119 protein-coding genes, 5 pseudogenes, 1 riboswitch and 1 other annotated feature (1 of these 126 only partly in view) are annotated in these 115343 nt (G+C 34.8%); of the genes and pseudogenes, 93 read left to right on the top strand and 31 right to left on the bottom strand.

Going from position 1 to position 115343, the window contains the following annotated elements:
* The 19 genes and pseudogenes from RTP99_RS20755 to RTP99_RS20665 all read left to right on the top strand — a co-directional run.
* On the top strand, positions 1–617 hold the 3' portion of the coding sequence (locus tag RTP99_RS20755; RefSeq protein ID WP_000482923.1) for a YhgE/Pip domain-containing protein. Its footprint begins 565 nt before the window's first position; only the last 617 of its 1182 coding nucleotides appear in the window; its start codon lies off the left edge, out of view; it ends in the stop codon at positions 615–617.
* A gap of 160 nt (positions 618–777) precedes the next feature.
* Positions 778–1212: a ferritin-like domain-containing protein gene (locus tag RTP99_RS20750; protein WP_000283009.1), complete on the top strand. Its 435-nt coding sequence runs from the start codon at positions 778–780 to the stop codon at positions 1210–1212.
* Positions 1213–1361: 149 nt separating this feature from the next.
* Positions 1362–1874 carry a GNAT family N-acetyltransferase gene (locus tag RTP99_RS20745; RefSeq protein WP_000442624.1) on the top strand — a complete coding sequence of 171 codons (513 nt, stop codon included), beginning with the start codon at positions 1362–1364 and terminating at the stop codon, positions 1872–1874.
* Between the two features lie 26 nt (positions 1875–1900).
* Positions 1901–2077: pseudogene (locus RTP99_RS20740) on the top strand (aminoglycoside phosphotransferase); the annotation flags it as partial.
* Positions 2078–2189: 112 nt separating this feature from the next.
* Complete coding sequence (locus tag RTP99_RS20735) at positions 2190–3518, top strand: YjiH family protein (RefSeq protein ID WP_001289388.1); 1329 nt, start codon at positions 2190–2192, stop codon at positions 3516–3518.
* A gap of 601 nt (positions 3519–4119) precedes the next feature.
* Positions 4120–4707 carry a GNAT family N-acetyltransferase gene (locus tag RTP99_RS20730; protein WP_000402602.1) on the top strand — a complete coding sequence of 196 codons (588 nt, stop codon included), beginning with the start codon at positions 4120–4122 and terminating at the stop codon, positions 4705–4707.
* 330 nt (positions 4708–5037) lie between these two features.
* The gene (locus tag RTP99_RS20725) at positions 5038–5670 is read left to right on the top strand and encodes a YdcF family protein (RefSeq protein ID WP_000662225.1); all 633 of its coding nucleotides are present in this window, start codon (positions 5038–5040) and stop codon (positions 5668–5670) included.
* A 152-nt stretch (positions 5671–5822) separates the two neighbouring features.
* Entirely contained in the window at positions 5823–6971 is a 1149-nt protein-coding gene (locus RTP99_RS20720) for an acyl-CoA dehydrogenase family protein (RefSeq protein ID WP_001218378.1), read from the top strand.
* 149 nt (positions 6972–7120) lie between these two features.
* Positions 7121–8251, top strand: coding sequence for a stage II sporulation protein P (gene spoIIP / locus RTP99_RS20715; protein WP_001045265.1), 1131 nt, complete (start codon positions 7121–7123; stop codon positions 8249–8251).
* 195 nt (positions 8252–8446) lie between these two features.
* Positions 8447–9124: a copper homeostasis protein CutC gene (locus RTP99_RS20710; protein ID WP_000895079.1), complete on the top strand. Its 678-nt coding sequence runs from the start codon at positions 8447–8449 to the stop codon at positions 9122–9124.
* Between the two features lie 23 nt (positions 9125–9147).
* Positions 9148–9699: a signal peptidase I gene (gene lepB, locus RTP99_RS20705; protein WP_000662493.1), complete on the top strand. Its 552-nt coding sequence runs from the start codon at positions 9148–9150 to the stop codon at positions 9697–9699.
* 257 nt (positions 9700–9956) lie between these two features.
* The gene (locus tag RTP99_RS20700) at positions 9957–10709 is read left to right on the top strand and encodes an IclR family transcriptional regulator (protein ID WP_000586223.1); all 753 of its coding nucleotides are present in this window, start codon (positions 9957–9959) and stop codon (positions 10707–10709) included.
* A 14-nt stretch (positions 10710–10723) separates the two neighbouring features.
* Complete coding sequence (pxpB, locus tag RTP99_RS20695; RefSeq protein WP_000672298.1) at positions 10724–11437, top strand: 5-oxoprolinase subunit PxpB; 714 nt, start codon at positions 10724–10726, stop codon at positions 11435–11437.
* Positions 11428–12417 carry a 5-oxoprolinase subunit C family protein gene (locus RTP99_RS20690; RefSeq protein ID WP_000382251.1) on the top strand — a complete coding sequence of 330 codons (990 nt, stop codon included), beginning with the start codon at positions 11428–11430 and terminating at the stop codon, positions 12415–12417. The genes pxpB and RTP99_RS20690 overlap by 10 nt, the downstream gene beginning before the upstream one ends.
* An 18-nt stretch (positions 12418–12435) precedes the next feature.
* Positions 12436–13197, top strand: coding sequence for a 5-oxoprolinase subunit PxpA (gene pxpA / locus RTP99_RS20685; protein ID WP_000207328.1), 762 nt, complete (start codon positions 12436–12438; stop codon positions 13195–13197).
* A gap of 22 nt (positions 13198–13219) precedes the next feature.
* The gene (locus tag RTP99_RS20680; protein ID WP_000593385.1) at positions 13220–13915 is read left to right on the top strand and encodes a DUF969 domain-containing protein; all 696 of its coding nucleotides are present in this window, start codon (positions 13220–13222) and stop codon (positions 13913–13915) included.
* A 1-nt stretch (position 13916) separates the two neighbouring features.
* Entirely contained in the window at positions 13917–14879 is a 963-nt protein-coding gene (locus RTP99_RS20675) for a DUF979 domain-containing protein (protein ID WP_001021640.1), read from the top strand.
* A 16-nt stretch (positions 14880–14895) separates the two neighbouring features.
* A complete protein-coding gene (gene pcp / locus RTP99_RS20670; protein ID WP_000859716.1) occupies positions 14896–15543 on the top strand; it encodes a pyroglutamyl-peptidase I in 648 nt (215 codons plus the stop codon).
* Positions 15544–15609: 66 nt separating this feature from the next.
* A complete protein-coding gene (locus RTP99_RS20665) occupies positions 15610–16347 on the top strand; it encodes an NAD-dependent protein deacylase (RefSeq protein ID WP_073569451.1) in 738 nt (245 codons plus the stop codon).
* A 55-nt stretch (positions 16348–16402) separates the two neighbouring features.
* Here the strand turns inward: RTP99_RS20665 and RTP99_RS20660 are convergent, their stop codons facing one another.
* Positions 16403–16984 carry a hypothetical protein gene (locus RTP99_RS20660; RefSeq protein ID WP_000185063.1) on the bottom strand — a complete coding sequence of 194 codons (582 nt, stop codon included), beginning with the start codon at positions 16982–16984 and terminating at the stop codon, positions 16403–16405.
* A gap of 277 nt (positions 16985–17261) precedes the next feature.
* Between RTP99_RS20660 and RTP99_RS20655 the strand changes: the two genes are divergently transcribed.
* Together RTP99_RS20655 and lepB (RTP99_RS20650) are read left to right on the top strand one after the other, a co-directional pair.
* Positions 17262–19415, top strand: coding sequence for a peptidoglycan D,D-transpeptidase FtsI family protein (locus tag RTP99_RS20655; RefSeq protein WP_001249205.1), 2154 nt, complete (start codon positions 17262–17264; stop codon positions 19413–19415).
* A gap of 82 nt (positions 19416–19497) precedes the next feature.
* The gene (gene lepB, locus RTP99_RS20650; protein WP_000806882.1) at positions 19498–20019 is read left to right on the top strand and encodes a signal peptidase I; all 522 of its coding nucleotides are present in this window, start codon (positions 19498–19500) and stop codon (positions 20017–20019) included.
* Between the two features lie 33 nt (positions 20020–20052).
* On the opposite strand, the gene RTP99_RS20645 is transcribed toward lepB (RTP99_RS20650), so the two are convergent.
* On the bottom strand, positions 20053–20685 hold the full coding sequence (locus RTP99_RS20645) for a CmcI family methyltransferase (RefSeq protein ID WP_071713438.1): 633 nt from the start codon (positions 20683–20685) through the stop codon (positions 20053–20055).
* 181 nt (positions 20686–20866) lie between these two features.
* Here RTP99_RS20645 and RTP99_RS20640 point away from each other — a divergent pair, with 181 nt between their 5' ends.
* The 3 genes and pseudogenes from RTP99_RS20640 (at position 20867) to RTP99_RS20630 (ending at position 22846) form a co-directional block, all read left to right on the top strand.
* Positions 20867–21397, top strand: a complete 531-nt coding sequence (locus RTP99_RS20640; RefSeq protein WP_000280170.1) for an NUDIX hydrolase — start codon at positions 20867–20869, stop codon at positions 21395–21397.
* Between the two features lie 68 nt (positions 21398–21465).
* A pseudogene (locus tag RTP99_RS20635) lies at positions 21466–21747 on the top strand (hypothetical protein); the annotation flags it as partial.
* A 241-nt stretch (positions 21748–21988) separates the two neighbouring features.
* A complete protein-coding gene (locus RTP99_RS20630; RefSeq protein WP_000704330.1) occupies positions 21989–22846 on the top strand; it encodes a PhzF family phenazine biosynthesis protein in 858 nt (285 codons plus the stop codon).
* A 48-nt stretch (positions 22847–22894) separates the two neighbouring features.
* Here RTP99_RS20630 and RTP99_RS20625 read toward each other — a convergent pair whose 3' ends face one another.
* Positions 22895–23656 carry a class I SAM-dependent methyltransferase gene (locus RTP99_RS20625; RefSeq protein ID WP_000817577.1) on the bottom strand — a complete coding sequence of 254 codons (762 nt, stop codon included), beginning with the start codon at positions 23654–23656 and terminating at the stop codon, positions 22895–22897.
* A 342-nt stretch (positions 23657–23998) separates the two neighbouring features.
* Here RTP99_RS20625 and RTP99_RS20620 point away from each other — a divergent pair, with 342 nt between their 5' ends.
* Positions 23999–24772 (top strand): MerR family transcriptional regulator, encoded by a 774-nt coding sequence (locus tag RTP99_RS20620; RefSeq protein WP_000710820.1) that lies wholly within the window; start codon positions 23999–24001, stop codon positions 24770–24772.
* Between the two features lie 233 nt (positions 24773–25005).
* On the opposite strand, the gene RTP99_RS20615 is transcribed toward RTP99_RS20620, so the two are convergent.
* Both RTP99_RS20615 and RTP99_RS20610 read right to left on the bottom strand, forming a co-directional pair.
* Positions 25006–25311, bottom strand: coding sequence for an iron-sulfur cluster biosynthesis family protein (locus tag RTP99_RS20615; RefSeq protein WP_001026179.1), 306 nt, complete (start codon positions 25309–25311; stop codon positions 25006–25008).
* 102 nt (positions 25312–25413) lie between these two features.
* On the bottom strand, positions 25414–26880 hold the full coding sequence (locus tag RTP99_RS20610) for an amino acid permease (RefSeq protein ID WP_001083375.1): 1467 nt from the start codon (positions 26878–26880) through the stop codon (positions 25414–25416).
* Between the two features lie 112 nt (positions 26881–26992).
* Positions 26993–27185, bottom strand: a riboswitch (Lysine riboswitch).
* 321 nt (positions 27186–27506) lie between these two features.
* Between RTP99_RS20610 and RTP99_RS20605 the strand changes: the two genes are divergently transcribed.
* Positions 27507–27956, top strand: coding sequence for a GNAT family N-acetyltransferase (locus RTP99_RS20605; protein WP_000764619.1), 450 nt, complete (start codon positions 27507–27509; stop codon positions 27954–27956).
* A 39-nt stretch (positions 27957–27995) separates the two neighbouring features.
* On the opposite strand, the gene RTP99_RS20600 is transcribed toward RTP99_RS20605, so the two are convergent.
* Entirely contained in the window at positions 27996–28898 is a 903-nt protein-coding gene (locus tag RTP99_RS20600; RefSeq protein WP_001170746.1) for a sulfite exporter TauE/SafE family protein, read from the bottom strand.
* 207 nt (positions 28899–29105) lie between these two features.
* On the opposite strand from RTP99_RS20600, the gene RTP99_RS20595 reads away from it, so the two are divergent.
* The 6 genes from RTP99_RS20595 to RTP99_RS20570 all read left to right on the top strand — a co-directional run bounded on the left by RTP99_RS20595 (position 29106) and on the right by RTP99_RS20570 (position 33237).
* Positions 29106–29903 (top strand): VOC family protein, encoded by a 798-nt coding sequence (locus RTP99_RS20595; RefSeq protein ID WP_000879122.1) that lies wholly within the window; start codon positions 29106–29108, stop codon positions 29901–29903.
* 14 nt (positions 29904–29917) lie between these two features.
* The gene (locus tag RTP99_RS20590) at positions 29918–30844 is read left to right on the top strand and encodes an aminoglycoside phosphotransferase family protein (RefSeq protein WP_046647474.1); all 927 of its coding nucleotides are present in this window, start codon (positions 29918–29920) and stop codon (positions 30842–30844) included.
* A gap of 13 nt (positions 30845–30857) precedes the next feature.
* A complete protein-coding gene (locus RTP99_RS20585) occupies positions 30858–31601 on the top strand; it encodes a metallophosphoesterase family protein (RefSeq protein WP_000410975.1) in 744 nt (247 codons plus the stop codon).
* 119 nt (positions 31602–31720) lie between these two features.
* Entirely contained in the window at positions 31721–31945 is a 225-nt protein-coding gene (locus RTP99_RS20580; RefSeq protein ID WP_000882302.1) for a nucleoside/nucleotide kinase family protein, read from the top strand.
* Positions 31946–32017: 72 nt separating this feature from the next.
* On the top strand, positions 32018–32842 hold the full coding sequence (locus tag RTP99_RS20575) for a DUF2785 domain-containing protein (RefSeq protein WP_001006692.1): 825 nt from the start codon (positions 32018–32020) through the stop codon (positions 32840–32842).
* 80 nt (positions 32843–32922) lie between these two features.
* The gene (locus tag RTP99_RS20570) at positions 32923–33237 is read left to right on the top strand and encodes a DUF3892 domain-containing protein (protein ID WP_000358171.1); all 315 of its coding nucleotides are present in this window, start codon (positions 32923–32925) and stop codon (positions 33235–33237) included.
* 76 nt (positions 33238–33313) lie between these two features.
* On the opposite strand, the gene RTP99_RS20565 is transcribed toward RTP99_RS20570, so the two are convergent.
* On the bottom strand, positions 33314–33754 hold the full coding sequence (locus RTP99_RS20565; RefSeq protein WP_000708754.1) for a YaiI/YqxD family protein: 441 nt from the start codon (positions 33752–33754) through the stop codon (positions 33314–33316).
* A 163-nt stretch (positions 33755–33917) separates the two neighbouring features.
* On the opposite strand from RTP99_RS20565, the gene RTP99_RS20560 reads away from it, so the two are divergent.
* Positions 33918–34691 (top strand): GNAT family N-acetyltransferase, encoded by a 774-nt coding sequence (locus RTP99_RS20560; protein WP_000639432.1) that lies wholly within the window; start codon positions 33918–33920, stop codon positions 34689–34691.
* A 92-nt stretch (positions 34692–34783) separates the two neighbouring features.
* On the opposite strand, the gene pdxR is transcribed toward RTP99_RS20560, so the two are convergent.
* Complete coding sequence (gene pdxR / locus RTP99_RS20555) at positions 34784–36226, bottom strand: MocR-like pyridoxine biosynthesis transcription factor PdxR (protein ID WP_000454911.1); 1443 nt, start codon at positions 36224–36226, stop codon at positions 34784–34786.
* Positions 36227–36351: 125 nt separating this feature from the next.
* Between pdxR and RTP99_RS20550 the strand changes: the two genes are divergently transcribed.
* Positions 36352–37263, top strand: a complete 912-nt coding sequence (locus RTP99_RS20550) for a DMT family transporter (RefSeq protein WP_000832947.1) — start codon at positions 36352–36354, stop codon at positions 37261–37263.
* 18 nt (positions 37264–37281) lie between these two features.
* On the opposite strand, the gene RTP99_RS20545 is transcribed toward RTP99_RS20550, so the two are convergent.
* Entirely contained in the window at positions 37282–37749 is a 468-nt protein-coding gene (locus tag RTP99_RS20545; RefSeq protein WP_000624020.1) for an NUDIX hydrolase, read from the bottom strand.
* A 96-nt stretch (positions 37750–37845) separates the two neighbouring features.
* Between RTP99_RS20545 and RTP99_RS20540 the strand changes: the two genes are divergently transcribed.
* The 11 genes and pseudogenes from RTP99_RS20540 (at position 37846) to RTP99_RS20490 (ending at position 46012) form a co-directional block, all read left to right on the top strand.
* Positions 37846–38253 (top strand): DUF3980 domain-containing protein, encoded by a 408-nt coding sequence (locus RTP99_RS20540; RefSeq protein ID WP_000610478.1) that lies wholly within the window; start codon positions 37846–37848, stop codon positions 38251–38253.
* Positions 38254–38270: 17 nt separating this feature from the next.
* Complete coding sequence (locus RTP99_RS20535; protein ID WP_001266056.1) at positions 38271–38741, top strand: GNAT family N-acetyltransferase; 471 nt, start codon at positions 38271–38273, stop codon at positions 38739–38741.
* A 48-nt stretch (positions 38742–38789) separates the two neighbouring features.
* Positions 38790–39680, top strand: a complete 891-nt coding sequence (locus RTP99_RS20530; protein WP_000428684.1) for an AraC family transcriptional regulator — start codon at positions 38790–38792, stop codon at positions 39678–39680.
* Positions 39681–39704: 24 nt separating this feature from the next.
* Positions 39705–40652, top strand: a complete 948-nt coding sequence (locus tag RTP99_RS20525) for a serine hydrolase domain-containing protein (protein ID WP_000844652.1) — start codon at positions 39705–39707, stop codon at positions 40650–40652.
* Positions 40653–40858: 206 nt separating this feature from the next.
* On the top strand, positions 40859–41227 hold the full coding sequence (locus RTP99_RS20520; protein ID WP_000838686.1) for a hypothetical protein: 369 nt from the start codon (positions 40859–40861) through the stop codon (positions 41225–41227).
* Between the two features lie 65 nt (positions 41228–41292).
* Positions 41293–42378 (top strand): ABC transporter permease, encoded by a 1086-nt coding sequence (locus RTP99_RS20515; RefSeq protein WP_001055046.1) that lies wholly within the window; start codon positions 41293–41295, stop codon positions 42376–42378.
* 2 nt (positions 42379–42380) lie between these two features.
* Entirely contained in the window at positions 42381–43646 is a 1266-nt protein-coding gene (locus tag RTP99_RS20510; protein ID WP_170932369.1) for an ABC transporter permease, read from the top strand.
* Positions 43646–44317 carry an ABC transporter ATP-binding protein gene (locus tag RTP99_RS20505; RefSeq protein WP_000053190.1) on the top strand — a complete coding sequence of 224 codons (672 nt, stop codon included), beginning with the start codon at positions 43646–43648 and terminating at the stop codon, positions 44315–44317. Before RTP99_RS20510 ends, RTP99_RS20505 begins: the two co-directional genes overlap by 1 nt.
* Before the next feature lie 180 nt (positions 44318–44497).
* Positions 44498–44656: pseudogene (locus RTP99_RS20500) on the top strand (SMI1/KNR4 family protein); the annotation flags it as partial.
* 216 nt (positions 44657–44872) lie between these two features.
* Entirely contained in the window at positions 44873–45340 is a 468-nt protein-coding gene (locus tag RTP99_RS20495; protein ID WP_000366238.1) for an NUDIX hydrolase, read from the top strand.
* 21 nt (positions 45341–45361) lie between these two features.
* Positions 45362–46012 carry a hypothetical protein gene (locus tag RTP99_RS20490; RefSeq protein WP_000679145.1) on the top strand — a complete coding sequence of 217 codons (651 nt, stop codon included), beginning with the start codon at positions 45362–45364 and terminating at the stop codon, positions 46010–46012.
* Positions 46013–46082: 70 nt separating this feature from the next.
* Here the strand turns inward: RTP99_RS20490 and RTP99_RS20485 are convergent, their stop codons facing one another.
* The 3 genes from RTP99_RS20485 to RTP99_RS20475 form a co-directional block, all read right to left on the bottom strand.
* Positions 46083–46229 (bottom strand): Phr family secreted Rap phosphatase inhibitor, encoded by a 147-nt coding sequence (locus RTP99_RS20485; RefSeq protein WP_000714748.1) that lies wholly within the window; start codon positions 46227–46229, stop codon positions 46083–46085.
* Complete coding sequence (locus RTP99_RS20480; RefSeq protein WP_000027217.1) at positions 46229–47323, bottom strand: response regulator aspartate phosphatase; 1095 nt, start codon at positions 47321–47323, stop codon at positions 46229–46231. Before RTP99_RS20480 ends, RTP99_RS20485 begins: the two co-directional genes overlap by 1 nt.
* A gap of 176 nt (positions 47324–47499) precedes the next feature.
* Positions 47500–49443: an elongation factor G gene (locus RTP99_RS20475; RefSeq protein WP_000207779.1), complete on the bottom strand. Its 1944-nt coding sequence runs from the start codon at positions 49441–49443 to the stop codon at positions 47500–47502.
* A 264-nt stretch (positions 49444–49707) separates the two neighbouring features.
* On the opposite strand from RTP99_RS20475, the gene RTP99_RS20470 reads away from it, so the two are divergent.
* The 16 genes and pseudogenes from RTP99_RS20470 (at position 49708) to RTP99_RS20395 (ending at position 63318) form a co-directional block, all read left to right on the top strand.
* On the top strand, positions 49708–50136 hold the full coding sequence (locus RTP99_RS20470; protein ID WP_000204172.1) for a MarR family winged helix-turn-helix transcriptional regulator: 429 nt from the start codon (positions 49708–49710) through the stop codon (positions 50134–50136).
* Positions 50137–50154: 18 nt separating this feature from the next.
* Positions 50155–50793, top strand: a complete 639-nt coding sequence (locus RTP99_RS20465) for a nitroreductase family protein (protein WP_000185398.1) — start codon at positions 50155–50157, stop codon at positions 50791–50793.
* A 39-nt stretch (positions 50794–50832) separates the two neighbouring features.
* On the top strand, positions 50833–51126 hold the full coding sequence (locus tag RTP99_RS20460; RefSeq protein ID WP_000583837.1) for a putative quinol monooxygenase: 294 nt from the start codon (positions 50833–50835) through the stop codon (positions 51124–51126).
* 143 nt (positions 51127–51269) lie between these two features.
* Positions 51270–52202, top strand: a complete 933-nt coding sequence (locus tag RTP99_RS20455; RefSeq protein ID WP_001094247.1) for an AAA family ATPase — start codon at positions 51270–51272, stop codon at positions 52200–52202.
* Complete coding sequence (locus RTP99_RS20450; protein ID WP_001075923.1) at positions 52199–53308, top strand: DUF58 domain-containing protein; 1110 nt, start codon at positions 52199–52201, stop codon at positions 53306–53308. Before RTP99_RS20455 ends, RTP99_RS20450 begins: the two co-directional genes overlap by 4 nt.
* Positions 53309–53323: 15 nt before the next feature.
* Positions 53324–54052 (top strand): hypothetical protein, encoded by a 729-nt coding sequence (locus RTP99_RS20445; RefSeq protein ID WP_001284438.1) that lies wholly within the window; start codon positions 53324–53326, stop codon positions 54050–54052.
* Positions 54053–54310: 258 nt separating this feature from the next.
* A complete protein-coding gene (locus RTP99_RS20440; RefSeq protein WP_046647462.1) occupies positions 54311–54817 on the top strand; it encodes a DUF3902 family protein in 507 nt (168 codons plus the stop codon).
* A 225-nt stretch (positions 54818–55042) separates the two neighbouring features.
* On the top strand, positions 55043–56209 hold the full coding sequence (locus RTP99_RS20435; RefSeq protein ID WP_000747158.1) for a serine hydrolase domain-containing protein: 1167 nt from the start codon (positions 55043–55045) through the stop codon (positions 56207–56209).
* A gap of 617 nt (positions 56210–56826) precedes the next feature.
* On the top strand, positions 56827–56973 hold the full coding sequence (locus tag RTP99_RS20430) for a hypothetical protein (protein WP_000278062.1): 147 nt from the start codon (positions 56827–56829) through the stop codon (positions 56971–56973).
* Entirely contained in the window at positions 56966–57604 is a 639-nt protein-coding gene (locus RTP99_RS20425) for a LysE family translocator (RefSeq protein ID WP_000624899.1), read from the top strand. Before RTP99_RS20430 ends, RTP99_RS20425 begins: the two co-directional genes overlap by 8 nt.
* Before the next feature lie 228 nt (positions 57605–57832).
* A pseudogene (locus tag RTP99_RS20420) lies at positions 57833–57961 on the top strand (LysR family transcriptional regulator); the annotation flags it as partial.
* A 523-nt stretch (positions 57962–58484) separates the two neighbouring features.
* On the top strand, positions 58485–58964 hold the full coding sequence (locus RTP99_RS20415; protein ID WP_001044425.1) for a MarR family winged helix-turn-helix transcriptional regulator: 480 nt from the start codon (positions 58485–58487) through the stop codon (positions 58962–58964).
* Positions 58965–59040: 76 nt separating this feature from the next.
* The gene (locus tag RTP99_RS20410) at positions 59041–60486 is read left to right on the top strand and encodes an aryl-sulfate sulfotransferase (RefSeq protein ID WP_000509958.1); all 1446 of its coding nucleotides are present in this window, start codon (positions 59041–59043) and stop codon (positions 60484–60486) included.
* Between the two features lie 176 nt (positions 60487–60662).
* Positions 60663–61685 (top strand): ABC transporter substrate-binding protein, encoded by a 1023-nt coding sequence (locus tag RTP99_RS20405; RefSeq protein ID WP_000239836.1) that lies wholly within the window; start codon positions 60663–60665, stop codon positions 61683–61685.
* Positions 61686–61699: 14 nt separating this feature from the next.
* Positions 61700–62479 carry an ABC transporter ATP-binding protein gene (locus RTP99_RS20400; protein ID WP_000255351.1) on the top strand — a complete coding sequence of 260 codons (780 nt, stop codon included), beginning with the start codon at positions 61700–61702 and terminating at the stop codon, positions 62477–62479.
* A gap of 14 nt (positions 62480–62493) precedes the next feature.
* Positions 62494–63318, top strand: coding sequence for an ABC transporter permease (locus RTP99_RS20395; RefSeq protein WP_001275005.1), 825 nt, complete (start codon positions 62494–62496; stop codon positions 63316–63318).
* Between the two features lie 82 nt (positions 63319–63400).
* Here the strand turns inward: RTP99_RS20395 and RTP99_RS20390 are convergent, their stop codons facing one another.
* Positions 63401–64777, bottom strand: coding sequence for a catalase (locus tag RTP99_RS20390; RefSeq protein ID WP_000344200.1), 1377 nt, complete (start codon positions 64775–64777; stop codon positions 63401–63403).
* Positions 64778–65049: 272 nt separating this feature from the next.
* Between RTP99_RS20390 and RTP99_RS20385 the strand changes: the two genes are divergently transcribed.
* Positions 65050–66267, top strand: a complete 1218-nt coding sequence (locus RTP99_RS20385; protein WP_001286497.1) for an aspartate aminotransferase family protein — start codon at positions 65050–65052, stop codon at positions 66265–66267.
* Between the two features lie 237 nt (positions 66268–66504).
* The gene (locus RTP99_RS20380; protein WP_001186944.1) at positions 66505–67962 is read left to right on the top strand and encodes an MFS transporter; all 1458 of its coding nucleotides are present in this window, start codon (positions 66505–66507) and stop codon (positions 67960–67962) included.
* A gap of 56 nt (positions 67963–68018) precedes the next feature.
* Here RTP99_RS20380 and RTP99_RS20375 read toward each other — a convergent pair whose 3' ends face one another.
* Genes RTP99_RS20375 through RTP99_RS20365 form a run of 3 tightly spaced genes read right to left on the bottom strand, consistent with a single transcriptional unit; the run spans position 68019 to position 71192 of the window.
* Positions 68019–69128, bottom strand: coding sequence for a DUF4018 domain-containing protein (locus RTP99_RS20375; RefSeq protein ID WP_000860530.1), 1110 nt, complete (start codon positions 69126–69128; stop codon positions 68019–68021).
* Positions 69103–70266 carry a DUF58 domain-containing protein gene (locus tag RTP99_RS20370; protein ID WP_001014358.1) on the bottom strand — a complete coding sequence of 388 codons (1164 nt, stop codon included), beginning with the start codon at positions 70264–70266 and terminating at the stop codon, positions 69103–69105. Before RTP99_RS20370 ends, RTP99_RS20375 begins: the two co-directional genes overlap by 26 nt.
* Positions 70263–71192 (bottom strand): AAA family ATPase, encoded by a 930-nt coding sequence (locus tag RTP99_RS20365; RefSeq protein WP_000608765.1) that lies wholly within the window; start codon positions 71190–71192, stop codon positions 70263–70265. Before RTP99_RS20365 ends, RTP99_RS20370 begins: the two co-directional genes overlap by 4 nt.
* 206 nt (positions 71193–71398) lie before the next feature.
* Here RTP99_RS20365 and RTP99_RS20360 point away from each other — a divergent pair, with 206 nt between their 5' ends.
* Complete coding sequence (locus tag RTP99_RS20360; RefSeq protein WP_001092634.1) at positions 71399–71716, top strand: PadR family transcriptional regulator; 318 nt, start codon at positions 71399–71401, stop codon at positions 71714–71716.
* Between the two features lie 7 nt (positions 71717–71723).
* Complete coding sequence (locus tag RTP99_RS20355) at positions 71724–72251, top strand: DUF2812 domain-containing protein (RefSeq protein WP_000448689.1); 528 nt, start codon at positions 71724–71726, stop codon at positions 72249–72251.
* Positions 72252–72365: 114 nt separating this feature from the next.
* Here the strand turns inward: RTP99_RS20355 and RTP99_RS20350 are convergent, their stop codons facing one another.
* On the bottom strand, positions 72366–72659 hold the full coding sequence (locus RTP99_RS20350) for a hypothetical protein (RefSeq protein ID WP_000602676.1): 294 nt from the start codon (positions 72657–72659) through the stop codon (positions 72366–72368).
* A 147-nt stretch (positions 72660–72806) separates the two neighbouring features.
* Positions 72807–73052, bottom strand: coding sequence for a hypothetical protein (locus RTP99_RS20345; protein ID WP_000433609.1), 246 nt, complete (start codon positions 73050–73052; stop codon positions 72807–72809).
* Between the two features lie 282 nt (positions 73053–73334).
* Here RTP99_RS20345 and RTP99_RS20340 point away from each other — a divergent pair, with 282 nt between their 5' ends.
* From RTP99_RS20340 to RTP99_RS20310, 7 genes are all read left to right on the top strand, one after another.
* A complete protein-coding gene (locus tag RTP99_RS20340; RefSeq protein WP_000364494.1) occupies positions 73335–73718 on the top strand; it encodes a VOC family protein in 384 nt (127 codons plus the stop codon).
* 14 nt (positions 73719–73732) lie between these two features.
* On the top strand, positions 73733–74275 hold the full coding sequence (locus RTP99_RS20335) for a GNAT family N-acetyltransferase (RefSeq protein ID WP_000506665.1): 543 nt from the start codon (positions 73733–73735) through the stop codon (positions 74273–74275).
* Complete coding sequence (locus RTP99_RS20330; protein ID WP_000106117.1) at positions 74275–74856, top strand: kinase; 582 nt, start codon at positions 74275–74277, stop codon at positions 74854–74856. Before RTP99_RS20335 ends, RTP99_RS20330 begins: the two co-directional genes overlap by 1 nt.
* 162 nt (positions 74857–75018) lie before the next feature.
* Positions 75019–75753: a LytR/AlgR family response regulator transcription factor gene (locus tag RTP99_RS20325; protein ID WP_000021620.1), complete on the top strand. Its 735-nt coding sequence runs from the start codon at positions 75019–75021 to the stop codon at positions 75751–75753.
* Positions 75753–77069 (top strand): GHKL domain-containing protein, encoded by a 1317-nt coding sequence (locus RTP99_RS20320; RefSeq protein WP_046647447.1) that lies wholly within the window; start codon positions 75753–75755, stop codon positions 77067–77069. The genes RTP99_RS20325 and RTP99_RS20320 overlap by 1 nt, the downstream gene beginning before the upstream one ends.
* 89 nt (positions 77070–77158) lie before the next feature.
* Positions 77159–77836: a YhfC family glutamic-type intramembrane protease gene (locus RTP99_RS20315; RefSeq protein WP_001013690.1), complete on the top strand. Its 678-nt coding sequence runs from the start codon at positions 77159–77161 to the stop codon at positions 77834–77836.
* A gap of 2 nt (positions 77837–77838) precedes the next feature.
* Positions 77839–78225: a DUF3887 domain-containing protein gene (locus RTP99_RS20310; RefSeq protein ID WP_001230585.1), complete on the top strand. Its 387-nt coding sequence runs from the start codon at positions 77839–77841 to the stop codon at positions 78223–78225.
* A 30-nt stretch (positions 78226–78255) separates the two neighbouring features.
* On the opposite strand, the gene RTP99_RS20305 is transcribed toward RTP99_RS20310, so the two are convergent.
* A complete protein-coding gene (locus RTP99_RS20305; protein ID WP_000974624.1) occupies positions 78256–78471 on the bottom strand; it encodes a helix-turn-helix domain-containing protein in 216 nt (71 codons plus the stop codon).
* Positions 78472–78481: 10 nt separating this feature from the next.
* On the bottom strand, positions 78482–78964 hold the full coding sequence (locus RTP99_RS20300) for a DUF2975 domain-containing protein (RefSeq protein WP_000809099.1): 483 nt from the start codon (positions 78962–78964) through the stop codon (positions 78482–78484).
* Between the two features lie 267 nt (positions 78965–79231).
* On the opposite strand from RTP99_RS20300, the gene RTP99_RS20295 reads away from it, so the two are divergent.
* The 4 genes from RTP99_RS20295 to RTP99_RS20280 all read left to right on the top strand — a co-directional run bounded on the left by RTP99_RS20295 (position 79232) and on the right by RTP99_RS20280 (position 86305).
* A complete protein-coding gene (locus RTP99_RS20295; protein ID WP_000497798.1) occupies positions 79232–80893 on the top strand; it encodes an alkaline phosphatase in 1662 nt (553 codons plus the stop codon).
* Between the two features lie 256 nt (positions 80894–81149).
* The gene (locus tag RTP99_RS20290; protein WP_000727456.1) at positions 81150–83534 is read left to right on the top strand and encodes an immune inhibitor A domain-containing protein; all 2385 of its coding nucleotides are present in this window, start codon (positions 81150–81152) and stop codon (positions 83532–83534) included.
* Positions 83535–83811: 277 nt separating this feature from the next.
* Positions 83812–84843 carry a Delta(5) desaturase DesA gene (desA, locus tag RTP99_RS20285; protein ID WP_000171513.1) on the top strand — a complete coding sequence of 344 codons (1032 nt, stop codon included), beginning with the start codon at positions 83812–83814 and terminating at the stop codon, positions 84841–84843.
* A gap of 274 nt (positions 84844–85117) precedes the next feature.
* Entirely contained in the window at positions 85118–86305 is a 1188-nt protein-coding gene (locus tag RTP99_RS20280; protein ID WP_000916225.1) for an RtcB family protein, read from the top strand.
* Positions 86306–86365: 60 nt separating this feature from the next.
* On the opposite strand, the gene RTP99_RS20275 is transcribed toward RTP99_RS20280, so the two are convergent.
* Positions 86366–87790, bottom strand: coding sequence for an amino acid permease (locus tag RTP99_RS20275; RefSeq protein ID WP_000079966.1), 1425 nt, complete (start codon positions 87788–87790; stop codon positions 86366–86368).
* Positions 87791–88057: 267 nt separating this feature from the next.
* Between RTP99_RS20275 and RTP99_RS20270 the strand changes: the two genes are divergently transcribed.
* The gene (locus tag RTP99_RS20270) at positions 88058–88807 is read left to right on the top strand and encodes an IclR family transcriptional regulator (RefSeq protein WP_000250763.1); all 750 of its coding nucleotides are present in this window, start codon (positions 88058–88060) and stop codon (positions 88805–88807) included.
* A 75-nt stretch (positions 88808–88882) separates the two neighbouring features.
* A complete protein-coding gene (locus RTP99_RS20265) occupies positions 88883–90523 on the top strand; it encodes a M20/M25/M40 family metallo-hydrolase (protein ID WP_000049550.1) in 1641 nt (546 codons plus the stop codon).
* A gap of 126 nt (positions 90524–90649) precedes the next feature.
* Here RTP99_RS20265 and proC read toward each other — a convergent pair whose 3' ends face one another.
* Positions 90650–91468: a pyrroline-5-carboxylate reductase gene (gene proC, locus RTP99_RS20260; RefSeq protein WP_000360707.1), complete on the bottom strand. Its 819-nt coding sequence runs from the start codon at positions 91466–91468 to the stop codon at positions 90650–90652.
* A gap of 338 nt (positions 91469–91806) precedes the next feature.
* Positions 91807–92017: a binding site (T-box leader), on the top strand.
* Between the two features lie 145 nt (positions 92018–92162).
* On the opposite strand from proC, the gene proB reads away from it, so the two are divergent.
* On the top strand, positions 92163–93266 hold the full coding sequence (gene proB / locus RTP99_RS20255; protein WP_000744720.1) for a glutamate 5-kinase: 1104 nt from the start codon (positions 92163–92165) through the stop codon (positions 93264–93266).
* Between the two features lie 27 nt (positions 93267–93293).
* A complete protein-coding gene (locus RTP99_RS20250; protein ID WP_001006656.1) occupies positions 93294–94541 on the top strand; it encodes a glutamate-5-semialdehyde dehydrogenase in 1248 nt (415 codons plus the stop codon).
* Positions 94542–94592: 51 nt separating this feature from the next.
* Here RTP99_RS20250 and RTP99_RS20245 read toward each other — a convergent pair whose 3' ends face one another.
* Positions 94593–95786: a NupC/NupG family nucleoside CNT transporter gene (locus RTP99_RS20245; RefSeq protein ID WP_000545588.1), complete on the bottom strand. Its 1194-nt coding sequence runs from the start codon at positions 95784–95786 to the stop codon at positions 94593–94595.
* A gap of 164 nt (positions 95787–95950) precedes the next feature.
* Between RTP99_RS20245 and RTP99_RS20240 the strand changes: the two genes are divergently transcribed.
* From RTP99_RS20240 to RTP99_RS20220, 5 genes are all read left to right on the top strand, one after another.
* Positions 95951–96994, top strand: coding sequence for an ArsR/SmtB family transcription factor (locus tag RTP99_RS20240; protein ID WP_000454541.1), 1044 nt, complete (start codon positions 95951–95953; stop codon positions 96992–96994).
* A 51-nt stretch (positions 96995–97045) separates the two neighbouring features.
* Positions 97046–98266, top strand: coding sequence for an MFS transporter (locus tag RTP99_RS20235; RefSeq protein ID WP_000769366.1), 1221 nt, complete (start codon positions 97046–97048; stop codon positions 98264–98266).
* A gap of 88 nt (positions 98267–98354) precedes the next feature.
* Positions 98355–98681, top strand: a complete 327-nt coding sequence (gene hmoA / locus RTP99_RS20230) for a heme-degrading monooxygenase HmoA (RefSeq protein WP_000469503.1) — start codon at positions 98355–98357, stop codon at positions 98679–98681.
* A 69-nt stretch (positions 98682–98750) separates the two neighbouring features.
* Positions 98751–99455: a nucleotidyltransferase family protein gene (locus RTP99_RS20225; RefSeq protein ID WP_041184677.1), complete on the top strand. Its 705-nt coding sequence runs from the start codon at positions 98751–98753 to the stop codon at positions 99453–99455.
* A gap of 203 nt (positions 99456–99658) precedes the next feature.
* Entirely contained in the window at positions 99659–100054 is a 396-nt protein-coding gene (locus tag RTP99_RS20220) for a VOC family protein (protein ID WP_000773072.1), read from the top strand.
* A gap of 142 nt (positions 100055–100196) precedes the next feature.
* On the opposite strand, the gene RTP99_RS20215 is transcribed toward RTP99_RS20220, so the two are convergent.
* Positions 100197–100799 carry a hypothetical protein gene (locus RTP99_RS20215; RefSeq protein WP_000827107.1) on the bottom strand — a complete coding sequence of 201 codons (603 nt, stop codon included), beginning with the start codon at positions 100797–100799 and terminating at the stop codon, positions 100197–100199.
* A 278-nt stretch (positions 100800–101077) separates the two neighbouring features.
* On the opposite strand from RTP99_RS20215, the gene RTP99_RS20210 reads away from it, so the two are divergent.
* Positions 101078–101581 (top strand): GNAT family N-acetyltransferase, encoded by a 504-nt coding sequence (locus tag RTP99_RS20210; protein WP_000132884.1) that lies wholly within the window; start codon positions 101078–101080, stop codon positions 101579–101581.
* 107 nt (positions 101582–101688) lie between these two features.
* Here the strand turns inward: RTP99_RS20210 and lsrF are convergent, their stop codons facing one another.
* The 4 genes from lsrF to RTP99_RS20190 all read right to left on the bottom strand — a co-directional run bounded on the left by lsrF (position 101689) and on the right by RTP99_RS20190 (position 105463).
* Positions 101689–102471 carry a 3-hydroxy-5-phosphonooxypentane-2,4-dione thiolase gene (gene lsrF, locus RTP99_RS20205; protein ID WP_000219767.1) on the bottom strand — a complete coding sequence of 261 codons (783 nt, stop codon included), beginning with the start codon at positions 102469–102471 and terminating at the stop codon, positions 101689–101691.
* Positions 102472–102477: 6 nt separating this feature from the next.
* On the bottom strand, positions 102478–102840 hold the full coding sequence (locus RTP99_RS20200) for a cupin domain-containing protein (RefSeq protein WP_000909986.1): 363 nt from the start codon (positions 102838–102840) through the stop codon (positions 102478–102480).
* A 128-nt stretch (positions 102841–102968) separates the two neighbouring features.
* Positions 102969–104531 carry an autoinducer-2 kinase gene (gene lsrK / locus RTP99_RS20195; protein WP_000018827.1) on the bottom strand — a complete coding sequence of 521 codons (1563 nt, stop codon included), beginning with the start codon at positions 104529–104531 and terminating at the stop codon, positions 102969–102971.
* Positions 104531–105463 (bottom strand): sugar-binding transcriptional regulator, encoded by a 933-nt coding sequence (locus RTP99_RS20190; protein ID WP_000192711.1) that lies wholly within the window; start codon positions 105461–105463, stop codon positions 104531–104533. Before RTP99_RS20190 ends, lsrK begins: the two co-directional genes overlap by 1 nt.
* Before the next feature lie 197 nt (positions 105464–105660).
* Here RTP99_RS20190 and RTP99_RS20185 point away from each other — a divergent pair, with 197 nt between their 5' ends.
* From RTP99_RS20185 to lsrB, 4 genes are read left to right on the top strand one after another with little or no spacing between them, the layout of a single operon-like run.
* On the top strand, positions 105661–107142 hold the full coding sequence (locus RTP99_RS20185) for a sugar ABC transporter ATP-binding protein (RefSeq protein ID WP_046647435.1): 1482 nt from the start codon (positions 105661–105663) through the stop codon (positions 107140–107142).
* Entirely contained in the window at positions 107139–108092 is a 954-nt protein-coding gene (locus RTP99_RS20180) for an ABC transporter permease subunit (RefSeq protein ID WP_000827501.1), read from the top strand. The genes RTP99_RS20185 and RTP99_RS20180 overlap by 4 nt, the downstream gene beginning before the upstream one ends.
* Entirely contained in the window at positions 108089–109078 is a 990-nt protein-coding gene (locus RTP99_RS20175) for an ABC transporter permease subunit (RefSeq protein ID WP_000878516.1), read from the top strand. The genes RTP99_RS20180 and RTP99_RS20175 overlap by 4 nt, the downstream gene beginning before the upstream one ends.
* Entirely contained in the window at positions 109075–110118 is a 1044-nt protein-coding gene (gene lsrB / locus RTP99_RS20170; RefSeq protein WP_000823633.1) for an autoinducer 2 ABC transporter substrate-binding protein LsrB, read from the top strand. Before RTP99_RS20175 ends, lsrB begins: the two co-directional genes overlap by 4 nt.
* 42 nt (positions 110119–110160) lie before the next feature.
* On the opposite strand, the gene RTP99_RS20165 is transcribed toward lsrB, so the two are convergent.
* Positions 110161–111663 carry a malate:quinone oxidoreductase gene (locus tag RTP99_RS20165; RefSeq protein ID WP_000069165.1) on the bottom strand — a complete coding sequence of 501 codons (1503 nt, stop codon included), beginning with the start codon at positions 111661–111663 and terminating at the stop codon, positions 110161–110163.
* A 379-nt stretch (positions 111664–112042) separates the two neighbouring features.
* On the opposite strand from RTP99_RS20165, the gene RTP99_RS20160 reads away from it, so the two are divergent.
* Positions 112043–113089, top strand: a complete 1047-nt coding sequence (locus RTP99_RS20160) for a DUF2332 domain-containing protein (protein WP_001260246.1) — start codon at positions 112043–112045, stop codon at positions 113087–113089.
* A gap of 134 nt (positions 113090–113223) precedes the next feature.
* Here RTP99_RS20160 and RTP99_RS20155 read toward each other — a convergent pair whose 3' ends face one another.
* Positions 113224–113580, bottom strand: a complete 357-nt coding sequence (locus RTP99_RS20155) for a hypothetical protein (RefSeq protein ID WP_011040445.1) — start codon at positions 113578–113580, stop codon at positions 113224–113226.
* A 290-nt stretch (positions 113581–113870) separates the two neighbouring features.
* The gene (locus tag RTP99_RS20150; protein ID WP_001030853.1) at positions 113871–114353 is read right to left on the bottom strand and encodes a hypothetical protein; all 483 of its coding nucleotides are present in this window, start codon (positions 114351–114353) and stop codon (positions 113871–113873) included.
* A 115-nt stretch (positions 114354–114468) separates the two neighbouring features.
* On the opposite strand from RTP99_RS20150, the pseudogene RTP99_RS20145 reads away from it, so the two are divergent.
* A pseudogene (locus RTP99_RS20145) lies at positions 114469–114540 on the top strand (nitroreductase); the annotation flags it as partial.
* Between the two features lie 196 nt (positions 114541–114736).
* Positions 114737–115343, top strand: a 607-nt coding sequence (locus RTP99_RS20140; protein ID WP_312367191.1) for an SH3 domain-containing protein, incomplete at its 3' end; no start/stop codon positions are given.

The raw sequence follows: 115343 nt of genomic DNA, 5'->3' as shown, positions 1-115343 counted from the left end.
TAAATGAAACCGGCAAAAATAGTGCGAACGGTAACTCGCCAATGTCTTTATTCCAACCGTTATGGATTGCAAGTTTAGCGAGCGCAGCAATTATCTTTATGGCGATAAGTAAAATGCCGATTCGTACAAGAAAAGAAAACTTCGTATTAAAACTAAAGCAAATCGTAACAGGCGCAATTGCCGCATTTGTTATTGGATTCGGTCTTACATGGATTGCGGATGGAATGGTAGGATTAAATATTTCAAATTTCACTGATACAGCACTATTTTTATCTATTACATCCTTTAGTTTCTTCTTAATGATATCGGCCGTACTTTCATTAGTTGGACTAAAAGGAATTGGTGTATTCGCACTCTTACTATTCTTTGGGGCACCGTTATTATCATTAGCACCGGAAATGTTGTCGCCATTTTATCAAGACTGGGTGTACGCATGGTTGCCAATGCGATTTATGATTGAAGGACTGAGAGAAATATTCTTCTTCGGAAAAGGGTTAAGCTGGAGTACACCTCTTACTGTACTCGTTTGGATTGGTGCGGTAAGTATGGCTATTATTCTATTGACTGCTTTCAAACGTAGTGCAATAAAGGAACATAAAACAGAATTAAACGCTTAGAAAAAAGAACGTTTCACTCGTAGTGAAGCGTTCTTTTTGTGATGAAATAATGATTAGTCTATAGGGAAATGAAGAGTTCGCATTTGTGGTTCTTTTTGTATACATGCTCCTGCTATTACAAATTGCATAAAATGTTATGCGGAATAATGGAGGGGATACAGTGTATAATTGGAATTATTATGATTCGTATAGGCAAAATGATAAGCTGATTCGCGATATTGAGAAAGCAATTAATGGAGAGTTTAGTGCAATAAGTTGCTATGCGAAATTAGCTAACCTGGCTCCAAATACGGCGGAACGAAATCAAATTCTTGAAATTCGTAACGATGAAATAAAGCATTTCCATCATTTTGTACAAATCTATACAAATTTAACTGGTCAGCAGCCGAAACCACAAATTACGGAAGATTGTCCAAATACGTACTTACAAGGATTAGAATTCGCTATACAAGATGAACAGAAGACAGTAGATTTTTACTTAGAAATTTCAGATGAAACATCGGATGCACATTTGAAAGAGTTAATGCGCAGAATAGCTGCCGATGAACAAAATCATGCGGTGTGGTTTTTATATTATTTTGTGAAGACGAAGTGAATGTTTAAGGAATTAAAACCGTTTCACTAGTAGTGAGACGGTTTTTTTGTGAAATACAAGCTGTAAATATAGTAGCTAATTTTGGTATATAATGTATAAAAGCGAAATTAGTAAAGAGAAAAGTAAGTATATGAAAGGGGAACGGTAATATGGAGAGAACTACAGTTAAAGAATATACAATTCGAATTGCTACGGAAGAGGAAGGTGATAGAATTATCACGCTATTAAAAGAAGTGGCACAGTGGCTACAACATAGAGAAGTGGATCAGTGGCAGTATCTGTTAGGAGAAGAAGCTACGGCTGAAATACTAGAAAGTATAAAAAAGAAATATACATATGTGGTTACGAAAGGAGATGAAATTGTCGGTACGGTTACAGTATCTCCTAAACAAAATGAATGGGATGAATATATTTTTGGGAAAGAGGAAGTTTCTAATTCATTATATATTCATAGATTTGCGGTGAAACGGAAGTATAAGGGGAACGGAATAGGAGAATGGATGTTACAGTGGATAGAAGAGAATATACAACATGATAAAGAGTTTTTAAAACTAGATTGTGTAGGGCATAATCGCATATTAAATGATTTTTATAAGAGAAATGGTTTTGAATATGTTGGCAGTACAGATGGACTTAGTAAGTTTCAAAAGAAAAGGGGATAGTGAATGAATCAAATTGATACTGGTTTAGTAGAAAGGTATTTCAAGAAGTATTGCAAATAGATGAAGAAACATGGAATAGAGCAAGAGGATGGGCACTTTGGAAAGCGTTAATTACATATGATGCGAATAAGACTAGTAATAAGATAGTAGTAGACGAATCATATCGTGTGATTCAAGTGATTGCGAATGATTATAAGAGGTAGTAGAAAAAGCCTATTTCAAAATAGGCTTTTTCATATGGTGAAATATTAGAAATTGAAAGAAGGAATCTAACATAATTATACAGAATATTTAGATAATAGGAGGTGTCGAATTTTGAGTGAAATTGAATTAAAAAGGAATGTAATTAAGACTGGGAGTGAGAAGGGGGTTATTCTTCGGTTTATACTCGCTAGTCTAGTTGGGGTATTTATGTTTTTCGTACCAGTTACGATAAATGGTGCTTCTTCTATTATGATTGATCATATCGTATCCTGGATAAGGACTTCTGTTCCAAGCGTCGTACCTTATTACGCTCTACTCGTTATGGCAATAGGTGCAATTTATCCGTTTTATACGAAAAAATGGAATACATCTATCGTAGATATTTGTTTTTCTGTTTTAAAAGTAGTTGGCGTCGTTTTTGGTGTATTATATTGTTTGAAAGTAGGGCCAGCTTGGTTCTTTGCACCAGATGTAGGGCCGTTTTTATATGAGAAATTAGTCATATCGGTAAGCTTACTCGTTCCAATTGGTTCGGCGTTTTTAGCGTTATTAGTCGGATATGGATTGCTTGAATTTATCGGTACGTTTTGCCGTCCCATTATGAGACCGTTATGGAAAACGCCAGGCCGGTCAGCAATCGATGCGGTTGCTTCCTTTGTGGGGAGTTATTCGTTGGCCTTATTAATTACAAATCGCGTGTATAAAGAAGGAAAGTATACGACAAAAGAAGCAGCGATCATCGCTACAGGTTTTTCTACAGTATCCGCAACATTTATGATTATCATCGCAAAAACATTAGACATTATGCATTTATGGAATGTTTATTTTTGGACTACTCTCGTTGTAACATTCATCGTAACTGCTATCACTGTAAGAATCACGCCTCTTAGTAGAAAACCAGATACATATGTAACGGAAGAAGGGTTCCCAGAGCCCGTTTATAAAGAGAAAATGCTAGAACGCGCTTGGGAAGATGCGTTAGAAGTATCGAAATCTGCGCCGAGTATTATGAAAAACATTGCAGTAAATTTAAAAGATGGTTTTATTATGACGATGGGAATTTTACCATCGATTATGTCTGTAGGGTTAATTGGTATTGTCTTAGCGAAGTTCACGCCAATATTTGATTGGGTCAGCTACATTTTCTATCCTTTTACATGGCTATTACAATTACCAGAAGCAGACTTAGCTGCTAAAGCGGCATCCGTTGGTATTGCAGAAATGTTTTTACCATCATTATTAGTAGTTAGTGCACCACTTGTGACAAAGTTTGTCATTGCGGTCGTTTCAGTATCATCTATATTGTTCTTCTCAGCTTCCATCCCTTGCATTTTATCGACAGATATTCCGTTAAAAGTATCAGAACTTATCATTCTCTATGTACAAAGAACGATATTAACGTTGCTTATCATTACACCGATTGCTTATTTGTTGCTTTAAAAAGGGGAAAGGTATAAAAAAGAATCCTTCTATAAAAGGAAGGATTCTTTTGTTTAGTGTTTTTATCAATTAAATACCTTAAAATGTACACTTTTTTGATGTTTTATTTGTTTTTCGAATATGACGTAATACTTCTTAAGAAAATTCCTAATCCTGCAAAAAAGAATCCCAAGCATAATAAGCTGCCTGGCGTTCCCCAAGTAATTTGATCTAGCATTTTTATATCCTCCCATTTACCCCATATTAATTAACTGTAAAATTTTCACTTTATTATCATATAGTATTTTTTTGGTTTAATCCAGAATTATCCATACTATTAAGCTGAAAAATTGATTCATAAATGAAAAAAAGAATCTTTTTGTAGAAAGAATAGCGTTTTTGGTATGCAAATTTTTAAAGAACGTATATAGACCTTTAGAAAAAGAAAAACCTTACATGAAATGAAACCAATATAAATGTAGCTTGCTATAATGGGATGTACACGGTATTTGTTAGAGGTTTTTGCCGATTATTATGTAAGAAGGTATTAAAACTTTGATTTTAATATCCATATAATAAAATGTGTATTTCTATGATATAGTAAGAAAAAGGGGGCTTACAAATGGAAATCATTCACGAAAGAGTAAAGCTACGGTTAATGGATAGTGATGATGTCGAAACTTTGTTTTCGATTGTAGAAGGAAATCGGGAAATTTGGGCGTATTTAATCTCTAAAATGGATAGTGTGCAAGATATGCAGCAATATGTGCAAAAAGCGATACAAGGTTATGGAAAAGGTACGCAAATTCCTTTCGTTGTAGTGGATTTACAGATAAATGCGATTGTAGGAAGTACACGTCTATATAATATTTCAGTAGAAGATAAAACAGTCGAGTTAGGACAAACGTGGTATCATCCAAGTGTCCAGCGTACGAGTATAAATACAGAGTGTAAGTATATGCTTCTCCAGTATGCTTTTGAAAAACTGCATATGCTGAGGGTACAAATTAAGACGGATGCAAGAAATGAAAAAGCACAACGAGCAATTGAAAGGTTAGGAGCAGTAAAAGAGGGCGTGCTTAGAAATGAAAGAAAATTACCGAATGGACATGTGAGAGATGCGGTTGTGTATAGTATTATCGCAAGCGAATGGCCAGTTGTGAAAGCACGTCTATTAGAAAAATTAGAATTGTATAAAGAAAAGCTATAATTCGTGTTTTGAAAGGTATATTGTTTGTAATACATAAAAAATATACCTTTTTTCTTACAAAATGCTACTTTATTTTAATTCCTTTTGTTTCATCGTTCCCTTCTGAGAAAAAATTCGTTACAATGTAGTTGTATGGTAATAAACTTATGAATTTAAAACATGTAATGAAAACCGCAAATGAAAATGAATTGATAATCCTCAATTTTAAATGAAAACCCTTTTATACATAAATAACAAGTAAAGTTCCTTCTTTTAAATAAACTCAAACAAAACGATTTGATATAAATGTTTTTTTATAGAAGTATGGATGATGTACGGAGGCAATTACAAATGAAAGAAAATAAGAAGAGTAAGAAAAGACGAATCTTTCAAGTATTTTTACTAATGATTTGTTCTGCTATTTTATATGTAAGTTATGCAGCTTACGATATTTGGAGTTATCGTTTTAAAACAGATGATAGCGTGAAAACGGATGCTGGTATCGTACTAGGAGCAGCTTCTTGGAACGGAAAACCATCTCCTGTATTTAAAGAAAGAATTAATCATGCGATTTCTTTATATAAGAACGGAAATATTAAAAAGATTATTTTTACAGGTGGTACAAAGTTTGAGGCAGAGCTTGAGGAAGCGCGTACGGCAAGAGTATATGCAATGAAACAAGGTGTAAAAGAGGAAGATATTTTAATTGAAACAAAATCCCTTTTCACTGAAGAAAATTTAAAGAATGCGAAGGAAGTTGGAACAGAGAACGGAATACGCACATACACGATTGTAAGTGATCCACTTCATATGAAACGCGCAATGAGAATCGCAAAACATATTAATATTGAAGCGTATGCTTCACCAACGCCGACATCAGCATATAAAACGTTAGATACAGAAATACCATTCTTCTTTAAAGAATTATTCTCGTATATTGGATATGTAACCTCGTTACCATTAAAGGCATTGAAGGGGGACTAATAAGAAAAGAACCTATCTTTAAATAGGAACTTTTCTTATTAGTCAAAAACATTGTATTTTTATCGGAATAGTGAAACAATAGAGAGGTAGCTTCATATAATCATAATGACAAAATGAACGGTTGATGAATCGAGCATAAAGGAGATTATAGTATGGCACTCTCATTTGTTGAAACAGAAAAACAATTTTTTATTATTGAACAACTAAATAAATTGATTCCGAAGTTCATGGAAAGGGAGCATCAACTAAGTGAATTAGGATCATTTCCGCATGAAAATATAAATGATTTGAAAAATATCGGATATACGAAATTAACGTTACCGAAGGAATTTGGTGGCAGTGCGATTTCTTTATATGACTTCGTTTTATTTCAAGAAAAAATTGCAGAAGGCTGCGGAGCAACTGCCTTATCGATTGGCTGGCATCTTGGCATTGTGAAAGAGCTAGCGGAAAATCGCTCTTGGAATGATGAGATGTTCAAATGGTTTTGCGAAGAAGTGCGTAACGGGGCGCTCTTTAACAGGGCAGCAACAGAACCGAAAACAGGAAGCCCGACGCGTGGCGGTAAACCAGAAACAATAGCGGTTCAACAAGGCGAGAAGTGGGTTATAAATGGAAGGAAAACTTTTACAACGATGGCGCCAATACTTGATTATTTTATTATTTCAGCAAGTATTGAAGGCCGAGAAGAAGTTGGAGAATTTGTCATTCCAAGAAATACACGTGGTGTATCCATTGAGGAAACGTGGGATAGCGTCGCGATGCGAGGGACTGCTAGCCACGACCTTGTCTTACAAAATGTAGAGATAGAAAACCGCTTTTTTACGAATGTATTGGGCGGGAAAGGGAAACAAAAGGGTATTGGTTGGTTGCTACATATACCAGCATGTTATTTAGGAATTGCACAATCAGCAAGAAATTATGCAGTTCAGTTTGCGGGATCATACAAACCAAATAGTTTAAACCATTCTATTAGTTTATTACCGAATGTTAGAAGATTAGTTGGAGAATTAGAACTCGAGCTTATGCAAGCTCGCGTCTTTTTATATCAAATTGCGAAAAAATACGATGAGGCAGAAGATAAACTGTCACTACAAGTAGAGCTGGCAGCAGTGAAATACGCCGTAACAAATGCGGCGATATCCATAGTGGATAAATCAATGCGCATCGTAGGAGCAAAAAGTTTATCAGAAAAAAATCCGCTTCATCGTTATTATTTAAACGTTAGAGCAGGACTACACAATCCGCCGATGGATGATGCAACACTATCTATGTTGGCGGATGCGGCGTTTCGGTCGTAGGTTTAAAAACATACTAGCAAGAGAAAGAAGATCCTATTGTTGGATCTTCTTTTTTTATAAAAATTAATAGAAAGGGAATTCTATTAAATTAGTAATCATATTACTTAAAAATTAAGCGTAAGAATAGAGTAAATGAAGGGAGATATAAAATGAATAAAGTGAAACTGAAAGTATTTCATATAAAGTATGTAATGATATGTATTTTATTCACGATTATATGTATTCTCACTTCATTCTTCATTTCTAGTAATTCAAACGTATTTAAATCGTATTATGTTAATCAATTATTAGGAACGAATTCTACGAAAGGCCTTATGTATATGATAGGTAGTGAAAATCGTTATTTTGCAGAAGAATTTCATAAAGAAAAAGGACGAGCGTCTTTGGAATCTTTTTTACTTTCACTTTCTACAAATATTAATGTAAATGACCTCCGAAGCTTATTAACTCGAGAACTTCCAAATATGAATCAATTTTATTCGGAAATATTAATTGCCGGGGAAGGAACAGATTATACGAACATTCCTGAAGAATCTAGTATTCCTTTAGAGAATATTAAGAATGAAGGTACTGCTGTTAAACACCCAAAGAGTGAGAAAGAAAACAATTCAAATACACAAAATAACGGTGAAAATAAAGTTTTTATTTATCATACACATAGTTGGGAGTCGTTTATTCCTCTCATCCCAGGTGCTACTGTACCTGATGATGCCTCAAGTACAAATAATGAAGTGAACATTACGTTTGTTGGAAACTATTTAAAACAAAAGCTAGAAGAAAAAGGAATAGGTGTTTCACATGATACGACAAATATGAGAGATTTTCTGCGAAATAAAAATTTAAATTGGGCGCAATCCTACAAAGGATCCCGTCAAATATTACAAGATAAATTGGCACAAGATAAAAATATTATGTTTCCCATTGATCTTCATAGGGACGATGCACGAAAAAATATTACGAAGAAAACGATTAATGGAAAGGATTATGCACGACTCTATTTTATTTTAGGTCGAGAAAATCCTAACTATGAAAAAAATAAAAAAATAGTAACGGCAATCAATTCATATTTAGATGAAAAGTATTATGGTTTAAGCCGAGGTATTTTTATTAAAGATCGTAAAAGCGGGAACGGAGTATATAATCAAGACCTTTCTCCCAATGCTTTACTTATTGAAATGGGAGGGGTAGATAATACACCAGAAGAATTGTATGCTTCCGTTGATGCATTAGTAGAAGCATTTAGCCACTATTATAATGAAGTAACTAAGAAAAATAATTAAAATAAAAAGGAGTGACATCTAGTCAGAAGTGCTAGGGGGTTACTCCTTTTTTGGTAGAATATAAAATCACCAATAGATGTTAGTAGTTAAAAAATCTTTCTTTTCATTCTTCTTTTTCTAGTTTTATAGGAGAATGCTATGCTTCTTATTTCACCTACTGTATAATAAGGAAAAAGCACGAAAAGAGGTCATCTCATGCTAGAGGTTATTGCAACATGTTTAGAAGATGTAAAACGAATTGAACGAGCTGGCGGGAAGCGAATTGAATTAATTTCATCTTATACAGAAGGCGGTTTAACGCCGAGTTATGCATTTATTAAAAAAGCGGTAGAAGCAGTACATATACCGATTCACGTTATGATTCGCCCGCATGCGAAGTCTTTTACATATACGGAAGAAGAAATTGAAATGATGAAAGAAGATATTGTAGTTGCTCAGAAATTAGGAGTAGCTGGTGTTGTATTAGGTGTATTAAATGAAAAGAATGAAGTGGATGAAGAGAAACTAGCGAATTTATTATCTGTGGTAGATGGGATAAATGTTACATATCACCGTGCAATAGACGACATAGAAAATCCAGTAGAAGCGATGAGAACTTTAAAGAAGTTTCATAAAGTGACTCACGTTTTAACTTCAGGTGGACAAGGAAATATAGTGGAGAATATCCCGGTGCTTACAGAAATGCAAAAGGTAAGCGATGGTCAAATTCAGCTTGTAGTTGGAGCTGGCGTGACGAAAGAAAATATAAATCAATTGCTAGATGAAACTGGCATTTCGCAAGCTCATGTCGGTACAGCCGTAAGAGAAGGGAAATCATGTTTTGCTGAAATTGATCTTAATTTAGTAAAAGAATTAGTTCAAATCATAAAATAAATGCGTAAGAAAGAGGAGAAATGATGAAGGAAAATACGAAGAAAGAATTATTCTCATGGGCTAAAACGATAGGATTTACCCTTGTATTAATCGCAATTATTCGCGGTGTATTATTTACACCGTCATTAGTACAAGGCGAATCGATGATGCCTACACTAGAAAATAATGAACGAGTTCTCGTAAATAAGATTGGTTATAGTATAAGTGGATTAGAACGCTTTGATATTATCGTCTTCCACGGAAAAGAAGGATACGATTTAGTAAAACGAGTAATTGGTTTACCAGGCGATACAGTTGAGTATAAAAATGATGTATTATATGTAAACGGAAAAGCGATGGAAGAACCATATTTAAAAGAGTTTAAAGAAAAAGCAGCAGGCCGTGTGTTAACTCCAGACTTTACGTTAGAACAAATCACAGGAAAAACGAAAGTGCCAGAAGGCCAAGTGTTTGTTTTAGGAGATAATCGTGAAGTTTCTAAAGACGGTCGTATGTTTGGATTTATTTCAGAAGATGAAATTGTCGGAAAAGGACAAGCTGTTTTCTGGCCGTTGAAACAAGTGAGAGCGTTATAAAGAAAAAGTATGGGAGAAATATTCTTCCATACTTTTTTTATGCCTATTTATTTAAATGTTTGGTTTTGCCATAACTTGAGCTTTTGAAAGAGAACCATCATTATTTCTAAATTTCATTTTGTATTCACTTTACATAAAGGTTAAGTAGCTGAAAAATATATTGTTAAAATTGAAAGAATATTTTATAATTTTAAATTATATGTTTGTTTCAGAAAATGGAATTTAAGTTCCGGAATTCGGAACAAGAAGGAGATAGAATGATTATAAATAAAACGGCAGTTAAGACAATGGATATTTTAGAGTTGTTTTATGAGCATGAAGAGCTAAGTTTAACAGAGATGGTTCAGCTTACAAGTATGCCGAAAACATCTGTTTATCGTTTAATTGGCTCGTTAGAAGAAATGGAGTTTTTACAAAAAAACGAAAAGGGGAAATATCGTTTAGGAGTCGTGTTTTTACGGTTCGGTCAACTTGTTTCACAAAGACTATCCGTAAGAAATATTGCGATTCCATATATGAAAGAGCTTAGAGATAGTTTAGGGCAGGCAGTTAATTTAATTATTCAAGATGGTAATGATGCGATTTATGTGGAAAAGATGGAAGGTGCTCAACCTGTACGTGTGTATACGGCGGTTGGAAGAAGAGCGCCACTTTATGCGGGTGCATGTCCGAGAATTTTATTATCGTATTTCTCTGAGGAAGAAAAACGAAAATACATAGAGGAAACGGATTTAAAGCAATTTGCAGATGGAACAATTGTAGATAAGAAACAATTGCTAGAAGTGTTACAAATGGCAAAAAAGGAAGGACATACAATTAGCTACTCTGAGTTAGAAAATCATACAGCGGCTATAGCAGCGCCCATTTTCGCAAGCGATGGAACGGTTGTAGCAGGCATTAGTATTTCGGGATTAGCAATTGAGTATAGCGAAAGTAACATTCCTTATTTTATCGAGAAGGTAAAAGAGACAGCGAATCGCATTTCGAAAGAACTCGGCTTTTTGGCATAGAAAGAGGGAGTAGGATGAAATTTTCTGCGTTAGGGGATCAAGCGATTATTGTTACATTTGGTGAAAGAATTGGAATGGATACTTACGAAAAAGTGCAGCGATTATTTCAAGCGCTGCAGCAACATCCGTTTGTAGGGATGGTTGAATGTGTTCCGTCGTTTACTTCATTAGCTGTTTACTATGATTTGTATGAAGTATGGAAGGAAAATGATAGAAAGATAAGACCGTATGATTACGTATGCCAATACATAACTGGAATGTTACATACGTATAAGGAAGAGCTGAAACGAGATGTGAAACATATTTCTATACCTGTTTGTTACGGGGGAGAATATGGACCTGATTTAGAAGAGGTCGCACATTATCACGGTTTACAAGTAGAAGATGTTATTCGAATACATAGTGAAACAACGTATTTTGTGTATATGTTAGGTTTTACACCAGGGTTCCCGTATTTAGGAGGACTATCAAAAGAACTAGAAACGCCTAGAAAAGAAACACCGCGGTTACAAATCTCTCCTGGTTCGGTAGGAATCGGCGGAAATCAAACAGGTATTTATCCGCTTGAAACACCGGGTGGATGGAATATTATTGGACGAACACCAATCTCCTTATTTAATCCGGAAGAAAAAACACCAACCTTTATTCAAAGCGGCATGTATTTACGATTTATCCCAATAACGAAGGAAGAGTACGTATCACTTGAGGGGGCTAAAGAATGGATGTAGAAGTTTTGCATGCGGGAATGTTTACAACAGTCCAAGATTTAGGACGATCTCATTACCAACGATACGGCGTAACCGTTGGCGGGGCGATGGATCAAAGTGCACTTCGGATGATCAATATGTTAGTTGGTAATGAAGAAAATGAAGCGGCGCTTGAAATGACGATTATGGGACCGAAATTGTTAATAAAGAAAACGACGTTACTTGCGATTGGCGGTGCGGATATGGAACCGTTATTGAATGGGGAGCGTATACCATTATGGCGTCCCATTTTAGCGGAAGAAGGTAGTATGCTTTGCTTTGGAAAAGTGAAAAGTGGTTGCAGAGCATATGTGACTTTTGCAGGTGGTATCCATATTGATCGCATCATGGGAAGCAAAAGTACTTACATACGTGCTGCGATTGGCGGTATAGAAGGGAGAATGTTGAAAAAAGGAGATTATTTTCAAATTGGTGAACGATCAGAAATAGCAAATTGTTTCATTCAAGACTTACAAAAGGATGAGCACATAAAAACAAAATGGGCAATTAGTAGCAGCGTACGACCAAAATATAAGAAGTATCCTAAACTTCGCGTTATAACTGATTTTGAATATGATCAATTTACAGAAGAAAGCAAAAAGGCATTTTTTACGAAAGAGTATAAAGTATCTAATTACGCTGATCGTATGGGTTATAGGGTTGAAGGAGAAATTTTAAATAGAGCCGTTGAAAAAGAGATTTTATCGAGTCCTGTTACATTTGGAACCATTCAAGTTCCTAATGGTGGACAGCCGATTATATTAATGGCAGATAGGCAAACGACAGGTGGCTATCCGAGAATGGGAAATATCATTTCAGTAGATTTACCTCTTCTAGCCCAGCTAAAACCTGGGGACTATGTTTCTTTTGAGAAAATTACGCTTGAAGAAGCGGAACAATTGTACATAGAACAAGAAGTAAATATGAATCTATTAAAGAAATTCATTGTTTTACGAAGCTGAAATTAGGAGGGGAACAGTGTGACTACAATTGATTTAAACTGTGATTTAGGAGAAAGTTTTGGCGCTTATAAAATGGGGAATGATGATGAAATTCTTCCATTCGTATCCTCTATAAATGTTGCTTGCGGTTTTCATGCAGGTGATCCGTCTGTTATGCGGCAAACGGTTGAAAAAGCTCTGCAGCATAACGTAGCGATAGGGGCACACCCAGGTTTTCCAGACTTAATTGGATTTGGTAGAAGGAACATGAATGTTTCAGCAAGTGAAGTATACGATTATGTTTTATATCAAATTGGCGCATTAGACGCATTTGTGAAAGCAGCAGGTGGGAAGATGCAGCATGTGAAACCGCACGGTGCTTTATATAATATGGCAGCGACTAATCCGGAAATTGCGGATGCAATCGCAAAGGCAATATATCATAGTAATCCAAATCTATTACTTTATGGATTAGCAAATAGCGAGGCGTTTATACAGGCTGCGGAAAAATATAATATAACTCTCGTACAAGAAGCTTTTGCAGATCGTACGTATAAGCAAGATGGAACATTAACGAGTCGTACGGAAGAAAATGCGCTTATAAAAAATGAAGACGAAGCGATAAAGCAAGTGCTTCAAATGGTGAAAGAAGGGTATGTAAATTCGGTGAATGGCGAGAAAGTAGAAGTTCAAGCGAAAACGATTTGTTTACATGGTGATAGTGAAAAAGCAGTGCAATTTGCGGAGAGAATATACAGAACATTCGAACTTAATGGTATTTCTATTTGTGCACCGAAGTAAAAATATGAGGGGAAGTGCTGAAATGATTAAATTAATCGGGATACTACTCGTTGCAGTTGGTTTTTTATTTAGATTAAATACACTTTTAGTAGTTATGGTTGCAGGTATTGTTACTGGTATGGTTTCAGGATTAAGCTTTTATGATGTCATCAGTATGTTCGGTAAATTTTTCATAGAAAATAGATATATGTCTATGCCAATTATATTAACTTTACCGGTAATCGGAATTTTAGAGCGTTACGGTTTAAAAGAAAGAGCAGAAGCACTTATAACGAAATCAAAAGGCGCAACAACTGGAAGAGTATTAATGTCATATTTCACGATAAGAGAATCATCAGCAGCACTTGGACTGAATATTGGTGGTCATGCACAAACAGTAAGACCACTCGTTGCGCCTATGGCCGAAGGGGCGGCGCAAGGTAAATACGGTAAGCTTCCTGAAAAGTTAAGAGAAAAAATTAAAGCAAATGCAGCAGCGGCGGAAAATACAGCTTGGTTTTTCGGAGAAGATATTTTTATCGCAACTGGTGCTATTTTATTAATGAAGGGATTCTTCGATTCAGTAGGTATGCATGTCGGTGTATGGGATATGGCGCTTTGGGGTATTCCAACTGCAATATCTGCACTTATTGTGAGCTGGATCAGATTTAGAAGATTTGATAAATATATAGCGAAAACGATGGAAGCAAAAGAAAAAGAAGAGAAGGTGGCAATATAAAATGAACATTATCACAATGGATACAATCTATTACTTATTAGGTATAATCGTTGCCTTTATCGCTGTTCGTATCGCATTCGATCGTGAACATCCAAATCGATTTGGTTCTAGCCTATTTTGGGCGTTATTTGCAGTTACATTTTTATTTGGAAATGTAATCCCTTCGTTTTACGTTGGCTGTATTGTACTCGCTATGGTTGTGTTAGCTTCACTAAATAAAGTAACAAAATCAGAGGAGAAAGAAGTTCCAGTACAACAACGTGTAAAACATGCGGAGAAATTAAAAAATAAAATCTTTATGCCTGCACTATTAATTCCTATTTTTACAATTATCGGTACGTTAACGTTAGGGAAAATGAAATGGGGAAATGTCTCCCTTGTTGATCCAGATAAAGTAACGCTAGTAGCATTAGCACTAGGAGCATTACTTGCATTCGTTGCGGCGATGCGTATTACAAAATCGAAGATAACAACTCCTGTACAAGAAGGAAGTAGACTATTACAAGCTGTCGGCTGGGCTGTCATTTTACCACAAATGTTAGCGGCACTTGGCGGTATTTTCGCAAAATCTGGCGTTGGACAAGTCGTTTCTGATTTAGTCGGCCAAGTGTTACCGACAGAGTATCCGTTCGTTGCTGTTATGGCGTACTGTTTAGGGATGATGCTTTTCACAGTCGTAATGGGAAATGCTTTCGCAGCGTTTGCTGTTATTACTGGTGGAATTGGTTTACCTTTAATTGTACAAATGCACGGCGGAAACCCAGCAATTATGGCAGCGCTCGGTATGTTTGCTGGATATTGCGGAACGTTACTTACACCAATGGCAGCAAACTTTAATATCGTTCCTGCGATGCTATTAGAGCTAAAAGATAAAAATGCCGTTATTAAAGCGCAAGTACCAATCGCTCTTTCCATCTTTATCATAAATATGTTTATTATGTACGGTCTCGTATATCGTTTCTAATTAGGAGGGGAAAACTATGAAAACAGTATTATTAACAGGGTTCGATCCGTTTGGCGGAGAAAACATCAATCCAGCTTGGGAAGTTGCAAAAAATTTGCATGAAAAAACAATCGGAGAATACAAGATTATTAGTAAACAAGTCCCAACTGTATTTCATAAATCAATCAGCGTATTAAAAGAGTATATAGAAGAATTAGCACCGGAATTTATTATATGTATTGGACAAGCAGGGGGTAGACCAGATATTACGATAGAGCGTGTCGCAATTAATATTGATGATGCAAGAATTGCTGACAATGAAGGGAACCAGCCGGTAGATGTACCAGTCGTAGAAGAAGGACCAACTGCTTACTGGTCTACACTTCCGATGAAAGCAATTGTAAAAAGACTTCAAGAAGAAGGCATACCAGCTTCCGTTTCACAAACAGCAGGTACATTCGTTTGTAATCACTTATTCTATGGTCTCATGCATGAACTAGAGAAGCGTGATAAGAAAATAAAAGGCGGATTTGTTCATATTCCATTTTTACCAGAGCAAGCGAGCAAGTATCCAGGGCAACCGAGTATGTCACTTTCTACTATTCGTAAAGGGATAGAGTTGGCAGTTGAGGTAACGATGACCGTTGAGGTGGATATAGTGGAAATTGGGGGTGCGACGCATTAAGTAGAATGAATTGTACGACACCTCCTGTAAACAACTGGTATAATAAGTATAGCAATATACATAGAGGTGATTTTTGTGCAACAATTTGAAGAAGTACATTCGATTTTAGAAAAAGCGAAGAAAATTACAGTATTAACAGGTGCAGGAGCAAGTACGGAAAGTGGTATTCCAGATTTCCGTTCAGCAAATGGATTGTATGCTGATGCGAATGTGGAAATGTACTTATCAAGAGGGTACTATAACCGAAGTCCGAAAGAATTTTGGAAGCATTATAAAGAAATCTTTCAAATTAATACGTTTCATCAATATAAGCCAAATCGTGGTCATCGCTTTTTAGCAGAACTAGAAGAACAGGGAAAAGATATTACGATTTTAACGCAAAATATTGACGGTTTACATCAATTAGGTGGTAGTAAACATGTCATCGATCTACATGGAACACTTCAAACAGCACATTGTCCGAAGTGTAAAGCGGGATATGATTTGCAGTACATGATTGATCATGAAGTGCCGCGCTGCGAGAAGTGTAATTTCATTTTAAATCCAGACGTTGTGTTATACGGAGATACATTGCCGCAATATCAAAATGCGGTCAAACGTTTATATGAAACAGATGTGCTTATCGTTATGGGAACGTCATTAAAAGTACAACCTGTCGCTTCATTCCCGCAAATCGCAAAGAGAGAAGTAGGAGCAACAACCATCTTAGTAAATGAAGAGTTAACAGGACAGGAATATAACTTTGATTATGTTTTTCAAAATAAGATTGGTGAATTTGTTGAAGGATTGTCTTCAAGGAAATAAGTTATCGAAAAAACTGAGGTATCCGCCTCAGTTTTTTATTTGAGTAATCATTATATTAAGCAACATGAAAACATGTCGATAATGTAGTAACCACGTCTCTATAATTTATAAAAAAGTGTTTCGTAGGTAAAATAGCAGAGTAAGAAGTAGTATTATTTTTAACGAATACACAGTCTTCATAAAGTAAGTTAATATGTAGCTGTTGTAAAGGTTCTATTTCGTTTTGTTTTAAGTATACAACTAAGTCATTATAAAGTTGCGTACTATACTCACTTACAGACCATTCTAATGAATGCTGACCTACTATGCTAGTCCACCATACTTTAAAACTACATATTAATTCTTTAAAAGAGTCTTCATTACATAATTGGGTGTCAAAAAGCTTCTCATAGAAGATATGGTTTTCTTCATGAAAAATTTGTAAATCATATCGTTCGTTAGCAATTTGTTTGCGAAGTGAATGCCATAATTCTTTGAAATTTGTTTCAAAGTTAGTAGAGAAATTGAATTGTCTTGCTATGTAAGGAAAACGTAAATTTCCTGTTTTCTCTTTTTGGTTGAGATACATATTTTGAATGTAAATCATAAAGTTTAAACAATGAGACGCATTAGTATATATTGTAAATGAATTTGTCATTTCATGTTCTCCTTAGTAATGTCTTTTGTTATTAGTATACAAATAAATATAAATGAATGGTATAAAAACAATGGAATATAATCTTTCTTTTAGAATAACATTCATGTTATTCCTTAATAAGGGAATGGTAATAAATAGGATATAAAATTAAAAAACTGAAAATTAAATCTTTTATTTCTTTTGTAATTAATATAAAATTCTATATATATCATATAAATAAATTTGATACATAATGATTTTCCGTAGAAATGTTAATAGAATGAAGCGAGGGAGCGAAATGAGACAGAAAAAGGAGCAGAAGAAACAATCGAAAAAGAAAAAGACTCATATTCCTTTTCGGTTAAATGTACTATTTTTTATCGTCTTTCTTTTATTTTCAGCTATTATAATTCAATTAGGTAAAGTACAGATCATTGATGGAGAAACGTATAGAAATGAAGTGAACAAAAAGGAAGATGTAACGGTAAGTACACCTGTTCCTAGAGGGAAAATGTTTGATCGACAAGGTCAGGTGATTGTAAATAACAAACCACTACGAACCGTTACATATACAAAAATGAAAGGAGTAGACTCGAAAGAAGTTTTACAAGTAGCAAGACAATTAGCACAGTTAATTGAAATGTCGCCAGAGGATATAGACAAGTTAACAGAAACAGACAAAAAGGATTTTTGGATGCAGTTAAATGAAAAGCGGGCAGCAGCAAAAGTAACGAAAGAAGATGAGAGTAAATTTAGGAAGCAGGAGATAGAAGGGAAAGAATTAGATAAAAAAGTTGAAGAGTTACGTAGGGAAAGAATTACACAAGAAGAATTAAGCGAACTTTCAAAAGAGGATCTAGAAGTATTAGCAATTAAAAGCAAAATGAATGCGGGATATAAAATGACGCCGCAAATCGTTAAAAAAGATGTAAGTCAAAATGAATATGCAGTCGTAAGTGAAAGATTGGCAAGCTTGCCTGGAGTAGATACGACAGTAGACTGGGAACGTGAATACCCAAATGATAAAATACTTCGTTCTATCCTTGGTAGCGTTTCTACTGAAAATGAAGGATTGCCAAGAGAACAATTAGATTATTACTTAGTACGTGATTATAACAGAAATGATCGTATTGGTAAGAGTTACATTGAAAAACAATATGAAGATGCACTCCATGGAACGAAAGAACAGACTAGAAGTATTACAGATAAAACAGGAAATGTGATTCGAAATGAAAAAGTAACCGAAGGAAAAAGTGGAAATAATTTAATGTTAACAGTAGATATGGAGTTACAGAAAAAAGTAGAGCAAAGTCTTGAAAAGAATTTACGAGCATTTCATTCTGCAGAGCCGATGATGGATCGTGCATTCGTTGTAATGATGAACCCGAAAAACGGTCAAATTTTATCGATGGCAGGAAAGAAAATTGTAAATAAAGATGGCGGGATGCAAATAGAAGACTACGCTTTAGGAACGATGACAAGTTCGTATGAGTTAGGGTCAACTGTGAAAGGGGCTACATTATTAGCCGGTTATCAAACTGACACAATTAAGCCGTATACGCATTTCTTTGATGCACCAATGTATTTTAAAGGAAGCTCCAAGCCGAAGAAATCGTGGAAAGAATTTGGTGATATTGATGATTTAAGAGCTTTACAAGTTTCATCAAACGTTTATATGTTTAACACGGCTTTAAAAATGGCAGGTATAAATTATGTGCCAAACAATCCATTAGACATTAAACAAGAGACATTTAATAAAATGCGTTACTATTTTAGACAGTTTGGCTTAGGTGTACCGACTGGTATTGATTTGCCGAATGAATCGATTGGTCAAATGGGTAGAACAGATAACATACCTGGTTTTTTACTCGATTATGCGATTGGACAATACGATACATATACGCCGCTGCAACTTGCTCAATATATTTCAACAATTGCAAACGGTGGTTACCGAATGAAACCGCAAATTGTGCAAGAAGTGAGAGAGCAACCACATAGACCAGAGGATGTTGGAAAAGTTATTCGGTCTATTGAGCCAGTTATTTTAAATCGAGTGGATATGAACACCTCATACATTAATCATGTAAAAGAAGGATTTAGAAGAGTTTTTCAAGAGAATGATGGAACTGGTACTGCAACGTTTAAAGGATTACCATATAAACCAGCTGGAAAAACGGGAACAGCTGAAACCGTGTATGGTGGAGAAAGTGAAATTGGAAGAGATGAAAACAATAATAGAAAAAAATGTTATAATTTAACTCTTGCCGGTTATGCACCATATGATGCTGATCCAGAAGTAGCTTTTTCAGTTGTTGTACCATGGGTAAATGATGACAAATCAGGAATTAATTCCGCGATTGGTAAAGAGATTTTGGATGCGTATTTTGAATTGAAAACGAAAAGATCGGGTGGAAATCCAGTCCCAGTAGAGCAGCCGAACAAGGCCCAGTAAAAATAATATCACTGCATTGAGACTTATGGTGCAGTGATATATTTTTTGATTTAAAAAGCGTTTGAATAAGGTGGGAATGGATATGAAACAGGAGATTAAGAGAGGTTGGGGGAAATACATACTCTTCGTGTTTGTTTTGGTCGTAGCCTATCATTCTTTTACTTTATGTAAAGTGGAAGGGAAATCGATGCAACCGACTTTATATGAAGAAGACTACGTATTTGTAAATAAAGCAGCGGTACACTTTTCCGATTTAGAGCATGGAGAAATTGTCATTATAAAGGAAGAGGATGAATCAAAATATTATGTGAAACGAGTAATAGGACTTCCTGGTGACGTAATTAACATAACGAATGGATCTGTATATGTGAATGATAAAAAACAAGAAGAACCGTATACAAATAAAGATTTGTTTAATAATACGCAAGTGTTTTATAACTTTCAAAAGACAAAAATCCCGCCAAATAAGTTATTTGTAATGGGCGATAATCGTGAAATTAGTAGAGATAGTCGAAACGGCTTAGGATATATTGAAGAAGATAATATAATAGGAAAAGTGGAATTTGTATATTATCCTTTTTCAAAAATGAAGATTATAGAATAAGTGGGGATTTACAAAACCCCACTTATTAACGTTTCACTTTATCTTCTTTAAAAAACCTTTTGGGTTAAATGATATGAAAAACTTATGCTTAGATTCATCGATTATGAAATTGTTATTTGTAGCTAAAAACTCTTCAACTGCTTCCATTGGACCAGGCCCCCAATCGGGAGAAACAGGATTTCCATTAATAGATGTATCTTCTACGATAATATAACTGCCTTTAGTAACGATAGATTTATAAAGCAACAATTCTTTTGCTACATGCTCTTTACTATGATCAGAATCTAAAATAACTAAAATTACATCATTAGGTTTGCGCATACTTAATATTGTTTGCACAGCGGTTACTGAAACAGAGGAAGCTGTTAAATACGTAATGCGATCATGGGATGGACGATTTGGTTGTGGAAATATATCGATAGTAAGAACGTGACCTTTTCCAATTAAATCTAATATAGAAGCTAAATATAGTGCACTACCACCATAACAAGTGCCACATTCAATAATTAAGTCGGGTTTTAATTCGTAAATCATTTCTTGATACAAAAAAAGATCAGAAGGAAGTTTGAGAATGGGGACTCCAAGCCAATGTGTATCATATAACCAGACTCGACTATCGTAAAATTGTTTTAAAAATTCGCTGCTTATGTTATCGATTTTGAACACTCCTTTCTGAAACGAAAGTTGTACAATATATTATGTGAAATATAATTGTAAGGAGAATGTTTTTTAATAAAAATGAGAAAAATACCTCATTAAAAACCAATTGTTTGTATAATAAAAAACTTTTTGCAGGAAGTTACAGTTTAAATCTGTAAATGAGGGGAAAAGGAAAGGAGATGAACGTATGTATAAGTACACAATTTGTTTCATTAAAAAGGGAAAGAAAATACTCTTATTGAATAGAAACAAAAAGCCGAATATGGGAATGTGGAATGGTGTTGGTGGAAAAATTGAAGACAATGAAACACCATATGAAGGAATAATTAGAGAAACGCTTGAGGAAACAGGCATAGATCTTCCAAGTGTAACGTATAAAGGGAATGTAGTTTTTAAAAGCAAGGACGAGCCTCAGGGGCGTGAAGGAATGTACGTATTCCTTGCTGACCTGCCAGCTGGAGTACATATGGACACACCAGTAAGTACGGCGGAAGGATTATTAGAATGGAAAGAAATTGAATGGATATTAAATAAGGATAATAGAGGTGTAGTTAGCAATTTACCAAAATACTTACCAATAGTATTAACAGAAGAAAATAAGTTAGAGCATATATTCACATATGATAACCGGAATATTATTCATTACACAACTTCATTTTTGACAGAAGATGATGTAAACAAACAGTATATAAAAAGATCACTTTCATACTCTAATTGATAAAATATTTTAAAGAGCAATCGGCATTTATTTGTCGATTGCTTTCACTATATATGTGAGGTGATGATATGTTCCAGAAATACAATTCATTGATCATAATCGTCATATGTACGATGTTCCTTTTTGTAGCCTGTTCTAAAAGTGATAAAGAACTTAAAGACATTCAAAAAGTAGATTACCTCGTATCCTATTCAAATGCAATGAAAGCCGGTGGTTACATATATGCATATGATAAGAAAGGAAATGAGATTAGTAAAATAGAAGTGGATGGCCAAAGTATAATGAGTAATGCAAAAGATGGGGAGGGGTACTACTTCTCATCAAATAGAAATAACAATCATTATGTAATTAAGCTGATGTGATTGCAAGACGTGGACGTACTTAACAATCTAGAAACTCCCACAAAATTTTTAAAAATAAACGAAAAAAAGAGATGTAGACCCATCTCTCAGGCTGTAGACAAACATTTTTGGAGAGTTTAGATGCTAAAAAATAGTTTGTCTTTTGCTTTATGGCGAATTTATCCAACAATATATATATGTAGTACGTTCTATGCTACAATTTACTATAAGTGAGGGAGGAAGGTGTCTTATGAAAATATCCGTTTATGTTGCAAGTGCATTTAGCAAGGATCATAAAGGTGGAAATAAAGCAGGAGTGGTATTTATGGAGAATATATTGACCACTACTCAAAAAATGGCAATAGCCAAAAAACTGGGCTATGCGGAAACCGCATTTATATCAGAATCTGAAATTGCGGATTATAAAATTGAGTATTTTACACCAAAAGAGGAAGTTGATTTATGTGGGCATGCCACAATTGGCTCTTTCGCGATACTGATGCATGTAAATAAACTTTTTAAGAATCGCTATACGATTGAAACGAACAGCGGTGTTCTTACTATTACCATAAAAGATGACATCATATTCATGGAACAAAACGAACCGATATTCTATGATGTTATATCTCCAAACGAGTTCATTGACTGTTTTGATAGTAAAGCTATAGACAATACATACCCAATTCAAATTGTCTCCACGGGCTTAAAAGATATTTTAATTCCTATAAAAAGCGAAACACTATTACATACACTGCAACCTAATTTTGAAAAAATTAAAGAAATCAGCAAGTATTATAATGTTGTCGGGATGCACCTATATACTTTTAATGACAATCGAATAATATGCAGAAACTTTGCTCCACTATATGATATCAATGAAGAAGCAGCCACTGGAACTTCAAACGGTGCATTAGCTTGCTACCTTTATGAACAGCACTACTTACAAAAAGAAGTCTATGTATTTGAACAAGGTTATTCTTTACACTCGCCTTCTGAAATATTAGTTAAATTAGCAACCGATAGCAAGAATAAAATAGAAAAGGTTTATGTTGGTGGCAAAGGCTATTACTGTGAAACGAAGTATTTAACTGTAGAAAATATTGAGTGAAAATAAAAAAGAGATGGTAGATCCATCTCTTTTTCATATGCTCCATGATTAACTGCGAATCGCCTTAATCAGAAAACGATGTTGCGTCACATCAAAATACCCTTTTTGTAAGATGACTTTATGTATACGATATAATTCCTCATAATACCTTTCGACAGTAAAATCAGGAATTTGCCACGGAATCGCTTTTAAATAATAGACGATAGCGCCAACATCATAAAAGCGTTGGAAAGGGAATGTTTCTTTTGCTTCTAAGATAGTAAATCCATTTTCCTGTAGTTCATTACATGCCGCTTCAAGAGACCAACTTGCAAATTCGTTATTTAGCGGTGCGTTAAACTGCTCATTTAGTTCCGCACAATCGAGACCACCGACTTGTTGTGTAAGAAATGTTCCATTAGGAGAAAGTATTCTATTTACCTCAGAAGCAGAATAGGGTTCATGTTGATTCATAATGAAATCAAACTGCCCATCTTGAAATGGTAATGCAGTATCATCAATTACTGCCACAACTGTAACCCCTAAAGGCTCTAATTTCTTCCGAGCAATTGGCAAGTTTGGAGCATAACCTTCAGTCGCATAAATAGTTGGCGGGAATGGTTGTAACATAGATAAAAATTCTCCGCCACCAGTACCCATATCGAGCATTGATTTAGCACGTTGCATAAGCTGATAAGCAGTGCTACCATACGACCATGATAAAGGCTCGCTCTTCATTCGGCCCGTTTCTGAAATGAAAGAAAAATCCCAACCGCTAAAATGTGTATTAGCACTTTCTAATAAAGTTAAAAATAATGGATCACGTTTCATAATTGTATCCTCCTATTTTGTAAGTAAATGATATGGTGAGAAAAGAAAAAAGGAGGACCTCTTATGAAAGGGGAACGGTTTTACGTTTCGTGCTCGAATAGATTCATATACATTCGCTCCTTGTGAGAATGATAATTTATATATTCGGGATAAGTAAGTGAAAGTCTTTTGAATTTGTGAGGGAAGGTTATGCTATTCAATAATTGGGCCATTAAATGAAATAGTGCAATACGTATTGATTACATGTATTTTAACGTTTTTGAATTTTCTTGAATTATCTTCTTGAACCTCTAGTTACTTTAGGTTTTATAATGAATTTATAATTTTAATAGGGGGATTTAGATGAAAAAGGATAAAAAGTTTTCTATCGGAGAATTCTCAGAAAAAACGGGAATACCAATTCCTACTTTGCATTATTATGATGGAATCGGGTTATTACAACCTGAAAAGAATCCTTCTTCAGGGCACCGCATTTATAAGTATCAAGATATTATAACCTTACAAAAAATTATAAGTTTAAAATTTCTAGGCTATAGTCTAGATAAAGTCGCTAATTTGTTACACGAATCAAGTTTTGGTGTTGATTTGAATGAAAGTTTGTCTCTCCATTTGCAAGTGTTAGAAAGAGAAAAAGAACAAATTGGGCAATCAATACAAGCAATTAAAAGAGTAATGAAGTTAGTCGAAGCGGAAGAAGAGGTAGATAGTAGGGTATTATTTAGTCTTATTTACGGTATGAATACAGAACATACACATAAAGAATGGATGGAACGTCATGAGTTAACGGATATCGTGGAAGAATTATCAAAGAAACGAGAAGAAGATAAAATTGCTTTGGATAAAACGTTTATTCAATTGTCTAAAAAGGTTAAACAATTATATGGTAAACCAGTCGAGGACTTGAAAGTACAAGAGATGGTAAAGGAATATATAGAAGAGTCTTTTTCATTTCTTAGTGAAGATTTGATACAAAAGTTAGCTAATACTAGTGTGGGAGAACTGGATATGCAAGAACTTGAAAATATGATACCTTCGCCTTTCGCAGAAGATGAACAAAAATGGCTTAATGAAGCGATGGAATATTATATGAAGCAAGTAGAAATGGAAGAGGGATAGATTTTATGAATGTTTAGCTTCATCGAAATAATGCTGTAGACCTTTCATTGAATAAGGGTAGAATTGCGTTTATTATTGGTTCATTCAAAAGAAAGAACCGCTTATACTTCATTTTTGAAGCATAAGCGGTTTTGTTTAAAATACTCAAAAACAAAAATCCTTTGGTAAAGTATCATTTTTTATTACCGTTCTCAACTCGTTTTTTTACCCCGGCGGTTAAATAAAAACAATCTTTATTTTTTAATCGACAACCCATAAACTAACGTCTCACTCGGAGTCGTAATACTAAAACCTGTTGTTTTATAATCAAGCTTCACCGTATCACCAGTGTAGTCTTTCGTGAATGAATCCATTTGTACAATAAAGTCAGCATCTTCATATACAACATCATCTGCAACATATGTATCCCAAATTAAATCGACATCAACGAATATACTACAAGAGTTTGTCATTGTCCCTCTAATGCGAATGATCTTTTTGTCTTCACGTTCTAATCTATGTATAGCTGCTTTTGCTTCATCAGTAATGCGAATGTTCATGATATCCCAACCTTTATTTATATTTCCTTTATTATTGCAAAAACAGAAGAAATAGGGAAGTAAATAAAAAACGAGCAAACAAATATGTTTGCTCGTCTCCCTTTATTTCAGTTCACATTTATCAAGTGGAATCACTTTCGTTTTTTTCGTAAATTTATATCCTAACCATAGTACTAAGAAGAGTGGTAAACCGATGTAAGAAACGAGTACACCGTTCCAGTCGATTGATTCGCCCATAAATGCGCCGTAGTTTTGTCCTAAAATTACGATAATACAAAGCGTAAAAGCGAAGAGTGGACCGAATGGGAACCATTTTGCTTTATAAGGTAAGTCTTTTAAATCTTTTCCTTGTGCGATATATGCTTTACGGAAACGGTAATGACTAATTGCAATGCCGACCCATGCGATAAAGCCAGACATTCCAGATGCGTTTAATAACCAAATGTATACAACACCATCACCGAATAAAGAAGCAATGAAAGCGATACTACCGACAATTGATGTTACGATTAATGCGTTAACAGGTACACCGCGGCTATCTAATTTTCCTAAGAATTTTGGTGCTTTTCCTTGGCGAGCTAAATCCCAAAGCATACGAGTTGAAGCATACATACCAGAGTTACCAGCAGACAGTACTGCCGTTAAAATAACAGCGTTCATAACAGAAGCAGCGAAGGCAACGCCCGCTTTTTCAAAAATAAGTGTAAATGGACTTACTGTTACATCACTTGCAGCAAGGCTTTCAGTTGTATAAGGAATTAATAAACCGATAACGAGAATCGCAAGGATATAGAATAAGAGAATACGCCAGAAAATTGAACGAATTGCTTTCGGAATATTGCGCTCTGGATCAGAAGTTTCACCAGCAGCTACCCCAAGTAATTCTGTTCCTTGGAATGAGAAACCAGCTGCCATAAATACACCAATAATTGCCATAATACCACCGTTAAATGGTGCGTCTGCAACAGTGAAGTTTTTAAATCCAACAGTTTCACCGCCCATAATTCCGAAAATCATCATAAAGCCGACAATTAAAAAGATAATAATAGTAACGACTTTAATAAGTGCGAACCAATATTCAGATTCACCAAACCCTTTAACAGATAAGTAGTTTAAAAGGAAAATAATAGCTAAACATAATCCGCTCCAAATAAGAGAAGGGGTATTTGGGAACCAAAATTTCATAATTAATGTTACAGCCGCTAGTTCAGCAGCGATAGTAATTGCCCAGTTATACCAATAGTTCCATCCAAGTGCAAAGCCAAGTGATGGATCAACAAATTTTGTTGCGTACGTGCTAAAAGATCCAGTAACAGGCATGTAAGCTGCGAGTTCAGCTAGGCTTGTCATTAAAAAGTAAACCATAATTCCGATTGCGGCGTATGCAATTAATGCGCCACCAGGTCCAGCTGAATGGATGACACCACCGCTGGCAAGAAATAGTCCGGTACCAATTGTACCGCCGAGAGAAATCATCGTAAGGTGCCGAGATTTTAGACCGCGTCTTAATTCACCTTTTCCTTTTGTAGTTTCTGTTTTAGAGGTAGCTTGATTCGTTGCGCTATTCATGTTCAACACTCCTTTTCTTGTAAGATAGGAAGGAGCGGGGGAGAAAAATACAAAAAACCGCCAAAGGAATTTGGCGGAACGTTTCACAAATAACCACCCCATCATACCCTTCCGTTAAGATAGCACCCCACGTTTACACGGTAATTTTGTAAACGTGACAGTTCTGTTCCTTTCGGAGACAGCCCCAGCTCATATTTCCAGAGAAGAAATATAAACTTCGGCAACTTTTCCTTTCAAACGGAGTCTAAGACATTCTCTGTGTCTCGTCCGTTTTACTATTAAAAGTCGCAACCTCTACCTCATCGGATTGATGAGGATTTATATATTGCTAAGATTTTTAATATATGGCAATTGTAATGAGTTTCTGAATATATTGCAAGATATTTTGTTAGGAAAAGTCAAAAAATATCGGTTATTGTATAGGAAACGCTTGCAAAACTCCACCCGAACCTACTATTATGTAACAATAAGCAAAGAAAAAATTGTTATACAAATGTTTCGCAAAAAATATTGAAAAACCCTTCAAAAATTAAAAGAAAATTCAGAAAATATAATTCGACATTCATAATAAAGTCATATTTTTTGCTATAATTAGAGTAACGTTTAAGTGAAAAGGGGAAATCAAAATGAAATTAGAAACAGAAAGGCTCTATATAGTGCCTTGTACAGAGGAGAGTATACACGTTGCTAACGAGCAAGGATATAATAGTGGTCCGCATATTGTAGGGCATGTTGAAAATGTAAAACAGGATAAGGATTTATTACCTTGGGGCGCCTGGTATGTTATTCGAAAAGAAGATGACATCGTTCTAGGCGATATAGGGTTTAAAGGGAAACCAAATGAGGAACATACAGTAGAAGTTGGTTACGGTTTTATTGAGAAATATTGGAATAAAGGGTATGCAACAGAAGCTGTAAGAGAACTAATAAATTGGGCTTTTCAAACTGGAGAGGTAGAAATGATTATTGCGGAGACACTTCTGGAAAACGAAAGCTCCATTCGTGTATTAGAGAAATTACATATGCAGAGAACTGGCACTACAGAAACGATGATGAATTGGAAATTAGAAAAATAAAAAATACCGCTCGAAGTATATCGGGCGGTATTTTTATTGTTATGGAAGCATTTGTTTTTGATCATTCGGATATCCAGTTGTCGGTGTGTTAGAACGATTGGAATGATTGCGAACAGCAATGAAAATAGAAATAATAACGACAAGACCAATTGCCACGTAAGAAAGTGAAATAATAGTTGGATCCACTTTAAATGTAGTAAGTAGTGTACGAATGTTTGTAAAGATAATAAGGCCACCAACTAATATGCCAAGTAAATGAGAAGGAACGATGCGCACTAACCATGCAGCGATTGGAGCTGCGACAATACCGCCAAGCATTAACGAAAATACCCAAACCCAACTTACTTGTTCCCAGCCGAGTGAGATGAAGAAACCAATTGTTGCAGCGAGTGAGACAGGAAACTCACTCGTATCTACAGATCCGATAACTTTTCTAGCTTCATTTCCTCTTGCTAAAAGTACAGGTGTCGTAATCGGCCCCCAGCCACCACCACCAGTTGAATCAACGAATCCAGCAAATAAGCCAAGTGGAACAAGTTGTTTAGCCGACATACGTTTATTTGAAGTAATAACTTGTTTTTGAATAATGAATCGTAATAAAATATAAACCCCTAAAGTAAATAAAAATACAGAAATGTACGGTTTAATGACATCCCCAGGTAAATTGCTTAAAAAACATGCCCCCACAAATGCGCCAATTGCTCCTGGTAATGTAAGCCTAGAAACGGTATATTTATCAACATTTCCAAATTTGATGTGAGATGCACCAGAAGCTGCGGTTGTAACGACTTCAGCTAAATGAACAGAGGCGGAAGCGACAGCTGGTGCGATACCAAACATTAGTAATAGTGAGGTAGATGTTACACCGTACGCCATTCCAAGCGCTCCATCGATTAATTGAGCGAAAAATCCAATAATAGCAAATACAATTAATTTCTGCATAAATAATCCCCCTGTAATAGTAAATGAAAAAGGCACTTTTCCCGTGTGAGAAAAGTGCCTTTGGTTTTTCCAATCGGCAATATTGAAATTTGTTTCATTATAATACATATTAATCGTATAAATCAACTGGGTTTTAAAGTTTTTTGAATTGAACGAAAGAAAAATAAAATATACAATAAAAGGATGGAGAGAAAGGGGAGAAGGAATATGTTAGCATTTGATCATCTCGTTCACGCGGTACATTGTACACCGGAGGAAGCGGCAAAACAAATGCAGGAGCGTGGATTTCATACTGTACTAGGCGGAGAGCATACAAATTGGGGTACTTGGAATAGTTTATGTTATTTTGATTTATCTTATATAGAATTTTTGGCAGTTCAGCATGAAGAAAAAGCGAAGAAAGCAGACAATCCATTAGTACAAGAAACGGTAGTGAAATTAGAAGATGGAGAAGGAATGTTACAAATCGCAATTCGAACAGATGCAATTGAAGAACTAGCAGTTAAGTTTAATAAACATGGATTACATACGATAGGACCATTTGAAGGGAAACGTATGAGAAAAGATGGCCGCCTTTTAGAATGGAAAATGTTATTTGTAAAGCAAGAAGAGAACGGGCCGAAATTACCTTTCTTTATACAGTGGAATGAAACGGATGAAGAAAGAAGAAACGATTTACGTAACATAGGAACGATCACTGTGCATAAAAACAAAGTACAACAAATTGATACAGTTCATTACGCAGTGAAAAATGTTCGAGAAACAGTGCGGAAATGGGAAGAAGTAATGGGACTAACTGCAAGCCAGATCGTTAAAAATGAAGAATGGAATGCGGAATGTCAAAGTGTATCGTTTGGCGACATTCAAGTGCAGTTTTGTGAACCAATTGGAGAAGGGCTAGTGCTAGAACGATTGAATCATCATGGCGAAAATCCATTTGCAGTGGAGTTTAAAGGTGAAAGTAAACGAGAGCATGAAGTACTAGGTAGTTTGTACATATATTGATAGAGGTGAACGTTGTGGAAGAAATGCTTAGAGAGATAGAGAGAAAACTAGAATGGCCTCGTATTGTAAAGTGTACAGCTATTTCAAAAGGTTTTTCACATGAAGAGAAATATAAAATAAAATTAGAAAACAGAGTAACATATTTTGTGAAAGTATGTGATGCTGTAAACTTTGAACGTAAACAAGAAGAATATACATATATGAAACAATTAGAGTCATTACATATTCCAACGCCTAAGTTAATTCACTTCATAAAACTTGAGGAATTAAATAAATGTGTTCAAGTATTTGAATGGGCCCAAGGTGTAAATGGTGAAGAGGGCTTAAGTAAGCTATCGGCGGAAGAACAGTATCATGCAGGAAGAAAAGCTGGAGAAGTATTAAAGCGAATTCACTCAATTGAAAGAGAAAGTGCAAGTGATAAATGGGAAACGGTTCGATGGAATAAATACGAAAGATACGTAGAAGCGTTAGCAAACTATGAAATAGATTTCCTTGATTTGAAGCCAGTATTAAGATTTGTAGCGGAGCATAAACAATTATTGGGAAATCGTCCAATCACATTTTTACACGATGACTTCCATCCAGCAAATAGTATGATTCATAATAAGGAATTTATCGTTATTGATTTTGGTGGATATGATTTTGGAGATCCGATACACGATTTTTATAACGTAGCGATTTTTACTACAAGAATAAGCAAACCATTTGCGGTTGGACAAGTTCACGGTTATTGCGGAGGTGAACCGTCGCTTCATTTTTGGAAACTGTACTCATTATATGCAGCAATGACATTCCCTGCGGATATCGTTTGGACAAACCGAAGCACACCGCATTTAGTAGAAGATATGAAGGAAAGATTAAACGGAATTTTAGATGATCATAATCATTTTTCATCCTATATTCCAAAATGGTATCAATCAAGTGAATGTAATAAATAAAGGAGGAATACATATGGAAAAAATTGCGGTAATTTCAGATATACATGGTAATATTCCAGCTTTAGAATCGGTACTGCAAGATATTAAATTGAGAGGAATCGAACACATAATTTGTCTTGGAGATTTAGTTGGAAAAGGACCTCATTCTAGCGAAGTAATTGAAATCATTCGTAAAGAATGTGGAGTAGTTGTAATGGGAAACTGGGATGATTTTATAACAAAACCGACTGAATTTGAGGCATTAAAATGGCATCAAAAACAACTATCGGAAGAACAAAATGACTATTTAAGAAGCTTACCATTTTCAATCGAGTTTTATATGAGTGGCAAACTCATTCGTATGTTCCACGCTTCACCGAGAAGTTTATATGAAAGAATTCAACCACATGCCGCAAGAGAAGAGCGAATTAGTATGTTTGAAAACAGTGAGCTCACGGAGAATATAGAAGGAGAAAGAAAACCAGATGTCGTTTGCTACGGTGATGTTCACCAAGCATTCGTTCAAAATTTCAGTGGCAAAACGTTATGTAACGCTGGTAGCGTAGGAAATCCGCTTGAAATTACACAAGCTTCTTATTTAATATTCGAAGGGATTTACAATGAAAAAGAAGCAGCGAGCTTTTCCATACAACTCGTACGTGTACCGTATGATATTGAATTAGCTATCAGACTAGCAGAAGAACTCGATATGCCAGAAATAGAGGAATACAAGCAAGAATTACGGACTGCATTGTATCGAGGATTTAAGGGGAAGTAAACCAATCATAATATATCTATCGTAACTTAAAATATATCAACGATTTTTTCGATATATCGACGATTCGACATAGGATATCGACTTACCGACAAATAGTGACATAAAAGTTAATTATAATTTTGTTATGTAAACTAAATGAAGGTGGGAAATATCATGACCGAAAACAACAAATTAAAGAAATTGTAGATCATATTTTAAAATTAAACTTAACTCACCCAACAAGAGTTGGAGTAAGCGGTATTACAGCATCAGGAAAAACAACATTTGCAAACGAATTCGCGGAAGAAATACACAATCAAAAGTATATGTATAGCCTTTTATTAATAGTTATAATTCTCGTATAATTATATTAGCTTTAGAAAGTGAAAAACGGGGGATAAGGCAATAAGAAACGCAAAAAGGGGAGAAAAAATATAATGAATGAAGTATTAGAATTAAAAGAAGAACTACTACAAATTAAAAATAATAATTATGCTGTACCAGAAGACGTAGATGCATATCCATATGCGCAGTGGATGTTAGATTATATCGGATCACCTGATGCTGAATTACGCGATGATTTAATTTATAGTACGCTTCACACATGGATTACAACTGATGTGTTTAGACAAAAAGAATTACGAGGATTAATGTTACAAGCAATTAGCCCTGATTATTTATTTTATAAAATTGGTGAAAAGGGAACAGATTCTGTATTTAAACGTGCGTTCTCCGTATTAATTCCACCACTTATTTTATCTGTTCATGAAAGAGAACCGTTGTTATCCGAAGAACAACTGTACAGCGTGGCAGAACAAGTGCTGGAATATGTATATTTAGAAGAAGATGTAAGAGGTTACGTAGAAGGAAAAGGGTGGGCACACTCTACTGCGCATGCAGCGGATGCGCTCGATGCGTTAGCACGTACAATACAAAATCGTGAGTTTTCATATGCGATTCTTGCAGCTGTTCGTCAGAAAGTTCGCCTAAATGACTATGTTTACATACACTTTGAGGATGAGAGATTAGTAACGCCAATTATGTCATTACGTAATCAAAATCTTTTAACAGAAGAAGAGTGGAGCAACTGGTTACATAGTATAGCAATCGTTGAAGACATCCCGCATCCTCAGCATGATATTTTAGTACAAAATATTAGAGCTTTTTTAAGAAGTTTATACTTTAGAGTTTTAGAGACAGAGGGTAGTACAGCCTTTACAGATGATATTTTGGAAACTTTGAAGGATTTGCGTAGGTATTAAAAATCCATTTTGCTAAAATGAAATTACATAAAACCACCATCTCCCAACCATACTAATAAAATGTGTTGGAGGTGAGTTTAATGGACAAAAAAGATTTTGAAAAAGTGTATAATGATTATTTACATCAAGGAGAAGAACAAGCTCAATTTGAAGTAGACCATGAAGTTAATACAGGAGCAGAACAAATTGTTGCCGTTCGTAAAAATGATGATGGGGATTTAATAGCGTTTAAAACAAGTAGCGGAAGAGAGTTAGATTATATGACTGCTCTTAGCGAAGCAAAATCAGGGAAATTAGCTCATGTGGACGTATTTCATAAGTATGGTAGAGATATTATACGTAGCGAACCGGATGGAATAAAAGAAAATAACTTAGATAATTTACCTTCATTTTAAACGGGTAAACCTGAAGAAGAGAATGTTCATTTGGATATTCTCTTCTTTTCTTTCTCTACAAATAGACGGTTCATTTCTACAGTGCGATCATACTTTTAAAGAGCGCTCTAAATTTCTCTTTATCTTCTGCTGTAAATGGTTTCGGTCCTTTTGTACGCTTACCGCTTTTTCGAACCATTGCACTTAAATAACGTGTTTGTAATAGTTGGTCAATGTTTTCATTCGTATACTTGTACCCTTTATGATGAAGAACGATACAGCCTTTTGCTAAAGCAAGCGAAGCAAGACCGTAATCTTGTGTTACGATTAAATCTTCTTTTTGGGCTAACTGCATAATTCGGTAATCCGCAGCATCTGCTCCAGAATCAACATAAATTGTTTCCACGCCTTTTGGCTGCTCAGCATTAGAATAATGAGAAAAGCTTGTAACGAGGGTAACAGGAATTTCTGCCTTCGTAGCTTCAAAAATAATTACATCTTTTACAGGGCAAGCATCTGCATCAACATAGATTTTCATTGGTATCACTCCTATAACTAGGTTCGTGTTGATGATAATGGTAGATTTAGGTTTTGTCAAACGAGGATTTTGTATTTCAACTTACAAAAATTGTATATATTTAAAAATATATGCTAACATATAATCGGTGTAATAATAATAATTTTCAGAAAGTGGGAATGGAATGATTTATAAAGCAGATAACAATGTAAGGCAAAAGTTAGTTGAGATGTTTGATGATTTCGATAGTACGATTGTACTTTCCTATCTCCAAGGACATATGGGAAGTGCGTGGGTAGACAATCTCGAAAATCCAACTGTTGCTCAAATAACTGTAGGAATTTTTGTGTTTTACGCCGGGAATCCAAACGCAGAAGAGGCGGAAGAATTATTATATAATCTACCTGATTTTACTCTTGCCATTGTAGATTCGGATGAATGGAAAAAACGGATAGAGACTGTTCACAAAGGATCAATTGAGAAGTTTCAAAGATTTAGATTTAATAAGAACCCCGGCGATTTAGATAAAGAATACATACGGGATATATTGTCTACATTACCCCAAAATTACGAAATGAAAAAAATTGATAAAGATATAGCAAAGGCATCTTCATTTCATGCACTCTCAGAAGATTTTACTAGTCAGTTTGATTCAATTGATGATTTTATTGATAGGGGCGTAGGATACGCCATTTTAAATAAAGGGCAAGTTGTTTCTGCTGCAACATCATTTAGTATATTTGATGATGGAATCGAGATTGAAATTGCGAGCCATCCTGAACATAGAAGAAAAGGCTTAGCTAAGATTGTAGCATCTGCACTTATATTAGATTGTTTAGATAGAGAGAAATATCCTAGTTGGGATGGAGCAAATGTTGAATCTGTTGAACTAGCAAAAAAGCTAGGCTACACTTTTAAAGAACCTTATGATACATATTTTATTCAAATAAAAAAATGAACCAATACAAGTACATAAACTAAAGTGGTTTTTAGTTTATGTACTTATTTGAAAATTAATGAAATTCTATTGACGATATGTAAGGATGCTACTTATTTTCCACAAACCAAAATAGCCTCACGTAAACGAGAAATCCCTTCCTCAATTTGATCAATATTCACTTTTCCATAAGATAAACGTATATAACCATCTTTCGCGCCAAAAATACTACCTGGCATAAATGCTATTTCTTGTTTTAAGCTTTGCATAATAAGTTGTTTTTCGTTTATCGGTTCTTTTAATTTTCCCCATATGTAAATACCACCAGTAGGATTGGAAAAAGAGATTTTATCATGAAGTTGCTCGTTTAGGGCACGGACGATAACGTTTCTTTTTTCTGCTAGTTGTTTTCGTAACGGTACGATATGAGACTGAAATGGTACAGTTTCAAAAAATTGCTGCATAAGCCACTGTGGGAAAATGCTCATACCTAATTCCATTTGATGTCGTGCGTCAGATAACCTTTCTACTACCGATTGCGGGGCGACAAGCCAGCCGACTCGTAATCCCGGTGCAATCATTTTTGATAAAGAATGTACATAGATGACTGTTCCATTTTCATCTATTGATTTTAAAGTAGGGCAAGGTTGTTTTTTTTCTAACGTAAGTAAACTAGACGGATCATCTTCAACAATCGCAATTCGTAAGTCTGCACAAAGTGATAATAGTTTTTTTCTACGGCTTGGATGCAGCATTGTGCCTGTAGGATTTTGGAAGTTTGGATTTAAAAAGATCATTTTAATACGATGCTTCCGATATAGCTCTTGCACATCATCTGGATTAATACCGTGTTCATCGACAGGTAACGGGAAAATACGAATACCTGCTGATTGGAATAACGGTAAGGAATAACAGTGTGAAGGACTTTCAAAAGCAACAGCATCACCTGGATTTAATAAACATTGTACGATAAGGTGCAAGGCTTGCTGTGCGCCAGAAGTAATCATAATGGACTGTTCAGTCGCTTCAACTTTTAAATATTCCTTCATATATTTTACGACCGCTTGTCTTAGTGGGAGATAGCCTTGCGGGTGATCATAACTTAATGAATGCGTTAACGGTTGTTCTCGTAAAATCATTTGTAGTTGATCGTGAGGATAGAGATTACAACCGAGCTCTCCGTTTGCAAAATCTATAATATTTTCATTTTGTTGTATTTCTGCCCGAATATGGCGAAGTAACGGTAAGTTTGGTAAAAATGTACCGCCTTCTACGAAATTTCTCCAGTTCGGCGTTAATGTTGGAGAAACGCCCCACATATGTGTACTCACTCGTGTTCCTTTACCAGTCGTACTTTCTACAATTCCCATAGCACGAAGTTCATTATAAGCAGTCGTTACTGTACTTCGGTTTACATTTAACTGTGTAGCTAATTTCCGTTCGGAAGGGAGGAAGCTACCTGGAGGAAGTTCTCCATATGTAATACGTTTCTCAATAAAGTCAACAACTTGCTGATAAATAGGGATTTTACTGTCGCTATCTAGCTTCCATTCCATAAAAAACGCCTCCGTAACTCTTATATACATTCAGTATAACAAATTGGCTGGGTAAAAAAACAGCCAATTGGACGGTGTTATATCCAGCCAATTTTACTATGCTAAATATGGAAGGGGAGATTCGGATGAAAAGATGGCAAATGGAATGGCTCCTAGTATCAGTAGCATTAGTATGGGGAGCAAATTATACAATTGGAAAGTATGGTGTGGCATTTATGTCATCCATTCAATTTAATAGTTTACGCTTTTTAGTAGCATCACCGGTATTATTACTTATTACATTTTTAATGGAACGCTCATTACGTATTGAAAGAAAAGATTGGTTACGATTAGTAGCAGTCGGTATCGTTGGTACGACAATGTATCAAACGATGTTTATGCTATCTGTGAAATATACTTCAGCAACGAACGCCTCATTATTAATTGCGATGTCACCTATATTTACAGGGATATTAGCGGTATTGCATAAACAAGAACGCTTTTCGATGAAAGTACAAATTGGTTCAATAGTAGCGTTTATTGGTGCAGCATTCGTTTTATTAACAGGACATACAGGAGGAGCTACTTACGAGTATGCATGGCTCGGAAATATAATTGGATTAGTCGCAGCAATTGCGTGGGGATGGTATCCAATATTAGCGCAACCTCTTATTACAAAATATTCCGCAATGAGAGTCACATCATGGTCTACTTTAATTGGAATTGTACCTCTCGTTATATACTGTTTATTCAACGTAAACACATTAACGTGGCCAGTAGATACGCCAAGCTGGGGATCACTAGCATATTCAATCGTCTTTGCGACCATCTTTGGGCTAGCAATGTGGTATGTCGGCATTAGTCAAATCGGTTCAACGAAAGTAATGGTTTATATGTATCTCGTGCCATTGTTCGCAGTTATCTTTGCGGCAGTAATAATCGGAGAGCAGATCAATATGATGCAACTCGTTGGTGGACTTATCATCTTTATCGGCTTATACGTTGTAAAAAAAGGCGGAATGAAAAAACCAGCTCTCAATTTGAAAAAAGTGAGTTAACAGTAAAAAGGATCTCTTTCATATAGAAGGAGATCCTTTTTTATTTCGTAATAAAAGTGCTTGTTCAACCGCCCATTTTTGATGATCGTGAAGTAGAAGTTCTACAGCATGTAATGGAGACATCCATCTTAGAACGTGATCCTCCTCACAGTTTTCAGTTTGTTTCTGCACCATGTTCGCAATGTAAAAGAACCCATCGTTCAAATAATATGTATCTTCCTTTTCAGCATAAAAATACCGCATTGCATTACCGATATACCGATCAATTTCAATAGACCATCCTAATTCCTCTAGTAGTTCACGATGTAAGCATTCATCTTTTGTTTCGGTACCTTCCATACCGCCGCCGGGTAAAAAGTAGTGTTCTCCTTTTTGGATAATAGCAATCTTTGAAGAGGTTGAGTTAAAAATAATTGCATAACAACTAGGTCGTAATACATATTGCTCAGTAGGCTTTTTATAACCAAAAGTAAGTTTAGATATCATAAAACACGTCACCTTTCTATAAAATACATAAAAGGGATAATAAGGTAAAAACGGGATTGTATAAGTATAATCTTACGAGATTGGAGTGATAACAAAATGATAAATCGAAAGTGTTCGCGCTGTAAAGAAATTACAGGTGCATTGCATGGTGGTAAAAAAATTAAGGAAGAATTTTTGTGTGAAGATTGTTTGCAAAAAGGAATTGAGAGTGGGGAAATCGAATTATCACAAGTGGAGCAAGAACAAACTTCGTATCTTTCTATAAAAATATTAAAAATAATGAGTGTGATTTATTTAATAGGATCTATTTTTATGGCTTTTTCAACCGGTCCATTTATACATAATATAGGATTTGATGAAATGTCCATTTCAGGCCCAGAATTAGGTTTAATAAGTATTGTTATGCTAGGTTCTTTATTCCAGTCTGTACTTGTATTTTGCGGAATATGGGTATTCATCCTATTAGTAGAAACAGTCATTAAAATTTATGAAAAAATGAAGTGAGTGAGAGGGAGAAACATATGCGAGTAAGAAACATTCAAGGGGAAGATTATGTAAAGATTCATTCTGTTTTAAATGATTGGTGGGGCGGGAGAGATATGGCGGCTATGTTGCCAAAACTGTTCTTCGTTCACTTTCAAGAAACGAGTTTTATCATTGAAGAAGAAGGCGAAACGTTAGGTTTCTTATGCGGCTTCTTTTCGCAAACACATAAAGAGGAAGCGTACGTTCATTTTATCGGAGTAAATCCGAAGTATAGAAGAAGAGGAATCGCATCGACATTGTATTCTTACTTCTTTGATGTCGCACGTGCAAACAATCGTAAAGTTATAAAAGCAATCACATCACCGGTTAATAAAAAATCGATACAGTTTCATAGGGAGATTGGCTTTCAAATTGAGGCTGGGGATGATGAGATAGAGGGTGTATCGGTACATACAAATTATGATGGGAACGGCGGGAGTAGAGTTCTATTTTTGAAAAATGTGTAAAAGTAGGCTAGCACAAAGTTAGCCTTTTTGTTGTGAGGAGCTAGAAGTATGGAGAATAAACAAAGTAGAAATGAGTATGTAAGACGCATACATACAGTTCAAGATTATATAGAATCAAACATAGATAGTTCACTATCTATTGAAGAGCTGGCCGATGTAGCAGGATTTTCAAAGTTTCATTTTCATCGGATTTTTAAAGGAATAGTAGACGAGCCGTTATCTCGGTATGTGAATCGCTTGAAGTTAGAAAGGGCAACAAATCTACTTACATATCGCCCGGATATGACGATTACAGATATCGCTTACCATTTTGGTTTCACAGATTCAGCAGTTTTCTCCCGTACATTTAAAAATTATTACGGAGTAAGTCCGTCTCAATATCGAAACGACAATAGCAAGAATTGCAAAGACGTAAGAAGAACTTCTCAATACAATGAATGTAAGAAGGTTCGAGGGAATGTTGAAATTGTAACAGCGGACGATATAAACGTCGCATACATAAGACATATCGGTACATATGAAGAGTTAACTGTAGCTTTTCCGAAAATGATAGAGAAATTATTTCATTACGCAGCGTTGCAAAACTATCATGTATTTGAGGATACGAAAGTATTAACCATTTACCACGATCATCATGAATTTACAGAGGACTATCATTTAAGAACAAGTTTATGTATAACAATTCCAAATGAGTCCGCAGTAGAAACGAGCGACATAGGAATAATGGTAATACCTTCTGGAAAGTATGCGGTAGGTCATTTTGAAATATTCCAAGATGAATATAAAGGAGCATGGGATTTTTTATACGGTGAGTGGCTTCCAAATAGCGGATATAAACCGAGAGACTCGTATCCTTTTGAAGTATATAGAAATGATCCAAAGCAGCATCCAAAACATAAACATATAGTTGATATATATGTACCTATCGAACCTTTTTAATGATAGGTTAAAGGGGAAGGAATAATGAAAACTGCTGAAAAGTTAGATCAGATTATAAAAGAAGAATATGAAAATATGAATGGTATGTTAGTAGTGCAGAAAGGTAATGTTATTTTTGAAAAATATTATAAGGGACACGGTCCAGATGATGCGTTTCATGTAGCGTCAGTTACAAAAACGATAATCTCTGCGCTAATTGGGATATGTATAGATAAGGGATATATAAAAAGCGTTGATCAAAGAGTAATAGAGTTTTTCCCGGAATATAAACTTAAGGCATCTGAAGTAACAGTACGCCATCTTCTAACAATGACAGCGCCATATCCTTTTGTAGACTGGCAGGAACCGTTAGAAGAACTATGTACACAACAAGATTGGATACAATATACGTTAAATAGGATAGGAAACGGCGGAGAAATTGGATCTTTTAAATATTCATCTGCAGGAGCTCATTTACTATCAGCAATCATAATGAGCGTAACAGGAAAAAATACACGTGAATTTGCGAATGAATACTTATTCCAGCCACTCGGTATGAGAGAAATTCCAAACTACAAGATGAAAGCGTTTGGATTTGATGACTTATTCGGAAAAGATGTAAAAGGATGGGTTCATGATCCAAATGGTATTTCGACAGGCGGCTGGGGACTAACGTTAACGGTTAAAGATATGGCTAAGTTTGGACAGCTGTATTTGAATGAAGGTACTCATAATGGAAAACAAATTCTATCAACACCATGGATAAAAGAATCGACAACAATGAACCAAAATCAATATGGTTACTTATGGTGGTTACGAGAAGAGGATGGAATCTTTTCATACTGTGCAATGGGCGATGGTGGGAATGTGATTTGTTGTATTCCTAAGAAGGATTTGGTTGTAGTAATTGCTTCAGAAGTTATGCCGAATGCACGGGATAGATGGGAATTAATTGTGAAATATATTCTTCCTTATACAGAATCAAATAAATAACGGAAGCAAAAAGATGGTGTGAATGGGAGTTTCATACTATCTTTTTGTTTTATGAAGGAAAGTTCATGAGAAGGTAAGTTCTGTGTAAAATAATGTGAATATTGGGATTTTTAAATATCTTCTTGTTTTCTTTATGTATAATGAGGACAAGGCCTAAAAATACTTAAATATTTAAGTGAATATTTTAAAAAGGAGATTAAGGATATATGAAAAGCTTACTTCAAAAAACTTTAGCTACTACAGGGATTACTGCTTGTTTATTAGGTATGGTTTCTTCCGCTTCATTTGCTTCAATTAGTTGGGATTCTTATGGGGAATGGGACGGAAGTGGAGGAAAGGCTACAGGATACGCCTACACTGCGCAAACAAATGAACCTCATTTTTACAAGATGACTGTAAGGGCTAGCTTTGATGATGGGTCTTCTAAAGAGGTAGAAAAGAATAATGCTAAAATTACAGATCGTGTGAACGTTAAAGTTTCATCCAGAGGGCCAATTACCACTGGCTATTCGGGTCATGAATGGGTAATGAAAGGGGATAGTGCCTATACCTCTAAGGAAATGGTAATTAGATAACAATCAACAAAAACCGTGACAAAGGATAAATGCCTTTTTCACGGTTTTTAAAATGAGGAGGATATATGAATCTAGTATTAAAAGAAATAGTGGTAAACAAAACAATATTCATTATGTTATTTATTGCGTTTGTATTGACAATATGGCCGATACTTATAGCAATGTCGACGAAAGATTATTATGATGAGAAATTTTATGATAGAAAAAATGGTTATTTTAATTATTACTATTCCGTTCAACTTACTAATATGGGGGAAATCAATTTCAAACAGTTTCAGACGTTAGTAGAATCTGATTTTAAAAATGCTAGTGTTATTACAAATGATATTCGTACTACTATTCCAGATATCGGCCGAGTAACAATGAATGGTCTCCTTAATAAAAATTGGTCTCCACCTTTGCTAAAAGGTTCTCAGATGGGACAAGATGAAAAAAATAGTGTAATAGTGGGGAAGAAAATTTATAAGGATATGGAAACAATAAAATTATTTAATAAGGAATATATAGTTAAAGGCGTAGCTGGAGAAAATACTGGATATGAGTATAATATTAAAATTTACGTCTCTCTAAATGACATGCCAGATGAAGTGAAACAGATGATACAAAAAGATAATACATTCCAAATGATTGTTCGTTCTAACGAAAACCCTAAAGAAGAGATAGAAACTTTCATACAGCATATGAAACAGAACAATAAAGATATAAATGCCAAAGTGATTAGTGAAAAAGAGAACTATGAGAAAGAAAAAAACACAAGTAAAGCCGTGAAAGAGTTACTTAGTTTTCCATTTAGGCTTTTTTGTATAGCTTTCATTACCAGTATAATAGTAAGTTATTATTGGATTTATACGAAGAAAAAAAGTCTGTCGTTAAGGAAAGCTTTGGGAGCAAGTAATGTAAATCTGTTTATTTTTATATTTAGTCAATTATTTTTATGTGCAATCGCTGCATCAACCTGTGCAATATGCATACAATGGATTTTTAGCACTTTGAGTGAAAATATTGTAGAGTTTACAAGTTATAGCATTAGTTTACAGTCTACTCATATTGTAATGTGTGTATTTTTTTCACTTACTATAGCTTTTATCCTCTCTGTAATACCATTTGTATATGTGCTTAAAAGTGAACCTGCTAAAGCGTTAAAGGAGTAAAAATGATGAGAATAAAAAGTGCGTTCCTAGCATTAAAAAAGAGATTTCTATTTTCCGTACTTCTTCTAATACAGATTACATTTGGATTAGCAACTATAACGAGTTCAATTAATGTATTTTATAATTTACACCATCTAAATGATAAAGCCAGCTCAGCATTAAATGTGGATAAAACATATTTAGTTACTTTTGAAAGGACGACAGATAGGTTACAAAGCGATCAATTTAATAAAGAGCAAATTCAAGCGGTTTATAATACAATTCATCAAAATAAAGATGTGATTTCGTATGGTACATACGAGGAGAGTTTAATTGAAATAGAATTAAGTAATAGGCCACTTCAAAATAGTATGATTGCTGATTTGAAACATAAAACGTTTCACGATGACAGACCTACTGTTCAAACAATTGTTGTTGATGAAAATTACTATAAATTGTTAGGTTTACCTTTAAAACCTGAAGAGGGTTTCTTGCATGAAGATTTTCCAAAAAATAGTGAAGAAAAAACAAAAGTATTAATGGGTTCTTACTTTAAGAAATATTTTCAAGTTGGGGATACAATTAATAATCAATATACAATTATAGGCTTTTTACCAGAGAATAAATTTATCGTAAATAATAATACAACGAACGTTTATTTGAAGTTGGATTATGCAATGATAATGCCTATGTCATCTGATAGATATGAAAATTATGAAGCGATGTTTTTAAGACTGCATCAAAGTACAGTTTTACATTTACGAAAAGATGCAGATGTAAAGAAACTAGAAAAATCAATTCAACTTAAAGGAAACGGCGGTACGTTTTATTTAAAAAATTTAGGTGATGAAATAAATATAGATGTTACTCTTAATAGTTATTCTGAAATACCTCAACTTATAGTAGGAATCTTATTCATTCTATTCTCGATCGTCGGAATGGTAGTAACAACCATCGTTTCTATCTTGATGAGAAAGAGGGAATTTGGTATAAAAATAGTTTTTGGCGAAAGTAAATTTGGAATGTTTATTCAAATTGTTATAGAAAACATTATTGTAGCAATAGCTGGCTTAGGAATGTCAATAGCTTACTTTTCATGGAGATATGGTAATCTGCTGCAAATGTCAAAGGATTTTAAAGCAGTATCCGCATTAGACTTTAAATTGGACATGCCTATATTACTTTTAGTATTTCTTTTCTTATTACTGATCATCATTGTATCAAATGTAATTGTCTTCTTATTTATTAGAAAGCTCGAACCGAAAACATTAATAGGAGGAATGGAATAATGAGTTTGATTGTGCTAAAAGATATTAAAAAGGTGTATAGTAACAAGAATCATAAAACATTTGCGTTAAACGGTATAAACTTAACGATAAATAAGGGCGAAATGATAGCGATAATGGGTCGATCAGGCTCAGGGAAAAGTACCCTATTAAATGTTATCGGGTTAATTGATATGCCAAATGAGGGTGAATATACGTTAAATGAAAAAACATTAACTGAAATTAGAGCAAATAAAGTTCATAAAACAAGAAATGAAATGATCGGATTTATTTTTCAATATTTTGCATTGTTAAAAGAACATACTGTACTGGATAATGTAGTGCTACCACTCACATATAGAAAGTTAAAGCAACGGGAAAGAGAAAATAAGGCGAAGTTCTATTTAGAAAAAGTAGGATTAAAAGAACATATGTATAAAACACCCGACGAGCTATCAGGTGGACAACAGCAGCGTGTCGCAATTGCAAGAGCGTTAGTGGGCGAACCAGAATTAATATTGGCAGATGAACCGACCGGAAATTTAGATAGAAAAACAGGAGAAGAAATTATGAACCTACTGTTACAACTGAATGAGGAAGGACGAACAATTATTATTGTAACGCATGATATGGAAGTGGCGAATCAGTGTAATAGAATCATTGAGTTAGTTGATGGGGAAGTTGTGCGGAGTTAACAATTAAACTAAGATACATCAAAAAATTGTTTTTTATTTAAGAATCCATGTTGATTTATTTTTCAAAATGGATTCTATTTTTGTTTCTAGAATTAAAGTAAAATAACAAATCCCCCGTAACTTTTTATGATAGCAATTCGTTTAACAAAAGAAAAGATTTTTGTGGAGCAGCTTATCGGTGGCGGAAATGGTGACTTGTTTGGTTATTCCATTTTGAATGGAATGGTACAAAGAGATGATATATATGTATGGAATCATGAAAATGATAGTAGAACGTGGGTTGCGCCTTCTTTAAAAACTTTCATGGAGTGGTGGGAGAGTGGGAAGATAACAATTTAAATATAGTATCAAGAAAAAGCGCCTTGTTATTAAAGAAACAAGGCGCTTTTTCGTGTGTACTGTTATTGTAATAGATGCATATGTATAATTGATGGAAAAAGATTCGGAAAATTAAAAACTATTGAATGAACTAGAAAAATTTAGTAATCTTATTTATACGATACATACATAATAGTTTTATAGCGATTTTTAAATGAAGTATAGGAGGCAATCGTTGTGGATCTTACGTTCAAAGTTGAGGAAACATGTTTTAATTACCGAGTCGGAGCCATTTGTAAACACGGTAATAAAATCCTTATATTGCAAGGTAATGGTGAAGATTTTTGGTACGTACCAGGCGGTAGAGTGAAAATGCTAGAAAATAGTGAAGACGCATTGAAACGTGAGCTTGCGGAAGAACTAGCTGTTCCTATGAAAGGAATGAGATTAATATGGTCAGTAGAAAATTTCTTTACACTTTCTGAGCGAAAGTTTCATGAGATTAGTTTTTATTATGAAGTAGAGCTACATGAATTACCTGCGAATGGAGCGGATCAATATATTTTGGAAGAAGAGGGTAGAACGTATTTGTTTAGATGGGTGCCAGTAGAAGAACTGCATACATATAACTTACAGCCTGCGTTTATAAAAGAGAAAGTAAAGGAGGTATCAGTTCACACAGAACATATCGTTTTACAAAAATAAACGTATTCGGAGGGGAAGACGGTGAAGGGGACTAAAAAAGAGGTACATATAAATGACAAAGTAATTCATTACACACATATCGAAAAAGGCTCCAGTACGGTTTGCTTTATGTTTTCAGGTTCAGGATACAATTATGATAAGCCGTTATTTTATTACGCGACGATGCTTATGCTTGAACATAAAATAGATGTTGTACATATTCATTATTCTTACGACGAACAATTAATGAATAAACCAATAGAAGAAGTAACGAAAGTAATGATGGGTGATATTCATCCTATAATGAATGAAGTATTAAAAGGTGAGCAATACAACGAGACGATGTTTTTAGGAAAATCACTCGGAACAATTCCAATTGCAAATGATTTAATGAAGAGAGAAGATTTTTTACAGTCAAAAATGATAGTACTTACACCTTTACTAAATTTTGAATCTATTTTCGAATCTATTTTACAAAGTAATCACGAAGGACTTTTAGTTATTGGGGATAAAGATCATCATTATAATGCAAATAAAATTGATCAGTTATATAAAACGAATTTAACGATCGATGTTGTCAAAAATGCAAATCATTCTGTGAATGTTGGAGAATTTGAAACAGAGAATTCAATTTTAGCTTTATCAAGAGTGATAGAAAAGCTTGAAGAATTGTTAGAGAACGGGGGAATCTAAAGGATTTCTCAACGTAATAGAAGAAGGTTACGATTATATATCGTAACCTTCTTCTATTACAAATTGTTTTTTACCAAGTATCAGCATGACTATACTGAATAACCGGTGTATTTGACTTTGAATCTTTCACATTTTCTGATTGTGCAGAGAATGTGAATCCAAAAGATAAGATAGCTGAAAGAGATAACCCCATTAAAATTCCAGTAAATTTTTTCATTATTTTAACGCTCCCTTTTCAAAAGTTTTTTCTTTCGTTTGATGACTCAAATAAAAATATTCGCTTGCTTTAGAGTGATTGTCTTCCGCATGGAATGCAAGTGCTAATTTTTCAGTATATTCTTGAGTGTAATTAAACAATTGCTCGTTATTGAAGAACATAATAGCATTAATAATACATTCTTCGAGAACTTTTGCAGGACTTCCTTTTACTATGAGGTCTAAAATTGTGAAATGATACAAGTATTCTTGATTATCTATGTTTTTACAAATAGTTAATCCACGAGTAATTAGTTCTTCAGCAACATACAATTCTCCTAGTTTAAAGTGTTCTCTTGCTTTAAGAAAAATTGCTTTGAAATGATTTGGAAGTTTGTTCGTAACATCAGTTAATTGACGTATAGCTAATTCAGATAAATTTTGACTTGCATATAGGAATCCTAAATTATTACGCACTCTTAAAAGAAGGGTTTCTTCATGTTGTTTATTGTAAATATTTATTGCAGAATTAAAGCTTTCTTCAGCTTGTGGAAATTGTTTTATATCAATACACGCTGCACCAAATATATTGTCGCATCCGGCTACATTATTTTCGTGCCCGACATGTTTAGAAAAAATCTCTTTTGCTTTACTTACATATTGAATAGCTAATAGTGGCTGATATGTATGTAAATAGAAGTTAGCAAAATGGTAGTTAAATTCTGCTTTCTCTAGTTCATCTGATGATGAATTTATATAATTTTCCGCTTTTTCGTAATGCTCTTTTGCTACATTGTTATTTGAGAGAATTGTAGAATGAATGGCTTTGAAAAAGTGATAATAGTAAGATAGTGTTCTTTCTGTTTCAGTATATATTGTTTCAATCTTGTCAAAACTATTTGGAGCGATGCTTAAGTTATTATGTAAAACCTTAAAGCGAAAATCAAGAAGATAATAATAGAGTAGTAAATTTCGATCCTTTTCAATTGTGTCAATTATTTCTTCAATTTCATGTTTAATCTTGGTAGCTGTCGATATGTGTTGAGCGCGTATTTCATGGTACCAAGTATGTAAAAGATGAGTGACTTGTTCGTATCCCTGTAGCTGGATGCTCATTTCAAACCCCTTCTTTCATTTATATTTTATATACCAATTATTGTAATAAATATGTTAACGAAAATAAATTGTAAATATGGAAATTCAAAATTTCTCAAATTAAATCAGAAAATTCAGTTATTTATTAAGCTATTTCTAATAGTAAAACACGCTGAGGAGAACCCAGCGTGTTTTACTTAATAAGCCCTCAACACATGAAGCAAATAATCTTTCCGATTCAGCGGATTATAATCAACACGTTTTCGAGTAGGGAAGGGAGGTCTCAGCTTTGTGAAACCAGCTGGCTTCGTTGTAAATATGCCTTCTCCTTCTGTAAATGAATGGAGCATGCGTTTAAAATTCTCTGTTTTTGCAACAGGTAATGATCCTGTTAACTGATAAGAATCATTATTGAATATAGGCTCTGCAAAAGTTGCTGAAATAGAAGCGAGCTTATACATTGCGGTACTAATTGCCTGCTCCGGTACAGTTAATTCAAACGCATTAACTGGTTCATATACATATGTTTCAGCTTTCTTTAAAGCATCCATTAAAACGAGTGGCGTTAAGTTTCTAAAGTCACTAGCTGTTGTAACAGGACTAGCATAGCCAGTATGGGTTAACGTAACGATAATATCCGTAACTTCCCATCCGTACAAACCTTGTTTTAACGTTTGAAATACAGTATCTTCAATCGCTTTATGAAAGGCTAAAGGTAGTGAGCCAAGTTCAACGCCTAATTTATATGTTATGCCAGAATTCAGTTCACCACGTTCAACTTTGAATCCAACTGTTGCGTAAAATGGATTTGTTTTTTCACCTATTATTTCAACGGAAATCCCAATGCCAATTGGCTTCTCAATACATACAACTCGCGTATTTGAAAAAGTAACTTGCAAATTATATTTCTCAAAAAGAGTTGTTTCAATTACTTCTTTTTGTACTTGACCGAAAAGGCGAATATATAGTTCATTATGAACATCATCTTTCCACACTTTAATGAGTGGATCTTCTTCACATAGTTCTATAAGTGCAGCGTATAAATCATGAATTCGTTCTTTAGGTACTGCATCGATGGCAGCTTCCATTTGTGGTTCGGCAAAGTGAATATCTTTTATATAATCAGTCCGTGCACCGATAATATCACCAATTTTAATATCACTTAGTCCCCACACTTTGCAAAATTCTCCGCTAGGAACGGTAGAAGTTTGAACGGCATCTCCATTATGAAACATGCACATTTTTTTAATCTTTTCCTTATGTGGTAGAGACTGATCGCGCTGTATATCAACATGTTTTCTAACGTGTAAGTTACCAGAAAAAACTCTTACATATGCAATCTTTTCTCCAGAAGGTTCACGTTCAATTTTAAAAACAATACCGGACAATTCTTCATCTTGAGACAGATTATTAGCTGGAAGTAAGGCTGAAATATTTTCAAGTAGTTCAGATACTCCTATACCCGTCATTGCGGAACCGAAGAAAATCGGATACACATTTGCTTGCGCTATTTGTTTAATGAGTTCTTCTCTTAACATTGTGTCCGTTACGATTTCGTTATTTACATATGACTCAAGTAACGATTCATTATATGGTGCTAATCGTTCTATACAATCATCATATGATTTATATTCAATAATACGAGCTTCCTTTGTTCCTTCGTTTAGGACAGAGTAAAAGGGGAATGCTTCATTTGAAAGAATCGTTTTTATTTGCTTTACAACTTTTTTACTATTTGCACCACGACGATCAATTTTATTTACAAATAAAATAGTCGGTATGTTTAGTTTCTGTAACGTTCGCATTAAAATCTTCGTTTGTGCTTGCACACCTTCAACGGCAGAAATAACTAAGATTGCACTGTCTAAAACGCGGAATGATCGCTCCACTTCAGCAATAAAATCAGCGTGTCCCGGTGTATCGATGACATTTACTTTTAAGTCATCAATAAAGAAAGAAACGACGGATGCTTTAATCGTAATTCCGCGCTGCCTTTCTAATTCCATTGAGTCTGTTTGCGTACTTCCGCCATCAACTCGGCCAATTTCTTTAATCACATTCGTTTCATAAAGAATACGTTCAGTCAAACTCGTCTTGCCAGCGTCTACATGCGCGACAATCCCTATATTTATTGTTGTCATATATCAATATCCTCATTTCATTTTCCATTTTCATTTCCTCATTTCTATTTGTGTATTGCCGCATTACAATCACACTCCAGTCATTTAAATTATTACTATTATAATGTAATTTACATTTTTTGTAACGCTACAAAGCGCCTTAATTTGGAAAAAATAAAATGAAAACAAAATGCTTGCATTCTTAATCGATATAGATTATATTAATTGACGTATCAACTATTGATATATCAAACGTTTTTGAATTGGATGTAAAGGAGGGGTAATTTGACAAGTTCATGCTCAAAAGAAGCGATTATTTTATATAAATTACACTTTCTAAACAAGGAAGTAAGTTCGAAGTTTGAAGGGTGTACGGGTATGAGCCAATCTCGTTTAGAGCTTATACTTCAGTTATATGAAGTAGGTGAAATTAGTCAAAAAGCACTTCAGCAAGAAGTGAATATTGATAATGCGGCGATAACGAGGCATTTAAAGCAGCTTGAGGCCAATGAAATGATTGTAAGACGTAAAAATCCAGATGATAACAGAATTACGTTAGTTTCTCTAACTGAAGAGGGACGAAATAAAATCCAGGCGTTTCAAGAGGAAAAAGAACGTTTTGCAGCATCTGCATTTAAAGGATTAAGTGAGGAAGAACGCGATAATCTTTTAAATATGTTAAATCACATTCAAGAAAATATAAAAGAACTTTAAAAAAGGGAGAATACAACTATGACTAACTCAGTAAAAACAAATGACTTTAACGAAATTTTAACAGGACGTCGTTCCATTCGTAAATACGACTCATCAGTGAAAATTAGCAAAGAAGAAATGACAGAAATTCTTACAGAAGCAACACTTGCACCATCATCAGTAAACATGCAACCATGGAGATTCCTTGTGATTGAAAGTGACGAAGCAAAAGCAACACTTGCACCACTTGCGAAGTTCAATCAATCACAAGTAGAAACATCTTCAGCAATGATCGCTTTATTTGGTGATTTAAACAACTTTGATAATGCAGAAGAAATTTACGGAACAGCAGTAGAGCGCGGTTTCATGCCAGCTGAAGTAAAAGAAGATCAAATGAAAAAACTTTCAGCTTACTTCTCAATGGTTACACCAGAAGTAATGAAAGATACTGTACTTATTGACGGCGGTCTTGTAGCAATGCAATTTATGCTAGCAGCTCGTGCTCACGGTTATGACACTTGTCCAATTGGTGGATTTGAAAAAGACCAAATTGCTGAAGCGTTTGGATTAGATAAAGAACGTTACGTACCAGTTATGTTAATTTCAATCGGAAAAGCTGCTGACAGTGGTTACCAATCAGTACGTCTTCCAGTTGAAAAAGTTGCTGAGTGGAAGTAATTTTAAAAGAAATAAGTGAGATATGAGAGGGGAAACACCATGATTATTATTCACGCAACATTTCAAGTAGATCCAGCGAAACAACAAACATTTTTAGAAGAGATTCGTCCGCTGATTCATAGTTCAAGAGAAGAAAGTGGAAATATTTCTTATGACTTGTATAAGGACATAGAAAAAGAAAATGTGTATACGATGGTTGAAGTGTGGAAAGATGAAGCAGCAGTTGCGAGTCATAATACGAGTGAACACTTCACATCTTTCGTTAGCAAAGTAAAACAGTTTTTAACTGCTCCTCTTGATATAAAAGCTTATAATGGAGAGTTAGTAAAATAATGAGAAAGATGACTTTAGCTTATAGTGCTAAGGTCATCTTTTTTATTTTGACAGGAATATATTTACTTTTATCGTAATGTGTTATAATTCGGAAAATGATAATTCTTAATTTTCAGAACAAGAGAAAGTGGGGGGATAAATAGATGAACACATTAAAGAAAATCACTAATAATATTTCGAAAGTTATTATAGGAAAAGATGAATCCATAGAACTTGCAGCCATTGCTCTAATAGCAAAAGGACATATTTTATTAGAAGATGTACCGGGGACAGGAAAAACAACACTAGCGAAAAGTTTGGCTAAAAGCGTGGACGCAAAATTTCAAAGAATACAATTTACAGCGGATACTTTGCCCGGAGATGTTATTGGTCTCGAATATTTTAATGTGAAGGAATCGGATTTTAAAACGAGGCTAGGTCCTATTTTTGCAAATATAGTATTGGTGGATGAAATTAATCGGGCTGTACCGAGAACACAATCTTCGTTATTAGAAGTGATGGAAGAGCGTACTGTTACAATTGCGAAACAGACGCATTCCTTACCAGAACCTTTTTTAGTTATAGCTACGCAAAATCCACTCGAATCAGCCGGTACATTTCCGTTACCAGATGCTCAGTTAGACCGGTTTTTACTCACAATACGCCAAGGTTATCCTACGAGAGAAGCTGAAAAGGAAATGATGAATCGGTTTCAAATGAATGATCCGTTAGAAACGTTACATTCTATTATTTCAAGTGAAGAAATTATTACGATGCAAAAGCGTGCAAGAGAAGTGTTAGTAGGGAATGATGTGCAAGATTATCTTCTTGAAATTATTGAAGCAACTCGTAAGCATGAGCTAATTGAAATTGGTGTAAGCCCGCGGGGAACGTTGGCATTTATGAGAGCGATTCAAGCACGGGCAATATTAAATGAAAGAGATTACTGTACGCCAGATGATATAAAACAACTTGCTGCTTCCATATGCACTCATCGTTTAACGTTAACGATTGAGGGGGAGATGAAAACGACGAAAGAACAAATCATGAAAGAAATTCTTCATACGATTGATGTGCCAGTGGAGAATGTACGATGAATCAACAGCTTGTGTATACACCTTTAGCGGAGCCTTTCGTAATGGGAGTTATGTCAGTTGTAGCAGTTATTTTATGTATATTTTCAAGTAATCTACTGTTTTTATCTCTCGTATTTTTGTATGTAATTTTAATAGGTGCTATGCATGTTTATATACGTAAAGTATCTCGTGTTGAATGGGAATACAGTCAAGGAAATTCAAATGTTTTTATAGGTGAAACGAACAGATGCAAAATAAAAATTTCAAACAAATCAATTTTTCCTATTTTTAATGTTGTATTTCGATTTAAATGTGAAAATAAGCTAACTTGGAATCATGATGAAATAAACAAAAATCATAGTACAGGTTCAAATTATTATATGAATTTTAATTTAAAAGGAAGAGAGTCAGTTTTATTTGATTTACAAGCTGTAGCTGTAAAAAGGGGAATTGCGAGATGGGAAGCAGTTGAAATTGTCATTACAGATCCCTTTGGATTTATGACGAACCATATAACATATAAACGAGTTGAAACGCCGACCTATTTAGTTTTACCAGCTGTTCCGAAAATGCAAGTTCCTGAATTACAAGAATGGTCACGAGGATTTCGAAAAGCGATGTCATCACCCTTATCTGATGAAACGAAGGTAATGGGAGTGAAGTCGTATGAAAATGAAGATTTTCGTTCTATCCACTGGAGTGCGACAGCGAAAACAGGGGCGATAACTGCAAAAAAACACGAGCGAACACAATCAGATAAATATGCGATTTATCTAAACTTGCAAAACAAAAGTGGTATTTCTTTGAGAAATGATACAGAGGAACTAATTGAATTAACGGCAGGCGTATGTAAACAACTGCTTATGCAAAACTGTTCATTTGAAGTATGGATTAATAGCGTAAAAGATAATGGATTACTACATATAAAAAACGGGGATAATCGGAAACACTTGCAAAATGTATTAAAGGTGCTTGCCTCCATATCAGATCAGGATACACCTGTATCTTCTTCTTATTTTTACACAGCTGGATTCCGGCGAAAGGAACTGGATGCGGTTCCTTTAATTTTTGGTACTTCCCCAAGGAAATACACCAGAACGAATAAATGGGTCGTAATTAAAGAATAAGAAGGGGTTTATGTCATGGCTAATAAAGAACGACATATAAAGGTAAAGATTTGGAGTATTAGAGTTTTCATGATACTTTTCTTTACGGTTAGTGCGATAACGTTATCACAAGGTGTTGTGCATGTACAAGACATAGTGAAAGAACGTTTTTCCAGTAAGACTAAGATAATATCGGAAAGAAATTATGATTTTACTAGTATAAACGAACAGTTTGATGAGCCTGAAAGAATTATAGAGGAAGAAACAAGAGTTGTAGACACCAGAACGAAAATAGATAGGAAAATCCCGCTTTTCAAACAGGGGAATTCATGGAACGACGTGTTTTCTGTTCTTTCAAATGCATGGATTAGTGTCATTTTTTATGTAGTTATTGCAGGGATAATTATATATTTTCTTTATAAATCCGTTAGGAAAAAGGTAACGAAATCAGAAATACAACAGGATAAACAATCGATAACAAAAGAAAATACGGATAGAATCGAAAAGAACGAGAAAGTGAAGCATCAGTTAGAACGGCCGTTACCGACAAATACGATAAGAAAAACGTTAGTTGAATGGGAAAGAACATTACCATTTCATGAACAGAGAAGGTCCTATGAAACGATGCAACAATGGTTAACGAGAATTTGTAGAACGCGAGATATTATTCCGATATATGAGTCTGTCCGTTATGGAGAAAAGACGTATACAGAGTTAGATGTGGAAAAGACTGTGCAATGGATAGAGCGAGACGGGAAGGTTTGAAGTTAATATAAGTAAATAAAATTAACTGTAAATTAATTTTATTTACTTATATTTAATTACGTGGTAATGTATACTTACTTTTTTATATCGCTACCAATGGAAAAAGGTTACCTTAGTAGAGTATTGCTCGTTACATTTTTTGTGAGGCTATCTTCACTTCATCAATATAGAATGAAAAATAGATGAAATAATTACGAGTAGCATGTAAATAAAAAATTATTATTTATGTTTAAATTTTTGTAAGGGTGTGAAAATAGAATGAAACCGGTATTGAAAAACATACTCCTTTCCTTTATTTTTTCTGCAGCAGGGATGTGTTGGTTTCTGTTTATATTAGTTAGAGGAGGCGGAGACTGGTTATTGTCTTGGGTAGGTGTATTAATGGCATTTTTATCTTTATACACGTTAATCGATTTATATTGTAAGTATACATACGATAAAAAATTAAGTAAATTGTTTATTAAAACCACAGTTACTACCTTTAGTTTTGCAGTATTGGGAATTACCTTTGGTATTGTACACGAGCTATTACAGCCATGGAGTCTCAGTCTAATGGTTTGGTATTGGTTGTTAGTATTACTTTTATTTGTAATGACGATAATATTATTAGTGATTTTAGTATTTGTTAATCGTAAAAATCACCATATTCCTAGGAGATATAGAATACTTATACTGCTAAATTTATTTCTTACGTTAGCACCAGTATTATGGCCACTATTACTTTCTATTATCGGAAATGGCATGAACGCTAGTGCAGGATGGTAAAAGTGAATAAACTAAAAAAATGATATAGGGTTTTAAATATAAAAGAGAACGTGTTTTCATAAATTGAAAACACGTTCTCTTTTATTTTCATACATTACTTTTTTCTTGTTGTTAAATTTTAAGAGTAAGTATTTCGTAAGGAATGGATAAGAAAAAAGAGAGTTTTATCATATAGGATAAAAGTATAGCTTGAATCAATACGATAGGAATAGGGGAGAGAATTTTATGAAAAAACGTAATTCAATGAAGTTAGCGAGTTTGACAGTTTTATTAGCGGGTACTACTCTATTTACACCTGGTTTTACTGTGAAGGCAGAGTCTACTCAAAGTATTTCGAATTCGTCAAAAGTACATGATCAAAAGAATCGGAATGGCTGGAAACAAGTAATGCAGGAAACTATACAAATTGGGGCGCCAGGGGTATTAGCTAAGACGTCTAATAAAGGGAAAATTAATAGTTATACTGCTGGCGTGGCGGATTTAAGTACAAAGAAACCGGTGAAATCGGATTATCGCTTTCGGATTGGTAGTGTGACAAAAACTTTTACCGCCACGACTGTCCTTCAATTAGTAGGAGAAAATCGCGTACAACTTGACGATCCAATTGAGAAGTGGCTACCAGGTCTTATTCAAGGGAATGGGTATGATGGTAATCAAATTACGATACGTCAACTATTGAACCATACGAGTGGTATCGCTGAATATTTAAAATCAAAAGACGCTGACGTAATGAATTCGAAAAAAACGTATACAGCAGAAGAAATAGTGAAAATAGGCCTTTCTCTGCCTCCAGATTTCTCGCCGGGCAAAGATTGGTTGTATTCAAACACAGGATATGTAATATTGGGAATGCTAATTGAAAAAATAACTGGTAATAGTTATGGGGAAGAAATTGAAAATCGAATTATTGAACCTTTGGATTTGTCAAATACGTTTTTACCAGGAAATTCACCCGTCATCCCAGGAAAGAATCATGCTCGTGGATATGTGAAAATGGAAGAAACAGGCGAGTTGAAAGACATTACGTATTATAATCCAAGTTTAGCTAATGCAGCTGGAGATATGATTTCTAATGCTGATGATTTAAACAAGTTCTTTTCATCTTTACTCGGTGGTAAGTTACTGAAGGAACGCGAGCTAAAAGAAATGCTTACTACAGTTCCTGTAGAAGGAAAAGGGGTTGGTGATGGATATGGTCTTGGAATCTATGAGACTAAACTTCCAAATGGTGTCTCAGTATGGGGGCACGGAGGATCAATTCCTGGATTTATGACTTTTGCTGGTGGAGTAATTGGAGGCAAGCATACATTTGCTGTCAATGTTAACTCTTTAGGTCCGGTTGATATTCTTACACAGTTTAATAAAATGATGCAAGTTGAATTTAATAAATAATAGATGAAAAGAGTTCTACTATAGAGGTATATAAGGATTTGTATGTGATTTAATTGTTATTAAAATATACTCTTAAAAAATCCCGAATCATGAGCAATTTACTTCCCATGATTCGGGGTTTTTATGTGCTGTTACAAGAAAAGTAATGATGTATTTGAATTTTTTCATTTTACTATAAATCTATTATATTTATTTGATATTTCTTATTTATAGTGACTTTTACATTTTTAAAATATTGAAACATACAAAGGTAAGTAGTTCTAGATTTCGGAGTTAATAATAAGTAAATTCTGATTTTTGTTGAAAAATATTTAAATGCATTTCCGTAATTTACATAATAAGGTACTTTTATCGTATGAATTAATAACAAATAGAATTAAGTATACAAACATAGATAATTATGATTTGCATCAAAATGATTGACTATTATGAAAATAATGATTAATATAGGTTTTATATTTTAATTTCATTTATGTTACAAATATGTATTTTATTTCAAATTTAATTGTGTCGTAAACTATAATTGAATATATTGTGAAAAAGAATAGGGAGCGGGAACAGCAATAGAAAAGGCTATCTTTTCAAATTGTGTAATGAAATCAAAGGGGAGGATAAATATGTATAAACAAGTAGTAGAACTGTTAGAAGAAGCAGCTATATCGTATAAACAATATACATATGAGCCAATATTAGATTATGAAACAGATAGAAAAATTAGAGAAAGGTTTAAATGTCCTATTACGGGGGTAAAGATAAATGATTAGCATGATATTCAGTTATATATTATTAGGGATTTCATTGTCTGCACCAGTCGGTCCGATTAATGTTGCTCAAATAAATAAAGGAATAAAAAATGGTTTTTTGAGTGCATGGTTAGTAGGAGTCGGGGCGATGTCAGCAGATGTTGTAATGATGTTTTTAATTTACTTTGGTATTTCGACTTATTTAACAACTCCCGTTGCTCAACTTTGTATTTGGATTTTTGGTTTTGTAACGATGATTTATTTAGGCTATGAAAGTATGAAAGAAGCTACTAAACAAGTTCAATATATTTCATCAGGTGAAAAAGAACATCCTTTAAAATCTTTTCTATCGGGGTTTGCTATCGCAATTTCTAATCCATTAAATATTATTTTTTGGATAGGGATATATGGATCAGTTTTAACTAGTGCTATGAATACTATTGGAAAAGAACAAGCTTTATGGTATAGTGCAGCCATTTTTGCTGGGATTATGCTTTGGGATATATTTATGGCTACATCTATTCATTTTGGTAGAAGATTTATTAATCATACAGTAATGAAATGGATTTCTATAGTAGCAGGCATTGTTTTAATTCTGTTTGGAATATATTTTGGCTACGAGGCAGTAAGAGGAACTGCTCAACTATTGTGAACTTTTTGATGATTAGAGAGAATAGTGATTTATTAGAAATTTATTCATCGCGAATCTTTTGGTTTTTGGATTTGTTAATCGATGGGTAGGTTAATTCCTTATAGTAAAAGACTTATAGAATCATTCTATAAGTCTTTTTATTGCTGTATAGAAAAATATATAGGCACATTCTCTTCTCACAAGAATAAATAAAATTTTTAACAAGAGTGATAAAATAAATATATAAGCAGTAAACTTTGTTTTAAACCATTACAACCTAAATTAGAAGCAAACTTAAATATTATATGGAAAAAGAATCAAGTGTTTTCAAATGCAGCCTATGACTTTATCAATCAGCTCCGAAATAGTATAAACTAATTATAATTTAAAATGAAAAGTAAAAAACGTGCTGTCTTACTTATTAAGATGACACGTTTTTTACTTTTTGAAATAGTCGTTATTTTTCCGAAGATTTAAGTAAAACAACTGCGGAAATGTTTATGTTCAAAAGGAGAAGTAGTGAACAATAAAAAAGATTTTAGTTCTGAAAATTGTTATTTTGTGATTGATAAAGCAGTTTTAGAAAGAACTCCCTCGCTCTAGTAGTTATGTAAAGTGGGGGAGTTTTATATTTTAAGTGTATTGTTATGAATGGAGTTACATATAAATAATGTTCAACAGCAATAAATAGATAAATTAGAACGAAATACTTTTAAAACCTACTTGACAGATAGGTATTAGTGGATTAATATGTGGATATTACTTATTTTACCACTCATTATTTTAATGCTAAAACAATTTGAATAGCTGATTGGATAACCAAAGGCACGTATACATTTCGAAATTTTGAAATGTGTTCGTGCCTTTTTGTATTATTCATAGAGCAAGGAGCGGAGGAGATATGAACAAAACGATGCCAACATTAATTGAAGAAACAGATTGGTTGTTTCGTAAAATGGTCCGTAAATTTGTGAAGGAACGCGACAAAATTAAGATTGAAGGTATTATGTTGCCGGGCTTCTTAATATTAAACAAAATTATTCAAGATGGTGAGCAACGTCTAACTGATTTGGCAGAAGAACTGGATTTGACATCAGGAGCGATTACGGCATTATGCGATAAGTTAGAAGAAAGAGGCCTGGCTATTCGGAAACGTCATCAGGAAGATAGACGAATCACTTTACTTGATATTACTGAAGATGGCCTGAAATTTATAAAGCGAAATCATAATATAAGAACAAGTTTTATGTCTGTTTTATTCGATGGATTTTCAACAGAAGAATTACACGTGCAGGCCGAAGTTTTTAAACGCTTAGCCCATAATTTAGAACAACTTTCTCATACGATTATGAAACTAAGTAATGAGAATAGGGAGGAGTAACGAAGAATGCTATTAGTCTAGTTATTTAGGACTGAAAATTCAAAAAACATCGATAATATGAATAGGAGTGGAAAGAATGGGACATCCAACAATTTATCCAACAGGGGCAACAGTATATAATCCCGGGAAAGCTTGGAGTGGTTATACAATTTATCAAGCTGCAGATCATGGTGCTTTATTAATTGATATGAATGGGAAAGAAGTACACTTATGGAAAGGGTTACGGGGATTTCCAAACAAGGTGTTACCAGGCGGATATGTTTTTGGTCATACAGCACAAAGAGATCCTGAGTTTGGTTTTCAGGATGAAGTCGATTTAGTTCAAGTTGACTGGGAAGGAAACATCGTCTGGAAATTTAACCGTCTGGAACATATTGAAGACCCAGGACATGCCTCGCAGTGGATGGCTAGAGCTCATCATGATTACCAACGTGAAGGAAATCCTGTCGGGTACTATGCGCCAGGATTAGAGCCGAAAACAGAAAGTGGAAATACGCTAATTTTAGCGCATAAAAATGTACATAATCCGAATATCTCCGATAAGCCGTTATTAGATGATGTAATTATTGAAGTAGATTGGAAAGGGAATATTATTTGGGAATGGGCTGTCAGTGATCATTTTGAAGAACTTGGATTTGATGAAAGTGCTAAAAATGTACTATTCCGTAATCCTAATATTAGATCCTTTGGTGGTAATTCGGATGGAGATTGGATGCATATCAATTCTATGTCTACAATTGGTCCGAATAAGTTTTATGATCAAGGAGATGAACGTTTTCATCCTGAAAATATTATTTGGGATGCTAGAGAGTCAAATATAATTGCCATTATTGATAAAAAGACAGGAAATATAGTTTGGAAACTCGGTCCTGATTATTCTAGCCCAGATGTTAAGCATTTAGGATGGATCATTGGACAACATCATGCACATATCATTCCGAAAGGATTGCCTGGAGAAGGGAATTTACTCGTATTTGATAATGGTGGTTGGGCAGGATACGGTCTTCCAAATCCTGCATCTCCATACGGTTCCAAAAATGCTGTTCGTGATCACTCGAGGATTTTAGAAATTAATCCAGTAACTTTAGAAATTGAATGGCAATATACGCCAACTGAAGCTGGGTATCAAGCTCCTTTAGATTCATATCGATTTTACAGTCCATATATTAGTTCTGCTCAAAGGCTGCCAAACGGAAACACATTGATTACTGAAGGAGCAGATGGTCGGATTTTTGAAGTTACTCGTGAGCATGAGCTTGTATGGGAATATATTTCACCATATAAAAATAACAGAAACTCAAATATGGTTTACCGTGCGTATCGTGTACCGTATGAGTGGGTACCTCAACTAGAAAAACCAGAGGAGAAAGAAATTATTCCCCTTGATATAGCAGCATTTAGAGTACCAAATGCTGCAGAAGCTGGTACGGAATCCGTTGTGACAGTCGAAGGGACAATATCTTACGGCACCGGAGATTTTTGTGTAGCGACATTGGAAGAAATAAATAAAAAACGAGATTAACGCTAGTAAATTAAAGTGTGGGGAGAGTAATTTCCCCCCACTTATTAAAATGAACTTGATAGGTTCGTTATATGACAAAATGTTGCCATTTCTTTATTTGTAATAATTTAACGTAATATTGTGGTGAAATAAAATCCCGCTTCAAGTTTGAACAAATTGTTATGGAGGAGTGATAAATGGTGAAATTAAAGCCTTTATTTTTAAGCTTATCAATGATTACCAGTTTAGCTGTCGCAGGGTGCTCAAGCTTTTCAAAAGAAAGTGCGGGAACGACGAAAAGTAATGGGAAAGAAACGGCCACGGTGAAAATGGCTATAGATACAGCGGCGGGTGGTTCTTTTCAGTTTAGAGCTGCCGAGAAACAAGGTTATTTTGAGAAAAATAGTATTAAAGCTCAACTATCAAATTTTGCTTATGGAATTGATACAGTAAATGCGGTATTAACCGAACAAGCTGATACAGGTCTTGCTGCTGATTATGCGCTTTTAAATTCGTTAGGAAAAGGGGATATGGTCGTAATTTCAACACTTACGCGAGGAAATGAAAAATCATCAAAAGACAATGAGCTTCTAGTTAGAGAGGGGATTAAAACAGAAAATGATTTAAAAGGTAAAAAGTTAGGCGTACCTAAAGGGACTGTAACGGAGTATGTTTGGGCGAAATATTTGGTAGCGAAACATATTAATGAAAAGGATATTACCTTCGTTCCATATAGTACACCAGACGAAGCTATTGTAGGGATGAAAAATGGTGATATAGATGCTGTTTGGAGTTCTGGTGCGTTAAAGGATAAATTTAAAAATATAAAAGGTGTAACAAAATTAGGTGATTTAGAAAGTGCGGGCGTTACAATTGACAGCTATTTACTAGCAAAAAGATCATTTGTCGAGAAGAATCCAAAAGCAGTTGAAAATGCACTTAAGGCTCTTTCTGAAGGCATAAAATACGTAGAAAACAATAAAAAAGAAACAGCAAAACTTGCTTTTGAACAATTGAAACTACCAGAGAAAGACGCATTAAAAGATATTGAAAGACAGAACTATGTTCTTGGATTTACTAAAGAAGATGCTAAGCATCTAGAAGATATGAAAAAATGGTTAGAAGAAAAAGGGAAGCTGAAAGATAAATATGAATTGAAAGATAAGATTGATCTTGAATCACTAAAGAAAGCTTTCCCTGAATCTGTTACTTATAAATAGAATAGGAGTGAAGTATGGTGAGTACAGTAAGTGAAAAAGAAGTATTGAAATCTCCTGTAGCCATTTCTATTTCTGGGTTATCTAAATCATTTAATAATGAACAATTTGTTTTAGAAAATGTAAATTTAACAATTGGGAATGGTGAATTTTTTATATTACTTGGCCCGAGCGGATGCGGGAAATCTACATTACTCAGTATGATTGCTGGATTTGTTGAAAAAACATCAGGAGAACTTATGGTAAATGATGAAGAAATAAAAAAGCCGGACAGAAATCGCGGTGTCGTTTTTCAACAAGCAGACGCAGCACTTTTTCCGTGGCTAACAATTAAAGAAAATGTTGAATTTGGTTTGAAAATGAAAAAAATGATAAAGCAGACTCGAAACGAAATATCCTCTTATTATATAAAACTAGTTGGGCTAGATGGGCATGAAGGAAAATACCCAAGAGAACTTTCTGGAGGTATGAAACAAAGAGTCCAATTAGCACGTGTTTTAGCCAACGACTCGGAATTTTTATTAATGGATGAACCATTTGGAGCGCTCGATGCAATGACTCGAAGAACGATGCAAATAGAGTTAATTCGAATTTGGAAAGAAACAAACAAAACGATTATTTTTGTCACTCATGATATTCAGGAAGCTTTATTACTTGGGCAAAGAATAGGGGTAATGTCTAAAGGACCTTCTTCAAAAATTGAAAAGATTTACGATATTCCACTACCGTATCAGAGAACATTTACAGATAAAGAATTTAATTACTATTATCAAATGATCCAATCACACTTTGATTGAAAGGAGGTCCCAATATGAGCGCATTGAAAGATGAGAGTGCAAGAAAAGATACTATTTATGAAACAAATAATTTCAAGACTGGTTTAAAAAAGAAGCTATTACAAAGTGGAATTATCGCTTGGATACTTATCCTTGCAATATGGAGTGCTGTGGCGAGTTTTTCTGATCCGCAATTTTTGCCAAGTCCGATAGCAGTTTTGTATGGAGCGATTGAACTGAGTCAAAATGGTTCCTTATTTATATATATAGGAGTTAGTTTTTTAAGAGTAATAGCTGGATGGATTTTAGGGAATTTTGTAGCTATTCCGGTAGGGTTATTAATTGGCCGAATCCCATGGTTAAGAGCGCTATTTGATCCAGTTATCAATTTTATTCGTTTTATTCCACCTCTTGCCTTTATAACATTATTTATGCTTTGGTTTGGTATTGGAGAGCAATCTAAAATTTTCCTCATTACGTATGCAACTTTCTTTATCGTGACGATTAATACAATTACCGGTGTGCAAGCTGTTGAAGAAGATAAAATTCGTTCAGCGAGAAGTATGGGAGCATCAGAATGGCAAATTATGTTCCATGTCATCATACCTGCTGCACTTCCTTATATGTATACTGGAGCAAAGCTTGCGATGGGATCCTCATTTATGGCTATTGTTGGAGCTGAAATGGTTGCAGCTAATGAAGGAATTGGCTATATGATTTGGAATGCAAGGTTATATTTCAAAACAGATTGGATTTTTGTCGGTCTTGTTATTCTTGGATTGATGGGCTTCTTGATGGATCGGATATTTAATAAATTCGGAAGTGTAGTTCTGAAAAGATATAATGTGGTAAAAAAATAAAAAAGAGCCATTTAGCTAACTAAAAACGGTTAGATAAATGGCTCTTTTTTATGAATAAAAGTCGATGCGTGCTTACGTCTTATTATTTTTTTATTTCGGTTTCAATCCTCTTCACCAAATCAACAGACACGTTATGAAAATACTCTAAAACGACCTTCCTAATATCATCGGATATAACTTTCAAATCACCAGCTAAGTTTTCAGCAAGATGTTCTTTTTCTATCGGTTTTAACGTCGCATAAAATTCGCCAGCCTGCGTAAAGTCATCTTGTTTCGATATAGAAGTTCTCTCAAGTTTACCATCAACGTACCTTCCGTCACCGCTCGTTATTTGATTAGCAGGTGTCCAATTTTGCTGTTGGTTAATCGTTAATTTGCGGAATTCAGGACCAATTCTTTTTCTTTGGGAATCACTATAAATGTTAGCTCGCCCTTGCAACATTTTATCATCTGATAATTCAGCACCGTCAAGTAAATTAGAAGGGGAGAAAGCGACTTTTTCTATTTGTTCCATAAAATTTTCAGGGTTTTTATTTAATACCATTTTGCCGACTGGTATAAGAGGATACGCTTTTTCATCCCATATTTTTGTATCATCTAAAGGATCGTAAGAAAGATGCGCTTCATCTTTCGGGTCCATGAGCTGGACATATAAACCATATTCCACTGGTTTACCGTTTGCAATTGCATCATATAAATCTTTCCCGCTATAATCAGGGTTTTCGGCAGCCAGTTTATTTGCTTCCTCGCTAGTAATGAATTGTACACCTTCAAATGGGTACCAATGATACTTTACGTACTTTCGATTACCTTCTGCATTTCTCCAAACATATGTATTTACACTATGTCCTGGAATGTGGCGAAGGCTTTTGGCTGTACCATTATCAGAGTACAAACGGACAACGAAATGTATGGATTCAGGTGCTCTAGCGACAAAGCTCCAAAATCTATTAGGGTCTATTAAGTTATTTTTAGGTGAAGGTGACAACGCTTGAATTGTTTCAGGGAAACGCATCGGATCGCGTACAGAAAAGACAGGAATGTGATTACATAATAGATCGAAAATACCTTCTTTTGTATAAAATTTTGTAGAAAAACCGCGTACATTTCTAGAAGTATCAGGTGTTCCTTTCGTACTAACAGCTAGTGAAAATCGTACCATAACAGGAACTTTCTCATTAGAATGTTGTAGAAAACTTAGTTTCGTATGTTCAGACATTGGATAGATCGTTTGAAAATAACCAAATGCACCAAATCCTTTTACATGAACAGGTCTTTCTAAAATTTTTTCGTGAATAAATTGTTGTAACGCCTCGTGAAGCACACTATCTTGCTCTAGAACAGGTCCACGTGAACCAACTGTTTGAGAGTGAAGTATAGCTTGTTCATTACGTTCTTCATTATCATTAAAGTCTTTCCCTAGTAAAGATTGCCTCTGTTTATCATAGTTTTCATCCATCAATATAGCCTCCAAATCTTTTTTGTCCATTGTTACTAAATATGATTTTATAGCGTTGATTATGTATAACACGCTAAGTTCAAACCAGTAACAGACCGCTAGATGAGAAAAACGCGTATGTAGTGGACCTGTTGAAATAGAAGAAATTATGGAAAAATGAATATCGGGAAGAACATTACTATTAAAATTTTAAACTTAAAAATGAATTTATATATGAATTTAAAGAAAATGAACAGAAATAAAACAGGGAGAATAACTAGGAGGAATGTAACATGTCGGATTGGTTTCAATTAGATAAAGAGTATATGATGTCAACGTACTGTCGTACAAAGCTTGCGATAGAAAGAGGAGAAGGGTGTAAGCTGTATGATGTGGATGGTAAAGAGTATTTAGATTTATTTTCTGGTGTAGGCGTAAATGTATTAGGATACAATCATCCGAAAATTGTGCAAACGACAATGGATCAAGTTACGAAGTCGTTGCATCTACCGTTTCATTTTTTAAACCCAGTTGCAATTGAGTATGCAAAGAAATTAGTTGATTGCTCTTTAAAAAACGGAAAGGTCTTTTTTACAAACTCTGGTACGGAAGCGACAGAAACAACGTTGAAATTAATTGATAAATATAGAGCTATTACGCATGAAGAACGTGAAGGAATTGTAGTGCTGAAGAATAGTTTCCACGGGCGTACGTTAGGAGCACTTCATTTTACGAGACAAGAAAGTGTATATCAAAATTTCCCTAAAACATCGATCCCGGTATATGAAGTTGAGCGCGAGAATATAGAGGAATTAGAAAAAACAATTATTCATGAAAATCCAATTGCAATTATGTTAGAACCTGTATTAGGAAGCGGGGGAATTTATCCATTATCGGGTGAATATTTACATGGTGTTCAAAATTTATGTGAGAAATATAATGTACTACTTATCGTTGATGAAGTTCAAAGTGGTATGGGGAGAACAGGAAAACTATTTGCTTATCAAAATTTCAATATTACACCACATATTATTCAAATTGGTAAAGGAGCAGGAGGCGGGATACCACTTGGCGGAATTATTGTAGGTGAAAAGTTATGTGATGTATTTGCACCAGGAGATCACGGTACAACATTTGCTCATTCATCAATGGGAACGGCTTTAGGTTTAACGGTATTAAATACATTACTTGACGATGGTTTAATGCAAGAAGCATATGAAACGTCACTATATTTGAATGACAAACTGCAAGACATTCAGAAAGAAAATTCTTATTATATTCAGGAAGTGCGTCATGCGGGGATGATGTTTGGGATAAGTGTGAATGACACGAATGAAAATGTGAAGAAATTACAGATTGAGTTAATGAATAAAGGAATGTTAGTCGATGTAACACAAGGGAATATTATTCGATTACTTCCGCCGTATATTATTACGAAAGAGGAAATTGACGCATTCACTTATGAGTTTATTTCTTGTGTTCATAACATAGCTGCTACAGCAAGTATTTAAAAAAATATAAAAAATATAAAAAGCTGAAGAAGGCGCTATTTTAGCGGCTTCTTCAGCTTTTTAAAATAGTAAATTACTTAACCTAGAGAGCATCTCATTGGACAAATAATTAATTATGTGAAACAATAATAACAGATAAGGAGACGTTAATTTTCCTTAAGTGCTTCGAATTAATTTTATTCAATAAGAGAAGGTGTGCTTAAAGAAGTTAAATTAAATAAGGAGCTGTTTTATTATATGCAACAAAATAATGATTTAAATTTTGAACCTCAAGACGTTAATATTGTCAATCCTAAACAAGCCAGGAAAGCAGTAGTTGCTACTGGTATAGGGAATGCAATGGAGTGGTTTGACTTCGGATTATACGCGTATTTAGCGGTAATTTTAAGTCAATTATTCTTCTCAGGTGTTGATAATAGTGGATTGCAACTTGTACTTACATTCGGTACATTTGCTGCAGCCTTTCTCGTTCGACCAATTGGAGGTGTATTCTTTGGTAGAATAGGAGATAAATACGGCCGAAAAATCGTGTTAAGTACTACTATTATTTTAATGGCACTTTCTACATTATTCATCGCATTACTACCAACCTATGAACAAATTGGTGTATGGGCACCAATACTACTTTTAGTTGCCCGAATGATTCAAGGCTTCTCTACAGGCGGCGAATATTCAGGAGCAATGGTTTATATCGCAGAATCTTCTCCAGATAAAAAGCGTGGTATACTCGGTAGTGGTCTTGAAATTGGAACACTCTCAGGTTACATTGCTGCTTCGGTAATTGTTACCATTTTGACGTTATTGTTAACAGATGAACAAATGCTCAGCTGGGGCTGGCGTATTCCTTTCTTAATAGCTGCACCAATTGGCTTGGTCGGTTTATATTTACGCCGTCATTTAGATGAATCTCCTATCTTTGAAGAGATGGAAAAAGCACAAGAGGAATCTGAAGACAATGAACAATTTTCATTTATGGATATTATGAAATATCACAAAAAAGACTTCTTATTAAGCACAGTAATTGTCGCCTTCTTTAATATTACAAATTATATGATTCTTTCGTATATTCCTTCTTATCTAACTCAAGTACTTAAAGTCAAAGAAACAACTGGCTTATTAATTATTTCAATTACGATGGCACTTATGATTCCGCTAGCACTTTATTTCGGTAAATTAAGTGATAAAATTGGTAATAAACGCGTCGTGCAAATCGGCTTACTTGGTTTAACTGTATTTGCAATTCCAGCATTTTTACTGATTGGTAACGGACATATTGCTGCTATATTTGCAGGTATTTTCATATTAGGTTTCTTCCTAAGTGTGTATGAAGGAACATTACCGTCATTATTACCATCACTCTTTTTCACCGATGTACGTTATCGAGCACTTTCGATCTCATTTAATATTTCTGTATCAATATTCGGTGGAACAACACCACTTGTATGTTCATACTTAGTTCATGCGACTGGTAACCCGCTAGCACCGGCATTTTATTTAACAGGTGTAAGTATCATTGGATTAGTCGTATTTAGTGTTCTATTCGTTACAACATCAGGACGCGCGCTAAAAGGTTCATATCCTACAGTAGAAACGAAAAAAGAAGCACACCAAATCGCTAAAGAAGACCCTGAAGAAACACTTTGGTGGCATGAAGAGTCATTAGAGATTGAAGCAGGGAAAAACGCCTCAATTTAAAAAGTAACGTAGAAGTATAAAAAGACTCCTATGAAAATAGGAGTCTTTTTGTTGTATTATTTTTTTCTTTTCTTTAAATCCTTCTGATACATGTAAAGCTTATGAATTTCATCCTTAAATTCCTGCAAAAGTACGGTGTTTTCCTCATTTGAATAACGCACTGTATTATAAGTATTAATAATAATATGACTTTGAATATTTACATCTTCTTCAATATTTATTCTATCTAACCATGCCTCAATAGTTTCTCCCCGATTTCTATTTAAAGGGGGAGTTAACTTACTTTCAAGCTTAAAAATCTCTTTTCGAATTTCGTTATGTGGCGGTTTGTTTCGTTTCAAACGTTTTTGGCTCATGCCGTCTTTATCAGTAATGATAGTAGATTCAAAGACAGGTATATTTGGTAAACTGAATTGTTTTCGTTTTTTTATTATTTTCCAAACGACATAAATAGCAATGGCTGCACAGGCTATTATGGTTATGCTATTTATAAGAGTTGGATCAAAAGGACGTGGCTCCAATCCATCCTTAATTGTAGGATCTTTTAGATTTCCTTTATTCGACCAAAAATCATCTGTTTCTTTTAACGCGGCTGCTGAAAATAATGGATTAATAGCGTATCCGAACCCTAATGCAACTGCTTCTATGATAAATGAAAAAACAAGACGAATGAAAGGAAACACTTGAATAAGTACTATACTCATTACACCAATCGTAATAATAGAAGCGAAACGTAATAACTGTTGATTACGATTTGCCCCGGTTAACCAAAATGTAATCATAATGTGTAAAACTAATAGTAACAGTTTCCATAAAGGTGGAAAGGGCGTATAAAATATGGCTGAAACACCAAACCAAACAATACCACCTAACGATTTTTGAACTGGATATCCTGGTCCAACTACATGTACGATAAAGAAGAAAAGCGGTAACATAATGATGCCAAATAGAGAGAAAGGGAGAAAAATAGAACAACCGATTATTTGAGTTATTAACAGTATGACAAATCCTGTTGTTTTTTTCTTCATTAATTTATGAACAAGAAATACACCAATATAGCCTGTTGCTAAAAATATAACAACGGCAACAAGTTCGTCCCTTTCTGTTAATAACGAAAGGAGGAGCAGCAGAATAAAGTCATTAACGTGATAGAGCCAAGTTTTCAAGCTTTTCCACCATCCCTTCGTTATTTATGAGAAACGTAGGTTGCGATAGAAGAGAGAGGTCATTCTTCTGCAAGCCAATGTAAATCATTGTAGAGAATCGTTCTCCTTTTCTATTTGTATAATGGAGAAATCCTTGTTTCGGAATTAATGTGCTATCGTCTGAAATACGTGCTAATTCCTCTAAAGCTTTGGCGTAATGTGTTTGCCCTTCATTTAATGGTAAGTGCAGAGGACCACCTTCGGCTAATATACTAATAAATAATTCAAACGGTATTTGATGCTTCGTAGCGTATTGACAAATGTATGTTGCAAATGAAATAAGATTTTCTATATTATCTTTCCAACCAAACCCGCGATCAGCAGCTAAAGAAAGACAGATCGTCCAACTATAATTTTTTACAGGTTCATATTGCTTCGCCTGTAATTCCTGCATTTTAGCAGATGCTTTCCAATGAATAGAACGGAAAGACTCACGTTCATATCGTTTCACACCGATAATAGATGTTTCATCATTGTAAAATGAAAAATTGGTTCGATAAGATCCATTTAAAAGTTGCTGAAGTTCTTGCAAACCTGCTACTTCTTTAGGAGAAGGGTACACAATAATTTCAGTTCTTAATTTATCAAATACAGGTAAATGTACAGATAATAAATGAAAAGGATCTTTCAAAACACATTCGAATTGTTCAATTTGAAACACGCCACGCTTCGTTGCGGTTAATGATAAATCCCATTTTTGCATTGAATGAGCAGGTTGTGAAAATGGGAAAGAGAATAGTGTTTTTGATATTTGTTCAATTCCTTGATCTTTATTCGGTAGTAGGGACGGATCTAAATGAAAATAACAAACACCATTAACGAGTGGTATATTTGCTCCATTTTTTAAATGAATAAAAAACTGTCCAGATTCATCAGGGAAAAGCCGAGTTGTTTGTTTCTCATTTATCACTTGAAACTTTTTCTCTATGTAAGCGACATATTTATAAATGAAAATCGCAAATAAATAGTAGAAGAAAAAGAAAAACATAATGATTCGTTGCGGCATAAAAAATGTAAATAGTATCGCGCCTGGCACAGATAGTTGAATAATATGAAGTTGAAAAAATAAAGGTACAGTTACAACGCGCTGTCCATTCATGCTTGCTCAATCTCCACTGGTACGTCAACCTCTTTTAAAATCTTTTGCATCATTTCATTTTTTGTCGTACGTAATGCGCCTTCCATTGATAAGACGATACGGTGATTCCAAACAGAAGGAACTAACAATTGTATATCTTCTGGTGTGCAATATTCTCTCTCTCGTAAAAAGGCTAGCGCTTGAACAGCACGTACTAAAGCTAATGTGGCACGTGGACTTACACCGTTAGCGATATAATCATGATTTCTTGTAGCGTGAGCAAGTTTAATAATGTAATGTTCTAACGGTTCTGATACGAAAATTTCTTTCACTCGTTTCTGTGCCTCTAAAATATCATCTAAAGTAATAACAGATGTGACACTTTCTAGTGGTGCATCGTTACGAAAACGTCGCATCATTTGTAGTTCATCTTCAGGATTTGGATAACCTATAGAAATTGTCATTAAAAAACGATCAAGCTGTGCATCTGGAAGAGGGAACGTTCCTTGTGATTCAATTGGATTTTGCGTCGCAATAACAAAGAACGGTTTTGGAAGAGGAGTTGACTGCTTTTCAAGCGTCACTTGTCGTTCTTCCATCGCTTCTAATAAACTAGACTGTGTTCTTGGCATTGCACGGTTAATTTCATCTGCCAATAAAATATTTGCCACGACTGGTCCTAGTCTTAACTCGAATTCGCTCGTTTTCGGATTGAAGTATTCAATACCTGTCACATCACTCGGAAGTACATCGGGTGTAAATTGAACGCGAGAAAAATTACCACCAATACTTTTTGAAAGTGTTTTCGCAAGTAACGTTTTCCCAGTACCAGGTACATCCTCAAGAAGCACATGACCGTCAGCAAGCAAGGAAACAATTAATAGATCTATAACATTTTCTTTACCTACAAAAACTGATCCTATATTTTCTTTCAATTTATTTATCATATGTATCATTCCTTTCAAAATATAAACGGATATTTCTATATTTTAACAAATTATTCAGAAAATTTATACGGTTTTTCAATTCAAAGAAATAAATATTCAATTATTAAATTATATTCTTGCACATTTTGGAATGCAAATATATAATATCGGTATACGATGTATCGTAAGTCGATATATCATGAAGCGATGTATCGGAGGTGGTTATAATGAATACGAAAGCGAGAAAATATATTCCGTTAACTGAGGCGACATATTACATATTGTTATCACTAGTGAAACCAATGCACGGATATGGAATTATGCAATTGGTAGAAGAGATGACAAATGGAGAAGTAAAGCTCGGTCCTGGAACTTTATACGGGAATACGACGAAGTTACTAAAAGAGAAGTTAATTGTTGAAGTGGCTTCTACAGATAGAAAGAAGTGCTATGAATTAACGCCGTTTGGGAGAGAAGTGTTGGAGCTAGAGTACAATAGATTACAGCGTTCGGTTAAAAATGGGAATAGTATATTAGGGGAGTGATTGGAAGATGGAGACAAAAAGGGTATTTAAATTTTACGCGGGATGGAGTTTAGAAAAAGAGGAAGCCTTTTTAAGAAAAATGCATCAACAAGGCTGGGCGCTACAAAGGTATAATATGATGTATACGTTTAAGAAAACTGAGCCGAAAGATGTAATTTATAAAGCAGATTTTAGGTTGGATTATAAAGATTCAAAAGAAAAGAAAAAAGAATATATTGATATATATGAAATGTGTGGATGGAAACATGTAACGAGTTTTGCGAAATGGAATTATTTTTGCAAAGAGGTAGAAGAGGAAAATGAGTTGCCTGATATATATTCAGATAAGGAAACGAAGATACAAAAACTTACTGAGTTGTTACAAGTCATTGCAATTATGTTTGCAACATTAATTCCAGCACTTTACTTATGTCTTTTTGGAGTATCAGAATCTGGATTATATAAAGGTATGGTAGGTTTTTTGGGTTGTTTATATTTATATATGCTTATTAATTTATATTGGAAGATTAATAAAATGAAAAAGGAAATATTGTAACAAAGGTTGCGACTATTAAAAGGGGAGGATTGGGATTGGTATAGAATCAGCTCCTTTAATTTTTATATATGTTTATTTTGTTCGATCTTTTTTACATAATAAAAGACCTCCTTTTTAATTCATAGAACTAACAGTTACAAAGATAATCCCAGTAATGATACCTAAAAAAATCATAAATGAAGAAGTAATTAATAATAACGAACTAGTAATTAATATCACTTTATTAGATTTTTGTTTTTTATAAATGAAATAAAGTAAAAGACCACAAACAGTAGAAAGTATCCATGTAGCTAAACCGTAAGAAGTCGAGATTTTCTTCCAGTCGAAAATCCAAAAGTAAAAGATGACTATGTGACAAGTTAATAATAGAAATGTTGATGGAAGCATTATCTTTTTATTTAAAATCATTTGTTTTACCTCCCTTATGTAAATATTACCAAAAAAGTGTAGGGTTTAATATATATAATAAGGAAGAAATACATTTTTAATTAACGTATTAAACGAAAAAATCCCTTATAGAAAAATCTATTTCTACAAGGGATAATCATGTTTTTATTAGAAAGACTGATTTTGAGCAGGTTTAATAAATTGTTCAGGATTTTCAACAAGTCCGCATACAGCACATTGGACACGGTAAGTAGGTCCTTGATAGGCCATATGAAAAGCATTCATCGTTTCATTTGTGTATTCCTCTTCTACTTGACCAGTTTGTGGATTTAACTTAACGGGTTTTACTTGTTGCTCAAGAATATTAAAGCGAGTGCGGTTCGTTTTACAACTTGGACATAGCATTGGTTCCATATGTATACACCTCCATTTGTAGCATTTCTTAAACTCATTAATTTTATGCAAACAAAAAACTTTCTCAATATAAATAGGTGTTTAATGTATTTAAAATTCAGAAAAAATAAAATATAATAAGAGTACGAACTGGTTATGTCCAAACCAAATCTCCTGTTTTATGCCAATAAGCTGGGGGGCCGAGAAATCGGCCTCATTTTTTTGTGCTCGCTACTATAGGAAACAAGGTTTTTATGAGACTTTTGTCGAAATTTTAGGGATGGATATAAAGGGGGATTAATAATGGATTTGAAGATGAAGTACATCATTTTATATGTAGAAAAGTTTGAGGAATGTTTAAAATTCTATAAAGATATTTTACAGTTGCCTATAAAAGCAGAGCACGGTACATATATTGAATTTAATACGGGATCTACAATATTAGCAATGAATACGCGGCAAGACGTGAAAGAATTAACAGGATTACCACTTACAGAAGGCGAGTTACAATCTTCTCATTTTGAATTAGGATTCGTTGTTGAAAATGTAGAAAAAATGATTGAGCAATTTAGAGAACAAGGTATTACGATTTTAGTTGAACCAATTGTAAAGCCGTGGGGACAAACAATTGCATACATTGCTGATCCAGATGGGAATTATATCGAAATTTGCAGTTCATTAGAATAGAAGGAGAAAAAGAGATGGGGTTTCCGAAACTAGAAACAGAACGTTTACAATTAAGAGAATTAACGCTGTTAGATGCAGAAACGATGTTCCGTTATTTTTCAAAAGAATCTGTTATACGTTATTTCGGAATGGATTCTTTCGAAAATATTGAGCAAGCGAAAACAACGATTCAAACGTTTAAAAATCGTTATGAAGAGGGAAGTGTATTTCGCTGGGGAATAGAGAAAAAGGGGACGGGCCAATTAATCGGAACATGTGGTTTTCATTTAATTAACCATCATCATAAGCGAGCTGAAATTGGTTATGAATTAGACGATACATATTGGGGACAAGGATACGCATCGGAAGCGTTACAGGCGATTTTAGCTTACGGGTTTGAAAAGTTGCAACTTATAAGAATTGCTGCTGTTGTATATGTAGAAAATAAAGCTTCTCAAAAATTATTAAATAAAGCAGGATTTCAAGAAGAAGGATTACTTCGAAAACATATGATTCAAAATGGAGTTGCGCATGATACGATTTTATATTCTTTATTAAAAGAAGAGTGGAAGAAATAATGAGTACAAACGAACTTATAACTATTATGAAGAAGCATAGGGAAAATAGATTCATTTTAGGTATAGATGGTTTAAGTCGTTCAGGAAAAACAACATTTGTTGCAAATTTAAAGGAAAATATGAAACAGGAAAGCATTCCGTTTCATATTTTTCATATTGATGATCATATAGTGGAGCGTAATAAACGCTACAATACCGGATTTGAAGAATGGTATGAGTATTATTATTTGCAATGGGATATTGAGTGGCTTCGGCAAAAGTTTTTTCAAAAGTTACAAAATGAAACGAGACTGAAATTACCGTTCTATCATGATGAGGTAGACTTATGTGAAATGAAAAAAGTACAGATCCCCATAGTAGGTGTCATAGTAATTGAAGGTGTTTTTCTACAGCGAAAAGAATGGAGAGATTTTTTTCACTATATGGTGTACTTGGATTGTCCAAGAGAGACACGGTTTCTACGGGAGAGTCCGGAAACGCAGAAGAACCTTTCAAAGTTTAAGAATAGGTATTGGAAAGCAGAGGATTATTACTTAGAAACGGAATTGCCGAAGGATCGGGCGGATGTAGTCATAAAGTGATTTGAAGAAAACCTCAACTTTTTGTTTGAAAAGTTGAGGTTTCTCTATGTAATAGCAGATTAATTATTTCAATTAATGAGAAGGAGAATATTATTATAATTTGAATTATATATTTATAGATAAATCTATAGATGAAAAGATTTCAATAAAGCGAGTGATCACATGAGTATTTTCATTTTAGAAGACGATGTCATACAAGCACAGCAAATAAAGCGGCTAGTTGAAGAGATTTGCGAGAAATATATGTTGCCTTTTGATTTTATTGAGGTAACTAGTAAAAGTGAAAACATCATTACTAACATTGCTAAGGCGAAGTATGTCCCAATCTATTTTTTAGATATAGAGATTAAAAGGGAAGAGCGTAAAGGGTTACAAGTAGCACAAGAGATACGAAAGTATGATACGCAAGGAATTATTGTTTTTGTAACGACGCATTCCGAATTTGCACCTATTTCATATCAATACATGGTATCAGCTTTAACTTTTATTGATAAAGGGTTGCCATACGAGGAGAGATATAAAGTTTTTGAACAATGTTTACTTCAATATGAAGCAAGAAATAAGCATATTATTCCGTCGGATGACTTTATCGTTGAAAATAGTAATGCCACTGTGCGGGTTCCTTTTCATGAAGTTGAATATGTTATGACTGATGAACCGCACCGGTTAGCATTAGTGACGTTGGGGCGAATCGTTTATTTTTATGGAACTTTAAAGGAAATTGAAATAATAGATGAACGTTTATTTCGTTGTCATCAATCATATATCGTGAATACGAAGCAAATGTCTTCTTATGATACGAAGCAAAAAATGATAGTTTTAAAAAGCGGGAAACGTATTCCAGTATCACGTCGTTTAGTGAGTAAAGTACGTAACATGTTAAAGGGTGAGATGTAATGTATATTTATGATTTATTTGCAATACTGCTTACTAGTATGTGTCATACGTTTTTATACATACAATTAATCCGGTACAACAGATTGTCAGTTAGAATGTTAATAGCTTTAAGTGCGGTATTCATTATTTTACTTGCTATCGTCGTAACAGTAACGAGATATCCAGAATTGAATAGTACGATTGTGTTATTTTTAATAAGTTTAGGATTAATGCAAAATGAACTAAAACTTAAGCATAATGTATATTTTGCACTAGTGAGCATGGTGATTATAACGTTAGTAAAAATGTTGCTTTTGGATTTAGGAATGAAACTCTTTATGTTAACGCCATTCAATTTATATTTATGGACAGGAAGTATAATTCATCTTATCGTAACGACACTTACTTTTATCGGTATTCTATTAGCGCGTAAAAGAATTCAAAAAATTGCTCAATATATAGTAAGTAGTCCGTTATATTATATAACTTACATATTATTAATTGTCGGGTTTATTATTGAACTAATTTTAACTCAGCCGTCAACTGAGTTTTTAGCAAAAATAAATCAACAATACAGTGAAGTAAGTTATAATTCAGCGATTATTATTTTTTTATTATTACTAATCATTGTACTAATAAGCTCACATTTATCGAAAGAAAAGTTACGAGAAGAGCATGAAAAACGTTTAGATAAAGAGTTATTAGATTATGTGGAGAAATTAGAGAATATGCATGATGAGCTTGCTAGTTTCCGTCATGATTATATGAATGTATTACTATCGTTAGAAGAGGGAATACGTACAAAAAATGTGAAAGAAATTGAGAAAGTGTACTACGATGTTATTGCTCCCACATTCAAAACAATAAATGATCATGAACTTGATATCGCAAAATTATCTCGCATACATATTCCTGAAGTAAGGAGTGTATTAAGAGCGAAAGTCGGTACTGCCCAGCAGCAACAAATAAAAGTAATGCTTGATATACCAGAGAACATTGAAAGTGTTTCGATGGCGATTATTTCATTTATTCGCATCATTTCAGTTTTAGTAGACAATGCAATTGAAGAAGCCGTACAAAGTGAGGAGAAGATATTGCAAATCGCATTCTTTAAAATGGATTCACGACAATATTTCATCGTGCGTAATAGTTCAAAGAGTGAAGGGATTGATTTGCAAAAAATTTATGAAAAAAACCATTCAAGTAAAGAAGGGACTAGAGGATACGGACTATTCTCATTAAAACGTATCATGAATAAAACAAATAATGCGACGTTAGAAACAACTTATGTAAGTCCCTATTTCACGCAAACATTTATATTAAAAGAGATGAAATAACCATCTATGATGAAAATGAAACCGAATAGGAAATAACTACATACTTTCTTCACTCATTTTTATACACTTCAAGTAAGAGGTGAAGCGAGATGAATGGTCTTATTTTTACAGCAATGATTAGCTTTGGTTTACCGCTTATTGCACTTTTATATGCTGTTTGGAAGAAACGCTATATTCCATATATGTTAGGGGTATTGGCTTTTGTTGTATCACAAATATTGATTCGTATACCAATACTGAATTATATAAATGGAACTAGCACAGATTTTCAAATGTTTTCTGTTATGCAGCCTGTCCTATTTGCGCTTTTGCTTAGTTTATCAGCTGGAATTTTTGAAGAGGTAGCTCGTTTTATCGCCATGCGCTATTTTATGAAACAACGAGATTGGCAGTCTGGTTTTTTATTTGGGGCAGGACATGGTGGTATTGAGGCAGTGTTAATAGTTGGCATCCCAGTAATATCCCTATTATTTTCACAAACAGTCATTCAAAATGGTGACAGTTACTATTTCGGCGGCATTGAGCGTATTTTTGCGATGGTATTACATGTTGGGCTTTCCTTCATTGTATTACAAGCTGTCGTCCAAAAAAAATTTCGTTATGTTGTATATGCAATTCTCATCCATGGGGCTGCAAATGCAATAGCGGGCATTATATCACTTTATGTACCAGGAAAAAGCGGGATCATTATATCAGAAGTTTCAATAGCAATTTGTGCGTTACTCGTTTTTAGTTATAGTTTCATTTTAAAAAGAAAGGGTGTATGAAAATGAGAAAAATGTTACTTATTATTATAAGTGCTATCGCGGCGTTCGCGCTCGCGGCATGTACCGGTAATAAAGTAGATGAAAGTACGTCAAAAAAGTTTATTCCAAAGGCGGAAGAAATTGTATCATTATTAAATGAGGCAAAGTATAAAGACGTGCGTGAAAAATTTGATAGTAAAATGAAAGCTGCATTGTCAGAAGAAAAGATGAAAGATCTTACACCTATAATAGAGAAAGCTGGTACATTCGAAAAAATTGAAAAACAATCGATTGAAGAAAAAGATGGCTTATATACTGTTATTCTTGTAGCAAAATATAGTAAAGAACAACGGACATTCATTATAACTTATAATGATAAAGAAGAAATAGCAGGTTTAGTTATTAAATAAAAAGAGTCCTTCTCGTATGAAGGACTCTTTTTATTCGATATCTTCAGGTCGATATTCTAAAATATCCCCAGGTTGGCATTCTAATGCTTTACAAATGGCTTCTAAAGTTGAAAACCGAACTGCTTTTGCTTTTCCGTTTTTCAAAATAGAAAGGTTAGCCATTGTAATTCCAACCTTCTCCGAAAGCTCTGTTACACTCATTTTTCTTTTCGCTAACATTACATCAATATTAATAATAATTGCCATATTATTCACCTCAGACCGTTAAATCATTTTCTGATTTTATATCTATCGCATCTTTTAATAGTCTTTGGAGAACGGCAGCAAAGACCGCGATTACCATTGAAGCAAAAATCATAATCATTCCAATAATAATAATGCCAGGGGCGTCATCTCTCTCTGCCACAAGATAGAAAAGTGGCATACCTAATACATATAATACACTAATTGCTAGTGCGCTGTACTTAATATTTTTTAAGGATTTAACAGATAGTTCTGAGAATGCATTGTTCTTATCAATATAGTTTAAAAGCTTAAATGTTTGGTACAAAGCAAAATAATAAGGTATTGCTGTTGCGTATAAGTTGATAAATACAAGATATTTAATATATGCAATATCAGGATATAGTTCAGCAGCGAAGTTTCCTATTTTAGGAACTAAAAAAATGCACATAGCAAGAACAGGGATACCCATTAGAATCACAGCTGTCTTTAGGAAGAGTGTTGATCCTTGTTTCATAAAAAGCACCTCATTTATTTAATATCTTATTAATTTACCACGGAATTTATTGTTAAACAATAAATTTTTATTTAATTCAATTGGGGATTTATTGTTTAACAAGTTAATAATAAAAAATCTTCTTTATAAGATAGATGAACTATACCGACATGTAATGAATAAGAAAGTTACTATTGTTAGCTTTAGAAAAATTGGGAACTAATAAAACATATGTAGGCAGTCAGAATTTTGTATGTAAATGAATGTGAAACTAATGGAGGCGCAATCATGTTTGTATTGGGTTTAAAGATGAAGAAGTTACTGTTAGTAGGAACGATCACACTAAGTATGTTATGTACTGAAAGTATGATGGATGATCATACGGTGGAAGCGAAAGTGAAAAAAGTAGAACGTCAACCGAAAAATGTAATCATAATGGTTATGGACGGAACGAGTTCTTCAGCAACTACATTAGCTCGCTTGTATAAAGGGAAACCACTTGCATTAGATGAAATTGTAACAGGAGGAGTTCGTACATATTCGGCGGAATCAGCTATAACAGACTCAGCTCCAGCAGCTACAGCTTTAGCGACGGGGAATAAATCGAATTCTGGATATGTAGGGGTATTACCTACTATTGTGAGTTCACCTGGCTTAAAATCAATAAAAGAAGAGGACAAGTTACGTCCAGTTGCCAATGTTTTAGAAGGTGCGAAACGTACTGGTCGCGCAACTGGAATTGTTGCTACAGCTGAAATTCAGCATGCTACTCCCGCTGGATTCTCTGCTCACCATGTAAACCGCAAGCATTTTGACGTAATTGCGGAGCAACAAGTGTATCAAAATATAGATGTCGTATTAGGCGGGGGAAAAGCGGCACTGCTACCTATAAAAAGAAAAGATGGTGAAGATTTAGTAAAAGTGATTCAAAATAAAGGCTACGACTTTATTGAAACGAAAGAGGCATTATTGAAATCTAAATCTAATAAAATGTGGGGCTCTTTCTCACATAATGCCTTAGCGTTTGATATGGATCGTGAAGCAACAAATCCGGAGCAACCAACACTTTCGCAAATGACGGAAAAAGCAATTCAAACGTTATCAAAAGATAAAGATGGGTTCTTTTTATTTGTGGAAGGAAGTAAGCCAGATTGGGCTGCACATGTGAATGATCCAATTGGGATGATTAGTGATGTATTGGCATTTGATAATGCAGTTGCAGAAGCATTAAGATTTGCAAAAAAAGATGGTAATACGATGCTAATAGCCGTAGCGGACCATGGTAACAGCGGTATTTCTATTGGCAATATGAATACGACAAAAGGTTATAATACTACGCCGGTCTCTACATATATTGATCCGTTGAAAAAAGCGAAAATGACACTTGAAGGAACTATCAATAATTTGAAATCTGATATATCCAATGTAGAAGAGGTAGCTAAATTATACGGGTTGGACAATTTAACTTATGATGAAAAAGAAAGGTTAAAAGTGGTTAAAAAGAAAATAGATGTAGGTCCAATTTTCACTACATTATTGGCTAACCGTGCGAACATAGGCTTCACAACAGGAGGGCATACTGGTGAGGATGTATTTTTATATTCATACGGTCCTCAAAAGCCAGTTGGTTTGATTCAAAACACGGACGTTGCAAAGACAATGGCGAAAGCGATGGGCTTTAATTTAGAAGAAGTAACAAACAAATTATTTGTAGAGAGTGAATTAGCCTTTAAGCAGAATGGTGCGACTGTAACAGTAGATAATACTAATGCAGTAAATCCTGTGCTCATAGTAAAACGTAATAATGTAACAGCTCAATTATTTGTTAACAAAAATATAATTCGTATTAAGAATAAAGATTATGAATTAGGAAGTGTTGTTGTAGAAAGCAATGGTAAATTCTATGTACCAGAAGAAGCAAGTCGTTTATTCATAAAGCATTCTCGTTAAAAAAACGCCAATTCCTTAGCTACTACTTAGGAATTGGCATTTTTGTGTAGATGAGATTTCACTTGAAAAAAGAGGAAAGAGAACCACAAATTCTAGAGTGAACTTCCTGTAAATTCACCTATTTATGTTTTTCATCCTAGAAAAAATATTTCTCAACATTTTAGTACTTTAAAAAGATTGAATATTCGTATTATAACGAATATTATATTGCTATCGGCAAAAATCGATAATTTGCAGACACTGGGGAGGAAATACATTGAAAAAGAAAAAGAAATTAAAACCTTTAGCGGTATTAACAACAGCAGCAGTGCTAAGTAGTACGTTTGCTTTTGGAAGTCATGCAGCGTATGCTGATACGCCACCATCTCTACCAATTGATGAACATTTAATACCAGAGGAACGCTTGGCAGAAGCGCTGAAGCAACGGGGAGTAATCGATCAATCTGCATCACAAGCTGAGACATCAAAGGCTGTCGAAAAATATGTTGAGAAAAAGAAAGGGGAAAACCCTGGAAAAGAAATCTTGACAGGAGATAATCTTACGCAAGAAGCTTCAGATTTTATGAAAAAAGTAAAAGATACAAAAATGAAGGAAAATGAACAGGCGGAGCAACCCGAAGTAGGATCAGTAGCTGGGCAAGGTCTAGGATTGAACCCAGGAAAATTAAATGGAAAAGTACCGACTACACCAGCGAAGCAAGCTGAGTACAATGGGGCTGTTCGAAAAGATAAAGTACTTGTATTACTCGTAGAATTTAGCGATTTTAAGCATAATAATATTGATCAAGAACCGGGTTATATGTATTCTAAGGACTTTAATCGTGAACATTATCAAAAAATGCTATTTGGTGATGAGCCATTTACGTTATTTGATGGATCGAAGATTAATACATTTAAACAATATTATGAAGAACAATCTGGCGGAAGCTACACAGTTGATGGAACTGTAACGGAATGGCTTACTGTTCCAGGAAAAGCGTCAGATTACGGTGCTGATGCGGGAACTGGCCATGATAACAAGGGACCTTTAGGACCAAAAGATCTTGTGAAAGAAGCATTAAAAGCAGCGGTAGCAAAAGGTATCAATTTAGCAGATTATGACCAATTTGATCAATACGATCAAGATGGTGATGGAAATAAAAATGAGCCAGATGGAATTATTGATCATTTAATGGTAGTACATGCAGGCGTGGGTCAAGAAGCTGGCGGTGGTAAATTGAAAGATGATGCAATTTGGTCTCATCGTTCAAAACTAGGGTCGAAGCCATATGCGATTGATGGTACAAAATCTTCTGTTTCGAACTGGGGCGGAAAGATGGCTGCATACGATTATACAATCGAGCCTGAAGACGGAGCGGTTGGTGTGTTTGCACATGAGTATGGTCATGATTTAGGCTTACCAGATGAATATGATACAAAGTATTCAGGACAAGGTGAACCAGTTGAATCATGGTCTATAATGAGCGGCGGTAGCTGGGCCGGAAAAATTGCAGGTACAGAGCCAACAAGTTTCTCACCGCAAAATAAAGAGTTTTTCCAAAAAAATATGAAGGGGAACTGGGCGAATATTGTTGAGGTAGATTATGATAAACTTCGTACGGGAATCGGTACTGCAACATATTTAGATCAAAGTGTGACAAAATCAAAACGACCAGGAATCATTCGTGTTAACTTGCCAGACAAAGATATAAAAAATATTGAGTCAGCATTTGGTAAGAAGTTTTATTACAGCACGAAAGGAAATGACATTCATACAACACTTGAGACACCAGTATTTGACTTAACGACTGCAACGGATGCTAAGTTTGATTATAAGGCATTTTATGAACTGGAAGCGAAGTATGATTTCCTTGACGTATATGCGATTGCAGAAGATGGAACGAAGACACGCATTGATCGAATGGGTGAAAAAGATGTAAAAGGTGGTATAGATACAACGGATGGTAAGTGGGTTGATAAATCATATGATTTAAATCAATTCAAAGGAAAGAAAGTAAAACTGCAATTTGAGTATGTAACAGATATTGCAGTAGCATATAAAGGATTTGCGTTAGACAATGCAGCGTTAACTGTAGATGGAAAAGTTGTTTTCTCTGATGACGCAGAAGGCCAGCCAGCAATGACATTAAAAGGATTTACTGTGTCTAACGGATTTGAACAGAAAAAACATAACTACTATATTGAGTGGCGTAATTACGCTGGGTCTGATACTGCATTACAATATGCACGTGGTCCAGTATTTAATACAGGAATGGTTGTATGGTATGCGGATCAAAGCTTTACAGATAACTGGGTAGGCGTTCATCCAGGTGAAGGGTTCCTTGGAGTAGTAGATTCTCATCCAGAGGCAATCGTAGGAACATTAAACGGACAACCTACCGTGAAGAGCAGTACACGTTATCAAATTGCCGATGCGGCATTCTCATTTGATCAAACGCCAGCATGGAAAGTAAATTCACCAACTCGCGGTATCTTTGACTATAAAGGATTACCAGGAGTTGCAAAATTTGATGATTCTAAGCAATACATCAACAGCGTTATTCCAGATGCGGGACGTAAGTTACCTAAACTAGGATTGAAGTTTGAAGTAGTAGGTCAAGCTGAAGACAAGTCTGCAGGTGCAGTTTGGATCCATCGATAAAATAAAAGGAAATGAAGAGGAGCTGCCATAAGCCGGTGAAACTGACTTATGGCAGCTCTTTTCTGCTTGTGAAAAAGTTTGTAGAAGTTCATTTTATAAATGAAATGCTCCATTTGTCCAATTATAGCGCTATTTTGGGAGTAAGTAATTTGTAAGTATTGAGTAAGAAAAAAGAGATTTTTATAGTATATAATATTTATTATATCTACTTTTAACACCTGATACTAATAGTGTGCTATAATATGAATTAGCAACAAAAAGGAAAGGAATTAGAAAAATGACATTAGAAAATACTAAAAATTTAAAAAAACAAGTTGCTCCGTATGAAAAATCAACGATTAAAAAAAGTGTGTGGCAACTTATTAACACAGTCGTGCCATTTGTTATTTTATGGTACCTCGCTTATAAAAGTTTGTCTGTTTCTTATCTGTTAGCATTAGTTCCATCTTTGTTAGCTGCTGGTTTTATGACAAGAATTTTCATAATTTTTCATGATTGTACCCATTATTCATTCTTTAAAAGTCGACCTGCTAATAGAATAGTAGGGACATGTATGGGTGTGTTAACGTTATTCCCATTTGATCAATGGGGGCATGAGCATGCGATTCATCATGCTACAAGTGGTAATTTAGATAAGCGAGGTACAGGAGATATTTGGACGCTTACAGTCGATGAATATGTAGCTGCACCATTTAGACTTCGTTTAGCATATCGTTTATATCGCAATCCATTCGTTATGTTTGGATTAGGTCCGATTTATGTTTTCTTGCTTAAAAATAGATTTAACCGAAAAGGTGCAAGACAGAAAGAACGTATGAATACGTATTTGACGAATATTATTATCGTTGCTGTAGTAGCAATACTTTGCTGGGCAATAGGGTGGCAATCGTTTCTGTTCGTACACGGTACGATATTCTTAATAGCAGGTTCAGTAGGGATTTGGCTGTTTTACGTACAGCACACTTTTGAGGATTCTTATTTTGAAGAGGATAAAGATTGGGAATATGTAAAAGCGGCAGTAGAAGGAAGTTCATTTTATAAACTTCCAAAAATCTTGCAATTCTTAACTGGTAATATTGGATTCCATCATGTTCACCATTTAAGCCCAAGAGTACCTAATTATAAGCTAGAAGAGGCACACAATAATACGCTTCCGTTAAAAAATGTACCAACAATTACACTTGCTACAAGCTTACAATCACTACGTTTCCGTCTTTGGGATGAGAAAAGTAACAATTTTGTTAGCTTTAAAGATGTAAAAAATATAATTAAAAATAATGTTTCTGTTCGGGTGAAATCGGAATTATAATTTCATCGGCTATAAAACTCCCCTTAATCATTTTCGATTTAAGGGGAGTTTTTGTTATATATAACGGATATTGAGGACGTGGAATACTCATATGTAGGTATAAATTCAAGGATACGGTAATCATATTATGTAAATAAGATAAAACATCATTATTTTTTGTTATTGTGAAGGATATCATACATATATAATGGAAAGCAGAAGGTAGAGGAGAGTAATGATAAGAACAGAAACAACGTAATAAAATAATTCTTTCAAAAGGAAGGGGACAGGAAAGATGTTGAAATTACAAGGAAAATACAATGAAGCGAAAGTATTTACAAATAACGTTGATGAGACGGCGACTGGGCAGATTATTGATCTTTGTAATCAAGAATTTGTAAAGGATAGTCAAATTCGTATTATGCCAGATACACATGCGGGAGCAGGGTGTACGATTGGAACAACAATGACAATACAAGATAAAATCGTTCCTAATCTTGTAGGGGTAGACATTGGTTGTGGTATGGAAGTTGTTGTAATTGATAAGAAAAAAGAAGAAATTAATTTCGATTATTTAGACGAAACAATTCGGAAATTTGTTCCAAGTGGTTTTCGTATCCGAGATAAAGAACATCGATTCTCAAAAATGATTGATTTTGATGGTGTGAGAGCACCATTTACATTACAACGCGCTCAAAAAAGTATAGGTACTCTTGGAGGAGGGAATCATTTCATCGAACTAAATGAAGACGAAAAAGGGAATGTATATATTGTCATTCATAGTGGTTCTCGTAATTTAGGAAAGCAAATAGCAGAGTATTATCAGAACTTCGCATATGAACAACTCATTTATGTTACATCAATGAAAGATGAGATTATTAAGAGATTAATGAAAGAGGGGAGAGAAAAAGAAATACAAGAAACTTTACGTGGAATAAAGAAGCCTAATATTCGAAAAGAATTAGCTTATTTAGAAGGACAGGGATTCAAAGATTATATGAATGACATGAATATTGCTCAAAAGTATGCTGCGTTAAATCGTAAAGCAATGATTGATGAAATTGTCACTAAAATGGACTGGCAAGTAACCGATCAATTTACTACAATACATAACTATATAGACATAGAAAATATGATTCTACGAAAAGGTGCTATTTCAGCTCAGAAAGATGAACGAGTCATTATTCCAATTAACATGAGAGATGGTTCAATTATTGCATTTGGTAAAGGTAATCCAGACTGGAACTTTTCTGGTCCGCACGGGGCAGGACGTATTATGAGTCGTAAGAAGGCTAAAGAATCATTGAGTCTAGAGGAATTTCAAAATACGATGACAGAGGTGTGGACTACATCAGTAGTAGAAAGCACAATTGATGAGGCACCAATGGTATATAAGCCAATGGGTGAAATTATCGAAAATACGAAAGAGACAATAGATATAAAGCATATTATTAAGCCATTATATAATTTTAAAGCGAATTAAAATGATAAAAGACCGCACATGAAGTGAAAGCCATGTGCGGTCTTTTATATAAGCAGGGTATTACATCGTCTCGCTAATTTTAGTCTCACTATTAGTGTTAGTAGAAATTCTTTTCTTAACTTTTAAGTGATAATAAGTGTAGCAAAAGATAATAAATGGTACAGTGCAATAGATTCCAAGTCGTTGTTCTGGGATAAAGATTAGACTGATTAATATAATGCCGTACAATCCAAAACCAAGTATTGGTACAAGTGGATAAAGTGGAGTTTTGAACTTTAAGTCCTCTAATTTTCCGCCGTCTGCTAAATAATGTTTACGGAAAAAGAATTGAGAGACACAAATTGACATCCAAACAATGATTGTTATGACGCCAGAAATGGAAATGAGCCATAAGTAAACCGTTTCAGCAGCTACAACGCTTGTTAAAAGAGAAAAAGCAGAAATAGCAATTGTCATAATTAAAGCATTCAAAGGTATTCCTCGTGATGATAATTTCTTTAAAAAGGCTGGAGCCATTTCATTTTTGGATAATGACCAAAGCATGCGAGTTGCTGCGTACAATCCTGAATTGGCGACCGAAAGAACAGCAGTAAGAATAACAAAGTTCATAATATCAGCGGCATATGGAATACCGATATTATCAAATACAGCAACGAACGGACTTTTTGTTAATCCTGCTTCTTCCCAAGGAATTAAAGCAACGAGAACAAAGATTGCTAAGACGAAGAAAAACATCGTGCGCCATATAATATTTCTAATAGAACGAGGTAAAGTTTTTGCTGGATCTTCACTTTCACCTGCTGCGATTCCGACAAGTTCTGTACCTTGGAAGGAATAATTGACTGTAACCATTGTTAATAGGATAGCTGCAAGTCCATTTGGAAATAAACCACCATGATTCACGAAATTTGATAATAGCGGTGCTGGTTCGTCGCCTTTTAAATCGATAAAACCGAACATAGCGGCGCCGCCAAGAATAATAAAAGCGATAATGGCAGATACTTTTATACTTGAAAACCAAAATTCTGTTTCTGCATAACTACGAGCAGATAATGCGTTAATTGTGAAGATTGTAACGCCAAATATTAAACACCAAACCCAAACAGGAATATCAGGAAACCAGCGCTGCATTGTAATGCCGGCAGTTGTAAATTCAAGGCCGGTTGTATTTGCCCAGCTTAACCAATACAACCATCCGATTGTAAAGCCAGTTGCAGGATTAATAAACTTAGTGGCATATTCCTGGAAAGAGCCTGAAACAGGCATGGCTACAGCGAGCTCACCAAGACATAGCATAACGAAATACATTAATAATCCACCGGCCATAAAGGCAAGTACGGATCCACCAGGTCCAGCTTGACTTATAATAAAGCCAGATCCGTTAAATAACCCCGTTCCAATCACACCACCGAGTGCAATCATGAATAAGTGTCTACTTTTCATCGTACGTTTTAATTCATTGTTTGTATTATTTACTTGCGCCATTGTTTTCCTCACTTTCGTAGTTGATAGAATAAAGTTTGATGTTTTTCCGTATTGTGGAATATATTCCGTGATGTGAAATCTTGTTATAATTTTCAGATAATTAAAAAGAAAAGTCAATATTTTTTTGTTTACGCTTTCAAATTATTGTTCGCAGTATATTTTTATTTTTAGAAAATTGAATAAATAGATTGATTTCATTTCGGATTTTTGTTAAATTGATAGGTAATTGAGCGTACTAATATATTACAAGTGAAGTAGAGGTGAGTTATGGTACAGTCCATTGATCGAGCGATAAGTATTATAAAGTTATTAAATTCTACTAATGAAAAAGAGTATTGGGCCATTTCTGATATAGCGGACAGAACACATCTCCCAGTTAGTACAGTACATAGATTACTTAATTCTCTAATCGAGCATGGGCTAGTTATGCAAATTTCAGAAACGAAACAGTACAAAATTGGACCGATGTGGATGGAAATAGGATTACGACAATTGGAGAAGGTAGACTACAGATCAGTCGCAAGAGAAGTAATGAAGCGATTGGCCTATGAGGTGGAAGAAAGTGTTTATTTGAACATTCCAAATGGAACACATTCTATTATCATTGAAAGAATGGATAGCCCATTAAAAATTCGAGTTATTGATAATCTAGGGGAACAAATTCCTCTTTCAATTGGTGCCGCAAATAAAACGATGCTAGCCAATATGAAACAGAATGAAATGGAATATATTGTTGAGCAGCTACTTTCTGCTTTACCAGAACAAAAGCAAATTCTTCTTGAGCAAATAAACCAAATAAGAAACGAAGGATATGCTGTCAGTTATGGAGAAAAAACAGAAGGGACAGCTTCAGTAGCTGCACCTATTATCGGATTTAATCATAAAGTAGTAGGAGCATTAAGTGTTGGGTTAATTAGTCATCGCATTAATGATGATCGACTTTCTTTTCTTATTAGTAAGGTGAAACAAGCAGCTCATGAAATATCAATAAAAATCGGCAGTACATCAGAACTATAATTTTGATAACTGTCGTCATTTTTTATTCATATACTGGAATTGATTTTCATAATGCGGAAAAATAGGGGGATATATATGTCAAAGTGGCAATCAAAAGAACAATTGATTCAATTATTAAGCAGTCTTGTTGAAATTCCTAGTATTACAGGGACAGAAGCTGAAGTGATATTGCCAGACTTCGTTGTGGAACAATTATCTGATTTACAGTATTTCAAAGAAAATCCGCACCATTTGCAAAAAAATCCGACAGGGGACGGACGATATTTTGTTACAGCACTAGTAAAGAAAAGCGATCGTACAAAAAATACCGTAATTCTAGTAAGTCACTTTGATGTTGTAGATGTACAAGATTACGGAGTGTGGAAAGAAGATGCATTCAATCCTAAAAAGTTAACGTCTATGTTTTATGCTCATAAAGATGAGCTTCCAGACCATGTACGTGAAGATATAGAACAAGGAGAATGGTTGTTTGGTAGAGGAACAATGGACATGAAATGCGGTCTAGCTTTACAAATGGCAATGATTGAGCAAGCTTGCGAAGGAAGATTTGATGGGAATGTTCTTTTATTGGCTGTACCAGATGAAGAAGTAAACTCGGTAGGGATGAGAGCTGCTATTCCAAGATTACTAGAATTAGCAAGAGAACATGATTTAGAGTATAAAACGGTACTAAATTCAGAGCCTATGTTTGCAAGACATCCTGGTGATCAAAAGAAATATATTTATACTGGTTCTATTGGTAAGGTGTTACCTGGTTTTCTTTGCTATGGTAAAGAAACACATGTAGGTGAACCTTTTGCAGGCTTAAATGGGAGTTATATGGCTTCATTAATAACAGCAGAATTAGAGTTGAATACAGACCTTTGTGATATTGTAGAAGGGGAAGCGAGTCCTCCGCCAACTAATTTACTTCAAAGGGACTTAAAGGAGGATTACTCTGTACAAATTCCGCATCGTGCAGTCACATTATTTAATTTGTTTTTATTAGAAAAGTCAATGACGGATGTCGTTTCATTGCTACGTCAAAAAGTAACGAAAGTAGCAGAGAAAATAGAAGAGAAATATGAAAAGCAAGCATATCGTTTTTCTAAATATAATCCGTTTATACCGCCTAATATGAAGGTGAATGTATTAACGTATGAAGAGCTTATCGCATATGCAATTGAACAACATGGGCAAGAGAAAATAAATGAAATTCAATCTAGCATAATAAAAAATAGAGAAGAGAAAGATGATCGTGCGGTAACCATTGATTTAGTAGATAAACTAGCTATTTTATGTAAAGAAAAGGCGCCGATGATTGTACTTTTCTTTGCTCCGCCATATTATCCAGCTGTAAGTTCACGCAACAATCTGTTAATTAAAGAAGTAGTTACAGAAATGGAAAAGTATGCAAACCTCAATCATAACATTACATTTGAAAACCAAAACTATTTTGGAGGAATTTCAGATTTGAGCTATGTGGGCTTACAGAATCCACTAGATTCAATGAGTTCACTTGTAGACAATATGCCACTATGGGATAAAGGTTACTCAATTCCACTTCAGGAACTAGAAGAGTTTGATGTTCCAGTTTTAAATATGGGGCCGGTAGGAAAAGATGCACATCAATGGACTGAACGTCTAGATGTAAATTACGCATTTGAAACGCTATTAGACATGTTACCGATTTGTATTGAAAAATTACTTGTTTCTAATAAAATTACACAAGTATAGTAGGGAAGGGGTGATTGAAGTTATTTTAATATAATTAACAACTAAAACGGCCAAACTCAAGTATATTCGAGTTTGGCTGTTTATCATGTAGTGCATTTCTAATTACATTCATGTGAAGTTATAGTTTTACTTTTTCGTTTGACCAGATAGTTCAACAGACTTTTGTGTACAACGTTGCATAGCTGAAATGATGGCTGTTCGTAAGCCTTTTTCCTCTAAAGTTGCTACAGCTTCTATCGTTGTTCCGCCAGGAGAACAAACCATATCTTTCAATTCACCTGGATGTATTCCTGTTTCTAGTACCATTTTTGCAGAGCCTAATACTGCTTGAGCAGCGAATTTATATGCTTGATTTCTTGGCATGCCATCTAGTACAGCAGCATCTGCCATCGCTTCTATAATCATATATACGTATGCTGGTGAAGAGCCACTTACAGATGTTACAACATCCATTAACTTTTCACTTACGATCTCTGATTGACCAAAACTATTGAAAATGTTTAGCACATCTTCTAAATCCTTTTCTGTCACCATTTCATTTGGGCATAATGCAGACATTCCTTCTCCAACAAGAGCAGGAGTATTAGGCATTACTCGTACAACTTTTAATTTTTTATTAAAGGCATTTTCAGTACTTTCAATACTTTTACCAGCAGCGATCGTAACGATGATAGCATCGTTTTTTATTACTTCTTTAATTTCGTTAATTACTAATGGGTATAAGTCTGGTTTAATTGATAAAATTAAAATATCAGCATTTTTAGCGACTTCATTGTTGTCGGTAGTTATAGTTATTCCGTACTTTTCACTAGCATTTTCTAAATTCGTCGTGTTTAAATCTGAACACATGATTTTATTTGAAGACACTATCTTTTTGTTTAGCATCCCGCCAATTATAGCCATCCCCATATTTCCGCATCCGATGAATCCAATTTGTTTATCCATAATAATTCAATCTTGCTCCTTTTTAATAAATTATATCATTTCGAAAGTATTATCTTAATATAACAATAACATCTCTGTGCAATATAAAGAAACATTCTAAGAGAATATATTCCTTTTTGCAATACGAAAAGATAAAAATTGATTATATTCAACATTCTGTAAATATATACACTATAATGTAAGATTTATGTTTATAAATATGAGTTGAACTTATATCGATTTGTATTTTCATTCAGTAGGGAAATAATTTCATACAAGTAACTGGCAGCTCTATGTATTTTTAAAAATACCTCTTGACACGAAATCGAACTATATCGCATAATATAAAAAAATTAAACAGTAAATCGTTGAAGGGAAATAGTACATATGTCTTCTTGCGAAAGAGAGTGGAATTCACCGGCTGAAAGATTCCTCGTATAGAATATATCGAACCTATCCCTGAGTCTTAAATGAAAGTTTAGGCGTTCGCCTGCGTTATAGGCGCCAAGTGGATATCTATGTATATCAATTAAGGTGGTACCGCGGAACAATGACCGTTTCGTCCTTTTTATTTTATGAAGGGCGAAGCGGTCATTTTTATTTTGCTCTTAAATAGGCTAGGTGCAGCACTCATTAGAATAGAAATCGTTGCAAGCTGTATGAATAGAAGTGTAATGTATAAAAAACTTTGATTTTAGACTTGGGGGATAAAAAAGTGAAGAAACAGCGAATAGTTGTAAAGATTGGGAGTAGTTCTTTGGCGGATAGTCATGGAGGCATTTCTAAAGAACAACTTTCAGATCATGTTGCCGCATTGGCTCGATTGAAAGAGGAAGGGCATGAAGTTTTATTAATTACATCTGGGGCCGTTGCTGCAGGTTTTTCTGCTCTAGGATATCCGAGCAGACCTGTAACAATTAAAGGGAAACAGGCTGCAGCAGCTGTCGGACAAAGTTTATTAATGCAGGCGTACACGGAGGAATTCCGTAAATATGGTATTGTTACTGCACAACTTTTGCTGACGAGAAGTGATTTTTCTAGAAAAGAACAATATAGTAACGCATACGCTACGTTAGGAGAGTTACTAAACCGTTCTGCTCTTCCAATTATTAATGAAAATGATTCCATCTCTTTAGAGGAGTTAACGTTCGGTGATAATGATATGCTGTCAGCTTTAGTAAGCGGACTTGTTTCGGCAGATATGCTTATGATTTTTACAGATGTGAACGGTTTATATGATAAAAATCCTCAAAAAAATGAGGATGCGAAAAAATATTATTTCCTTCCTGAAGTTACAGAAGAAATTGCTTCTCTTGCTGGAGATGCTGGCTCAAAACTTGGGACTGGCGGTATGAAATCAAAAATTGATGCTGCAAAGACGGCGCTATCTCTTGGGGTAAGTGTATTTATCGGTACAGGACGTGGACAAGAGAAATTTGTTGATGTTTTAAAGGGGAAAGGTGACGGAACGTATGTCGGGAATGCCCCTCAAAAAGAAATAAAGATGAACAAGCAATGGATTGCCTTGCATTCGGTTGTTAGCGGTCAAATTGAAATAGACGCCGGAGCAGCTACAGCTATCATTCAGCATGGTAAAAGTCTTCTTCCTGCTGGTGTTACAAATGTGTCAGGATTTTTCAAAGTTGGCGATGTTGTAGAAGTAATGACGCAACAAGGGCGCGTAATTGGAAAAGGACAATGCACATATAGCGCAGAGGAATTAAGAGAGATAAAAGGTATGCAAAGTCAACATATTCAAGCAAGAGGCGAAAGGCATAATTATGAAGTCATCCATAGGGATCATTGGGTTTCACTTTAAGATAATCTTAAAAAGGAGGAAATAAAAATGAATGAAGTGTTGGCAAAGGGGAAACGAGCAAAAGAGGTTGCTAGGGAACTTGTACTAAAATCTACACATCAAAAAAACGAGGCACTTGCTGCAGTTGCAAATCAATTAATACATGAAACAGCTTATATTTTAGAGGAAAACAAACGGGATATAGAAGAAGGTAAGGCAAAAGGATTTTCTGATTCACTCCTTGATCGTCTTATGCTAACTGAAAATCGTATTATTGATATGACAGAGGGGATTAAGCAGCTAATTGAATTACGTGATCCTGTAGGAGAATGTGTAAGGGAATGGGAACGGCCAAATGGATTATCTATTCAGGAGATGCGTGTACCACTTGGTGTTGTTGGCATGATTTATGAGGCAAGACCGAATGTAACAGTGGATGCTGCTACAATTTGTTTGAAAACAGGAAACACAGTTATATTACGTGGTAGTTCTTCTGCTATTCATTCTAATAAAGCGATCGTTGCTGTTATTCACAGAGCGCTCAAACAAACAAGCTTACCAGAAGAAAGTGTACAGCTTATAGAAGATACAACGCGAGATAGCGCAAAGCAGTTGTTTACAATGAATGATTATTTAGACGTTCTTATTCCAAGAGGTGGTAAACAATTAATCGATACTGTTGTGAGAGAAGCGTCTGTTCCAGTACTTGAAACAGGTGCGGGAAATTGTCATATTTTCATTGATGAAACAGCAGATAAACAAATGGCAATTGATATTATTATAAATGCAAAAACGCAGCGACCATCTGTATGTAATGCGATTGAAACGATTGTACTTCATGAGAAGTGGGCACAGCAACATGGTAGCGAGCTGTTCTCTTCTTTGAAGGAAAGAGGCGTGGAGCTACGTGGTGATCAGAGAGCATTGGCATTGGATTCTTCAATTGTACTTGCTTCAGAAGAAGATTGGGGAACAGAATTTTTATCTCTCACGCTGGCGGTTAAAGTAGTTTCTTCTATTGAAGAAGCGATTCATCACATAAATACGTATGGGTCTATGCATTCCGAAGCGATTATTTCAGAAAACGAGGAAAACGTCAGCAAATTTTTCGTATCTGTTGATGCAGCTGCACTGTATCATAATGCATCAACTCGTTTTACTGATGGATCTGAATTCGGATTCGGCGCTGAAATTGGCATTAGTACACAAAAGCTACACGTAAGGGGCCCAATGGGACTTCCTGCATTAACTTCTACAAAATATGTGATTCGTGGTAATGGACAAATTCGAAAATAAAAATAAAAGACACTCAATTTTCGTTTGGGTGTCTTTTATTTTTAAAATTATTTACCATACAAAAAGCCCAACGAGCATAGCGCTTAATAAGGAAACAGCCATTCCGCTCACAAGAAGCTTCCAAACATTTTTACCGATGACTGATGATTTTTCTCCGCCAAATAATGAATTGTAAGTTCCGTAAATCATACCTACTGTACTAAAGTTAGCAAAAGAAGCTAGAAATGTCGTTGCAACCGCAACCGTATGCGGTTGTAACGACTTTAAGCTTGATTTTAAATCCATCATTGCAACAAATTCATTCGTCGTTATTTTGATCCCCATTAGTTCAGCTACATACATAGCATCACTGCCCGATAAACCGAGTAAAAAAGCGAAAGGACTAAAGATAATGGAGAAGATTTTTTGAATTGTTAAACCTGTTACAAAAAATCCTAAAATCCCATTTAAACATGCTGTTAAAGCTACATAACCAATTACCATAGCTAAAATAACGATAACCATATTCATACCGACTAACATACTGTTTGAAATAGTAGAAAAGAAATCCTTTTTTTCATGTTTGGAAGGTGTGTAAACAACATCTTCTTCTTTCGTAACTTCCACAGGATTTAATACATTGGCTAAAATTAATGCGTTAATACAATTTAATGGGATTGCGCTGAAAATATATGTTGCTGGAACCATTGATAAATAAGCACCGAGAATAGATCCGCTAACGCTACTCATACTCATAATCCCAAAAGTTAACAAACGATTTTCTTTTAAAACAGATAATTGATCACGAACAACCGCAAGTGCTTCGGTGTTTCCTAAAAACATCATTTGAATCGAAAAGAAACTTTCTAACTTTGGTAAACGAGAAATCTTTGAAATAACTGCACCTACTTTATCAATAATCCAAGTTAAGATTCCGAAATAAGATAGAATATCGAAAAAAGTAATAACAAAGATGATAGGAAGTAATGCACTAAAGAAGAAATCAATGTGTGGACTGTCCATAGATGAAGGAAATGCAAATCGAATTCCTTCATTCGCACATGCCAGTAGCCAACTAAAAAATGACGCTATTTGATTAATGATAATACTGCCTAGCTTTGTGCCTAACATAAACCACGTAATAAAAAGCTCCAATATGATGAGAATTACAATCGGTCTCCATTTTATATGTTTTTTATTAGGCGAACATAAGAAAACGATTAATATGACAACGAAAACCCCTAACATATTCAATAAGAAATGCATCTCAACAACTCCTTGAAGATTATTATTTGTATATAAAAAAGCTCCTATTCTTTTTAATTTAGAATGAATGTATTTCAAATTATATTTTATTTATTCCAAAAATGTTGAAGGGTAAATTCGATAAAAATAGAATTTAATGTATAGCAAACAAGGAGGGGATAAAAATGGAGGTCTATCACATAACGAGTAGAAAGAGGGAAACTTATCATGTTCAAGTGAAATATTCGATACTTTTCGAATGTGCACTTGGCATTGCAGCAATTACTCATAAGAGGTTAATTGATACACTTGAAAAAAGTCAAAATGAATGGGAAGAAATTAAGAAATCATTAACAGAAGAAATGAGAGAGCACTTACAATTTGTTGAAGAACATAATACGTGGAAAGCATTGCTTCAGTTGTTGTATGAAGGGGATTTTCAGGACTTAGCACAGTTTCATGGTAAAATCGATTCGCTTTCAGAAGTAGATTTGAAATATATATGTTTACCGTTTTTAGGGGAGAAGTATGAAGAGAAAAGACATTTAGCAGCAAGTGGAGATGTAACTGCAATATATGAACTAGAGGAGCTGACACAAGATCATCAGTTTTTCTCTACATATATTCGTTTTATATGTAATGTTGATGTACAAGTGCTGAAACCTCATTTAATCGCTGTAATGACAGGTTGGTATGAGAGTGTTATTCAGAAAGAGGAAGAAGAAATACTTTCTATATTAAAACGAGACTATGAAATAAAGGTTGAAATGAATAAAAAGATGAAACCAGAAGAGTTCGTCGAGTGGGCCACTGGTGGCGTGAACTATATGCCAGAGCCAAGTGTTCATCACGTACTTCTTATTCCGCAAATGACGTACAGACCGTGGAATATTGAGGCCGATATTGAAGATACGAAAGTATTCCATTATCCAGTTGCAAACGAAAGTATTCATCCTGAAGATTCATATGAACCGAATTATTTTTTAGTTCAAAAACATAAAGCTCTTGGAGATGAAGCGAGGTTACGTATTGTAAAAATGTTGTTCGAAAAAGAACGAACATTGCAGGAAATTACAGAAAGACTGCAACTTGGTAAATCGACTGTACACCATCATTTGAAATTGTTACGTGCAGCGAAGTTAGTAGATATACATGACGGGAAATATGTATTGAGAAAGAAAGCAGTACAGTCGTTAGCGAAAGAATTAGATATGTTTTTGAATAGATAATTAACAACGAGAATGTACATAAAGGGAGGAATATAAAAGAAAAGTTGGTGTATGAAATTGAAAAATGTATTGAAAAATCGTTCGTTCTTTTTCATGTGGATTGGTAGCGCGATTTCAGAATTGGGCGGGGCTTTCGGAACATTATGTAATTCGATTCTTGTTTACGAATTAACAGGATCAAAAACAGCATTAAGTAGCATGTGGTTATTATATTTTATCCCATCGCTCATACTGCAACTAATAAGCGGTCCATTTATTGATAAATGGAGCCGGAAGTGGATTATGATTTTTTCACAATGGATACGAGCGTCCGTATTCTTATTTCCCTTGGTGATGCTAGTTTCAGGTAGTATAGAAGTTTGGCACATTTATGTTGTTCAAATTGTAGTGGGACTTATTACACCACTTTATACACCTGCAAGTCAAGCAATTACACCGAGCATTGTAGGGAAAGAACAACTTCAAGATGCAAATGCGTACATTGATGGAATGACTCGCCTTATGATGTTTCTTGCACCAGTATTAGGTGGAGTAGTCATTCATTTCATTGGAACAGAACTTACATTATCTTTCGTATGTATTTGTCTATTTGTTAGTGGTGCATTATTACTTTATATGAAAGAAAAGAGAACAACACAATCCATTCGGAAAACGTGGCTAGAACAGTTTCTTCACGGCTTTACATATTTTTTCACAAAACCAGTTATCGTTTGGCTTGGTGTCTTTCTTACTTTCGTACAATTTGGGGTCGGGGTAACGCTGGTTACAAATCTTCCTTATATAAAAGATGAGCTGTCAGCAGGTTATACAGAGTTTGGGTATTTTATGGCTGGTTTCCCGTTTGGCTATGTAATTGGATCTATACTAGTCGGAAAAGTAACATATAAAAGCAGGCGCATACTTATGCTTGGAGGATTGTTTATAGGGGGACTCACATACATTTCACTAGGTTTTAACCACAGTATTGTAATAGCGGTAATAATTGAAATAGTTGCAGGTGTTTGTATTGCCTTTTTCAATGTTCATAACACAACGATATGCCAGCAATCAGTCCAAAATAATATGATAGGACAAGTGTTTTCAGTGCGTTTATTTTTCATACGATTCGCTATGCCGTTAGGTGTGTTAGTAGGGGGAATATTGAGTGAAATGTGGGGAGTAAGAGCACTATACTTTATTATCGGTTCAATTATATGTGTCACTTCTTTAATCGGAATATTACTCCCATATTTCAAATTTTTAGATGAGGCTATAGAAGAGAAATCCGCATAATTTAAAACTTTTTAATTGAAAATAATTATCATAATCAACTATAATGGAAGAATAATAGTATTCGTATTATAAAGAGGGAGTGGGATATATGTTTATTGAAACGAAAACATTTACAGTAAAAGAAGGTACATCAAATATAGTTGTAGAACGTTTCACTGGAGAAGGAATTATTGAAAAATTTGAAGGCTTTATCGATTTAAGTGTTCTTGTGAAAAAAGTAAGACGCGGCGACGAAGAAGTTGTCGTTATGATCCGCTGGGAATCTGAAGAAGCGTGGAAAAATTGGGAAACAAGTGAAGAACATTTAGCAGGACATAGAGCGAGTCGTGGTAAACCAAAACCAGATCATATTATTAATGTGGATCATGCAGTTTATTATGTAAAATCATCGAAAGCGGCTTATCAGCAGTCGTAATATATAAGTAGAGGATACATGTTGTAGATGCTAACATGTATCCTCTTTTTGTAGTAATGGGGGGTGGAAATGATGGAGAGTTTTTCATTCATTATAAATGAAAAACATAAAAAATTGGTACAAACAATTTTAAATGAATATGTATTTAGAGATAAAGTGAATGGATTGATGCTAATTGGATCTGTCGCAAGAGGTGACGCATATCCTGATTCGGATTTAGATTTTTATATTCTTTTACAAGAAGGACAAAAGAAGAAATTTCATTCTGAAATGAGAGAAGATATTTTAGTTGAATATAAGAGTGCAGATTTTAATCAAATTCAAATAAACTTTAAAAACAATCCGATGGAACTATACTCATTTCTAGAAGGGAAAACTTTGTTTGATAAAAGCGGTGAGTTAAAAAAGTTAAAGGAAATAGCTACATATGAATTTGAAAACTATCGAGTTTCTAGCGACAAAATGAAAGGCATTTCTCATTGGTTGCATAGTTCGCTTATTAAAATTCAATCTGCTTTAAAAGCAAATGATGAGTTAAAAGCTTCATACATAGTCCAAACTTCAACTTGGACATTGTTAGATGGGATATGGGCTGTTAATAATAAGCCTATACCACCAGCGGGATCTGTTTTGAAGTATATTGAAACGTTATCTAAAGTACCAACTCATTTTGAAGGTTTTATAAATAAACTGTTTTTAGGTGATACGACAGAGCGTACCTCTGCAGCAATTTTCTTAATTGAGTGGGTTTTACACAATTTGAAAAATAAATAATGTGGCTATTTTATATAGGTAAAATAATATTTCGCGTCGAACAGTTTATGGAATTGCAGTCATAAAAAAACGTTCTAGGCTATAGAAAAAAGTATTAAACTATAAAGCATAGTCTTAGACGGAACGCTTGAATATCTTACCTTGCATATTTACGTGTTATGAAAATGAGTCTACATACCCTCTGCTTAAAAGGAGATGAGTGAATGAAGTTAAATCATTTGAATTTATGTGTTGATGATTTATTAGAAGCGAGACATTTCTTTGAAACATTTTTTGATTTTCAATTTTTGGAGCAAAAGGGAAAAGCACTAGTAGTAATGAGTGATGAAAGTGGATTTATACTTGTGTTAAGTGACCCAAAAGCATTTAAGGGAAATAAGGAAGTGATGTATCCTGAGGCTTTTCATATTGGTTTTTTAGTGGATACTTCAAATGAAGTTGATCAAGCATATAATCGTTTAGCAGCTGGCGGCATTGAAATAGAAAAGGCACCGTATTCTATGCGAGGTAGTAGTTACGGTTTTTATTTTTCAATGTTTAATGGTTTGTTAATTGAAGTGTCTTGCCTTGACTATAAAGATGGTAAGAAAGTTCAATAGCATTAACAAGAGTAATTGTTTGAAGATGTAAATTTATTAGCCCCTTATCCGGTATGGAAAGGGGCTTGATCATTTTAAGGGACATAAAAGTAAAAATAAACGAATTTTAGTCAGGAAAAGGGCATGTGAGACAGCTTCTTTATTAATCTATTTGAATTACAAATTCAAGCACAGTTTGATCTTTCCTAAACGGCATATTGAGTTCTTTAAATCGTAAGCTTATTCCAGACAAATTATCAGGAAGGGCAGGAGATATAACGAAATGATGACTAAAATGTCCATCAGTGCCGCCCCCACCTTCTGACCAGCAGTCATATGTATCATCTATTGATAATTGGAAGAAACTATGAGGTTTGTTTTCATTAAAAGCGTCATTCACCGAATCCCAATCGCTATATAAATAAACTACACTAGCATTTGCATATTGCCGAATAAAAGTTACGGTATACATGATACCTTTATGTTCATACGTTTTAAAAACAGGTATATGTTTTTGGAATTTAGTTGGTTCGACACGAGGTTTAAATTCACTTTCGTCCATCATGGAAGAGAATAGTGAATTTAGATAGTCTGGATAAAATTCGTATTGCTTTGCCCATTTATAAATCGTTTCATCATGTGGAAAACCTGGATCACCACCTGAAAGTTCTTTTCGTTCTTTTAATAGGGCACAAATTTTTTCATCGATAGTATATAATCTTTCATCGTAATAATCGGTAGGGCGTTCAAAACCCATTCGTTTCATAATCATTCCTCCTTTTCTTTATTTTAACAAATAAGAAAGGACGATATATTTTTTAATGTAAAAATTAAGTGAAAACCTAAAATCATTTATAAATCAAATATTGTAGATTTAAAATGAAGTTTGATAACAAGGTCTATTTTGCAGAGAAATTAATTATGTATAAAATAACAATAATGTATCTTAATGCAAGAAAATCTAGAGAACCAAGCATGTTTCCCATATGGTACAGTACGAAACGATTATAAGTAGTACAGTGATATAAATAGGAGGTTACCACTATGACAGATGTATTTAAAGATATGGCGTTCCAGCTAAAAACGGAACGACTCGACCTGAATATGTGGGAGGAATCCGATGCAGTCTGGCTTAGAAAACTAATTGGTGAACGTGGAGTGGAAATGCCAACCATTGAATCTGTTCGTAGCTCTCTTATCGAAATGCGCAAGAAAGCAATTGAAAATGGTATTTCTCTTCTCACAATTCGTAGACGAGACGAAGGCGATTTCATCGGATACTGTGGCTTAATCATCGGTCGTGCTACGCTTGAAGAGCCGGAGATTGCATACGAATTGTTCAAAAGTGCTCATCGCAAAGGTTATGCGACAGAGGCAGCATCAGCAGTGCTGGAAGCTGCGATTGCTACGGGGCGCCATAGACTTTGGTCTACTGTAGGCGCTTGGAATACTGCGTCTTTTCGGGTATTAGAAAAGTTAGGGTTTCATCGGCATCACAGTACTTATGGTGAACGCGGTGAGATTGTTTGGAATGTGCGCGATCTGTAGGTTAAATTCAAAACAATGAAAAATGTAAAAGAAAGCCCATATGTTAGATTCCTCAGTAATCTAACATATGGGCTTTTCTTTTAAATGCAATAGTTTGCTCGTTTGTTTTAATTTTTTACATCTTCGTATAATTGGAGTGCCTCTTTCACATTCAATCCATTTTTCACAATACCATGTATCGCTTGAATCATCGCAGCTGGATGTTCAGATTGCCATATGTTTCGGCCCATGTCTACGCCGATTGCCCCTTCTTGTAGTGCATTGTACGTAATGTTTAATGCGTCTTCAATTGAATCCAGTTTTGGCCCACCAGCAATTACGACTGGGGCAGGGCATGTGCTCGTAATTTTTTCGAACCCTTCGCAGTAATACGTTTTAATAATGTCAGCACCCATTTCAACACATACACGGGAAGCAAGTGCTAGAAAGCGAGCTTCACGTTTTTGTAGTTCTTTCGCAACTGCGGTAATGCCGAGTACTGGCAGACAATAATCGTGAGCTTCTGAAACTACGTTTGCGAGATTCGTAACCGTTTGTGTCTCATAGTCGGACCCGACGAAAACAGACACACCTACGCCAATCGCGTTTTGTTTTACTGCTTCTTTTACAGGTGTAACAATTGTCTCATTCGCTAAATCTTTACCGACGACAGTAGCCCCGCCAGATACACGGATAACCATCGGTGTACTGCAGTTTTCAGGAATGCAGGAGCTAAGTACACCACGCGTCAAAAAGAGAGAATCCGTATAAGGAAGTAAGTTTTTAACTGTTTCAAGTGGCTGTTCAAGCCCATGAATTGGTCCTAAAAAGTAGCCGTGATCTATCGCTAACATAACCGCTCTGCCATCAGGTAAAATTGTATTTAATCGATTTTTAAATCCCCAAGTCATTCGAAATCACTCCTTTGTTAATGTTGGATTTTCCGTTTGTACCGTATCTTTATTTGGTAAATGTGGTGACTTTATAAAAACTGCTTTAAAAGGTTTGTCAGAATGGTTAATAAGATAGTGAGATTCATGTGGGCGAACTTGCAGGACATCCCCTTGTTTAATTGGAACTCTTTCGTTATTTACATAGAAATCTATTTCACCTTCTAATGCATAGAATACCTCTTCGCACGTTGTATGATAATGGTTTTGAAACTCTTGCCCAGGCTGAATGACAACAAGGCCTAAATCAATATTCGGCCCTTGTATTAAATATTTCGGCCCATTATCACCGAAGCGATAAGAGAAATCATTTTCATTCGCTTTTAACATACATTTCACTCCTTTATCCCGTATTAACGGGCAGTAAAACTCCCATCTCAAAATTTGTCTGGAGCAAAAAAGGTAGGTGGAGATCAACTGCCCGTAAAAGCCTGATTAGTTGAACTTTATGTAATCTGTTACAGTGCACCAGGCGCAATCCACATATGTGAAGTGAGCCCTTTATCAGCTAAAGCGAGCTGACTGTCATACACAGTTTTCCATGTTTCATAGAACTCTTTATATAGTTCGTGATTTTCAGTAACTGGTTCGAATGTTTGCTCCCACTGTACAAACTGTTCGGCAGTTTCTTCCATAGATGCATATATGCCAGCGCCAAATCCAGCAGCAATTGCGGTTCCTAAAGCAGCTGCTTCTTTCACAACAGGTACTTTTACAGGAATACCAAGGACGTCTGATAGAATTTGTGGCCATAGTTTTCCTTTAGCGGCACCACCAGCAAAAACGACTTCAGAAGGGAATGTCCCTGTGAGATTTTCTATTAATTTTAAGTTTCCAAGTGTAACGAAGGCTGCATTTTCTTCAATAGCACGGAACAGTTCTTTTTTTCCGCATTTGTCAGCATCTAAACTTAAATTTAAAAAAGAAGGTGCGGCATGACGCCAAGAAATGTAGTTCATTACGTTTGAAAAAGTAGGGATAATCCCATGTGAGCCGACAGGTACGTCTTTCGCTTGTTCTTCTAGTAATTCATAAGCATCTACACCGAGTTTGTCAGCAAGTTTCTTTTCCTCTTGGCAAAAAGCGTCTCGAAACCAGCGCATAACGAGTCCTGGGAAAAAGGCAATCGTTTCATATTGCCATAGATTAGATACGACGTGACAGTTTATACGAATCGCAGCTTGTGGATCTGGTATTGGCTCAGTAACATTCACTTCTTGTTGCCAAAAACTACCTCCGCATATTAATGTTTGATTCGGTTTCACGACTCCAGTTCCGAGCGATGCCATTTGAGCATCTCCGCCCCCGGCTACGACAGGAATCCCTTCACGTAATCCAGTTAATGCTGCACACTCTTTTGTAACGTTGCCAATTACTGTACCAGCTTCATTTACTGTTGGTGAAAATGGTAAAGATAGACCGCACTCCTTAGCGACATCGTTATCCCACACTCTATTTTGTAAATCAAAAATACCTGAAGTGCATCCGTTTGAGGGATCAATTTGCAGTACGCCGCTTAGTTTATATAAAATCCAATCGTTTAACATTGTAAAAGAGTGAATAGTATTATAGACGTCGGGTTCATGTTTTTTAATCCAAAGTAGGCGGGGTAAAGCACCTAATGAAAAAGTTTGACCAGACTTTGTATATAAATCTTTTTCAAGATGTGACCGAATTTCTTTTAGCTCACTAACTTCAGCGGATGCACGCCCATCAACATTTGCGCAAGCCCAAATTTCTTGCCCATTTTTATCATATAAAACAAAACCTTCTCGCATACTAGTAGCGCTAATAGCTTGAATGGAAGAGGGCGAGATATTACTTCTTTGTAAAACTTCTTTCGCGCATTGTTGTACTAGCTTCCAGTTTTCTATTACATCAAAATTCATAGAACCTGGGTAACGAGGATCTGTATTATGAACCCATTCTTTTTGACTGACAGCAATTTGATTACCTAGTAAATCAAAAAGAACAGCTCGAATGCTTCCTGTACCAGCATCAAAAGCTAATAAATGAGACATTAACAATCACCATCCTTTCGTAATAAGGAGAGGGCCGTTTCCTCATCGGTAATTAATGTATGAATAAACTTTCCTTTTAAGGCACCATAAATTGCGTCTATCTTTTCTGTACCTCCAGCAACACCGACGACATGATTCATATTGCGCAGGATAGAGAGAGGCGTGCCAATTAGACGATTGTGATGCGAGAGCTCTAGCAAATCGCCATTTGTATTATAAAACTGTCCTAAAATATCGCCAGCACCGTTTTGACTACGAATATATGTCATCTCACGTAGTGTTAATTTTTCTTCTTTTACAATCGTAGCGTCTTGAGATAATCCGCCAATACCGACAATAGCTGTATGTGCAAGTGAAGCGACATGAAGCATATCTTTTACACTCGGTTCTGATAAAATACTTTGTGCCATTTCGGTTGTAGACGCTAGAAACGGCGTAGGGATAATGTGAAGATCACCTTGCATGTAGTGTAAATAGTTTTGTTTTCTCGAGAGATAGTGATTTACTCCGCCTGTTAACGTTACGATTGAAAGATTAATAGAAGTCTCAAAATGAATGTTTTCTAGCATTTTGCTAATTGTTTCTCCCCATCCAATACCGAGTAAATCGCCTTGCTGGAGATGAGTTTCTAAATATTGTGCAGCAGCTTTTCCGAGAGAAGCGTGATAATTGTTTACTGGGGTCGGGATAATAAAAGCATCTTTTAAGTGGAATTTTTTCATTAAGTCACGCTCAATACTTAAACAGTGCAAACCAGTCCCTTTTACGTGAAATGTAACGATACCTTCACTGCGTGCCTTATCTAATAACCGGACGACTTTATTTCTTGAAATGTGAAGAAGTGAAGCGATCTCTTGTTGTGTTAATTGGTCTTTATAATAGTACCAAGCTACTTTAGTTAATAAATTCTCTTCAAAGTTCAGCTGAGTCATACTCTTCATCCCTTTCAACAATTGACCACTGCTTAAACATATGTGCCATATATTTTGTTTATTCCAGTTGAAACGATGAATAGTATGTAGAAAAAAGTGTTCTAGATATAAAAAAAGGAATATACAATGCTACAAAACAAGTAGAACAAATAATCATTTTCTCAAAAAATGTTCTGGATAAAGGCAGGTGACATCAAGTGGAGAACGTACCTTTATTACAAGTAAATAAAATGAGTAAGGCGTTTTCAAATCAACTTGTATTAAAAGAAGTGAACTTACAAGTAGAGCGCGGAGATATATACGCTTTAGTTGGGGGAAATGGCGCCGGGAAATCAACATTAATGAAAATATTAACGGGGTTATATTCGTATGATGATGGAGAAATGTATGTAAAAGGAACGAAGCAACAGTTTGCAAATCCGTCAGAAGCACACCGAAAAGGTATTTATTTAATACCGCAAGAACCGCTCATTTTTCCGCATATGACTATTGAAGAAAATATATGTATCGGGTTAACAGAAAAGAAAAAGAAATTAAGAGTACAGATTGAGCAATTGATTAACAGTCTAGGGTGGGATATTGACCTTAATGAACTAGGAGGATCATTATCGATTGCGCAACAACAGTTAGTAGAAATTGTTAGAGGATTAATACGAGAAGCTGAGATTCTTATTTTAGATGAGCCAACATCGACATTAACAACTCACGAAATTAAGAGTCTTTTTGTGTTGATGAAAAGTTTACAAGAAAAAGGAATTGGGATGATTTATATTACGCATCGCTTTCCAGAAATCTTTGAAATTGCCAACAAAGTAGCAATACTACGTGATGGAATGATTGTAAGCCAAGGTGACGTATGTGACTATACATATGACATGCTGATGGAGGGGCTATTGCCAAAAGGGTATAAACAGAAAGAGAAAATAGAAGTAGTTCAAGAGACAGCAAGGACGAAAAAAATATTAGAAGTGATCGATATAACGAGCCACGCATTCAAAAATATATCATTCACTGTACATGCGGGTGAGATTGTAGGTGTTGCTGGCATTATAGGATCTGGCAGGACTGAATTAGCAGAAGCGATATTTGGATTGAAAACTATAAAATCAGGGTCTATCTTATTAGAGGGGAAATCAATTGATGCGTGTTCTTTGCATAAAAGGCTAGAAAAGGGACTGGTTTATGTCCCAGAGGATAGGGCGAGGAATGGCATTTTCTCAATTGCTTCTGTTAAAGAAAATATTGCAGCAGCAAGTTTACAACAAAATAATCGCTTTTTTATAAATCAAGAAAAAGAAAGCGCTTTAGTTAATTCATTTATAGAACAGTTCCGAATTGTTGTACAGAATATGAATGAAGAACTAGTATCTTTATCAGGAGGTAATCAGCAGAAGGTCGTGCTTGCGAAATATCTCGCATGTAATCCTAAAATTATTATTCTTGATGAACCGACTCGAGGAATTGATGCGAAAGCAAGGATTGAAGTGTATGAGACGATAGAAAAAATGAAAAGGGAAGGACTCGCAATATTATTAATTTCTTCCGATGTTGAAGAAATTGTTCAATTAGCAAACCGTGTATATGTAATGCGAAATGGGCGATTTGTTTCTTATATGGAAAAAGAACAACTAAGTGTGAATGAAGTTACACGCCTTGCATACGGAGGTGTAGCGGAATGAAACGCATGTTAAAAATGCATGAAACGTCTATCATACTGTTACTACTAATGTATATAGCTATTATAGGAATAATAAACCCTAGTTTTATTCAATTTAACTCGTTATCTTTACTGATAAAGTCAAGCGTTATTTTAGTCGTGCTAGCAATTGGCCAATCGTTCGTCTTATTTACGAAAAATATAGATGTATCAGTTGGTTCAAGCATGGGGTTAAGTGCAGCAGTTTGCGGAATGTTGTTAACGGATGGATATCATGCATCTTTGTCTATACTTGCTGCTATTTTACTTGGCGCTATTCTCGGTTTTATAAATGGAATTGGTGTTGCGAAGTTTCGGGTACCGGCCATTATTATGACATTAGGTATGTTAGGGGTCATTAGAGGTGCGATGTTAATCTTTACAGGTGGAAAGTGGATTGAAGATATACCAAACGATTTTAAGCAACTGTCATCGATCATCACACTTGGTTTGCCGATCATTGTATGGATTGTTCTTATTATTTTACTACTACTATACTTCTTTTTAAGGAAAGTGCCATACGGAAGGTACTTCTATGCGGTTGGTGATAATGAAGATGGCGCGAGACTTATTGGTATACCTGTTAATAAAGTGAAGATATATGCGTTTATAATTTCAGGCATAAGCGCTGCGCTCGCTGGTTGCATATTTGTTATGAATATCGGATTCGTTCCAAATCAAACAGGAACTGGGATAGAACTACAGGTTATCGCAGCTGCTGTACTAGGAGGAGTTCATTTAAAAGGAGGAACGGGTTCTATAGTTGGAGCTGCATTAGGAGCGATATTTTTAGAGGCGATAAGCAGCTCACTCGTCTTTTTAAAAATACCAGCATTTTGGAATAATGCTATTTCAGGTTTCTTATTATTGCTAATCGTCATATTAGATAGCGTTATGAAAAAGTGGAAGGCAGAAAGGAGGATGAATCTATGAAGTATGTATACAGATGGGAAGGTGTTCTAATCGTATTACTTCTTTTAGAATTCATTCTCTTTAGTTTTATAAATAGTGATTTCTTAAATATTAGTAATCTCCTTTTTAGTACAAATGATTTCCTATTTATCGCAATTGCGGCGATACCAATGACTTTCGTTATAGTAACAGGAGGAATTGATGTATCGGTCGGCTCCATAATGGGCCTCACTTCGATCTTAATCGGTGTACTTTGGCTGAACGGAATACCTATTTTGTTTGCTGTCATAATTGCCCTAATAATTAGTTGCCTAGCAGGCGCTTTAAACGGACTTATTATAAAAATGACAGATGTAGAACCACTAGTTGTTACACTCGGAACGATGTTTTTATACGGAGGAATTGCACTTGTCATTTCAGGAGGGGCAGGTGCTTCTGGGTATGAAGGAATAAGTGGTTTACCTGACACATTTGTACAACTGGCAAACGGTAGTTTTATAGGAATACCGAATTTATTATGGTTACTAATTATATTAATGATTTTATGCACGATATTGTTTCATCGCACCATATATGGGCGCCACGTAAAATTAACAGGTGCGAACGAAAATGCAGCCAAATACACCGGGATTAAAACAAAAAAAGTAGTCATCATGGCTTACATACTTTCCGGGTTAGGAGGTGGATTAGGAGGTGCTTTCTTAACCGCGTATTTTGGTTCCGCACGTGCTGATATGGGAAGTGAAACAATATTACCAATCATTACAGCAGTCGTGTTAGGCGGGACACTTATTACAGGCGGAAAAGGAAGTATTATCGGTACTGTACTTGCGAGTATTTTTATAGGACTCATGCAGTATGGTTTGCAAATGACGGGTTTAACAAATGAACAATCTAATGTAGTTATTGGTATTATTCTTATTCTTTCAGTTATTATGAGGCATTTCAAATTACATCAATTCTTAGCGGAGAAAAGAAGGAATTTGCATAAGGGGGAAATGTCATGAAGAGAAAATTAGGGATTGTATTCATTGTATGCATTTGTTTAATCGGTTTAATCGCTTGCTCTAGTCAAACCGCAGATAAGAAAAAAGCTGATGATGTGAAATTTGCATTTATCCCAAAACTAACTGGAGTTGGCTTCTTTACATCAGGTGGTGAAGGAGCAAAAGAGATGGGAGATAAGTTAGGCGTACAAGTGAAATACGATGGACCATCTGAAGCGAGTGTTTCTGGGCAAGTAAAATATATAAACAATTTCATTAACCAAAACTATGATGCACTTATGGTCTCTTCTACGTCAGTAGATGGTTTATCACAATCATTGCAACGTGCTAAGAAAAAAGGCATGACGGTGTTAACATGGGATTCTGATGTCAATCCGAAAGACCGTTCCTTTTATATAAGCCAAGGAACACCGGATCAACTTGCTAACTTATTAATTGAAATGACTTCTAAGCAAATTGGAGATAAAGGAAAAGTAGCCTTCTTTTACTCTAGTCCAACAGTAACGGATCAAAACCAATGGGTAACGAAAGCGAAAGAAATTATTAAAAAGAAATATCCGAACTGGGAAATTGTAACGACGCAGTACGGTGAAAATAATGCACAAAAGTCTTTGTCGGTAGGGGAGAATATTTTAAAAACGTATCCAGATATTAATGCAGTCATTTGTCCGGATGCAACGGCACTTCCAGCAATGGCACAAGCAGCTGAAAATTTAAAAATGGATAAAAAAGTAGTCGTAACTGGCTTCTCTACACCAAACGTGATGCGTGATTACGTAAAACGAGGAACAGTAGCGCAATTTGGTTTATGGGATGTCAAACAACAAGGTGCACTCGCAACGTATGTAGCAAATGAAATTGTTGTAAAAGGGAAGAAGTTAAAAGTGGGGGATAGCTTCGAAGTAAAAGGAATTGGAAAAGTAAAAGTAGAGCCAAACTCCATTCAAGGATATGACTATGAGGCAGAAGGGAACGGAATTATCGTACTACCAGAACGAGTCGTATTTACGAAGGATAATATTGATAAATATAATTTCTAGTAACGAAAAAACGTCCGAATGTATCGGACGTTTTTTTCTTTATTAGTTATGAACTGTTTCTTTTTCATTTAATCCAAGGGTACGACCTGTAGAAGTGTGAAGGTCTTGGAATAATCTTGGATTTTCTGTTAATGAAATGCCGTAAGAAGGAATCATTTCTTTTATTTTTCCTTCCCATTCTACCATTCGGCTTGGGAAACATTTTTCTAATACTTCAAGCATAACATGAACGGCAGTAGAAGCACCCGGTGATGCACCTAGTAACGCCGCGATTGATCCATCAGCCGCACTAACAACTTCAGTACCGAATTGAAGTGTTCCTTTACCGCCAGCGTCAGTATCTTTAATTACTTGTACACGTTGCCCAGCAACTACAATATCCCAATCTTCACTTTTTGCGTTCGGAATGAATTCGCGTAATTCTTCCATACGTTTCTCGTGTGATAACATAACTTGTTGAATTAAGTATTTTGTTAATCCCATTTCTTTTACACCAGCAGCTAACATCGTTAAGACGTTATTCGGTTTTACAGAACCGATTAAGTCAAGGTTTGAGCCAGTTTTTAAGAACTTAGGAGAGAACCCTGCGAACGGTCCAAATAGTAAAGCTTTTTTATTGTCTATATATCTCGTATCAAGGTGAGGTACAGACATTGGCGGAGCGCCAACTTTAGCTTTACCGTATACTTTTGCATGATGTTGCTCTACAACTTTTTGGTTTTTACATACCATAAATAGTCCACTTACTGGGAATCCACCGATATGTTTTGATTCAGGAATACCAGTCTTTTGTAGTAGAGGTAGACTACCACCGCCGCCACCGATAAAGACGAATTTTGCAGTATGATGCTCGATTTTACCACTATTCATATCGTGTACTTTTACTTCCCACAAACCATTCTTCGTGCGTTTAATATTTTCGACACTATGTTTGTAGTTTAGCTCGACATCTTTCGTTTTTAAGTAATCAAACAACATTCGTGTTAATGCACCGAAGTTAACATCTGTTCCAGAGTCAATCTTCGTTGCCGCCATAGGTTCATTAGATGTACGACCTTCCATAATGAGTGGAAGCCATTTTTTTAATGTTTCAGGAGCATCGGAAAATTCCATTCCTTGAAACAGTGGATTTTTTGAAAGCGCTTCAAAACGGTTTTTTAGAAACTGAACATTTTTTTCACCTTGTACTAAACTCATATGAGGTAGAGGCATAATGAAATCTTGTGGATTACGAATTAATTTGCTTTTTACAAGATATGCCCAAAATTGTCTTGAAAGCTGGAATTGTTCATTCACTTTTACAGCCTTACTAATATCTATAGATCCGTCAGATTTTTCGGAAGTATAGTTCAGTTCGCATAGCGCAGAATGCCCTGTACCTGCATTATTCCATTCATTAGAGCTCTCTTCCCCGGCACTAGCGAGTTTTTCAAAAACTTTAATTTCCCATTCAGGTGCTAATTCTTTTAGTAATGAGCCCAACGTTGCACTCATAATTCCTGCACCAATTAAGATAACGTCTGTTTTTTGCTGCATGTTGCTCATGATAATCTCTCCATCCCCTATATTGGCAAAAAAGAGTAGGTGTTTTCTATGTCTAAGCCGTAAAAGAGAAACACCGCCTAGGCCCCACCTAGGTATTTACCTTTTTTGTCTCAATTATATAACCATCTCATACTCTATTATAATAATTAATAGACTAAAATATCTAGTGTTATCTGATAATTTTAAACTATTTAACGTTTTATTCGCCAAAAATCTTATTTAACAAGCTCTTTTAAGTTGGTAAATAGAAAAAAATTACAGTTTGAAATTATCTCGAAAAAGCTTACGTATCCAAAGGTGAGTAGAAGGGATACCTTTTTATGGGATTTTTTGCTTTTTATTGTATAATTATTCTGAAAGTTTAAAGGGAGGGATACACATGCGTACACAAGAACAAATCGCAAACTTATTTCGAAATTTTTCAATAAAGGAATGTAAAGGGTCAAGTGACTTATATGAATACTTATCAATACAAATTGCTGAAGATGAGGAAGTACTTACACTATCTTCCTACGCTCAAGCAGGTCAACCAGTCCCAAACTTATTATTAGGTGCAGTACATTATTTATTATTAGCAGGGAAAGAACATCATTTAAAAACGTACTATAGTAGCTTAGTTGAAAATGCTAATACAGATTTAGATCAAGCTTTTGCTCATTTTAAAGATTTCTGTAAAATATACAGAGAGGAAATCATTACTTTATTACAAACGAAACTTGTTCAAACGAATGAAGTAAGAAGATGTGCGTACTTATATCCAAGTTTCAGTTACATATTTAGCAAAGTGAATAAACCGTTAGCGTTAATAGAAATTGGGACAAGTTCTGGATTACAACTATTTTGGGACCAATATAGCTATTCGTACGGTACAGATGAAACATACGGAAATATAAATTCGAATGTACATGTAACTTCTGAAATAAGAGGGGAGAATGTGCCTCATTTATTAAAAGAAAGTCCACCTGTCGTAGAAAGAATCGGACTAGATTTACATGTAAATGATTTACATAGTGATGAAGATTATTTATGGCTACGTGCACTCATATGGCCAGAACATAAAGAAAGGCTTGAACTGTTTGACCAAGCTGCATCTTTAGTAAAAAATAAATCTGTTCAATTAATAGAAGGAGACGGTGTAGAGCTATTATCATCTATCATTGAACGAATAAGTGAAGAGGCGGTTATCTGTATTTTCCATACACACGTCGCAAATCAAATACCTGAACAAATAAAACGTAAGCTGGAAAAACAAATCCAAGAAATAGGTGCAAAACGTGATGTATTCCACTTATATAACAACATGTGGGACCGGGATCTTCATATTGATTATTATATTAACGGAAACGAATATCGTGAAACAGTCGGAGAAACAGAAGGGCATGGGAGATGGTTTAGTTGGAAGCTTGGGAAGGAGACGCTTATTTAGATTAATAGGAGCGCCCTCACTTGTAAAAGATGAGGGTATAGGTTCAAGCATTGACTAAATGACTAATGAATAAATTTATTAGTACTATACAAAAAACTCTTGGGAGAAATCCTAAGAGTTTTTTTGTATTACATTTAAACCCCATAATGGATCATGTACTTTTGTTCTGTTGTAGCTTGTACAATTTTTAAAGCTAACTCATTCAGCTCATCAGAACTTTTGAAGAACTTTGAAGATGTAACTGTTTCATAGAATATTGCTAATGATTCAGGTGGGATAATTGTAATACCGTAATAGACTAAACCGCATTCCTGATTTTTGACTGTATGGAAGTAGGTTTTCATAATTGATAAATTTTGATTTAAACTACTGATAATATCATCATCAACAGAAATACAATGATATTTCTCTGGTGTATAATCCTCGTAATTTTTTCGAGAAGTAAAATCATCAATTATTCCAAAATCATGGACACATGCTATCAATATCATCCTTTCAGCTTTAATAAAGTGAGTTCTATTAAAGTAAAATAGTCATTTTGTTTACGTGTAATAGTAATAGAAATAGTTATGTAGTTCATTAGTATAGTACTTCATAAAATATCTTCGGTTCTTCTTCGTGAAACTAGTTTATCCGACTTTAATGGGCAGTAAGACCCCCACCTCAAAATTCAGCGAAAGCAGAGAAGTTAGGTGGGGGATCGACTGCTCATAAAAGTCCGATTGGTTCAACTAATAATCAGTGGGGGATGAAGAAAACCCCCACTGATTAAAGTTTCACTTTATTTATCGATAAACTCATCGGGAGTCCAAGTGGCGATTTCATTCCCAGGTGCAGCAACTACAAGCCATTGCTCATATTGGACACCAGCTTGCCAACATTCATAATAATCATGAAAACCATTTACAAAAATAATTTGTCCACTCTCTAATGTAACAATTAAATAAGGGCTTTCTAAGCCGAGTTGTATATCGGTAACTTTTTGTCTTCTTATCTCAAATATTCTCTCATATTCTTCTTCCTCAGAATAATCTTCAAATTCATCTTCATTTAATGGATATCTTTTTGGAGGTTTATTAAATAAACACCATTTTGATTCGATATTGATATATAATTGTCCGTCATAATCAACGGGGGCGTGAAAATTTTTGAAATGAATCTTTATAGTGCCTGGAGAAATACCAAATTGTAATCCATCAATTTGTGATCCGATGAAGAGATTTTTTAACACTTTTTCAGCGTGAATTTTATCCTCTTTATTCATTCTTGAAATCCTCCTTTTTAAAAATATATCTTATATTCTTATTGTAATAAATAAATTTTTATGTAAAATGAACTTTTTGCAAAAAACGAGCGAATATAGTGTGAAAGATTATGAGGGGGCTATAGTCACTACTCAATTTTTAGCAATCGTCAGTTTGTTTTTGGCGGGAATTGCGACAACTATATAGTGTGAAGAAGGGCATAAAACGTTTATAGAAAATAAGGAAACTTATAATATATAGAATTAGAAATAAGAATTTGATAGTATTGGAGTAAGGAGTTTTAATAGCAGTATATTAAGTGGTACTAATATATTGTTACAAATACTTCCATGAATTTATGGAAGCATTTGATAGAATTCAAAAAAATATAATGGAGGCTCATATGAAAAAAGTAATTGGCGCAGCAACAGCAACTGTTTTCGGATTGGGAGCATTTACTACAACTGCTACCGCAGAAACGATCGTAACAGCAGATGTACTCAACGTACGTGAAAAACCGACTACGGAATCAAAAGTAGTCGAAAAGGTAAAAAATGGGCAAGAATTAAAAGTCATCAATACTGAAGATGGCTGGTCAAAAATTGAGTTGAATGGTAAAGAAGTATTTGTAAGCTCGGAGTTTACAAAAGATATTTACCATGTAACAGCAAATTTATTAAATGTTCGTACGGAAGCAAACACAGAATCAAAAATTCTTGGCAGACTGAAAAAAGATGATGTAATTGAATCAACGAACCAAGTAAAAGATGGATGGCTACAATTTGAGTATAAAGGAAAAACAGCTTATGTAAATGTTTCTTTCTTATCTAGTACAGCACCAGTTGAAAAAAAAGCTGACGAGAAAACGAAGCAAGTAGCGAAAGTGCAAAAAATGGTTAAAGCTAAGGAAGAAGCTAAAACACAGAAGGTAACAAAGGCAAAAGAAACAATTAAACCTAAGGAAGAAGAGAAAGTACAAGAAGTAGTAAAGCCTAAGGAAGAAGAGAAAG

It is taken from the genome of Bacillus sp. (in: firmicutes) (assembly GCF_031983925.1).
Taxonomy (GTDB): Bacteria; Bacillota; Bacilli; order Bacillales; family Bacillaceae_G; genus Bacillus_A; species Bacillus_A pacificus.
Note: the sequence above shows the minus strand (reverse complement) of the source record. Positions and strands in the feature narration are given on the sequence as shown.

Bases quoted from the DNA above. Each gene is read 5' to 3' on its own strand.
- RTP99_RS20745 (WP_000442624.1), top strand. From the start codon at position 1,362: ATGGAGAGAACTACAGTTAAAGAATATACAATTCGAATTGCTACGGAA.
- RTP99_RS20730 (WP_000402602.1), top strand. From the start codon at position 4,120: ATGGAAATCATTCACGAAAGAGTAAAGCTACGGTTAATGGATAGTGAT.
- RTP99_RS20725 (WP_000662225.1), top strand. From the start codon at position 5,038: ATGAAAGAAAATAAGAAGAGTAAGAAAAGACGAATCTTTCAAGTATTT.
- RTP99_RS20720 (WP_001218378.1), top strand. From the start codon at position 5,823: ATGGCACTCTCATTTGTTGAAACAGAAAAACAATTTTTTATTATTGAA.
- spoIIP (WP_001045265.1), top strand. From the start codon at position 7,121: ATGAATAAAGTGAAACTGAAAGTATTTCATATAAAGTATGTAATGATA.
- RTP99_RS20710 (WP_000895079.1), top strand. From the start codon at position 8,447: ATGCTAGAGGTTATTGCAACATGTTTAGAAGATGTAAAACGAATTGAA.
- lepB (WP_000662493.1), top strand. From the start codon at position 9,148: ATGAAGGAAAATACGAAGAAAGAATTATTCTCATGGGCTAAAACGATA.
- RTP99_RS20700 (WP_000586223.1), top strand. From the start codon at position 9,957: ATGATTATAAATAAAACGGCAGTTAAGACAATGGATATTTTAGAGTTG.
- pxpB (WP_000672298.1), top strand. From the start codon at position 10,724: ATGAAATTTTCTGCGTTAGGGGATCAAGCGATTATTGTTACATTTGGT.
- RTP99_RS20690 (WP_000382251.1), top strand. From the start codon at position 11,428: ATGGATGTAGAAGTTTTGCATGCGGGAATGTTTACAACAGTCCAAGAT.
- RTP99_RS20680 (WP_000593385.1), top strand. From the start codon at position 13,220: ATGATTAAATTAATCGGGATACTACTCGTTGCAGTTGGTTTTTTATTT.
- RTP99_RS20675 (WP_001021640.1), top strand. From the start codon at position 13,917: ATGAACATTATCACAATGGATACAATCTATTACTTATTAGGTATAATC.
- pcp (WP_000859716.1), top strand. From the start codon at position 14,896: ATGAAAACAGTATTATTAACAGGGTTCGATCCGTTTGGCGGAGAAAAC.
- RTP99_RS20660 (WP_000185063.1), bottom strand. From the start codon at position 16,984: ATGACAAATTCATTTACAATATATACTAATGCGTCTCATTGTTTAAAC.
- RTP99_RS20655 (WP_001249205.1), top strand. From the start codon at position 17,262: ATGAGACAGAAAAAGGAGCAGAAGAAACAATCGAAAAAGAAAAAGACT.
- lepB (WP_000806882.1), top strand. From the start codon at position 19,498: ATGAAACAGGAGATTAAGAGAGGTTGGGGGAAATACATACTCTTCGTG.
- RTP99_RS20640 (WP_000280170.1), top strand. From the start codon at position 20,867: ATGTATAAGTACACAATTTGTTTCATTAAAAAGGGAAAGAAAATACTC.
- RTP99_RS20630 (WP_000704330.1), top strand. From the start codon at position 21,989: ATGAAAATATCCGTTTATGTTGCAAGTGCATTTAGCAAGGATCATAAA.
- RTP99_RS20625 (WP_000817577.1), bottom strand. From the start codon at position 23,656: ATGAAACGTGATCCATTATTTTTAACTTTATTAGAAAGTGCTAATACA.
- RTP99_RS20620 (WP_000710820.1), top strand. From the start codon at position 23,999: ATGAAAAAGGATAAAAAGTTTTCTATCGGAGAATTCTCAGAAAAAACG.
- RTP99_RS20615 (WP_001026179.1), bottom strand. From the start codon at position 25,311: ATGAACATTCGCATTACTGATGAAGCAAAAGCAGCTATACATAGATTA.
- RTP99_RS20610 (WP_001083375.1), bottom strand. From the start codon at position 26,880: ATGAATAGCGCAACGAATCAAGCTACCTCTAAAACAGAAACTACAAAA.
- RTP99_RS20605 (WP_000764619.1), top strand. From the start codon at position 27,507: ATGAAATTAGAAACAGAAAGGCTCTATATAGTGCCTTGTACAGAGGAG.
- RTP99_RS20600 (WP_001170746.1), bottom strand. From the start codon at position 28,898: ATGCAGAAATTAATTGTATTTGCTATTATTGGATTTTTCGCTCAATTA.
- RTP99_RS20595 (WP_000879122.1), top strand. From the start codon at position 29,106: ATGTTAGCATTTGATCATCTCGTTCACGCGGTACATTGTACACCGGAG.
- RTP99_RS20585 (WP_000410975.1), top strand. From the start codon at position 30,858: ATGGAAAAAATTGCGGTAATTTCAGATATACATGGTAATATTCCAGCT.
- RTP99_RS20575 (WP_001006692.1), top strand. From the start codon at position 32,018: ATGAATGAAGTATTAGAATTAAAAGAAGAACTACTACAAATTAAAAAT.
- RTP99_RS20570 (WP_000358171.1), top strand. From the start codon at position 32,923: ATGGACAAAAAAGATTTTGAAAAAGTGTATAATGATTATTTACATCAA.
- RTP99_RS20565 (WP_000708754.1), bottom strand. From the start codon at position 33,754: ATGAAAATCTATGTTGATGCAGATGCTTGCCCTGTAAAAGATGTAATT.
- RTP99_RS20560 (WP_000639432.1), top strand. From the start codon at position 33,918: ATGATTTATAAAGCAGATAACAATGTAAGGCAAAAGTTAGTTGAGATG.
- pdxR (WP_000454911.1), bottom strand. From the start codon at position 36,226: ATGGAATGGAAGCTAGATAGCGACAGTAAAATCCCTATTTATCAGCAA.
- RTP99_RS20550 (WP_000832947.1), top strand. From the start codon at position 36,352: ATGAAAAGATGGCAAATGGAATGGCTCCTAGTATCAGTAGCATTAGTA.
- RTP99_RS20545 (WP_000624020.1), bottom strand. From the start codon at position 37,749: ATGATATCTAAACTTACTTTTGGTTATAAAAAGCCTACTGAGCAATAT.
- RTP99_RS20540 (WP_000610478.1), top strand. From the start codon at position 37,846: ATGATAAATCGAAAGTGTTCGCGCTGTAAAGAAATTACAGGTGCATTG.
- RTP99_RS20535 (WP_001266056.1), top strand. From the start codon at position 38,271: ATGCGAGTAAGAAACATTCAAGGGGAAGATTATGTAAAGATTCATTCT.
- RTP99_RS20530 (WP_000428684.1), top strand. From the start codon at position 38,790: ATGGAGAATAAACAAAGTAGAAATGAGTATGTAAGACGCATACATACA.
- RTP99_RS20525 (WP_000844652.1), top strand. From the start codon at position 39,705: ATGAAAACTGCTGAAAAGTTAGATCAGATTATAAAAGAAGAATATGAA.
- RTP99_RS20520 (WP_000838686.1), top strand. From the start codon at position 40,859: ATGAAAAGCTTACTTCAAAAAACTTTAGCTACTACAGGGATTACTGCT.
- RTP99_RS20515 (WP_001055046.1), top strand. From the start codon at position 41,293: ATGAATCTAGTATTAAAAGAAATAGTGGTAAACAAAACAATATTCATT.
- RTP99_RS20510 (WP_170932369.1), top strand. From the start codon at position 42,381: ATGATGAGAATAAAAAGTGCGTTCCTAGCATTAAAAAAGAGATTTCTA.
- RTP99_RS20505 (WP_000053190.1), top strand. From the start codon at position 43,646: ATGAGTTTGATTGTGCTAAAAGATATTAAAAAGGTGTATAGTAACAAG.
- RTP99_RS20485 (WP_000714748.1), bottom strand. From the start codon at position 46,229: ATGAAAAAATTTACTGGAATTTTAATGGGGTTATCTCTTTCAGCTATC.
- RTP99_RS20480 (WP_000027217.1), bottom strand. From the start codon at position 47,323: ATGAGCATCCAGCTACAGGGATACGAACAAGTCACTCATCTTTTACAT.
- RTP99_RS20475 (WP_000207779.1), bottom strand. From the start codon at position 49,443: ATGACAACAATAAATATAGGGATTGTCGCGCATGTAGACGCTGGCAAG.
- RTP99_RS20465 (WP_000185398.1), top strand. From the start codon at position 50,155: ATGACTAACTCAGTAAAAACAAATGACTTTAACGAAATTTTAACAGGA.
- RTP99_RS20460 (WP_000583837.1), top strand. From the start codon at position 50,833: ATGATTATTATTCACGCAACATTTCAAGTAGATCCAGCGAAACAACAA.
- RTP99_RS20455 (WP_001094247.1), top strand. From the start codon at position 51,270: ATGAACACATTAAAGAAAATCACTAATAATATTTCGAAAGTTATTATA.
- RTP99_RS20450 (WP_001075923.1), top strand. From the start codon at position 52,199: ATGAATCAACAGCTTGTGTATACACCTTTAGCGGAGCCTTTCGTAATG.
- RTP99_RS20445 (WP_001284438.1), top strand. From the start codon at position 53,324: ATGGCTAATAAAGAACGACATATAAAGGTAAAGATTTGGAGTATTAGA.
- RTP99_RS20440 (WP_046647462.1), top strand. From the start codon at position 54,311: ATGAAACCGGTATTGAAAAACATACTCCTTTCCTTTATTTTTTCTGCA.
- RTP99_RS20435 (WP_000747158.1), top strand. From the start codon at position 55,043: ATGAAAAAACGTAATTCAATGAAGTTAGCGAGTTTGACAGTTTTATTA.
- RTP99_RS20430 (WP_000278062.1), top strand. From the start codon at position 56,827: ATGTATAAACAAGTAGTAGAACTGTTAGAAGAAGCAGCTATATCGTAT.
- RTP99_RS20425 (WP_000624899.1), top strand. From the start codon at position 56,966: ATGATTAGCATGATATTCAGTTATATATTATTAGGGATTTCATTGTCT.
- RTP99_RS20415 (WP_001044425.1), top strand. From the start codon at position 58,485: ATGAACAAAACGATGCCAACATTAATTGAAGAAACAGATTGGTTGTTT.
- RTP99_RS20410 (WP_000509958.1), top strand. From the start codon at position 59,041: ATGGGACATCCAACAATTTATCCAACAGGGGCAACAGTATATAATCCC.
- RTP99_RS20405 (WP_000239836.1), top strand. From the start codon at position 60,663: ATGGTGAAATTAAAGCCTTTATTTTTAAGCTTATCAATGATTACCAGT.
- RTP99_RS20400 (WP_000255351.1), top strand. From the start codon at position 61,700: ATGGTGAGTACAGTAAGTGAAAAAGAAGTATTGAAATCTCCTGTAGCC.
- RTP99_RS20395 (WP_001275005.1), top strand. From the start codon at position 62,494: ATGAGCGCATTGAAAGATGAGAGTGCAAGAAAAGATACTATTTATGAA.
- RTP99_RS20390 (WP_000344200.1), bottom strand. From the start codon at position 64,777: ATGGATGAAAACTATGATAAACAGAGGCAATCTTTACTAGGGAAAGAC.
- RTP99_RS20385 (WP_001286497.1), top strand. From the start codon at position 65,050: ATGTCGGATTGGTTTCAATTAGATAAAGAGTATATGATGTCAACGTAC.
- RTP99_RS20380 (WP_001186944.1), top strand. From the start codon at position 66,505: ATGCAACAAAATAATGATTTAAATTTTGAACCTCAAGACGTTAATATT.
- RTP99_RS20370 (WP_001014358.1), bottom strand. From the start codon at position 70,266: ATGAATGGACAGCGCGTTGTAACTGTACCTTTATTTTTTCAACTTCAT.
- RTP99_RS20365 (WP_000608765.1), bottom strand. From the start codon at position 71,192: ATGATAAATAAATTGAAAGAAAATATAGGATCAGTTTTTGTAGGTAAA.
- RTP99_RS20360 (WP_001092634.1), top strand. From the start codon at position 71,399: ATGAATACGAAAGCGAGAAAATATATTCCGTTAACTGAGGCGACATAT.
- RTP99_RS20355 (WP_000448689.1), top strand. From the start codon at position 71,724: ATGGAGACAAAAAGGGTATTTAAATTTTACGCGGGATGGAGTTTAGAA.
- RTP99_RS20350 (WP_000602676.1), bottom strand. From the start codon at position 72,659: ATGATTTTAAATAAAAAGATAATGCTTCCATCAACATTTCTATTATTA.
- RTP99_RS20345 (WP_000433609.1), bottom strand. From the start codon at position 73,052: ATGGAACCAATGCTATGTCCAAGTTGTAAAACGAACCGCACTCGCTTT.
- RTP99_RS20340 (WP_000364494.1), top strand. From the start codon at position 73,335: ATGGATTTGAAGATGAAGTACATCATTTTATATGTAGAAAAGTTTGAG.
- RTP99_RS20335 (WP_000506665.1), top strand. From the start codon at position 73,733: ATGGGGTTTCCGAAACTAGAAACAGAACGTTTACAATTAAGAGAATTA.
- RTP99_RS20330 (WP_000106117.1), top strand. From the start codon at position 74,275: ATGAGTACAAACGAACTTATAACTATTATGAAGAAGCATAGGGAAAAT.
- RTP99_RS20325 (WP_000021620.1), top strand. From the start codon at position 75,019: ATGAGTATTTTCATTTTAGAAGACGATGTCATACAAGCACAGCAAATA.
- RTP99_RS20320 (WP_046647447.1), top strand. From the start codon at position 75,753: ATGTATATTTATGATTTATTTGCAATACTGCTTACTAGTATGTGTCAT.
- RTP99_RS20315 (WP_001013690.1), top strand. From the start codon at position 77,159: ATGAATGGTCTTATTTTTACAGCAATGATTAGCTTTGGTTTACCGCTT.
- RTP99_RS20310 (WP_001230585.1), top strand. From the start codon at position 77,839: ATGAGAAAAATGTTACTTATTATTATAAGTGCTATCGCGGCGTTCGCG.
- RTP99_RS20305 (WP_000974624.1), bottom strand. From the start codon at position 78,471: ATGGCAATTATTATTAATATTGATGTAATGTTAGCGAAAAGAAAAATG.
- RTP99_RS20300 (WP_000809099.1), bottom strand. From the start codon at position 78,964: ATGAAACAAGGATCAACACTCTTCCTAAAGACAGCTGTGATTCTAATG.
- RTP99_RS20295 (WP_000497798.1), top strand. From the start codon at position 79,232: ATGTTTGTATTGGGTTTAAAGATGAAGAAGTTACTGTTAGTAGGAACG.
- desA (WP_000171513.1), top strand. From the start codon at position 83,812: ATGACATTAGAAAATACTAAAAATTTAAAAAAACAAGTTGCTCCGTAT.
- RTP99_RS20280 (WP_000916225.1), top strand. From the start codon at position 85,118: ATGTTGAAATTACAAGGAAAATACAATGAAGCGAAAGTATTTACAAAT.
- RTP99_RS20275 (WP_000079966.1), bottom strand. From the start codon at position 87,790: ATGGCGCAAGTAAATAATACAAACAATGAATTAAAACGTACGATGAAA.
- RTP99_RS20270 (WP_000250763.1), top strand. From the start codon at position 88,058: ATGGTACAGTCCATTGATCGAGCGATAAGTATTATAAAGTTATTAAAT.
- RTP99_RS20265 (WP_000049550.1), top strand. From the start codon at position 88,883: ATGTCAAAGTGGCAATCAAAAGAACAATTGATTCAATTATTAAGCAGT.
- proC (WP_000360707.1), bottom strand. From the start codon at position 91,468: ATGGATAAACAAATTGGATTCATCGGATGCGGAAATATGGGGATGGCT.
- RTP99_RS20250 (WP_001006656.1), top strand. From the start codon at position 93,294: ATGAATGAAGTGTTGGCAAAGGGGAAACGAGCAAAAGAGGTTGCTAGG.
- RTP99_RS20245 (WP_000545588.1), bottom strand. From the start codon at position 95,786: ATGCATTTCTTATTGAATATGTTAGGGGTTTTCGTTGTCATATTAATC.
- RTP99_RS20240 (WP_000454541.1), top strand. From the start codon at position 95,951: ATGGAGGTCTATCACATAACGAGTAGAAAGAGGGAAACTTATCATGTT.
- RTP99_RS20235 (WP_000769366.1), top strand. From the start codon at position 97,046: ATGAAATTGAAAAATGTATTGAAAAATCGTTCGTTCTTTTTCATGTGG.
- hmoA (WP_000469503.1), top strand. From the start codon at position 98,355: ATGTTTATTGAAACGAAAACATTTACAGTAAAAGAAGGTACATCAAAT.
- RTP99_RS20225 (WP_041184677.1), top strand. From the start codon at position 98,751: ATGATGGAGAGTTTTTCATTCATTATAAATGAAAAACATAAAAAATTG.
- RTP99_RS20220 (WP_000773072.1), top strand. From the start codon at position 99,659: ATGAAGTTAAATCATTTGAATTTATGTGTTGATGATTTATTAGAAGCG.
- RTP99_RS20215 (WP_000827107.1), bottom strand. From the start codon at position 100,799: ATGAAACGAATGGGTTTTGAACGCCCTACCGATTATTACGATGAAAGA.
- RTP99_RS20210 (WP_000132884.1), top strand. From the start codon at position 101,078: ATGACAGATGTATTTAAAGATATGGCGTTCCAGCTAAAAACGGAACGA.
- lsrF (WP_000219767.1), bottom strand. From the start codon at position 102,471: ATGACTTGGGGATTTAAAAATCGATTAAATACAATTTTACCTGATGGC.
- RTP99_RS20200 (WP_000909986.1), bottom strand. From the start codon at position 102,840: ATGTTAAAAGCGAATGAAAATGATTTCTCTTATCGCTTCGGTGATAAT.
- lsrK (WP_000018827.1), bottom strand. From the start codon at position 104,531: ATGTCTCATTTATTAGCTTTTGATGCTGGTACAGGAAGCATTCGAGCT.
- RTP99_RS20190 (WP_000192711.1), bottom strand. From the start codon at position 105,463: ATGACTCAGCTGAACTTTGAAGAGAATTTATTAACTAAAGTAGCTTGG.
- RTP99_RS20180 (WP_000827501.1), top strand. From the start codon at position 107,139: ATGAAACGCATGTTAAAAATGCATGAAACGTCTATCATACTGTTACTA.
- RTP99_RS20175 (WP_000878516.1), top strand. From the start codon at position 108,089: ATGAAGTATGTATACAGATGGGAAGGTGTTCTAATCGTATTACTTCTT.
- lsrB (WP_000823633.1), top strand. From the start codon at position 109,075: ATGAAGAGAAAATTAGGGATTGTATTCATTGTATGCATTTGTTTAATC.
- RTP99_RS20165 (WP_000069165.1), bottom strand. From the start codon at position 111,663: ATGAGCAACATGCAGCAAAAAACAGACGTTATCTTAATTGGTGCAGGA.
- RTP99_RS20160 (WP_001260246.1), top strand. From the start codon at position 112,043: ATGCGTACACAAGAACAAATCGCAAACTTATTTCGAAATTTTTCAATA.
- RTP99_RS20155 (WP_011040445.1), bottom strand. From the start codon at position 113,580: ATGATATTGATAGCATGTGTCCATGATTTTGGAATAATTGATGATTTT.
- RTP99_RS20150 (WP_001030853.1), bottom strand. From the start codon at position 114,353: ATGAATAAAGAGGATAAAATTCACGCTGAAAAAGTGTTAAAAAATCTC.